The sequence below is a fragment of the Lactobacillus delbrueckii subsp. jakobsenii ZN7a-9 = DSM 26046 genome (assembly GCF_001888925.1).
GTDB classification, from domain to species: Bacteria; Bacillota; Bacilli; order Lactobacillales; family Lactobacillaceae; genus Lactobacillus; species Lactobacillus delbrueckii.
The window spans coordinates 917,974-1,031,450 of sequence record NZ_CP018218.1; the positions used below are offsets into that span (position 1 = coordinate 917,974).

Sequence of the window (113,477 nt, forward strand, 5' to 3'; positions counted from 1 at the left end):
GTTACTTTTATTTTGGACCAGATCGTTTCCTGGTCAGTCATCGGGATTATCGTCATCTTCCAGCCGGAAATCCGCCGGGGGCTGGAGCGCCTGGGCCGGGTCTCCCTGTTTTCTGATTCAGAAAACAGCAAGCGCGAGCAGCAGGAGAAGCTGGTCAGGGAGCTGGACAAGGCGATCCAATACATGTCCAAGCGCCGGATCGGGGCCTTGATTACTTTGGAACAAAAGACCGGTCTGGAAGAATACGTGGAAACAGGGATCAAGCTCGATGCCCTGGTTACCGGGGAATTGCTGATCAATATCTTCATCCCCAACACACCTTTGCACGACGGGGCGGTCATCATCAAGAACAACCGGGTCCAGGTGGCTTCCGCCTACCTGCCCCTGTCTGACAATGCCATGATTCCCAAGAGACTGGGGACCAGACACCGGGCAGCCGTCGGGATCTCTGAAGTAACCGACGCCATCACCGTGGTCGTTTCTGAAGAAACGGGCGGGGTGACTATCACCAGAAACGGCCAGTTCATGGTTGACCTCAGCCAGCAGGAATACCTCAAGTACTTGCGGGCTGAACTGGTCACTGAAGAAAAGAAGAAGCAGCCATGGCCAATCCGCCTGGCCCGGGGCATCTGGAACTGGGGGGATAAATAATGCACAAATTGATTGAGCAAAAATGGTTCTACAAGCTTTTTTCCCTGCTCTTAGCCATCGTCTTGGTTGCCTTCGTTGACAACACCCAGGTTAATACCAACAACCAAACCAAGGTGCAAGAAACGGCAAGCACTGAGCAGAGCTTGAAGATGGCCTTGCAAGTGTCAGTGGACACTGACAAGTACTACGTCACCGGCTACCCATCCAAGGTCAAGGTGACTCTAGAAGGACCGAATGCCCTGGTTACTTCCGCCGTTAACACCCAGAACTTCCGGGTCTACATTGACTTGAGCAAGCTGGGGGTTGGCAGCCACCAGGTGCCAATTAAGGTTAGCGGCTTGCCCAGCCAGGTTTCCTACAAGCTGCCGCAGAAAAGCGTGAAAGTCAACATCCAAAAGCGAAAGTCCCGCACCTTGCCGGTCCAAATAGGTTATAATAAGAATGCTGTTGCTCAAGGCTATGACATCGGCACGCCGACAGTCAGCCCGGAGACGGTTGAAGTCACCGGGGCCCAGAGCGAAGTAAAAGCGATCGACCACGTGCAGGCCCAGCTAGTCGTGCCAAACGGCAGCACCGAGACAGTGCGGCGGAACGTTCTTTTAGCCGCATACGATGCCAAGGGCCACCAGCTCAACGTGGTGATCAGTCCGGCAACGGCCCGGGTAACCCTGCCTTTGTCGGTCTCTAAGAAGACGGTTAAACTGAAGCTGAATGCCAGCCATGGCTCAAGCAAGAAAGTTTACTCCTTGACTGTCAAAGAGGAAAAAGTTACCCTCTATGGGCAAAAGGAAGCCCTGAGAAAGATCAGCTCCCTGACTTTGGATGTTGATCTGACTGATATCAAGTCTTCGGTCACCAAGTCCTTCCGCCTACCAGTTCCAAGCGGGGTTGCCTGGATTTCACCAGGCAGCGTGGACGTCCAGATCGAAGTCAGCGATTCGAACAACTAGAAAAAAGAAAGGTTCTTTGCAACATGCTTAAATATTTTGGTACTGACGGTGTCCGCGGTGAAGCGAACAAGGTTTTGACCCCGGAAATGGCCTTTAAACTGGGCCGGATGGGCGGCTACGTGCTGACCAAGGAAAAGGAAGACGGCGGCCAGGCCCGGGTTCTGGTTTCAAGAGACACCCGGATTTCTGGTGAAATGCTGGAACACGCCTTGATTTCAGGCCTTTTGTCAGTCGGCATTGAAGTTTTGGAATGCGGGGTCATGACCACACCTGGCCTGTCCTACCTGGTCCGGGCCCAAGGGGCAGATGCCGGCGTGCAGATTTCTGCTTCCCACAACCCGGTTGAAGACAACGGGATCAAGTTCTTCGGCAGCGATGGCTTGAAGCTGTCTGACGCCAAGGAAGAAGAAATCGAAGAACTGATCGACGCTAAGCAGGACATGCTGCCGCGGCCATCAGCAGAGGGCCTGGGCACGGTAACCGACTTCCGCGATGGCAGCAACAAGTACATCCAATTCTTGGAAAACACTATTCCGGAAGACTTGAGCGGGATCAAAGTCGTAATCGACGGGGCCAACGGGGCAGCCAGCTCCTTCATCTCCCGTTTGTTTGCCGACCTGGATGTTGACTTTACCACTATTTCAACCCACCCGAACGGGCTCAACATCAACGACCACTGCGGAGCTACCCACACTGCCCGCCTGCAAGAAGAAGTTGTCAAGCAAGGTGCCCAACTGGGCCTGGCCTTTGACGGGGATGCCGACCGCTGCATCGCGGTTGACGAAAACGGCAATGAAGTCGACGGCGACCACATTATGTACGTGATTGGCTCTTACCTGGCTGACCATGGCCGCTTGAAGAAGGACACGATCGTGACGACCGTCATGAGCAATCTGGGCTTCACCAAGGCTCTTGAGCGCCGGGGTATCAAGAATGTCCGCACCCAAGTCGGTGACCGCTACGTATCTGAAGAAATGCGGGCCAACGGCTACAGCCTGGGCGGGGAACAATCCGGCCACGTGATCATCAGCGACTACCACAACACTGGTGACGGTATGCTGACCGGTATCCATCTGATGCTGGTCATGAAGAAGACTGGCAAGTCTTTAACTGAACTTTTGGCTGACTTCAAGGAATACCCGCAAGTTTTGGTCAACGTTCCAGTTAAGGACAAGAACAGCTGGAAGAACCACCAGGCAGTAGTTGACGCGATTGACTCCGTTGAAAAGGACATGGCTGGCGACGGCCGGGTCCTGGTCCGTCCTTCAGGTACCCAGGAGCTGCTCCGGGTTATGGCTGAAGGCCCGACCCAGGAAATCACCCAGGAATACGTTGACCGGATCGTCAAGGTCGTTACGACGGAAATGGGCGAATAAAAAAGCAAGTTAAAAAGCTGTAAAGCTGAGAAGAAGGAAAGTTCAAATTGAGCTTTCCTTTCCTTTTTTGCGGAAAAATTTTGCAATAATTAAGTAAGAACAGGCTTTGGACTACATAGGAGGAAAATATGGCGATTAAAATGCTGGCTATCGACTTAGATGGCACCCTGCTAACTGACAGCAAGACGATTCTGCCCGGGACCTACAAGGCCTTGCAGGAAGCGAAAGCAGCCGGGATCAAGATTGTGCTGACTTCTGGCCGGCCCTTGTCGGGCATCAAGGGCTACGCGGAAGAATTAGGCTTAAGCGGCAGTGAAGAGTACGCGATCCTCTTCAACGGGGCGGTAGTGCAGAACTTAGACGGCCGGGTCCTGATCAGTCATGATCTGGACTTTGGCGACTTCAACACCCTCCTGCACATGCAGCGGCTCAGCGACGTCAACCTGGACTTTGAAACCCCGGACCGTTTTTACACTTTGGACAAGAAGATTTCCATCCGCCTGCAGATTGACGGGGCGGAAACCAAGAACCAGCTCTGGATTCAAGACAGAAGCGACTTCAAGAAGGACTTTACCTTTGCCAAGGCAGTCTACCAGTGCGATGACCCGGACCAGGTCGACCGACTCTGGAACCGGCTGCCGGACTGGTTCTTCCAGTCCTACGCAGTTGTCCGCAGCTGGCCGGAAGTCGTTGAAGTCGGGTCACTGGCCGCTTCAAAGGGCTACGCGGTTAGCGAATTGGCCTCAAGACTGGGCCTGTCGAACAATGAAGTCATGATCTTCGGTGACCAGGGCAATGACCGGTCCATGTTTGAAATCCCTGACTTCAAGCGGGTGGCCATGGGTAATGCCATCGACGAGATCAAGGACCTGGCTGACTACGTCACCGACACCAACGAGCGCGACGGGATCGCCAAGGCCCTGCGGAAATTAGTTTTATAAGCGAAGAGGGCAGATCTGCGGATCTGCCTTTTTCTTTTTCAGGAGGAAAAATGACTACGGCAGAAATTGAAGAAAAAATCACCGGAATTTTTGAGGAGGCAATCCGGCAAAAGACCGTAAATGGCGTCTCTTATGCTTTGGTTGACCAGGGTGGGGTCAGCCGGCACTACCTGGGCCAGGCTGAGCCGGGGCAATTCTATGACCTGGCCTCCTTGACCAAGGTGGTGGGGACGGCCAGCGGGATTTTTAAGGAAATGGCTGCAGGGAAAATCAGCCTGAAGGACCGGGTGGGAGACTTTTTCCCGGCGGCTTGTTCAGCTGTTACAGTAAAGGACCTGCTCCTACACACCAGCGGCCTGCCGGCGGACTTGGATGATGTCTGGCAATACCAAAGCCCGGGGGAAGTCTGGGAGGCGGTTTTAGCCACTAAGCCCCTTTTTTTACCTGGCCAGGAATCAATATATTCCGACCTCAACTTCATTATCTTGGGCAAAATTTTAGAGCAGGTCAGCGGGCAGGACTTGAGCAGCTTTTTGCGGGAGGAGATTTTTGCCCCTTTGGGGATGCGGGAGACTGGTTTCTTGCTTAAGGGCAAAAGGGACAACTTTGTCAAAACAGAAATAACTAAGGAGAGAGGGCAGGTCTGGGGGAACGTCCATGACGAAACCGCCTGGCAAATGGGCGGATTGGCTGGCCATGCCGGTCTCTTTTCCACTCTAGATGACCTGGCCCGCTTCAGCTCCTTTTACCTAACGACAGCTAGTCCGCTTGTGGCTGGCCTGTTTGACTATGACTGCTTTGAGCGGACCCTGGCCTGGATCCGCTGGCAAAAGGGCTGCCGCTTTCTCTGGCATAGCGGCTTTACCGGTCCGGGATTAGGCCTGGACCTTGAAAATGGGCGCGCCCTGGTCATTTTGGCCAGCTCCGTTTACCCCAAGCGGGGCAACGATGCCTGGATGCTGGCCCGCCGGCAGGCGGCCAAGACTTTTTTTGGCGGCGGCTACCGGGAAGAAAAACAAGAGCAGATTGTTGACAAATGTAAACTATGATGTAAAATAGTCTTTGTAAAGGTTACAGATGTAAACGAGGAGAGGAGGAAGGAAATGAACGAAGATTGCCGGATTTCAGACGCGGAATGGCAGGTCATGCGGGTCGTCTGGACCCTGGGCCAGGCCAATAGCAGCGAGATTATTGAGCAATTAGCGGCAAAATGTGCCTGGAGCCCGTCAACGGTCAAGACCCTGCTGCGGCGCTTGGAAAAGAAGGACTTTTTACTGGTTGACCGGCAGGGTCACCGCTTCGTATACCGGGCGGCTAAAGATGAAAGCGAAGCGATGCAGGAGAGCTTGACGGCCGAGTTTGCCGCAATGTGCGATATGCACAAGGGGGAGATGCTCCTCCGGCTGCTGGATGACCTGCCTTTAAGCAGAAGCGACCTTGAAGCGATTGCCAAAAAGGCGGCCGAAAAGGCGAAGACGGCTCCGGAAAAAGTTGGTTGCAATTGTTTAAGTACTTGTGAGCATATGGAAGGTGAACGGGAATGTTAGTTAATGGATTAGTAATTTTGGCCGCGGCCGCTTTGATCGGCTTGATCATCTGGTGGTTTTTCGGCAATTTCCAAAAGAGCAGACAGCAGGCGGATCTGGCCAATGGCCGCCAGGAAGGGCAGGTAGTCGTCAAGGGCGGCTATGAGCCGGAAGTGCTCTACTTAAAGCAGGGCGTGCCGGCAGAAGTAACTTTTAAGATGGAAGACAAGACGGCCTGCCTCAGCCATGTGGTCTTTTCTTCTTTAGGCGTTGACAAGGACCTAAGCAAGGAAAAGCTGGCCAAGGTCCAGATCCCGACCGACAAGGCCGGGGAGATCGACTATGCCTGCGGCATGGGCATGTTTCATGGGAAGATTGTGGTTAGATAATGAAATTGACTAATTGGCGCCGCTTTTGGCTGTCCCTGTTTTTGGCCCTGCCTATGCTGGCCCAGATGCTGTTGATGATCTGGGGAATCATGCTGCCAGGGATCAAGACCTATTCGCTGATCGCCACCAGCTTGATTATGCTAATTGGGGCAGGACCCTATATTCAAAGCGCCTGGGCAGCTTTGAAACGCCACCAGGCCAACATGAACAGCCTAATCGCCATCGGCACCAGCGTGACTTATATCTACAGTCTTTTTGCCTACTTCACTGGTCGGCCGGTCTACTTTGAAAGCGCGGCTTTTATCTTGATTTTTGTCTTGCTGGGGGATGCCCTGGAAGAAAAAATGCATGACCGGGCAGCAGCTTCTTTGAATAAGTTACTGGAACTCCAGGCCAGTGAAGCTGAGGTCAAGCGGGGAGAAGACTTTGTTAAGCTTCCCTTGGACCAGGTCAAGGCCGGCGACATAATCAAAGTGCGGCCAGGCGGCAAGGTGCCGGTTGACGGCCGGCTTGTATCCGGGCAAAGCAGCGTCAATGAAGCCATGGTGACTGGGGAGAGCATGCCAGTCGCGAAAAAGCCCGGTGACAGGGTGATCGGGGCAACCATCAACGGCAGCGGCAGCTTTTTGATGGTGGCTGAGCAGGTCGGGGAAGAGACCATGCTGGCCCAGATCGTCAAAGTGGTCAAGCAGGCCCAGAACTCCCGGGCCCCGATCCAAAAACTGACTGATAAGGTGGCTAACTACTTCGTGCCGGCGGTATTGATCGTCAGCATCTTGACCTTTGCTATTTGGGATGTCTTCAGTCCCGTAGGCCCGGTTAAAGCCATGCTCTACGCAGTTTCCGTGATCGTGATCGCCTGCCCGTGTGCCTTAGGTTTAGCTACCCCGACAGCCTTGATGGTGGCCAGCGGCCGCAGCGCCCGGATGGGGGTTTTGATCAAGGACGGGGAAATCCTGGAAGCAGCCGCGAAAATCAAGACTATTGTTTTTGACAAGACCGGGACGTTAACGGTCGGCCAGCCCCAGCTGGTGGATCAGGTGGGGGATAAAGCAAGCCTTAGCCTGGCGGCCAGTTTGGAAGCCAATTCAGAACACCCTTTGGCCCAGGCCATCGTGACCAGCGCTAAAAAAGGCGGCCAGCCTCTCTTGCCAGTCAGCGATTTTTCGGCTGAAGAAGGCAAGGGGGTAGAAGGCAAGGTAGCTGGTCACTTAGTTAAGGTGGGCCGGGCTGACTACGTCAGCGCCCCAGACGCTTGGCGCCAGCAGGCAGAAGGCTTGGCGGAAGCCGGCAAGACGGTGGTTTATGTCCAAAAAGATTCCGCCGTCATTGGCCTCTTGGCCCTTCAGGATGCTCCCCGTCCAGAAGCAAAGGCCGTCCTCAGCGAGCTTAAAAATCGCGGAATCAAGACGGTCATGTTAACTGGCGACAACCAGCAGCTGGCGGAAAAAATCGGCCGCCAGCTGGGCATTGACCAGGTCGAAGCGGGACTTTTGCCCGGGGAAAAAGCTGACCGCTTGGCCAAATTGCAAGAAGCAGGGCCCGTGGCCTTTGTCGGCGACGGCATTAATGACGCGCCGGCCTTGTCACTAGCTGATGTTGGCATTGCCATGGGCAGCGGGACCGACGTGGCCAAGGAAGCCGGCGGCATCGTCTTGATGACTAGCGACTTGACCGGGGTTTTGCGGGCGCTTGACTTGTCCAAGCAGACCTTCACGCGGATCAAGCTGAACCTTTTCTGGGCCTTGATCTACAATTTGATCGGGATTCCGGTCGCGGCCGGCCTCTTCTCCTTTATCGGGGTCAGCCTCAGCCCGGAACTGGCCGCTTTGGCCATGGCCTTCAGCTCCGTCTCAGTCTTGCTGTCATCATTAATGTTGAACTGGACTAAGATCGCCGGGACGGGCAAAAACTGATAGAGCAATTATGAAATAATGGAATAAGGCTTTAAATAGAAGTGCCAGTCTGGTGCTTCTATTTTTCTGTTTGCTTTTGAAGCGCTTTCTGATGTAATCTTATAATTAGTGCGTTAATTAACGATCTAGGAGGAGACAAAGAGAGGTAAATAATGGATACAGTAAAAAATTATCTCAGCGTGGCTTTTTTTGCCTTTTGGGGCGGTCTGGCCCGCTATAGCTTAACGGAAGCACTTTCCTTTTACGGGACGGTGATTGCCAACCTTTTGGGCTGCTTCCTCCTGGCCTTCCTGACCTACTTTTTCCTGAGAACGTCTAATAGCCGAGCCTGGCTGACCACAGGCCTGGGGACGGGCTTCGTGGGAGCCTTTACGACTTTCTCCAGCTTCAACCTGGATGCCTTCAAGCTGCTGCTTGGCGGGCAAAATTTCGGAGCTTTGCTTTACTTTACCGGCACGATCGCGGCTGGCTTCCTCTTTGCCTGGGTGGGCAAGCAGGCGGCTAACTTCGCCGCGGGCAAACTTTTGGAAAGGGGGTAACAAGATGATTTTCGCGGTTGGATTCGGCGCCAGCCTGGGGTCTGTGGTCCGCTATGCTTTGACCAGTTATGGCAAGAAGCACTGGATGCAGGGGACGGCCTGTCCTCGGCCGACTCTTTTTATCAATCTGACAGGGGCCTTTTTCCTGGGCCTGGCCTTTGCCTTGCGGCTGCCGGCTAGCGTCTATGCCTTCTTGGGCACCGGCGTCTTGGGCGGCTACACGACTTTTTCCACTTTGAACACTGAAATGGTCTCTTTGGCTGAAAACGGGCAAAAGCACGTCTTCAAGCGCTATTTGCTGGCCAGCTATTTGGGCGGGGCGGTCCTTTTAACTTGCGGATATTATCTTGGAAGCCTGCTATGAAAAAAAGCCAACTGATTCTGCGCAAGAGCCTGTGCAGCCTGGCAGCCATAATTTCCCTGGTCGCTCTTTTGAGCAGCCCTGTCACCTTTAAAATGTATGAGGTCAAGGACTATGCGTCCAGTTTGATCGACACTTTTGCCAACCAAAGCGATGTCAGCGCCATGTCGATCGCGGCCAAAGCCGCGGTAGAATCGGGCCTGAAGCAGGACCTGGTTGACCAATTGCCAGACAAGGTGGAGATTAGCGAGTCCCATCTCAGCCTCTACCGGCTGGTTTCCGGCTACCGGCAAAACAAGCGCCTGCAGTCCAGCGATTTAAAGCTGCCAGCCAAAAACAAGGTCCAGCTTTTTATGGATGACTTGATCCTCTATTTGGTCAACAGTGAACTGAAGGTGCATGAAGGGGAATTGCAGCAGATTACGCAAATCTACCAGCTCTCCTTGTGGATCATCTGCGTCCTTTACATGCTGGGCGTGGCCCTGCTCCTCTTCAACCGTTACTGGTCCTGGCTGCCTTTTGTGCTGGGAGCGGCCGGTGCCTTTGGCTTCCAGGTCTTTATTACCCATACCTTGACGGAAATGGTCCAAAAAGAAGTTTACTCCAAGATGCTGTTCACCTATTCTTGGGGCAGCTGGGCCGGCTTTCTTCTGGCCCTGGCCCTGGCCGGCTACCTTTTTTATCTGGATGTTTGCCGTTATCGGGCGAAGGGAAAGGCTAATAAGAATAAAGAAGCGAATAATAATTAAAAAACTATGTTAAGAGTCAAGGCGGCTAGTCTTGGCTTTTTTCATGCTGGGAAAAGCCCCGCATTTTCTTATAGGAAAGCAGTCCCAGCTTGCTCTGTTATAACAACTAATGGGTTAACACCAACCTACCTCTGCAGCTTTAAATACAAATTAATTTATGCTTAAAGATTTTTGCCAGTTTGCAGGCAAACCGTGTTTATTAGGAGTGGTTTTATGAAAAAAGAGCGAAGCAGGCTGAGCTGGCTAAAATCGCGCAGAGCGAAGCACCAATAGCACTTTATCAATCAAAAAATAAGCAGATTAAAGTCATAGCCGTGTCTAAGGGCCTGTGTGAGCTCTATGGCTTGCCGGTGGCTGAGCTTAAACAGCTGCTGGGCCAGGACCTGGAAGCAGACCGGGTCACCCTAATGGAAATCCATGGAGATGTGGCCAGAAGCACTCATAGCTGGCAGCGGCCAGGAGTCGCTGAATTCTCAGCCAAGCAGCAGGCAATCAGTCTTGCAAAGGCAACAGTTAGCTTAAGCAAGCTGGATTTGTTTAATGAGGACAGTTTGTTTTTGACCGATCCTCAAGCAATCGCGGCATCTTTTCCGCAAATCCTGGCCTGCTATGGGGATGACTACCAGTTAAACAACGGTTTGCTGGCACCATTCTACGAAAGAGGGGAATTGAGAGGCCTGGTAGCTGTTGAAAACCTCAACCCGGCCTTGAACCTGGATTTCAATGACTTGATTGAACTGACGGCCGACTTTGTTGGAGCCAAGGTAGCCGGCAAAAATTTGAAAGAGCAAAGAGACACTGATGTCTTGACCAAGCTGAATGACCGCCACCCTTACCTGGCCAAGCTGAACTTCTACCAGAAGTCCCAGACTTCAAGAACGGTGGGCGTGGCCTTCATGGACTTGAACGGCTTGAAAAAGGCCAATGATGAACCGGGTCATGATGCCGGGGATAAAATACTGATTGCGGCCGGAAACTTGATCAGCCAGGCTTTTGGCCGCGACTATGTCTACCGGGTCGGCGGGGATGAGTTCGTGGTTTTGGATGACCAGAGCAGCCGGACGGAATTCGAAAGTCATTGTGCTGCTTTTGAGAAAGCTTTAACCCAGCCGGCCAGCCCATCGATCTCAATTGGGGCTGAATGGTGCCCGGACTCCCATTATTTGCGGGAAGCAGTTGAGAGAGCCGACCGGAAGATGCGGCGGCAGAAAAAAGACTTTTACAAATAGCACAAGCGCTACCGTTGATGCTGAAGCAAAGATGAAGAGGTTTAGTGATGAAAAAATAACCGTACCATTTTTTATTCGCTGATCATGGCCTTAATTATGCTTGCTTTAGGCATCGTCAGCTTCTGGGGCCGGAACCAGGACAGCTTTGAAGGGCTTTTACCAGCCGGCTGGCAAGCTTACCGCCTGCAGCCTGCTTTCTGGCCAACTATGTCAGAAAGAATGCCCTCCGGGTAGGGCTGGGCATCGTTTCTGTCGTCATGGGCTTGACCCTGCTGTTTTTTTCCATCTTCGCGCCTTTGACCAGCGCGTTCAAGCGCAGCCTGGGTTACTACTCAGTGGCCTAGATTTTATTTGCCGTCTTGCAGATGCAGGAAGAGATGCAGCTGACGGTGCTTTTTTGCCACTACCATGTCTGGCGCCTGTTTACCTACCCGGTCATGGTGCTCTTGCCATTTTTACTGATTATGACCATCAACGCGCAGCTGGACCAAGCTTTAAATGAGCGGAAATCCGAGCTCTACGCGGCTGCCAAGCAAGATTAAGAAGGGGGACGCCAAGGCGTCTCTTTTTTCTTTAAAAAAGCTGCATGCTATAATATTTCTTACACTTTAGGGAAAGGTGACAAAAATGCAAAAAATTTTGTTTTTATGCCATGGCAACATTTGCCGGTCGCCAATGGCCGAATTCATCATGAAGCAGCTCCTGGCTGAAGCCGGCAAGACTGACCAGGTCGAAGTTGCTTCCGCGGCCGTGACTGGCGATGAAATCATTGGTGGAGTTGGCAATCCAATGGACCCCCGGGCCCAGCGAGAACTGGCCAAAAACGGGGTGCCATTTAGCCAGCACCGGGCCCGGCTTTTGACCCGGGAAGACTATGACAAGTATGACTACTTGATCGCCATGGACAGTGAAAACTTCATGGCCATGAACCAGATCTGCGGGGGTGACCCGGAAAGAAAGCAGTACAAGTTGCTCCAATTTGCTGGTAGCTATGCTGACATTGATGATCCCTGGTATACAAATGACTTTGACCTGGCCTTCCAAGAGATCAGCCGGGGCTGCCGAGGCCTGTTAGACCAGCTTTAGGCGAGGAATTTACGAAAACGCTTAAAGCGAGTACAATTAAGGGTGTAAGTTGTAAGAAAATTTTTAATTGTTTATGGCAATAGTAAGGATTTGTTTATGAAAAAGTATGTTATTTTGCACCCGACCGGCCGGATCTCCCGCCTGGTCATCAAGCACTTGCTGGCTGACCCCCAGTTCAGCGATGTGGAGCTGGAGCTTTTGACCCAGCGGCCGGAACTTTTGGCCGACCTGGCAAAGGGCGACCGGATCAAGCTGACTGAAGGAGCGGCAACTGACCTGGACAAGATCCTGGCAGTTACCAAGGATGCTGACCTGGTCTTCTTGGGCAAGGTTGATGACAAGAAGTTCACGGTGATTAGCAGGAACCTGGTCAAGGCAAGCCAGGAAAACGGCTTTGACCGGGTTATCGAATTAAGCCTGGCCGGCCTTTACTATGAAATTCCTGGGGAATTCGGCACCTGGGTTGATGAATGGGTGGGTTCCGGCCGCTTTTTGCCAGCCAGAGAGGCTGCCCACCGCCTGGAAGAAGCTGACCTGGACTACACCTTGATCAGAATGCCTGCCTTGACCGACTGGCCAGATGTCAAGTACTCCTTGACTGGCCGCTATGACGAGTTCGTCGGCACCTCTGTTTCAAGAGCCAGCGTGGCTGACCTGGTCTTAAAGATCATGGCTGATCCAAGCCAGTACTCCCGGGCCAGCGTTGGCATCTCCCAGCCGGAAACGGCGGGTTACGTCCGGCCAGTTTACTAAAATAAGTCAGAGAAAAAGGCCTGCACGCGCGTGCAGGCCTTTTTGGTTTAAAAATATTGTATATTATATTGTTTTTTAGCCGTTATTGCCTTTACTTGCTGGCTTTTGCCCCTTTTGGCAGGCGGCGGCCAATCAGCCAGACAGCCAAGAGGGCAATGACTGATTCAATGACAATGTAGAGGGCCCGCAGCTTGATAGTGCTCCCGCCCAGCCAGACATTGAAGACGATTGAGCCCAAAACCAGGGCAATTATCCAGGTCCATTGCTGCTTGTCAAAGGCCAGGCCGTATTCTTCTTCTCTTCTGCGGATGCCTGGGAAGATCCCGCCCAGGCCGATCAAGACCAGGCAGGCCACGATGTTGATGGAGAGTTCATACCACCAAACCCAGCTGCCTTCCTTGACGTCTTGCGGCATGAAGCCTAAGACCGTAGCGACAGCCGTGACGGCCAGGAGGGCAAAGCCGACCCACCAGGCGAAGGTGTCGTTTTTAATGTAGCGGTAAACTGACGGGTACTTGGAGGAGTTTTTGCCTCGGACCTTCATGAAGGAGTAGAAAATCCAGCAGGTAACGGCCGGAGAGATGATCCCGTTCAAGTTCAAAAGCCAGTTGAAGATGTCGTTCATGTCTGGCAGGAAAATCCCCAGAACCATGATGAAGCCGCTCAAAAAGACAGTCAGAATGTAGCCATTGACCGGCAGGCCGTCCTTGTTGGTCTTCTTGAGGAACTTCGGCATGTACTTGTCCCCGGTGTCGGAGATCAGCATTCTGGTCATGGCGTCCAAAAGGACGGACAGGAGGGCCACATTGTAGAAGAAGGAGGCCCAGGCGTAGATGTAGACAAAGAGCTTGCCCACGCCGAATTGCTTGCCCATGGCGCCGAAGACGTAGTATTCACCGTTCATCTTCAAGTCGTTTGGCATGTGGTTGGCATCGATGTAGATGCCCAGGGCAATTGAGCCGAAGATGGTCAAAAAGCAGGTCATGAGGGCCAGGGCGATCATGGCCTTAGGGAATTCCCGCTTGGGGTCCTTCATCCGGGTCACGTATGGGGCGACCAGCTCAGACCCGTTGACGGCATAGATCAGCATTCCTACGGTTGATAAGTATTTAAGGTCAAACTTGGGGATGATGGTCTTCCAGGTAAATGGCGTCGCGGTCTTGCCGCCGGACTTGGCCAGGCCGGAAAAGGCCAGAAGCACGAAGAGGATGGTCATGATGAACATGGCCCAGCCCCCGATGTTGGACAAGACTTCCATTGATTTGGAGAATTTGTGTTCCAGCAGGGTCAAAAGGATAAAAATGACAAAGGTGATGGCCGTAAACATGGCCGTTGAGAGGAATTTCGGGTCCTCAAACTCGTCAGTTCCAGTCAACCCCCAGCCAACGTCAACCAAGAGGCAGTTGGCCGTGTCGACCACGTAAGGAATCGAAGCGGCCCAGTAGGTCCAGGCTGTGAAGTAGCCTAAAAATTCACCGTCAGTGGCTCTGACCCAAGAGGAGAGTCCGCTACCTTCATGGTTGAAAACTGAACCTAAGTGGCCAACGATCAAAGCGTAAGGAACCACGTAAAGGAACATCATCAAAACCCAGGAGGTGATGACCGCCATCCCTTGGTTTTGGAAGTTGTACATGATGTCTTCCAGCCCGATGACCGTGACAAAGGCCATCATGGCTAAAGTCTGCCAGGAAATATAATTTCCCTTTTTATCTAATTCGTCCATAAAAAATCCTTCCTGTTAAACAAAGTGTACTAACAAGAAGCCAGGCCCGGGGACTTGTTTAGCGATACCATTTTCATCTCCAATCTAGCAATTATTAAGCTTTTTTAAAGCAAAATCTATTTTACAGTGCTTATAAGGCGAAAAAAAGCCTTTTAACCATGATAGCGGTTCCTGGGCGAATATTTTCTGAGCAGAAGATTTCCTATCTGTTTTCTTTGGAGTACAATGAAAGACAAGTTAAATTTGACGAGGTGATTTTATGGAGAAAAAATTAGACAGCGCGATTTTCGCGGGCGGTTGCTTCTGGTGCATGGTGGCCCCTTTTGATACTTTGCCAGGTATTGAGAGCGTCACGGCGGGCTACACGGGCGGGCACGTGCCTAATCCGACTTATGAACAAGTCTGCAGCCATACGACTGGCCACACGGAGGCGGTCAAGATCGTCTTTGACCCGGACCTCATGTCTTATGAGGACTTGCTAGGCTACTACTGGCAGGTAACGGACCCGACTGACGCCAGCGGCCAGTTCCAGGACCGGGGGGACAACTACCGGCCGGTGATTTTTTACAATTCACCAGAGCAGAAGGAAGCAGCGGAAAAGTCCAAGCAGGAACTGGCGGAAAGCGGCCGCTTTGATGATCCGATCGTGACCAAGATCGAACCGGCAGCGCCTTTTTACGCGGCTGAAGACTACCACCAGCAGTTCTATTTAAAGCATCCAGACCGCTACGCGGCTGAAGAAGCCGGCGGCCGGGCCCAGTTTATCAAGGAGCACTGGGGCAAGTAGGCATAAAGGGTATGGCATGAAGAAGGGTTTAGTGATGGAGGGCGGCGCCATGCGGGGCCTGTACACGGCCGGGGTGACGGACGTCCTCATGAAATATGGGATCAAGTTTGACGGGGCAGTTGGCGTTTCAGCCGGAGTGACCTTTGGCTGCAACTACAAGTCCCTGCAGCCCGGGAGGGTTTTACGCTACAACCTCCGCTATGGCAGCCGGCCCCAGTTTAAGAGCTGGCGGTCCTGGCTCAAAACCGGGGATCTCTACGGGGCGGACTTTTGCTACTATACCCTGCCGGAAGTACTGGATCCTTTTGATACCGCGGCTTTTGCCAGAAACCCTATGGACTTCTGGTGCGTGGCAACGGATGTGGAGACGGCCCAGCCGGCCTACCACAAATTGACTACCGGCAAGGGGCGGGACGTGGCCTGGATCCGGGCTTCAGCCTCGATTCCCGTTTTCGCCCGGCCGGTTAAAATCGGGGGCCACGCATACTGGGACGGGGGCGTCAGTGACTCCATCCCGGTCCGTTTTCTTTTGGACAAGGGCTATGACAAGGCAGTGGTCATTTTGACCCAGCCGGCTGGCTATCAAAAAGAACCATCGCGTTTGCAGCCAGTCGTTGACCGGATCTTGAAAAAGTACCCGGCTGTCGTGGCGCGCCTAAGGCAACGGCATGTGGAATATAATGCCTGCCTGGCTTATATCGCCAAAGAGGAAGCAGCCGGCCGCCTCTTTGTCTTCCGGCCCAGCCAGGACATCGGCGTCAGCGCCATGGAGAAGGATCCCAACCGCCTTAAGGCGGTCTACCGAGTCGGCGTGAGGGATGCCAAGCGGCAATTGGCGGCCTTGAAGGAATTTTTACAAGATTAAGCACAAAAAACGGTGACTGAGCTAAGGCTCAACCACCGTTTTAATTTGCACTTGTTAAGTGCTTTTTCTTTATTCTCTTTTTCTTTTAGTCGCCGAACTTAGCCAGCTTCTGGTAGTTGGCCAGCATCCAGTCGGCATAGCTGACCTTGTTTGGCATGGTTTCGCGGACTTCCACGATCGGGATGCCTTGCTTCTTGGCCTTCTTGATGAAGGACTTGACCGTGTCGGAGCTGGCCTGGGTGTTGTTGACGAAGAAGGTGATCTGCTTTTTCTTGATGGCTTCATTCATCCGGGCGATCACGGCCGCGCTCGGGTCGGTTTCCTTTTCAATGGCTTCTTCAAAGTTCTTGTTGCCGATCTTGAAGCCGGTCCGCTCTAAAGCGTAGTCAAAAACCGGCTCGCTGACGAAGACCGGCTTGGCCTTGCTGCCCTTGATTCCGTCAGCAACTTTTTCGATCTTGGCGATCTTCTGTAAATACTTCTTGCCCTGGGCCTGGTAGTAGCTGGCGTGCTTTTTGTCAAGCTTGCTGAGCTTCTCGACCAGGTAGGCGACGTACTTTTTCGGCATATTTAAGTTGTACCAGATGTGGGGGTTGGCGCTGGAATCCAGCTGCATCAAGTCTTCCCCGACCTTGACGGCTTTCTTGCCGTTAGAGGCGGCCAGGTTGCCCATCCAGCTGTCATAGCCCATCCCGTTGGCAACGATGATGTCAGCGTCAGCCACCGTCTTGGCCGCATTGGTCGTCGGCTCATAGTCATGGGGGTCAGAGTTGCCGTTGGCGATCAAGGCGGTAGCCTTACCATACTTGCCGACGATATTTTGCGCGATGTCGGCGTAAATGTTGGTCGAAGTTACAATCTTGATCTGGCTCTTGGAACTTTGTTCATCCTTGGCGCAGCCGGCTAAAAAGAGAGTGGTCAAAAGCAAAATTGGCCAGATAATTAACTGTCTGTGTGTTTTCTTCATGTCCTTTCCTTTCAAGATCTGCAGCTTGCCTGCAAATCATATTAGAATAGGGGAAAAATAGCCAAAAGTCAATAAGAATGACGAAAATAATGGTAAAATAAACTACATGAATGATTTTAAGTTTAGCAAAAGAGAAAAGATTTACCTTCTCCTGGCCCTGGCTGTCTTGGTCATGCTCTTCATCTCAAGCTCGATGACCTACCATGAGCAGAAGATGAAGGCCGGTTTTATCCATACCTACCTGGGCTGGCTGGAAGATTTAATCCACCGGCTCAATATCTATTACGGCGGGGTCTGGCACAATGTCAAGACTGACGGGTCAGCTGGCTTCACCCAGTTCGTGGTCCGGAAACTGGCCCACTTTACCAGCTACTTCTTCTATGGCCTTTTTGCCTATTTGGGCTTAAGAAGAGATTTCGTTATCAAATGGACCGGCCCCCTCTTTGTCTGGTCCAGTGCCTTTGCTTTCGCGGCCATGGATGAGTTCCACCAGTTCCTGACCGGGGACCGGACACCCAGCGTGCATGACGTGATGCTGGATGCCAGCGGGGCATTGCTGGCCATTGTTTTGGCGGTGATTTTTTATCAAGTCAAGCAGGGCAGGGAGCGAAAAAAGTCGGCCATTTAGGGGCTGAAACCGTTGAATTTCTGCCCTTCCTGAGTTATTATAAAAAAGTTGATTATATTAATTACAGAAAGAAGGATCCTAAATGTCAGGACATTCAAAATGGCACAATATTCAAGGCCGCAAGAATGCGCAAGACGCTAAGAAAGGGAAGGTTTTCCAAAAGCTCTCCCGTGAAATTTACATGGCTGCAAAGAGTGGTGGTCCTGACCCTTCAGGTAATCCAAGCTTGCGTTTGGTCATGGACAAGGCACGGGCTGCCAACATGCCAAAGGACAACATCCAACGGGCCATCAAGAAGGCTGAAGGCAACTCAGACGAACACTACGATGAAGTAACTTACGAAGGTTACGCACCGGGTGGTGTTGCCATCCTTGTTGAAGCCTTGACTGACAACAAGAACCGGACTGCCTCATCCGTACGCGTGGCCTTCACCCGTAACGGCGGCAGCCTTGGTGCTACTGGGTCAGTTGCCTACATGTTCGACCGCAAGGGCTACATTGTAATCGATCGGTCAACTACTGACGCGGATGAAGACCAAATGCTGATGGACGTCATGGAAGCCGGCGGCGACGACCTGCAAACCAGCGACGACGCTTACGAAATCTACACTGACGCCAAGAGCTTCACTGCTGTCCGCGATGCTTTGGAAAAGGCCGGCTACCAGCTGGCAGTTTCTGAACTGACTATGGTGCCGCAAAACACCACTCCAGTTCCAGCAGACAAGAAGGAACAATTCGAAAAGCTGGTTGAAGCTTTGGAAGACGACGATGACGTTTCCAACGTTTACACCGCTGCAGCTGACGAAGAAGAATAATTAATCTGTAAATAAACTATACAAAACGCGACTTTCTGTGGAAAGCCGCGTTTTTTATGCTCTTTTACGATTTTTTGGAAAATTTTTGCCTTCTCAGAAAAAAATCGCCACTTTTGGCGTACTAGTAAGTGGAGGAGGAAAAAAAGAAAGGAGGACCTTGTGGAAGTTGCAGACAAAGCCCGGCAAATGCTGGAAGAAGCAGTTAGGATCCGGGCCAGTGACATCTTTTTCCTGCCGAAAAAGGGCAGCTATAAACTTCGTCTGCGGGCCGGGGATCTGGAGGAAAGGCCGTCCCTGACCCGGGAGGCGGGAAATGAACTGATCAACTGGTTTAAGTACCAAGCTGAAATGGATATTGCCGAACACCGCCGCCCCCAGGTCGGCAGCATGGCTGTCAATTTGGCGGGGCAGGACTACTGGCTCCGACTCTCCAGCGTGGGTGATTACCGGGGGGAGGATTCATTGGTCATCCGGATCATCTATGCTTTGGGGGAGAGCCGGTACTTTTTCCCGGACCAGTTCAGGGACCTGGTGGAGCTTTGCTGGCTGCGGGGGATGATCGTGACCAGCGGGCCGACTGGGTCGGGTAAGACCACGACCATGTATGAACTGGCCAGAAAGCTCAGCCAGACGAAAATGGTGATGACGATTGAAGATCCGGTGGAAGTGTATGAGGAGAGCTTTTTTCAAGCCCAGGTCAATGCCGGGGCCGGGATCAGCTATGCCAGCCTTTTAAAGGCGGCTCTTCGTCACCGGCCGGATGTCTTGATCATCGGTGAAATCCGTGATGAAGAGACGGCCAATTTAGCGGTTGACGCGGCATTAAGCGGCCACCTGGTTTTAGCCACAGTGCATGCCAAAAGTACCTACCAAACCATTTCCCGCCTGGAGAGCCTGGGGGTTAAAAATAATGAACTGGTCAACTGCTTGACGGCGGTTTCCTACCAGCGCCTGCTGCCAGGGGAAAAGGGGCCAGCCTGCCTGCTGGACTTGGCCAGCCGAGAGGACTTGCTGGCGGCTCTGGGGCAATCCGTCAGAGGAAATTTCGCGGCTTGGGAGGAAAACTTAAGCAGGCTGGTGGAGAAAGGAGAGATAAGCGCGGATGTGGCAAGGCAATATAAAGGCGGCTAAGCTGAAGCAGAGTGAGCAGGTGGAGCTCTTGGCCTTTTTGGCCAACTGTTTAAAAAACGGCTTTTCCTTGACCAAGAGCTTACAGCTCTTGCCCCTGCTTTGGCCCCAGCGGAAAAAGCAGCTGGCCCGGCTGGATGAAAAAATGCGGCAGGGAGAAGAACTGAGTCAGCTTTTGGCGGGCCTGGGCTTTAACAAGACGACGGTGACTCAGCTGGACATGGCACTTAGCCAAGGGCGGCTAGATGAATCCCTGGCCCAGCTGGCCCTTTTGGGGCGGATGAAGAATGAACAGGTCAAGAAGCTGGAGGGGGAACTGGCCTACCCGATCGTTTTGGCAGGAATGATGACCTTGATTTTGATCTTTATGCAGAACTTTTTGTCGGTAGAATTTGCTGGCAGTTCCGCTAAGCAGGGGGACCTGCTCTTGCTGATTTTAGTCTTTTTGCTGGTTTTGGTCATCATGTTAGTCGTTATCGCGGCAGCTTACATGAAGAAGCAGGACTACCAGTCTTTTAAAAAGCTCCTGGCCTGGCCGGTTTTCGGGCCAGTGGTGGCATTGTATGGCCAGTATTTGATCTCTTATGACCTGGGCATGCTTTTGGCCAGCGGCTTTTCCCTGCAGCAGATGTGTGACTTTGCCTGCCGGCAGGCGCCGGGGTCACTGCAAGAAGATGTGGGCCGGCGGGCAAGAGACGCGATTCTGCGGGGCAAGAAAGTGGAAGAGGTCATCCAGAAGGAGCCATTTTTGAGCCAGGAGCTCTTGATGCTGCTGCAGGCGGGCAGTGAACGTGAGGAACTGAGCCGGCAGTGCCTGCTTTTGTCCCGGCTTTTGTTCAACCGCCTGCGCCAGAAGCTGTCCAAGCTAATCGTTAACGTGCAGCCGGTCTGCTTTATCTTGATCGGCCTGTGCATTATTGGAATGTATTTAAAGCTGCTTTTGCCGATTTACGACAGTATGCAGCAGCTTTAGTTTTGCGGAGGAAAAAAGGAAATGAAGCATTTAAGACGGTTTTGGCCAAAGCGCCAGCGGGCTTTTACTTTAATTGAAATGGTGATCGTGGTGGCAATTATCGCGACTTTGGTTCTTTTGATCTCGCCAAATTTGCTGGCCCAAAAGGACCATGCCGATAAGCGGACTAACGATGCTTTTACCACGACCATTCAGACCCAGGTGGAGCTATATGAAGAAAATACGGGCAAGAAGCCGGCCTCTTTCCAGGAAATGGTGGATGCCCACTACTTGACGCAAAAGCAGGAGAAGCAGGCTGAGGATAAGAAGCTGGCAATCGGTGACTTCGCCAAGGGCGGAGAATGAGGCAGAAGGCCTTCAGCCTGTTGGAGACGGTGATAACCTTGGCTATCGCGGGGATGCTGCTGGGTATCGGGGAGATGAGCTTTCAAGGCTTTGAGGACAAGATCAATTTTGACCGCTTCTGCCGGCAGGCGGCGGGACTCTTTCAAGAGAAAATCAGAAGTGCCGCCATTACGGGAAAAAGAGTCGTGATCTACAACCAAAGCAGCCAGGGCAAGCTGGAAGTCATTCAAGACGGCCGGCATGAGAGCCTCAAGATTCCAGATGGAGTTACGGTTTATACCAACTTTAACAATACATCAGGCTGGACAATCAGCAGCGACGGAACCACTAGCCAGGCCTTCACGCTGAGAATCATAAAAAATGATCAGGGGAAAAAAGAGTATGAGAAAGCATATACCTTTTTGCTGTCGTGGGGGAAGATCAATGAAAAGTAAACAGGAAGGCTTTTTGGCCCTGGAGGCGGTAGTCGCTTTGGCCATCGTCTGTATTGCGCTAACCGCCATGGTGACCTGCCTCAGCGGGCTAAAGAAACTAGAGCAAGAGTCAAGCCAGCGGGCCAACCAGGCCATGGCCTACCGGATGCTGAAGGAGTGCCCGGTCAAGCGGGTCAAGGTCAGGGACCATGAGTATGTCTTGACCGGCAAAGGAGACCTGTATGATGAAACCCAGCAGAAGATTTGCCAGAAGTAAGGCTTTCAGCTTGCTGGAGACCATGGTCGCCCTCTTGGTGACGGTGATTTGCCTGTCTCTTTTGTCCTCTAGCCTTAAGTTTTTTACCCTCTTTGAAAAGGACCGGCACGATCCTAATGAACTGGTCTTCTCTTATGTCCAGTTCGCCAAGTTTTTGAAAAAGGACAGCCAGCGGACCTATATTGATCTGGAGAATTCCAATCCTTTGAAGATCATGTTTATCAAAGAAGAGAAAAAGGAAGACAAGAAGGGGGAAGAAAAGATAGACAAAGCTGGCTACGTTCTGGAAATGGACAATGGCGGAAATAATCTTCGGGTCAGAAGATCCGGACCAGACGGCGGCAACATGACCTTGCTGCCAATCTGGGGAGCAACGTTCGCGGCCAGGGATGGCTTGATGGAGGTCCATATCAATGAAAAGGGGAAAAGGTCAATTTTATATTTTAAAGTCGACAAGGCACCGGAAAAAGAAAAGGAGGCTGAGAAAAAGACTGAAGATCAGAAAACAGACCAGGCTAAACCAACAAAGGGGGAGCGCCCTGCTGACCAGCGTGCTGCTGCTAGCAACGACAATTCTGCTGATTGACAGTTACCTGGATGCTTATCAGCATGTTATTAAGATCAACCAGCTGCTGGCAAATTATCTCTGGGGCGGGTGAAATTTCTTGCACCCTTCCTTGTAAATCATTAGAATTGGTATGTATTGCAAAGAAGGGTGGACTAAGTCATGAATAGAATTGAAGAACTGTTTGGGCAGACTCTGGAAGCAGTCGAATGCCTGCAAGAAGCCTTGAACGTGCCCCTGGCTGATGCCTTGGTGGAAACTTTTGACAACCTGGAAAGCGGGGAAATCCGCGTGGAAATGGGAGCCCCGGACCAAAAGACGGTGGCTGAGCTTGAAGAACGCTACGCGGCTTTAGACTACAAGAACTGGTCCAAGGCCCAGAAAGAACAGGTCTATGGCCTCCTGGTCCTTAAGGCCGTCAACGATGACGGCCGGGATGCCAACCAGATGCCGACTCCGCCGCTTTTAGCCACGGTCTTGACCCTATTTATGGACAAGCTCCTGCCTAAGAGAAAGCAAGTCCTGCTGGACCCGGCAGTGGGCAGCGGCAACCTGCTCTTTTCTGTTGACCAGCAGCTGGCTGCCCAGAATCATTCAGAAGACCGCTTTGACCTGGTTGGCCTGGATAATGATGAAGAAATGCTCAACTTGGCCGACGTGGCCGCCCACTTGGCGGGGTTAAAGGCCGACTTCTACTGCCAGGATGCCCTGACCGGCTGGCCTGTCAAGCCAGACGTAGTGGTCAGCGACCTGCCGATCGGCTTTTACGCTAACGACGACAATGCCAAGAACTTTGACCTCCGGACCAAGGAGGGGCACGCCTACGCGCACGTCCTCTTCGTTGAGCAGATCGTCAAGAACCTGGCTGAAGACGGCTTTGCCTTTCTTTTGGTCCCGCAGAACATGCTGACTGGTACGGTTGGGGCTGACTTTATGCCCTGGCTGGCCAGCAAGGTCTACCTGCAGGCGATCGTGCAATTGCCAAGCAGCTTATTCCAAAGCAAGATAAGTCAAAAAAGTATCCTTATCTTCCAAAACCACGGCCAAAGCAAGCCGCCGAAGGAAGTTTTGCTCACAAAGCTTGAAAATCTGAAGAAGGAAGAATCTTTGGTAGCCCTTAATATTAAACTGAACGAGTGGTATACTAAAAAAGATAATTAAGTTTGTGAAGTGAGTAAAAGGGGTTTTTTAATAATGGATAAGATTTTAGCAATCAACTCTGGTTCATCTTCATTTAAGTATAAGATGTTCTCATTAGCTGATGAGAGTGTCTTGGCTTCCGGGCTGGGCGACCGTATAGGTATCGATGGTTCAACCTTTTCAATGAAGTTGGCTGATGGGACCAAGCATGAAGCCGAAGTTGACTTGCCAAACCAGGAAGTAGCCGTGCAAACCCTGCTTGACTGGCTGAAAGAATATGGCGTTATTGCAGACGTCAAGGAAATTGTCGGCGTTGGCCACCGGATCGTGAACGGCGGGGAATTGTTCCCAGACTCAGCAATCATCGACAAGGAGAACATCCACAAGGTTTTTGACTTGACTAACTACGCTCCTCTGCACAACCCGGCAGAAGGCCACGGCATTCAAGCCTTCATGAAGATCCTGCCGGACGTGCCGCAAGTCGGCGTCTTTGACACTTCCTTCCACCAGTCAATGGATGAAGTACACTACATCTACTCCTTGCCATACGAATATTACGAGAAGTACAAGGCCCGCAAGTACGGCGCCCACGGCACCTCTGTCCGCTACGTTTCCGGCAAGGCGGCTGAATTGCTGGGCAAGGACCTCAAGGACCTTAAGCTGGTTGTCTGCCACCTGGGTTCAGGCGCTTCAGTTACTGCGGTTAAGGATGGCAAGTGCTACGACACTTCCATGGGCTTCTCACCTTTGGCTGGGGTAACCATGGGGACCCGGTCAGGTGACGTTGACCCGTCGGTTCTGCAGTACATCATGAAGAAGGAAGGCATCACTGACTTCAATGAAATGATCGACATTTTGAACCACAAGTCAGGCCTTTTGGGCCTCTCCGGTATCTCCAGCGACATGCGGGACATCAGAAACAGTGATGACAAGCGCGCCAAGCTGGCTGATGCTGTCTTCATCAACCGGGTAGTCCGCTACGTTGGCTCTTACATTGCTGAAATGGGCGGGGCAGACGCGGTTGTCTTCACTGCCGGGATCGGCGAACACGATGATGAAGTTCGTGAAGGGGTCATGAAGTCACTGTCCTTCATGGGCGTTGACTTTGACGACGCAGCTAACAAGGCTGCTAATGAAGGCTTCATCACCAAGGAAGATTCCAAGCTGGCTGGTTTGATTATTCCAACTGACGAAGAATTGATGATCGAACGTGACGTTGTCCGTTTGGCCAAGCTTAAGTAAAAGTTTTTAAGCAGAATATTTGAGGATATGGTCATTTTTTGCTAAAATGATCATGTTCTCTATTTTGGGGATGTTTTGGGATTCGACAGGCGCAGACCCGCGCTGGTTGCGATTCGTAGGTTACGTCTACGTTAAAACGTTAAACAGTTTAAATTAACTGCAAACGAAAACTCATACGCTGTAGCTGCTTAGTTCAGCCCAGCTGCCAATAGACTGCCTGCCCGTGGCGGTCTTGCGGTATCAACCTTACGGGATACGCTTGCTTATCACACCTGAATAAGCGAGAAGAGACTAACAGGTTAGCCGTGGCTGTTTGGCCCTGTCATATGGCGTTTTGCCTCGGTGAAGTTTAAATAATATGACTATGATCGTAGAGACCAGTGACGGGATGCGTTTGGACAGGGGTTCAATTCCCCTCATCTCCATCTGTCTAAAGAAGGCGCGTGTGATTGATGCACGCGTCTTTTTTTGTGGAATTTTTATCTTCCAAAATGAAAGAATTCTCCAATATATGCAACGATAAGCTGGAAAGAGCGGTATAGTATAAGAGATAAGTGTTTATAAGGTGTAACTAAAGGGGGAGAAATGAAAATGATTTTCCAAAGATGGCCACTGGAATAAAATAACAAATGCAATAAATCGCAAAGGAATCAAGAGTATAATTAAAAGAATAGAAGCTATTGTTTTGACTGTAAGTACGCTTTTTAGTGCGGGAGGTCAACTATGAAACTCAAAGAATTTTTGCTAGGAGCTTATAGCTGCCAAAAAGTCAATGACAAGAGCAGGACCAAGCTCAAGGTCGACCTTTCCCCAGGCCTGCTGCCAACAGCACTTTTTGCCTGGGCGGTTTACAAATTCTTGACTAGCGGCGATGATTAAAAGCAAACTTTTTTCTTGTAGAAATTAAGTAAAAAACTATATAATTTAGTCAATTAGCCCCAAACTTGTGAGTTAAGTTTCAAGTTTTTTTCACAGAATGATTGGCGGCTTTTGATGCTTTTTTGCTACGATTATAATATAGTGCGGATTGCACAATTTTTCGGTAAGGGGTTAAAACATGAAGATCTTAATGGTAGAAGATGATAAGTCAGTTTCACAAATGATGGAATTGTTCTTCAAGAAGGAAGGCTGGGAACAAGTTTCCGCCTACGACGGTGAAGAAGCAGTCGAAATTTTCCAAACTCACCCGCGGGACTTTGACATCATCACTTTGGACTTGAACCTGCCAAAGAAGGACGGGATTCAAGTGGCCAAGGAAATCCGCCGGATTTCTGAGACTGTGCCGATTATTATGGTGACGGCCCGCGACAGCGAATCTGACCAGGTTCTCGGCCTGGGTGTCGGGGCTGATGACTACGTAACCAAGCCATTCAGCCCGATCGCCTTGATCGCCAGAATCAAGGCCCTGCACCGGCGGGTAATGCTGGAAGGGCAGCCAAGAGACCTGCCGAAGAACATCCCAAGCAACGACTTCGACTTGGAAACCAACCACATCCGGATCTCCAAGAGCCGGCGGGAAGTCTACTTTGACGAAAACCGGGTTGAAGGCTTGACGCCAAAGGAATTCGACCTGCTCTACACCATGGCCCAGAAGCCAAAGCAGGTCTTCTCCCGGGAACAGCTCCTGGAACTTGTCTGGGGCTATGAATACTTCGGTGAAGAAAGAACTGTTGACGCTCACATCAAGAAGCTGCGCCAGAAGCTGGAAAAGTCCGGCCCGCAGATTATTCAAACCGTCTGGGGCGTGGGCTACAAGTTTGACGATTCACAGGTTAACGCATGAAACTGATTTATCAGCATATTCTGAGTTTTTTGATAGTCATTTTAACCTCGGTCATGATCATTGGCTTTTCAACGATCAACTACCAGAAGGAACAGGCATATCAAAGCAACTATACGCGCTTGGAAAGTTATGCCGAGAATCTTTCAACCCTGCAGCTGTATTCTAAAAAGACGCAGAGCAAGAATTCACCGCCGGTTTTTTCCGCGGATTTCCTGCAGAAGTTTTCCTTCGTCATGCGGGATGAAAATCTTAAACTGTTTTTGATGGACAAGAACTTTAAGACGACTTATCCCCTTGGCGGCTACGACATCTTGAAGAAGTCAGCCAAATCGATGCTGAAAAAGGGGAAGGTGGTCCGGATCAAGGACGACCACAGCAGCGAGCAGCAGGACCTTGCCCCGAAAGTCCGGGGCCGGGTAAAGCACTATGGCTTAAGAAAGCGGAGCAACCGCCTTTTTGCCGCTGAAAGCTATACCTGGGTCGTGGTTCCCCAGGTCCAAGGATCCGGGTCAAATAAGAAGGTCGTCGGGGCCATCATGATCGGTTCCCGGGTCAAGGATGTCCTGCAGACCGTGAGTCAGGCCAAGGCAAACCTAGCCAGAGCCCTGGTGATCACCTTCGCGGTCAGCTTGATCTTGAGCTTTATTCTGGCCTACTACCAAACTGGCCGGATTAAGAAGCTCTCCCTGGCTGCCCGCAAGGTTGCTGACGGTGACCTGGACGTCCAGGTTGACCACCGCCATGCCGATGAAATCGACGACCTGGCCGAAAACTTCAATGAAATGGTCCGGTCTCTGAAGGCCTCAAATGAAGAAGTGAAGGCCCAGGAAGAGCGGCGGGACCAGTTCATGCAAGATGTGGCCCACGAAATGCGGACGCCTCTAACGACGATTAATGGCCTTTTGGAAGGGATGAAGTATGATGCCATCCCAGAAGAATCAATTCCAGAGTCCATTGACCTCATGAGCCGGGAAACCAAGCGCTTGATCCGCCTGGTCAACGAAAACCTGGACTACGAAAAGATCAGAAGCGGGAAGATCCAGATGATGAAGTCCCAGTTCAATGCCCGGACGATCATGAACGACGTTCAGCAGCAGCTGACCCAGAACGCGGCTAAGAACGGGGACAAGATTATCCTTGACGCTCCGGAAGATTTGCCAGTTTATGCTGACCAGGACCGCTTCAAGCAGATGCTGGTCAACTTGACTCAGAACGCCATCCAGTTTACCAATAATGGGACGATTACGCTCAGGGGCCGGCGCTTTCAGCATGGGGCGACCTTCAGCGTCCAGGATACCGGGATCGGGATGACCCAGGAGCAGAGCAAGTATATCTTCGAACGCTTCTACAAGGCTGACCCGGCCCGGGCCCGCTACGGCGGTACCGGTGAATCCGGCCTGGGCTTGTCGATTGTCCTCTCTTTGGTCCGCCAGCACGGCGGGGAAATCAAGGTTATTTCCAAGCCGCATGAAGGCTCAACCTTCATGATCACCCTCTTTGACCAGGGGCATGAGAAGCACTATGACAAGAAGGACAAGAAAGAGTCCAAAGATAAAGAATAGCGACTAAAAAAGCTTACCGGCTGCTGCCGGTAAGCTTTTTGCTTCTTCTATTTAGTTTTCTTGCTGCTGGCTTTACTTGAGCTGGAACTTGCATTAGAGCTGGATGAACTTGAAGTCATGCTCTCATTCATGGAGCTGGATGAGGACAGGACGCTTTCCGGGATCTGGGTGATCTCGCTTTGCCGCTTGGCCAGCTGGCTGGCATCGGTCTTGTAAAGCTTGCTGGTGTCGCCCTTTTGGCTGATGAGGGCGGTTGACTGCTTGCCTAACTGCTCAATCAGATCCATCATCTGCTGGTAGTTGGTGCTGTAGTTGTAATCGCTCGGGATGACCGGGATGAAGCCCTTTGGCGTGTAATAGCGGAGCAGGTTCTTATTGTTGAGGGTGTCTGAGTAGGCCAGGGAGTTTTTGCCATAAGCAGCCAGCTTCTTGACTTCGGCTTTTTGCTTTTTGGTCAGCTTGGTCAAAAGTTTGCCGCTGGCGTCATAGACATTGCCCTTGCTGGTCTTGCCCCCGATCAAGACGTATTTTGAACTGATTACCGTCCCATTTCTGAAGACGACAATTTGCTTGTGCTTAGCTGACAGCATGTCCGTGCCGAACTGGACATATTGCTTGCTGGAGATGCCCAGCAGGTGGAGGATGGTCGGCAGGACGTCGATTTCACCAGCCAGGGTTGACTTGATCCCGCCCTTTAAATTGGAAGCGTGGATCATGAAAGGTACCTTTTGCATCTGGGCGGTGTTGTAGCTGGACCAGTCATTCGGGTCCTTGCCGATCAGAGGCGCCAGGGTGGTGTACTCTTCATTGCTCAAGCCGTAGTGGTCCCCGTAAATGACGATCATCGACTTCTCATAGAGACCGGATTTTTTCAAGTAAGTGAAAAATTCCTTCAAGGCCTGGTCCAGGTAGTGGGCGGTCAAAAAGTAATTATTAATCGTCACGTCACTGGTTGAGCTGGTCTTGAAGTTTGGATCCTGGTCAGCCGTGGCCAGTTCAAAAGGCGTGTGGTTGGTGACTGTGATGAACTTGGCATAGAAGGGCTGCTGCATTCTTTCCAGGTACTTGACGCTTTCGGCAAAAAGGAGCTTGTCCTTAAGCCCGTAGCCGGAGCTGTCCCCGCTTTCCTGACTGAAGTAGTTCTTGTCAAAGAAGTAGTTGTAGCCCATATTCTTGTAAACGTCATTCCGGTTCCAGAAGCTGCCGACATTGCCGTGGAAGACGGCAGAGGTGTAGTTGCTGTTTGCCCGCAAGATTTGCGGGGCAGCCTGGAAGGTGTTGCTGGAGCCTAATGAAGTGAAGAGTGACCCGTCAGAGATCCCGTAGGTGCTGGTTTCCAGCATATTTTCCGCATCACTGGTTCTGCCTAGGCCAACCTGGTGGTAGAAGTTGCTGTAAGACAGGGTGTGCTTGTTTTTGTAGAAGGAATTAAGGAAGGGAGTAACCTCCTTGCCGTTGACCTTCATCCCGATCAAAAACTGCTGGAAGCTCTCCAGGTGGATGATGATCACGTTTTTCCCTTTTTCCGCCCCAAAGTATTCGGAATTAGCCGGGGCGTAATTCTGCTGGGTAAAGTTGATGATCTTGTTCAATTCACTGGTCGAAGCATTCTTGGTTACGGTCGAGCTGGATTCGTTCTTAATAGCGTCATAAACCGTGAAGGTGTCAATGCCCAGGTACTTGACCACGTAAGTCCGGTCAAAAGTGTTCTTGAGCAGGCGGGGCCGGTTGCATTCAGCCACCATCATGTTGAGGCCCAAAACGAAGAAGCCGAAGGACGTAATGGCAAAAGTCCTGGAAAAGCCGTATGACCGCTGGTCGATCTTGATTACTTTTACCGCCAGCAGGATGACGATGACGATCAGATCCAGCCAGATAAAAATGTCGCTAGGCGCTAAAAGGGCCGCGCTGGACTTGCCCAGACCCTGGGAAACCTTGCTGAGGTTGGCCATGGTCTTGACGGTAATGAAGTCGGTGAACTGCCGGTAGTAAAGGACGTTGGCAAATAAAAGCGCCGTGTTGGCGAAATCGAGGGCCAGCATGGCAATGTAGGAGGCCAGAGGCTTGGAAAAGTAAAAGCCCAGGCTGATCAAAATGATGCTCATGCCCAGGGGGCTGAACCACATGATGATGTGCTGGAGGGGATTGGCCAGGCCTAGATTGAAGTCGCAGTAGGCGACAAAGAGGTATTTCAGCCAGTAGCAGATCACCAGGAGGGCCAAAAAGCCAGTCCGGCTTTGAAATTTGCCGAGAAATTTGCTGTGTTTCAATGTCTTTCTCCTTTTATTACTGTCTTAATTTTAAAGGTTGTGGCAAAAATAGACAAATATTTCCCCAGAGTTATTGCTTTCTTAAAATTCTTCCCCCAAAAAAGCTTGTATAATGTAAACAGACCTTAGTAGATTGGACCCAGCGAGCATGTTGTTTTTAGCACCTTTATACAATTATTTAGCCAGCCAGTACGCCACCCGGATCAATCACTTTGCCTTGATCAAGTTAACCTTGCAGGGCCTGGACAAGACAATTTTTTACTTCCTGCTCTTCGCCCTGGTCCGGGTCATCTGGCTTTTGGCTGTCCGTAAAAGACGCGGGCTCTGGTCAGAATTCGGCCTCTGGCTCTTCGCCTTTTACTTTCTCCTGGTGCTGATGCTAACGACCTTCAGGTCATCCTACTTCCCTTGGGAACTGAATTTCCATTGGACGCGGCCGCTCAGCAATATCAATCTGGTCTTCATGAAGAATACCTGGAAATTAGTCTATGCCCAGAGCAAGGTCGACTTTTACTATAACTCTATGGGCAATATCTTAGCCTTCATGCCCTTCGGGGCCCTGCTGCCCAATCTGCTGCAAGTCAAGCGTTGCTTTGGCCGGGTCTTTTTCCTGGGGGTCTTGTCATCGGTGACGATCGAGATCCTGCAGTTTTTGCTCATGACAGGGGTCAGCGACATTGACGACGTCTTCTTCAATGCCTGCGGGGTCTTGCTGGGCTACGGGCTCTACTTTTTGCTAGGTCAAATTTGTGTAAAAAATCCCAATAAAGACTAGCAATGAAAGGGCAACAATGATATTATTATCTTGTGAATGATTTATTTAACATTTTCTAGTGAGGAAGCATAAATCAATGAATAGTGTAGTAAGTTTTGACAGTAGTAAATTGACTCCTTTTGTTCACGAAAACGAACTGAAGGAAATGCAAGCAATGGTTAACGCCGCTGACAAGGAATTGCGCGAAGGCACTGGTGCCGGCAACGACTTCCGCGGCTGGCTGGACCTGCCAGTTGACTATGACAAGGACGAATTCGCCCGCATCAAGAAGGCTGCCAAGAAGATCCAAAGCGACTCTGACGTTTTGATCGGGATCGGGATCGGCGGCTCATACTTGGGTGCCCAAGCAGCCATTGAATTCTTGAACTCATCATTCTACATGGCTGAAAAGAGCGATTATCCTAAGGTTGTCTTCTGCGGTAACAGTCTGTCAGGCACTTACTTGTCAGACTTGATCAACTGGCTGGGCGACAAGGACTTCTCCTTGAACATCATCTCCAAGTCCGGTACCACCACTGAACCTTCAGTTGCCTTCCGGGTTTTGAAGGCCAAGTTGATTGAAAAGTACGGCAAGGAAGAAGCAGCCAAGCGTATTTACGCAACCACTGACCGCCAAAAGGGTGCCTTGAAGACCGAAGCTGACGCTGAAGGCTACGAAGAATTTGTAGTTCCAGATGACGTCGGCGGCCGTTTCAGCGTGTTGTCAGCTGTTGGCCTTTTGCCAATCGCTGCTGCCGGCTGCGACATCGACGCCTTGATGCAAGGTGCCGCTGACGCCCGGGCTGCTTACACTGACCCTGACGTAAGCAAGGACTCACCTTACCAATACGCTGCCTTGAGAAACATCCTTTACCGCAAGGGCTACACCACTGAACTTTTGGAAAACTACGAACCAAGCATCAGAATGTTTGGTGAATGGTGGAAGCAATTGATGGGTGAATCAGAAGGCAAGGACCAAAAGGGCATCTACCCGTCAAGTGCTAACTTCACCACTGACCTGCACTCACTTGGCCAATACATCCAAGAAGGTCGCCGGAACTTGATGGAAACTGTTGTCCGCGTTGCTAGCCCACGGGCTGACGTAGAAATTCCAAACGACGAAAGCAACCTTGACCAACTGAACTTCCTGGCCGGCAAGAACATGAACTATGTCAACGACCGGGCTTACGAAGGCGTTGTTTTGGCCCACACTGACGGCGGGGTTCCAGTTATGACTGTCAATATCGCTGACCAAAGCGAACACACTTTGGGCTACTTGATCTACTGGTTCGAACTATCAGTTGCTATCTCCGGCTACTTGAACGGGATCAACCCATTCAACCAGCCAGGGGTTGAAGCTTACAAGCGCAACATGTTCGGCCTTTTGAACAAGCCGGGCTACGAAGACTTGCACGACGAACTGGCAAGCCGCCTGTAATCTTTTGTAAATGAAACTAAGAAGAACAAGATCCGCGGATCTTGTTCTTTTTTTGTTCAATTTTATATTTTTTGGGCCAAAGATGATAAAAAATACATTAAGTGCTGCAAATTAGGGGGAGCAAAAAGAGTATTGCTTATGTTACCGCTTTAGTAAGAGGGGGTAAAGGAAGATGTCATCAAGAAAAATTGCCTTGACCGGACTTGCTTTAGCTGCTTTAACGTTAACAGCTTGCAGCAAGCAGGATAGCAGTCAAAATGAGCAGGATTTGAACTGGTCAGTTGGCGGGGAAATCACCACGATGGACCCGTCCAAGGCCACGGACGTGGTCAGCTTCAGCCAGATGATCAATTCAAATGGAAGGGCTCTACAGAAACAGCAAGGACGGGCTGACTTATACTTTCAACTTGTGCAAGTCCAAGTGGAATGATGGCACGCCCGTAACTGCTCAAGACTTTGTCTACTCCTGGCGGCGGACCGTCAATCCCAAGACTGAGGCCGAGTACTCGTATCTTTTTTTCGGGATCAAGAACGCCGATGCCATCTAAAACGGCAAAAAGCCGGTTTCCAGCCTGGAAATCAAGGCCGAGGGCAAGTATAAGCTGGTCGTCACTTTAGAGAAGCGGATGGCCTATTTTAAGGACCTCATGGCCTTCCCAGTTTTTTTCCCGCAGGAGGAAAAAGACGTCAAGAAATACGGGGACAAGCAGAGCGTCAAGCTTGACCAGATCAGCTTCACGGTCAACAAGACGGCGACTATCGCCTACAACCTCTACCAGTCAAACAAAATAGATGCCCTGGGCCTGGACTCCAATTAAGCAGTTCAAGGGCAAGAAGAACTACTACAGCCTCTCCAATGGGGGACCTACTACCTGGAACTTAATGAAAAGAGCCCGAACCTGGCCAACAGCAACATCCGCAAGGCCATCTCCCTGGCCATCAACCGGGAGAACCTGATCCGGATTTTAGGCGGCAACAACCAGGTGGCCAATACTTACACAGCCAAGCAAGGCCAAGGAGTACTGGCAAAAGGGCCTGAGTCCAGCTTGACCTTGAAGCTGCGGACCAGTGACAGCGACGGGGGTAAGAAGACCCGCGAGGCCCTGCAGAGCATGCTGGAAACCCAGCGGCCAGGGCTGAAATTGATGGTCACCAGTGTTCCCTTCAAGACCCGCCTGGCTCGGCGGGAAAACTGCGAGTTCCAGATCTGCGGGTCAGACTGGATCGCTGACTTCGGTGACCCGATTTCCTTCCTGGAACTTCTGACCAGCAAGAACAGCTCCAACTATTGCTCCTGGAAAAACAGCCAGTATGACAAGCTGATTGCTGCTTCCAAGAACACCAATGACCAGGAAAAGCGGCTCAAGGATATGAGTAAGGCGGAAAGCATCCTGCTTGACGATGTCGGGGTTTACTATGAGGACGATACCTGGCTGATCCGGTCAAATGCCAAGGGCTGGATCTGCAAGCGGAGCGAGTGGAACTTTAAGGAAGCCTATGTGACTAAGTAATGTGATTTGAAAAGAAGAAAAAAGGCAAGCTCCATAGGAACTTGCCTTTCGTTATTATTGCGATGTCCGGGCTCGAACCGGAACATTATGGATTCAGAGTCCACTGCCTTACCAATTTGGCTACATCGCAGTAAATCACCCGTACGAGAATTGAACTCATGACTCCACCTTGAGAGGGTAGCGTCTTAACCACTTGACCAACGGGTGAAGTTTGTGTTCGAATTACCGACATTCATTATTATGCTTTCTTTGCAAGAAAAAGTCAAGGCTCTCGGCAAAAAAAGTCTAAAATTTTTTCAGACTGGCTTGGAAAGGCTGAAAACTGCCGTATAATAGAGCTAATTACCCGCACGGGCCTTTTAGAAAGGAGTCACCGCTTGCTTAATTTTCCTAAAACCCAGCTGCTGATTGAAAGCATGGTTTCTGAAAGAATTGTTCCTGGAGTCAACTACGCCCTCTTAAAAGGTGACCAGGTCTTTGCCTCGACTTTGGGCTTTGCCAGCATTTATCCGGCTAAAAGCCAGCTGAGCCCTTTTGCCTACTATGACTTGGCCAGCTGCAGCAAGGTTTTGGCCACGACGGCTGCTTTCTTGCAGCTGAGGGAAGAGGGAAAGGTTGACTTTGCTGACCCCTTGCAAAAATACGTGCCGGAATTTAAGGATGGCCGGGTCCGCCTCAGCCACCTTTTGACCCACACATCTGGCATCCGGGGCTGGATCGAAAACCGGAATGCCTTGTCCGGCCCGGAATTAATGAGGGCGATCGTGGGCTTGCCAGTGACCAGCGAGTTTAACCGGGTGGTCCGCTATGCAGACACCAACTTCGTCCTTTTAGGACTGGTTTTAGAGCGGATCACGGGCAAAGCAGTCCAGGACCTGGCCAGCGAGCGGATCTTCCAGCCAGCTGGCTTGACTGAAACGACTTTTGCTCCGCCAAAAGAGGAGTGCGTGCCAACGGAACTAGTTGACGGCCAGGTCATTCAAGGCTTCGTTCATGACCCCAAGGGCCAGCAATTAGGCCGGCGGTGCGGGTCAGCTGGCCTGTTTAGTACCGTCAGCGACCTGGTCAAAATGGGCCAGGGCTATATGGGGGTCAGTGACCTTTTGCCATTAAAGAAAGAAACAATCCAAGATCTCTACCAGGTCAAGACTCCGGCGGGTTTAAAAGCCCGGTCCTGGGGCTGGAACCTGGTCTTTGACCCTAAGGAAAACTATCCCATCATCTACCACACCGGTTTTACCGGCACTTTGGTCTTGTTTGACCAGATCAAGCAGTCCGGCTTAATTCTTTTGACCAACCGGGTTCACCCTTCTCGGCACAATCAGATCTTTTTGACTATGCGCAGCCGGGTCATCAACGCTTTTTTGCAGGAAAACCGCTAGCTAGAAAGAGGAGCAAAATCACATGAAATTAAGCAATAAGCAAAAGGGCTGGCTGCTTTTGGCCGTCTACGGCCTGGTCATCATCATCCTGGGCCGTTTTAACAGCCGGATGTCGCCTTATTATGCCATCACCGCTATCACGGCATTTGCCGTGGCCCTAATCGAGGGCCTGCTTTTTGCCTTTAGCAAGAACGCGACATACAAGGCGGTTGCCTTTTTTGCCGGCTTGGTTGCCTTGATCAACGTAGTCGCCGTCTTAACTACGGCAATTTAAAAAATCCCGCGGCTGACCGCGGGATTTTTATTTACTCTTTTACTTACTTGCTTTGCGTATGCTAGTTGATTCTTCTCTTCAAGACGCCCTTGTCGGCAAAGACCTGCCGCAGGTGCAGCATGGCTGTGTAGGTTGAGAGAATGTAGATCTTGTCAGTCGGCGCCTTTGCAAAAGCGGCCAACAGCTGGTCAAAGTCGCTTTCAATGATCATCTTGTCCGGGTCAAAACCGGCAACTTCCAGGCGGAAGGCCATGTCCTTGTGCCGCTCGCCGCCGACGATGACCTGGTCGATCTTGTCCCGGTCCAGGCTTTCAAAGTTCCCGTCCCAGATCCAGCTGGTGTCGATGCCGTCAGCGTGGTGGGCGTTTAAGAGGGCAGCCAGGCTGTAGTGGTCCTTTTCCGTGTCCAGGAGGCTGAGGACTTCGTTTAAGCCAACCGGGTTCTTGACCAAGATGATGTTGATCTGCTTGCCCTGGTAGTGAATCAGTTCCTGGCGACCGAAGATCCGCTTGTTTTTGGCAAAAGCCGCCGCGATTTCATTGGCGGAAACGCCGAATTCTCTGGCGCAGGCAAAGGCGGCCAGGGCATTGTAGATATTGTAGGTGCCGCCGATGTTGATGGCGAATTCCTTGCCTTCAATGGTAAACTTGATCCGGCTCGGGGTCTGCTCGCTGATTTCTTCCAGCTTGTAGGTCAAATCCGGCCGCTTGTAGCCGCAGTTCGGGCAGAAGAAGTCACCCAGGTTGGCATAGGAAATTGCGTGGTAGTGCAGGATATGCTCGCACTTAGGGCAGAGGACCCCGTCAGTGTTGACGTCAGCCTTGAAGTCATTTTGCGGTTTGTCCTGGTCAGTTTCAAAGCCAAAAAAGACTTTTGGATTCGGCAGGTCGACTGAAGAGAAGATGCTGGCGTCCCCGTTAGCGATGATGGTTGCATCTGGCGCCAGCTTGATGCCGGCGACGATCTTTTCATAGGTCGTGTAGATCTCCCCGTAGCGGTCCATCTGGTCTCTGAAAATGTTGGTCAGAACAAAGGCCTTGGGGTGGACCAACTGGGTTACGGCCTTGACGTTGGCTTCATCGACTTCCAAAACGGCCAGTTTCCGGCTGCTTTTTTTCTGGCCATGAGCCAAAAAGGCAGTTACGATCCCCTGGGCCATGTTGGACCCGGATGGGTTGGTCAAAATATCGCCGTATTTTTCTTTCAAGGTCTGGGTGATGAGGGCCGTGGTCATGGTCTTGCCGTTGGTCCCCGTAACGATAATGGTCTCGTAGTCCTTGCCCAGCTGTTCAAGGACATCTGGGTCAAGCTTCATGGCTAGCTTGCCGGGAAAGCTGGTCCCGCCCTTTAAGACATTGTGCAGGAACCAGTAAGAGGACTTGCCGGCAAAAGTTGCGATGTTGGATTTAAAACTCATTATTAACTTCCTATTCTGCATTAAAACTATGATAAATCTTACCATAAGACGGAAAGTTTAGCGGCTAAAATGCGTAGCTTTTAAACTTTTGCAAAATACACTATACTTATTTGAGCGAGATTAATACAGAGGTGGAGAATATGGCACAGTTTTTTTTCGAATACGGAGCGATGGGCAGCGGCAAGACGATTGAAATCTTGAAGGTTGCCCACAATTACGAGATTCAAGGACGCAAGGTGGCTTTATTGACCAGCAGCGTTGACACCCGGTCCGGCCGCGGCGTGGTGGCTTCCCGGATCGGGCTCAGCCGCAGCGCCCAGCCGATTGAGCCGGACCTGGACCTCTTTGACTACATCACGGCTTTGAACCAGCAAGAGCAGGAGTCTGACGGCCACCCCTTAGCGGCGGTCTTGATCGATGAGGCCCAGTTCTTAAAAAAGGACCAGGTCATCCAGTGTGCCCGGGTCGTGGACGACTTGCACATTCCGGTGATGGCCTTTGGCCTGAAGAATGATTTTCAGAACCATCTTTTTGAAGGCAGTGAGTATCTTTTGCTTTATGCTGATAAAATAGAAGAGATGAAGACAATTTGCCACTTTTGCGGGCACAAGGCAATCATGGCCCTGCGCTACAAGGACGGTTTGCCCGTCTATGAGGGCGAGCAGGTGCAGATTGGTGGCGACGAGGCCTACTACCCGGTCTGCCGCTTCCACTATTTCCACCCCGATCAGGCAAGAGACTAGTTTTTATTGGAAGGATTGATTAAATGGATAATGTAATGGCACAGCTGGAAAGCTTGGAAGTGCGCTATGAAGAAATTCAGGAAATGATGGCCGACCCGGAAGTCATCGCTGATACCAAGCGCTACATGGAAATTACCAAGGAAGAAGCTGACATGCGGGAAGTAGTGCAGAAGTTCCGCAAGTTCAAGGCCGACAAAGAAGAAATTGCCGGCAACAAGGAAATCATCGCTGACGGTTCAGACCCTGAGCTGGTTGAAATGGCCAAGATGGAAAACTCTGAGCTGGAAGATGAAATCAGACAGCTGGAAGATGAAATCAAGATCTTGATGCTGCCAAAGGACCCTAACGATGACAAGGACATCATCATGGAAATCCGGGGGGCAGCCGGCGGGGATGAAGCTTCCCTGTTCGCGGGCGACCTGCTGCGGATGTATGAAAAGTACGCGGAAAACCAGGGCTGGAACGTTTCTATCGTCGACAGCGAACAAACTGAAGTTGGCGGCTACAAGCGGGTGGCCATCATGATTACTGGTAACAAGGTCTACTCCAAGCTGAAATATGAAAACGGGGCCCACCGGGTGCAGCGGATCCCAGTAACTGAATCAGCAGGCCGGGTGCACACTTCAACTGCTACCGTTGCCGTCATGCCAGAATATGAACAGGTTGACATTGACCTTGATCCAAAGGAAATCCGGGTGGACGTCTACCGGTCATCCGGTGCGGGCGGTCAGCACATCAACAAGACTTCCAGTGCCGTCAGAATGACCCACTTGCCAACCGGTATCGTGGTTGCCATGCAGGACCAGCGGTCCCAGCAGCAAAACCGGGCCAAGGCTATGGAAATTTTGAAGTCCCGGGTTTACGACTACTACGAAAGCCAGAACCGGGACAAGTACGACGCCAAGCGGAAGAACGCGGTCGGCACTGGTGACCGGTCAGAAAGAATCAGAACCTACAACTACCCGCAAAACCGGGTGACTGACCACCGGATCGGCCTCACTTTGAACAAATTGGACCGGATCATGAACGGGGAACTGGACGAAGTCATCGATGCTTTGACGGTTTACTACCAAACCAAGCAATTAGAGGAGCTGGCAGAAAATGCATAAGAGTTTACGAGAAATGCGGATTGAGGCCAGTGAACTGGCTGAAAGCGCACGGAGCGAGGAAATCGACTTTCTTTTGGCTGAGCGGCTGGGCCTGACGCCAAGCCAGTTTCAGCTTAAGCAAGACATGGAATTGTCTGACGCTGAAGTCAAGCAGGTCAGAAAGGACATGAAGCGCCTGGCTAAAGGGGACTCACCCCAGTATATCCTGGGCTATGCCTGGTTTTTAGGCTACCGCTTGCGGGTGGCCAAAGGCGTGCTTATTCCCCGCTTTGAAACTGAGGAACTGGTTGAATGGGCCCTAGCGCACTTACAAGACGGCGACACTGTCCTTGACCTGGGGACTGGGTCAGGCAATATTACGGTGGCCCTGGCCAAGGAAGCTGAAAGCAAGGGGATCAAGGACCTGCATTTTTACGCCAGTGACGTTAAGGACACCCCGCTCAGAATCAGTGAAGAGAACTTTTTGGACTACGGCCTGGACGTAACCACCCGCAAGGCCAATGTTTTGCTGGGCCTGGGCAAGTTTGACTTGATCATTTCCAACCCGCCTTATATCAAGCCCAGCGAGAAGAACGTGATGGACAAGGGCGTTCTAGCCAATGAGCCGGAAGAAGCCCTGTTTGGCGGCCAGGATGGCCTGGCCTTTTACCGGAAGTTCGTTGAAGAAGTTAGAGACCACTTAAACTCGGGCGGCCGCTTCTTCATGGAATTCGGCTTTAGCGAGGAAGATGAGCTGAAGGCCCTGTTTGCCGAAAAATTGCCGGACTTTAAGGTGGAATTCCGCCGGGACATGGCCGGCAAGCCGCGGATGCTGTTTGGGGAGTGGAAGAAATAATGGAAACCAAGATTTTTAATTGGGGAGTGGAAGAAACAATGGAAACCAAGATTTTTAAACGGGAACAATTGGATGAAGCAGTCAGCCTGCTTAGGGAAGGGGAATTAGTTGCCTTTCCGACTGAAACTGTCTATGGCCTGGGGGCTTTGGCCACCCGGGACGATTCAGTCAAAAAGGTCTACGCGGCCAAAGGCCGGCCTAGCGACAACCCCTTGATCGTGACCGTGGCTGACGAAGCCATGATGCGCCCTTACGCTAAGGAAGTGCCGGAGCGGGCGGAAAAGTTGATCAAGCACTTTTGGCCAGGCCCCTTGACCATCCTGCTTTTAGCTAAAGAAGGGGCCCTGCCGGAATCTGCAACCGGGGGCCTGCCAACGGTTGCCTTCCGCTGCCCTGATGACCAGCTGACTCATGACTTGATCGCCAAGCTTGGCTACCCGATCGTCGGGCCTTCCGCCAACACCTCGACTAAGCCGAGCCCAACCACGGCCCAGCACGTCTACCACGACTTAAAGGGCAAGATCGCTGGAATCGTTGATGGCGGCGAGACTGAAGTGGGCCTGGAATCAACCATCGTTGACCTGTCGGTTAACCCAGCAGTTGTTTTGCGGCCGGGCAAGATTACGCCAGAAGAGATCAGCCAGGTCTTGGGCGAAGAAGTTTTGATCAACCGGGGCCAGGTAAGTGACAAGGACGTGCCGAAGGCGCCAGGGATGAAATACCGCCACTACGCGCCAAGTGCCCAGGTTTACGTGGTCGACCAGGCGGAAACTTTTGCTAAGCTGGACCTGGATGTTTCCTGCGGGGTCATGGCAACTAGTGACCTTTTGGAAAACTTACCTGTACCTGAGGAAAATAAGTTCAATTTAGGCAAAAATCTGACGGAGGCTGACCACAACCTGTTTGCCGGCCTGCGCTATTTTGACGACCGGCCAGAAATTAAAAGTATTTATGTAGAGGGCTTTGACCAGGGTGAGGAAAGTCTGGCCTACATGAACCGTTTAAACAAGGCTGCCGGTGGTCATCATGTCTAATCTGGACGATTTAATGTTTTAAAAAAAGAAATTGCTTTAAACCATTTCCTTTTTTATTTATAATAGAGACGACATGGTATTTTTGAATGGAGGAACTATATGGGAAAGTTCACTGTGTTAAACCATCCATTGATTCAGCACAAGCTGACGATCATTCGCCGCAAGGAAACTGGATCAAATGAATTTCGGAGAATCGTTGGCGAAATCGCCGGTTTGATGACCTACGAAATCACCCGCGACCTGCCTTTGCAAGACGTTGAGATCGAAACGCCAATGGGCAAGACGGTGCAAAAGGAACTGGCCGGCAAGAAATTGACTATCGTGCCGATCCTGCGTGCTGGCATGGGCATGGTCAACGGGGTTTTGGAAATGATTCCGTCAGCCAAGGTCGGCGTCGTTGGCATGTACCGCGACGAAGAAACCTTGAAGCCGGTAGAATACTTCTTCAAGGTTCCTAAGGATGTTACTGAACGTGAATGCCTGGTCGTTGACCCGATGCTGGCTACTGGCGGTTCCGCCAACCTGGCCATCGAAGCTTTGAAGAAGCGGGGCGTGACCGACATTAAGCTGGCCGTCCTGGTTGCTGCGCCGGAAGGCGTCAAGGCGGTGCAAGATGAACACCCGGACGTTGACATTTACGCGGCTGCCCTTGACGACAAGCTGCTGCCAAACGGCTACATCTTCCCAGGTTTAGGGGATGCAGGTGACCGGATCTTTGGGACTAAATAATTAAAAAGGGACTAAATAATTAAAAAAGTCGCTATAAAAGCGATTGCAAAAGTTCCAATTAATTTTTATTGGTGTACAATAAATGACGTGTTCGAAGAATTCAACACAAGAAGGGAGGTCACGAAGAATTGGAGAAATCACTTGTCTTCAATATTAACGGTACCGGACTGAACGTCGACTTGGTCGGCATTATCGGTTCGACCTTGATGGCAATTGTGGTTTTTGCCATTTGTTACGCTCTTTCACGTAAAGTTGAAATGAAACCGAACAAGAAACAAAATGTCCTGGAATACCTGATCGATTTTACCGACGGGATTGTCAAGGATAACGTCGAAGACCCGGCTGCCCAAAAACATCTGTCTCTTTACGCCTTTGTTTTGTTCCTTTTCATCTTCTGCATGAATCAACTAGGGTTGTTCTTGGAAGTGAAAGTCGGTGACTATATGGTCATCAAATCACCAACTGCTGATCCAGTGACGACGATGTCGTTCGCGATGATGACCTTGCTTCTCTCATTTACCTTCGGGATTCAGAAATTTGGCATGAAGGGCTACCTACAGAACTATGCACGTCCTGTCGGTTTTCTTTTGCCGATTAACGTCATTGAAGAATTTACCAACTTCTTGACGTTATCGCTGCGTCTCTACGGTAATATCTTTGCGGGTGAAGTCCTGCTGACCCTGATCGGGAACCAGCTGGGGCCAAGCATGGGGATTGTAACCAGAATCCTGGCTGCGCCGCTCGCAATGATCTGGCAAGGTTTCTCTGTCTTCATTGGCTCTATCCAGGCGTATGTTTTTGTAACCCTTTCTATGGTTTATATTGGCAAGAAGGTTACACAAGAATAATTTTTCGGAGGTTTTATTATGACTACAGGTTTAAAGGATTTAGCTGCTGCACTTGTTGCTGGTCTTGCTGCTTTGGCTGCTTCATTGGGGAACGGTAAGGTTATCTCAACGACGATCGAAAGCATCGCCCGCCAACCAGAAAGTGCTGGTAACTTGAGAGCAACTATGTTCATCGGTGTTGGTTTGATCGAAGCCGTTCCAATCCTGGCTATCGTTATCGCTTTCTTGATTTTGTTCCTGTAATTAACCAGTCGTTAAATTACATTAGTTACTAAATTGAGAGAGAAGGATTGTTGATGGAATTTCAACCAGTATTCGCCGGCGCTGAAATCTCAATCATTAATACCCTTTGGTATTTAATAGTATTCAGTATCCTTTTGCTAGCCGTCAAGCATTATGCCTGGGGCCCGGTAAAGGACATGATGGAGAAGCGCCGTCAGAAAGTCATTGATGACTTGGATCAAGCTGCTAGCGACCGCAAGAAGGCTGAAATTTTGGCCAATGAACGGGAAGCAGCCTTGAAGAATTCAAGACAAGAAGCAACCCAGATCCTCTCTGTTGCCAAGAGTAATGCGCAAAAGATCGGTAAGCAAATCGTCAGCGAAGCCAAGGCTGAAGCTTCCGCTATCCGGGAAAGGGCCAAGGCCGACGCAGCGCAAGCTAAGACTGACGCCTTGAACGAAGCCCGCGACGAAGTCGCTGATCTTTCTGTGACGATTGCGGAAAAGGTAATTGCTAAGAACTTATCTGCTGCTGATCAAAAAGATTTAGTTGATCAGTTCATTAAGGGGTTGAACGATTAATGGCCTTAAGTAGAGAAGAAACGGCAAGACGCTACGGAACAGCGATCTTTGATTTTGCCAAAGACAGCGGCAAGACTGAGCTCATGTACAGCGAACTGACTGAATTGAAGAAGGCAGTTCAAGCAGAGCCCCGTTTTGTACAGGTTCTGAGCAATCCTGTTTTGGACGCCAAGCAAAAGGAAAGTCTTTTGACGGCGGTTGAACAGGGCTTTTCTGCAGAGCTTCAAGAAGTTTTAAACTTCTTGCTTAGCTATGATCGTTTTGACAACTTGGTTGACATCATTGACTACTACATTCACCTGTACAATGCTGCCAACCACATCGGAACGGGTGTCGCTAAGACTGCATTGAAGCCAGATGAAGATCAGCTGCAGCGCCTTGCGGACAGCTATGCCAAGAAATATGGCTTGCAGGCACTTCATCTTGAAAATGAAGTTGATCCAGAAATTATCGGCGGCGTGGTCCTTGAGGTTGAAGGCCGCGTGATCGATGGCTCAGTAAAGCATCGATTGGAGAAAATCCGCGCCATGTTAACAAAGTAAGTATTATAAAGAGGTGAAACCATTGAGCATTAAAGCGGAAGAAATCAGCTCTTTAATCAAGCAGCAACTTGAACACTACGACGATAAGCTGGACATCGAGGAAGTCGGTGTCGTAACTTACGTCGGCGATGGTATCGCCCGCGCTCACGGCTTGAACAATGTCTTGTCAAGTGAGCTTTTGCAGTTCGACAATGGTGCCTACGGTATCGCCCAAAACTTGGAAAGCAATGATGTCGGTATCATCATTCTGGGCAAGTTTGACGACATCCGTGAAGGCGACCGCGTGAAGCGAACTGGCCGGATTATGGAAGTTCCAGTTGGGGATGCTTTGATTGGCCGGGTTGTGAATCCACTTGGCCAGCCAGTTGACGGCTTAGGCGAAATCAAGACTGACAAGACTCGGCCAATCGAGTCAAAGGCGCCAGGCGTTATGCAGCGTCAGTCAGTTAACCAGCCTTTGCAAACTGGTATTAAGGCCATTGATGCGTTGGTGCCAATTGGCCGTGGTCAGCGTGAGCTGGTCATCGGTGACCGTAAGACTGGTAAGACCAGTTTAGCGATCGACACCATTTTGAACCAAAAAGGGCAGGACGTAATTTGTATTTACGTCTCAATTGGTCAAAAGGAATCAACTGTCAGAGCACAAGTTGAAACCTTGAAGAAGCTTGGGGCGATGGACTACACCATCGTGGTTGAAGCTGGTCCTTCAGAACCGGCACCAATGCTTTACATCGCGCCATATTCCGGGACCGCGATGGGGGAAGAATTCATGTACGCCGGCAAGGACGTCCTGGTTGTCTTTGACGACTTGTCTAAGCAGGCGGTTGCCTACCGTGAACTTTCCCTGCTGCTTCGCCGGCCACCTGGCCGTGAAGCCTACCCAGGTGACGTCTTCTACCTGCACTCACGTTTGTTGGAACGGAGTGCCAAGCTGAGCAAGGAACTGGGCGGCGGCTCACTGACTGCCCTGCCATTCATTCAGACTGAAGCCGGGGACATCTCCGCCTACATTCCAACCAACGTTATTTCCATCACTGACGGACAGATCTTCTTGCAAAGTGACCTGTTCTTCTCCGGTACGCGCCCAGCCATCGACGCCGGGGCTTCTGTTTCCCGTGTCGGCGGGGCCGCGCAGATCCCAGCCATGAAGAAGGTTGCTGGTACTTTGCGGACCGACCTGGCTTCATACCGGGAACTGGAAAGCTTTGCCCAGTTCGGCAGTGACCTGGACCAGGCAACGCAAGCCAAGCTGGCCCGCGGCCGGCGGACCGTCGAAGTATTGAAGCAGCCGCTGCACAAGCTGGTTGCCGTTGAAAAGCAGGTTGTCTTGCTTTACGCTTTGACCCATGGCTTTATGGACGCGGTCCCAGTCGATGATATTGCTCGCTTTGAACAAGAACTTTACACCGACTTTGACGCCAACCATGCTGATCTGTTAGCTGAAATCAAGTCAACTGGCAAATTGCCAGATGAAAACAAGCTTCAAGAAGCTCTTCAACAATTTGCATCCAGCTTTTCATCAAGTAACAAATAGGAGGTAGACTATGCCTGCATCTTTACTTGAATTGAAGAAGAGAATTGCTTCTGTCAAGCAAACGAGTAAGATTACTGAAGCCATGCACATGGTTTCAGCAGCTAAACTGAATCAGACTGAAAAAAGAGACAAGGGCTACCAGGAATACAACCAGCTGCTGCACCAAACCGTGTCACAGCTGATGAGTGCCAGCGTGATCAACTACTTGAACAAGGCTAATTACCCCCTGACGCAAGACAACATTGACTCCATCGACTACGATGATGTCTTTGGGATGGGGATCATTTCTGACATGATCAAGCCCCGTGAGGAAGTTCACTCCGTGGGCTACCTGGTAGTTACTGGTGACCGTGGTCTGGTCGGCTCCTACAACAGCTCAGTCATCAAGCAGATGATGAGCCTGGTAGCTGACGAAAAGCTGCAGGGCAGAGAGTCCAAGATCCTGTCAGTCGGCAGCGTTGGCTCCCAGTTCTTCAAGAAGAACAATCTGAACGTTGTCTACGAAAAAGACGGCGTTTCAGACGTGCCAACCTTCAAGGAGACCCTGCCAATCGTCTCAACGGCGATCAAGATGTACTTGAACGGCGTTTATGACGAACTGTATGTTTGCTACACCCACCACGTGAATTCTTTGTCCTCGGCCTTCCGGGTCGAAAAGATGCTGCCGATCGTCGAGCTTGACATCGGGATCATGGAAGCCAAGGAAAGCAAGAAGATTGAATTCGAAGTTGCCCCTGACATTGACAGCGTTTTGGCAACCTTACTGCCGCAATTCGCGCGGGCGGAAATCTATGGCGCCATTTTGGACGCCAAGACCGCCGAACACGCAAGTTCAATGACGGCCATGAAGAGTGCCACGGACAATGCCAAGGACCTTGTTTCTAGTCTTAGTTTGCAAATGAACCGTGCAAGACAAGCACAAATCACTACTGAATTGACTGAAATCGTCAGTGGTGCGAATGCACTTGAATAAGAGAAAAGGAGGTAGAAGTTTGAGTCAAGGTGAAATCGTTCAAGTAATCGGCCCTGTTGTCGACGTCAAGTTTCCAATTGGCAAAGACCTGCCAGACATCAACAATGCCTTGAAGGTCATCAAGTCAGACGACGACTCGATTATCCTTGAAGTTACTCTTGAACAAGGCGATGGCGTTTTGCGCTGCATCGCGATGGAATCTACCGATGGCCTTCGTCGTGGGATGAAGGTTGAAGATACTGGGAGCTCAATTTCCGTGCCAGTTGGTCCGGATACCTTGGGCCGGGTCTTCAACGTTTTAGGTCAACCGATTGATGGTGGTCCAGAATTTCCAGCTGACCACCCTCGCTCCGGGATCCACAAAGAAGCACCTAAGTATGATGAATTAACTACTAGCCGTGAAATCCTGGAAACCGGGATCAAAGTTATCGACTTGTTGGAACCATATCTTCGTGGTGGTAAGGTCGGTCTGTTCGGTGGTGCCGGGGTCGGCAAGACCACGATCATCCAGGAATTGATTCACAACATTGCCCAGGAACACAACGGTATTTCCGTCTTCACCGGTGTCGGGGAAAGAACCCGTGAAGGTAACGACCTTTACTTCGAAATGAAGGCATCTGGCGTTTTAGACAAGACCGCCATGGTCTTCGGGCAGATGAACGAGCCGCCTGGTGCCAGAATGCGGGTCGCTTTGACCGGTTTGACGATCGCTGAATACTTCAGAGACGTTGAAGGCCAGGACGTGCTGCTCTTCATCGACAACATCTTCCGGTTTACCCAGGCCGGTTCTGAAGTTTCTGCCTTGCTGGGCCGGATTCCTAGTGCCGTTGGTTACCAGCCAACTTTGGCAACGGAAATGGGTCAATTGCAAGAAAGAATCACTTCCACTAAGAAGGGGTCAATCACCTCTATCCAAGCCGTTTACGTTCCAGCCGACGACTACACTGACCCTGCGCCAGCGACTACTTTCGCCCACCTGGACGCGACGACTAACTTGGAACGTAGCCTGGTAGAACAAGGTATCTACCCGGCCGTTGACCCACTTGAATCAACTTCCAGTGCCCTGGACCCTGAAATTGTCGGCCAGGAACACTATGACGTTGCGACCCGGGTTCAGCACATCCTGCAACGTTACCGCGAACTGCAAGACATCATCTCCGTTTTGGGTATGGATGAATTGTCAGATGAAGAAAAGCTGATCGTTGCCCGGGCACGTAGGATTCAGTTCTTTCTGTCACAAAACTTCTTCGTTGCCGAAGTCTTTACCGGCGTTCCAGGCTCATACGTTCCAATCAAGGAAACGATCAAGGGCTTCAAGATGATCCTCGACGGCCATCTTGACGACTTGCCTGAAGATGCCTTCAGAGGCGTTGGCCCGATCGAAGACGTTTTGAAGAAGGCGCAAAAGATGGGGGTTACCCCAAGCGATCCGGAAGCAAAAGCCTTATTAGAAAAGTAGGTTGATGCATCATGGCAGAAGCAGAGAAACTGTTTAAGATCAATATCGTTACGCCAAACGGGTTAATCTATTCTCACCGTGGCAGCTCCGTCTCAATGCGGGCTATTGACGGCGACCGGCAGATTTTGTACAACCACCTGCCGATTTTAACTCCGCTGACAATTGGTGAAGTCCGGGTTCAACGCGGCGCCGATGTCGACCACAAGGTTGATCACATCGCCGTCAGCGGGGGGATCATCGAATTCGCCAACAATGTGGCAACGATTATTTCTGACAACGCAGAACGCGCGCGCAACATTGACCTCAGTCGGGCTGAAGCTGCCAAGCAGCGGGCCGAGGCGCTCATCAAGGAAGCCAAGGAAAAGCACGACGAGCAGTTATTGGAGCGGGCTCAAATTGCTTTGCGGCGGGCTGTAAACCGGATTCACGTTTACGACGAGCTGCACGAATAAGGGAAAAGAGCGGATTTATTCCGCTCTTTTTTTATGGTAGATTTTATTATGAGACAACTTGGAATTCACGCAATCATCAGCTTGGTGATCTACTTTGTTTGCATTGCCTTAGCCTTTCAGGCGATCAAAGCCGTCAGAATTGAGAAAATCATTCGGGCCAGCCGGGTATTTGAAGCCCAGGTCTTCTTGATTTTTACGGCGATTGCCCTGGGCTATACGGTCGGCCAATTTTTGATCGCCTTGATAGATACTTCATTACAATTGTCTAACCTGTTTTAAAGAATAGGTTAAAGCTAAGCGGAAGCCGCTATACAGAGCGCTTTTATGGTACAATTAAAATTAATATGTTATGGAGGAAATAGACGTGTCAAAAGATATTGGTATTGATTTGGGGACCGCGAACGTTTTGATCAATGTTTCCGGCAAGGGCATTGTGATCGACGAGCCATCTGTTGTTGCCGTGGATACGAACACTAACAAGGTGGTAGCTGTCGGCACTGAAGCTTATGAAATGGTTGGCCGTACTCCTGGCAACATCCGCGTTATCCGGCCTTTGAAGGACGGGGTAATTGCTGATTTTGACATTACTGAAGCCATGCTGAGCCACTTTATTGAGAAGCTGAACGTCAAGGGCTTCATGAGCAAGCCGAACATTCTGGTCTGCACCCCGACTGGCGTAACTTCAATTGAGCAAAAGGCCATCATCCAAGCCGCGGAAAAGTCAGGCGGCGGCAAGGTCTACCTGGACTATGAGCCAAAGGTAGCTGCCGTTGGTGCCGGCCTGGACATTTTCAAGCCGCAAGGTAACATGGTCATCGACATCGGCGGGGGGACGACTGACATCGCCATCCTGTCCATGGGCGAAATCGTGACTTCCAAGTCCCTGCGCTATGCCGGGGACCGGATGAACCAGGCCATTGTCAACTACATCAAGGCTAACCACCAGCTTTTGATCGGGATGCGGACGGCGGAAGCCATCAAGATTGAAATTGGTACCGCTACTGATCCAGACCCGGACGCAAGCATGAATGTCCGCGGCCGCGACACGATTGACGGCCTGCCAAAGCAGATCAAGGTAAACAGCTCTGAAGTAACTGAGGCCCTGCAAGAGGGCCTGCAAAGCATCATTGACACTACCAAGCAGGTTCTGCAGGAAACGCCGCCGGAATTGTCCGCTGACATCATCGACCGCGGGATTATGATCACCGGTGGTGGCGCCTTGCTGAAGAACATCGACAAGCTGATTGCCGACAGCCTGCAGGTTCCGGTTTTGATCGCTGAATCACCGCTTGAATCAGTTGCTTTGGGCACTGGCATCCTGCTGCAGCATATTGAAAAGCACGAACGTCACTAATAATGCGTCAAATAATGATTCTTCTAGTCCGCTTTTACCAGCGGGCAATCTCACCAATTTTGCCGGACAGCTGCCGTTTCTACCCGACCTGCTCCAGCTATATGATCACTGCTTTGGAAAAGCATGGTCCGCTTTTGGGAATGCTGATGGGTCTGGCAAGGATCCTGCGCTGCAATCCTTTTAACCGCGGCGGGGTGGATCCAGTACCGAACAAGTTTACCCTTTTGCGCAATCCCCACCCAGAAGAATATGAGGACGAAATTATTGCCAGAAAATTCCACAGTCACTAACGAGGAGGGAATATGTCAAGAAATCAAGAAAACATCGGGATCGAGGTCAACGAACTGTCTGGCCGCCGGGTACCGACTTGGGAAGTAGTCATTCCAAAGAAGCGCCAGATCGGCTTGATCGAGCAGGTTGACGGCAAGTTCCGGGTAACCAGCAGCAAGTCCAAGAACGTGATGTTTGCCAAGAGCCTTGATGCCGGCATCAACGATCTGCTGGCCTACTTCACCTTGCACGAAAAATAATTTTTACGAATAAAGTGATAGTTAATGGCAAAAGTTCAAGAAGAAAGCAAATGGTATGACCGCATCGCCTGGGGAGTTATCATTCCCGTGGTCTTGCTGTCATTCGTCAGTTTCTATTCAATTTATAACGCGTCAGTCAATGACTCGACCTATGGGACGCCAACTAGAACAGTGGCCATGCAGATTGTCTGGTACACGGTTTCCTGGCTGATGGTGGCCTTCATCGTCCGCTTTGACGCCGAGCAGATCTTTAAGCTGGCCCCCTATCTGTATGGCTTGGGGATACTCATGCTGGTCGCGGTCCTCTTCCTGTATGACCGGACAACGGCTGCCAGCAGCGGGGCCAAGAGCTGGTTCGTCGTCGGACCTGTCAGCTTCCAGCCCTCAGAAGTCATGAAGCCGGCCTTTATCTTGCAGCTGGCCCGGGTCGTTAGAGAGCACAATGCGCGCTATGCCCACAACCTCAGAAATGACTGGCTCTTGATCGGCAAGGTCATGGCCTGGTTCCTGCCGGTGGCCATGCTGCTTATGCTGCAGCCTGACTTTGGGACCACCATGGTCTTTGTCGCGATTACCGCGGGGATTCTCCTGGTTTCAGGGATTTCCTGGAAAATCATTATCCCGGTCTTTCTGCTCATGGTGGTCGTGGGCGTCGCTGTCATCCTCCTGGTCTTTACCAGTGAAGGGCAGACGATTCTGCGCCACTACTTCAAGACCTATCAGCTGGAAAGAATCAAGTCCTGGAGTGACCCGTCAGGGGACAACTCCAACAGCGCCTACCAGCTCTGGCAGAGCATGAAGGCGATCGGGTCCGGGCAGATTTTTGGCAATGGCTTTAACAATATCAAAGTCTACGTGCCAGTCCGGAACTCAGATATGATCTTCTCCGTGGTCGGCGAAAGCTTCGGCTTTGTCGGCGGGGTGGCCTTGATCGGAATTTACTTCGTCTTGATCGTGCAGATGGTCAAGATCACTTTCTCGACCAAGAACGCCTTCTATTCATATGTGTCCACAGGGATTATTATGATGATTTTGTTCCACGTCTTTGAAAATATCGGCATGAGCATTGATTTACTGCCCCTTACCGGGGTGCCCCTACCATTTGTTTCACAGGGTGGATCAGCCTTGATCGGGAATATGATCGGGATTGGCTTGATCCTCTCGATGAAGTGGCACAATAAGGACTACATGTTTAGCACGGCTGGCGACTTTTAACTGAATTTTTGAGAGCATACGAAAACCGCCTCGGTCAATCGACCGGGGCGGTTTTATTTATTTTACTGACTTAGTCCAAGCCAGCCTTGTTGTGCCGAACGACCAGGATGTCGCAGTCAGCAGTTCTGGTGACGTATTCAGTCACGCTGCCGATGAGCAGGCGTTCAACGGCGTTCAAGCCGGTCGCGCCGATGACGATCAGGTCGATGTCATGCTTCTTCGGGAATTCCCGGCTGATGATGACCTTTGGTGAGCCGAATTCGATGGAGTAGTGGACTTCCTTGACGCCGCTGTCTTGGGCAGACTGGTAGTACTTTTCCATCTTCTTCTTGGCGTCGTTGGAAACCTGCTCAACCATGGCTGAGTCAAAGCTAGAAACGTTCTGGAAGGACCGCGTGTCGATAACGTGGAGAATTTCCAGGCTGGCGTTCATGTGCTTGGCAACCGTTACGGCCTTCTTGAAAGCCAGGTCAGCTTCCTTGGAACCGTCAACGGCAACTTGGATATGTTTGTATTGGTATTGTTTAGTCATTTTTGCCACCTCTTCCTGTCTCTATTTTACCAAAAAAATGAAAGCATTTTAATAAATTTACTGATTGTTTTGCGAAAGCAGGAGGGCGAAGATAAAAATCGTCGCTGAGCCTAAAAAGAGAGTGATCAAGTTGAGATACTTGTTGTCAAAGAAGAGCAGGACGATTCCCAAGACGCTGATCGCCAGGAGCGTCCACGAGCAGATGGTCATCAAGCTATGGAGCTCCGGGGAGCTGGAGATGTCGAAGACCAGGAAGGCGCCGTTTCTCCGGTGCCAGAGGTACCAGGCGGTCAGCAGTAGGCAGGCGATAAAAATAATCATGAAAATACGGATGTAGAGCATCGGTTAAACTTTCTAGTTTTCACAGGAAGTGAAAATACACTGAGTAAGCTAGTGGCAGGAATAAACAAAAGAAGCGGCCCTAAGGACCGCTGTTATTGTCTAAGAAAATCCGAGTTGACCAAAGCATAAATGGCGCTGTTGATCCCGTAAAGAATTCACAAAATCCGGCCCGTCGCGCAGTGAATATGGATTCTGCGTGAGCAGCATTCCGATTCAGTAGTTACTGACAGGCCACCACGTCCTTAAGTTTGATCGGTCAACTAATTACAAATAAGCTTTCTGACGATCAACTCAGATCACTTATTATGATATAGAACCCAGCAGCCTTTGTCAAGCGAAATTGTAGCGCTTTCATTTATCCTTAAGGCCTGCTTTCTGCAGGTCATGCAGGCGCTGGTACTGGCTCTTAAAAGCCGCTTCAAATTTGCTCTCGCCCTTAGGGGCAAAATACTGCTTGCCTTGCATGCGGTCAGGCAGATAAGCCTGGGCCACCCAGTCGCCCGGATAGTCGTGGGGGTAGAGGTAGCCATTCCCGTGGCCCAGCTTGCTGGCCCCCTTGTAGTGGGCGTCTTTCAACTGGTCGGGAATCTGGCCGACATTGCTTTGGCGGATGTCGGCTAAAGCCGCGTCAATGGCCGTCATCGCAGAATTGCTCTTAGGAGACAAGCAGAGCTCGATAACAGCGTTGGCCAGGGGGATCCGGGCTTCCGGCAGGCCCAGCTGCTGGGCCGCCTGTACGGCCAAAATAGCCCGCTCACAGGCCGGGGGATTGGCCAGGCCGATGTCTTCGTAGGCAATCACGCTGAGGCGGCGGCAGATTGAGACCAGGTCACCTGATTCTAGCAGCCGGCCCAGGTAGTGCAGGCCCGCGTCAGTATCTGAGCCCCGGATGGACTTTTGAAAGGCGGATAAGAGGTCGTAGTGGCCGTCCCCGTCAGCGTCAAAGTTCTGGATCTTCATTTGCAAGGAATCCGCCATGTCATCCAGGGTGACCGTGAAGGAGAAGGCATCTTTGCCCTCAGCTTCCAGTTCCTGCTTGGTCGACAGGACTGCCAGCTCCAGGCTATTTAAAGTGGCCCGCAGGTCTCCGTTGCCCTTTTGCGCCAAAAATTCTCCTGCTTCTTTCGTCAGCTTGGCATGGTACTTGCCCAGACCTCTTTCTTCATCGGTTAGGGCCCGGTCAACAGCCGTCAGGATCTCTTCCTCAGTCAACGGCTTCAGTTCAAAAATCTGGCAGCGGGACCGGATGGCCGGGGAGATGGCCAGGTAGGGATTTTCCGTGGTTGCCCCGATCATAATCACTTGGCCGGATTCAAGCAGCGGCAAAAGAAAGTCCTGCTTGACCTTGTTGAGCCGGTGAATTTCATCCAGCAGCAGAACGACCGTCCCGCTCATCTTGCCTTCAGCGGCGACCTGGGAGAGTTCCTTTTGCCCGTCAGTCGCCGCGTTGAGCTGGCGGAAGGCATACTTGCTGCTGCCAGCAATCGCGCTGGCGATGCTGGTCTTGCCAATGCCGGGCGGGCCGTACAGGATCATGGACGAGAGCTGCCGGGCCTCAACCATCCGGCGGATGATCTTCTTAGGACCGACCAGGTGCTGCTGGCCGACGACCTGGTCGATGGACTGGGGCCGCATCCGGTAGGCTAAGGGATTCATTTATTGCCCCCGAAGAATCTGGCCAAAAAGCCCTTTTTCTTTGGAGCGGGCAATTTCTCAGCCGGCAGGGGCGGGGCGTAGACCTGGGTCAATTCGATCCGCATCCGGTTGATGGCCTCCTTGCTGACGACCAGGATGGCGGAATCATCATCGCCTTTTCTGGCACTTTCGTCATTGACCAGGCAGAAGGGAACCTGCTCCTTGCTGGCCCGGCTTTCAATCTGGCCGACAAAGGTCGGGTTGGGGGTGTTGGCGTTGATCAAAATGGTGTAGCCCTTGTAGTCGGCAAAGTGGTCCATGAAGAGTTTGGTCAACTTGGCGTCTTCACAGTCCTTGATGGTCATGCGCACGAAAAACCGCTCCCTTAAAGAACCCAAAAAGCGCCGCCGCTCATCGGGCCTGGTCTGCGGAGTAATGCCATTCGCGGCGTTTTCGACTCTTTTGGTTAAATCTTCAGTCATGGCTTGATCCGAATCATAAAACTTACTAAATCTTGATAATCACATCAATATTGGTAAGTTTTTCTGATATTCCTTTCTAGTTAAATCTATGAGTAGATTCAACTTGGCAAAAGAAATCAGATTTTTAACCTTTTGAAGTTAAGGTCAGTGAGTACGGTTGGCTGTCAAATAACGCCAAATGGCATTATCCAATAGCTTTTTATCTGCCCCACTGGAAACTTTTAGCCTGGCAGTCGGAAAGGCATCTTGCCCGCAAAAAGCAGGCAAGCATATCGTGATGCATCTCGAAGCAGTCAAGCCGCGATTTTAATACCCCGAACTGAGTTCGTTAAAGCTGACTGCTCTTACATGCTAGAGCCTTCAACTTTGTAGTATTGCTTGCCTTATGCTTCTTTTATCCGACTGTCAAGAATTTCCTTAACTCGCTTGTAAGGCGTGTAAAGCGTGATTTCTTCGTCAGTTAATCTACTCAATATGTTTTTGGCTGCGGCGATGTTCGCATTCATCTCGCCGCATTTCTTGCATTTGATCAGTTCATGATGACTGCCGTATCTTTCCTCAAAATGCTGCCCGCAGATTGGACAGTACTGAGAAGTATATGCTGGGTTGACATCATGAGTTTCAATCGAATTCTTGCTTGAAAGATATTCAATACGTTCATCCAGTTGGCCCTTAGTCCATGAATTCAAGCGTTTGCGCATCTTTCTTGCGAATCTGCTGTTATCTGATTTGACGCCTTTTTCTTTTACGAACGTCAAGTCTTCCTTGGCAATGACCGCCGGATGCTCTGTCTCGATCATTCTGTTTATCGCATGGTTGATAAAGCTTCTGACAGTTTCATGAGCTGAGCGGTAGCTCTTGTCATACGACTTTATGCCGATATTGTTCTGCTCCAGATTCTTAAACTTGCCAAGCAGTTTCCTTTTCTTCCTCAAAGCAGTCTTAGACAAAGGCTTGTCTGCCTTTTCCAGCTGCTCAAGCTGCTGATTGAGCTGCCAGCGCAAACTCATATATGGCTGGCGATTTGCGTTTCGCTTGCCGTATTCGTCAACGATGGCATTGGCAAGCTTGCTGAAGTTTTCACCATATTCATTGCCGCTGCTGCAGGAAAGCAGGGTGGCAAGCCCCTTGTCAATGCCAATTGCCTTCTTTGAATCATTGCTGTAACGCTTGCTAGAGATCAGCTTATGAACTTCAAGGCGCTGCTTGATGCGGTCAAGCACCACTGTGATATCGCCGGTGCGTGGATAACTCCACGGGCTGGTCATCTCTACAGAAAACTGCTTTCTAGGCACGTCTGAACTGAATGAAAAAGTATTTCCTTCAAATGCCCAATTCAAGTCACAATTCATGCTAGAGCCAAGCTTGCCCGACTTACGTGCCCGGTAGTGGTGGCGATACGTAATTCGGCGTAGATAGCTATATGCCTGCTTGATTTGTTTGTGTTTCAGCTTAGTTTCAATCTCGGCAAGAGCTTCGGCGTATTCTTCCGGCAGATCAATTGGCTTGTGAAGAAGAACGGCTTGCCATGCGCTCTTAAATTTCAAAATAAAGAACAGAAGGTGGCGCTGATCAGCAGAAAGATTTTCATTTCCTTGGATCACTTTCTTCAAGCGATTCGCCAGATTCGACCACATGCTTTTTATGTTGGCAGATGCTTCACGGAGAGCACCAACCCAGTGCTTGGTCTGAAAATTGTAGACTGTTTCTAGCTTGCCTTTTGAGCCTTTAACCGGCTTGTCCCACTTGCGAACTTGGTTGCGCAGAGCCTGCCAGTTATTAACCGCTAGCATCGAATTGATGCCGCAGTAGCGGTTCAAAAAGAAATGCCGGCACCTGCCGTATCTTTCAAAAAAGTCGGACATTCTGGCAAATTCTTCATCGCTTAACTTTTTGGAGTAGACTCTAACTGTCTTGGGTTGAGTCTTTTTCACTGTCTGCTTGACTGAAGAGCTTTTTGCTTTCTTGGATGACTCTTGCATTCCGATGCGACCTCTTTCCATACAGCTTAGCTGAGAAAACGGTGATTATAGATAAAACATCTTCTACAAGTTCTGAATTTGGATCAACGTTGTCTGTCTGATTGATGACAACCAGCTCTACATCATTTGCCTGGCAGATTGTCTCAATCATTTCAAAGCCAAAACGGACAAGCCGGTCTTGATAATTTACCACGACTCGCTCGCACTGCTTCTTGCAGATCATGTTGATCAGCTCTGTTAGGCCCTTTTTCTTATAGTTGAGACTAGATCCAACGTCTTGAATGATCTTAAACTGATAGCCATTGACTTCACAATATCTGGACACTACATCCTTCTGTCTTTGGAGATCTTCTTTTTGATGGCCAGAAGAAACCCGGCAATAGCCGATGGTCAGCAGCTTCTTAGGCTTAGCTACTTTCATATTGCCTTGCAGAACCTCATCTAGCATTTCTTTAGTGTAGCGACGTTGATTGGAGGCAGTTCTAAGCGGCGTAATCAGTCCTTCAGCTTCCCAATTGCGGAGAGTTGACTTGGCAACGTTAAGATACTCAGCTGCTTTTGATATGGACATGTATTCGCTCATCGTTTCTTCCTTCCAATCTTTTGATACCGGCATTATATCATGAATTGGTAAGAAATATTACTATTTAGTACTGGATGAAATTAATACTTTTTAACAGTCACAACCTTTCTAAAAATTAATACTGTCTTTTTCTGGCTCTAAAGCATATTATAACTGAACTTTTTGGGCAAGAAAAAAGCCTTTCCCAAAACTGGGAAAGACTTTGAAGCCGAATTGATATTACAGCAACTTGTTGTAGTATTCAACAACCAGGGCTTCGTCAATTTCTGGTTCCATTTCGTCACGTTCTGGGAAACGAACCAATTGACCTTCCATCTTGTCTTCGTCAAATGAAACAAATGATGGACGTGAAGCAACAGCTTCCAAAGCGTCCTTAACTTGTTGCAGGTTCTTTGACTTTTCCTTCAAGCTAATGGTTTGACCAACCTTAACTTCGTATGAAGGAATGTCAACGCGCTTGCCATCAACAGTGATGTGGCCATGGTTTACCAATTGACGGGCTTGTTCACGGGTAGTAGCCAAGCCGAGACGGTAAACAACGTTGTCCAAACGACGTTCAAGCAAGATCATGAAGTTGATACCGTGTTGGCCTTCACGGATCTTACCAGCGCGGGCAAACAAAGTACGGAATTGGCGTTCGCTCAAACCGAACATCCAGCGCAGCTTTTGCTTTTCGTGCAATTGCATGCCGTATTCTGAAAGACGGCCGCGGTGGTTAGGACCGTGTTGACCTGGAACGTATGAACGACGAGCAAGTTCCTTGCCAGTGCCTGACAAAGAAATACCCAATCTTCTTGACCGCTTCCAACTTGGACCAGTGTATCTTGACATATAAAAATTCCTCCAATAAAAACAATAAAAATTGTTGGAGTAAAATAATCACAATATAAGCTCAACATTCGTGCATCCCGAGTTTACATTTTCGCCCGTGCAGCGTGGGTTACTCATTCACTAAACGTCCCGGGATGTTGACGTTCTTGTCGCTTACGGCTGCAAATATTTTACACGTTGACCATTATAAGGGCTTTAGGCCCGGAAAGCAAGAAAAAAACGCAGAAAGTCTGGCAAAGTAGAAATGTTTCGGGGGCTAGTTTGGTATAATTAACTTTAGTTCGGAGGAGAAAGATATGTCATCAACACAATCTCTACTACTCATCACTTTAATTATCACGATCATCGTAGTGGTCATGGCCATGCTTTTGATCAACCGCCGGCAATTGCGCGATATTGAAGAGCTCGATAATGAGCTGGGCAATATGGAAGACCTGCACCTGGAGCGGGCGATTGGCAAGCTGGACCAAATGGAACTGGCTGGGGAAAGCCTGGCTACCCTCAATACCTGGAAGAAGAGCTACCAGAAGGCGGCTGAGCTTTTTCCGGAAATCCAGCGCTTGATTGAAGACGGGGCGGACGAAAATGCCCGCTACCGCCTGGTCAAGTCCCACCAAAGCATTAAGCAGGCCAGAGAACTGGTTGACTCTGTTTCTGAAGATGTCAAGAATTCATCCGACGTCTTCACCCAGCTTTTGGAATCAAACCGGGAAAACAAGGCCCAATATGACGAATTGATGCAGAGCTACCGGGAAATCCGCAAGGAAATTCTGGCCGATTCCTTTGATTACAGCGTGGCCCTGGAAGAAATCGAAAACCGCCTGTCAGCCATGGAGGAAGATTTTGCCCAGGCCAAGAACCTGTCAGCCCAGGGCGACCATGTCGAGGCTAAGCGGGTCTTGTCAAAGATCCGGGCGGACCTCACGGCCTTAAAGACCAAGCTGCCAGAAGTTAAAGAGGATCAGCACGACCTGCAGACCGTTTTTGCTGACCAGCTGGATGAAATCGCGGCTGGCTATAAGCAAATGCGGGATGCCAAGTACGGCTTCGGCAGCCTGGACGTTATGCTGGAAATCAGGCAAAGCAACGACCAGATCGACCGGTCCCTGGCGGCTTTGGCCCAGCTGGACTTAGAAGAGACCAGCAAGGGGATGAAGAAGGTCGAAAAGGAAATCAAGACCCTCTACGGAATCCTGGAGAAAGAATACAAGGCCCGGCCTTTTGTGGAAAAGAACCAGGACAAGCTGCAGCGGCTCTTGACCCACCAGCAGACCGTCAGCCAGCAGCTGATCAAGAAACTGCGCCATATCGACGAAAGCTATGAACTGACCCACGGGGAACTGGACGAAAGCCGGGAGCTTGAAAGAGAAGTCCACAAGATGGATTCTGACTACATCCGGGCCAGCCAGCGGATCGCTGACGGCCGGGCCGTCTACTCTGAAGTCCAGGACGACTGGATCAAGATCCTGGGCCGCCTGCAGGAGATTGGCAAGCGCCAGCAGGAATTGTCGGAAGCAGTTGACGGCCTCTATGAGGCGGAAGAAGTGGCTCAGCGGTCAATCAAGGAATTCAAGCAGCAGGTCTCTTTGGTTTACCGCCACCTCAGCCGGCAGAATCTGCCGGGGATTCCGGAAGGCTTTTTGCAAATGTACACCCTGGTCATTAATGAAATCAGCAAGACCAGCGGGGAGCTCAACCAGGTCCGGATCAACATGGAGAAGATCTCTGAAGAACTGGTGCAAATCTCAGATGACGTTGATCGCCTGCAAAGAGAAGCGGAAGACATTATCAGTTCAGCCAATCTTTTTGAACTGACCATGCAGTATTCCAACAAGTTCCTGGACAATGAAACTGTCGTCCGGGCCCGCAGAAATGCCATGAAGCTGTATGACCGGGACTACAACTACAAGGATGCCCTGGACACGATCGCCACGGCGGTGGAGCGGGCTGAGCCAGGCAGCTACCAGCGGATTGAAAATGCCTATTATCAAGAGCAAAAAGAACTTATTGATTGAAGCCAAGCGGATTTTGGACTAAAATAGAATATCATTTGTAATTAAGCGGTCATTAAAATGGCCGCTTTTTTAAGGAGCAAGAAGCGTGATTTATTTTGACAACAGTGCCACGACCAAGATGGCGCCTGAAGCATTAGAGACCTACAGCCAGGTGGTGACCAAGATCTGGGGCAACCCTTCCAGCCTGCACAAGCTGGGTGACCGGGCCCATGGCCTGCTGGAAGCTTCCCGCAAGCAGGTTGCAGACTTGCTGGGAGTAAATACCGACGAGATCTACTTTACTTCCGGCGGGACGGAATCCAACAACACGGCCATCAAGGGGACGGCCTGGGCCAAGCGGGAATTTGGCAAGCACATCATTACCTCATCCGTTGAGCATGCCTCAGTGGCTAATACTTTTACCGAACTGGAAAACCTGGGCTTCCGGGTTACCCGCCTGCCAGTTGACAAGGAAGGCCGGGTTAATCCGGAAGACTTGAAAGCGGCCTTGGACAAGGATACGACCTTGGTCTCCATTATGGGCGTCAATAACGAAATCGGGACCATCCAGCCGATCAAGGAAATTTCTGAAATCCTGGCAGACTACCCGAACATCCACTTCCATGTTGATAATGTACAGGCTCTGGGCAAAGGGATCTGGGACCAGGTCTTCACCTCCCGGGTCGACATGATGAGCTTTTCTTCCCACAAGTTCCATGGCCCGCGCGGTATCGGCATTTTGTACAAAAAGCGCGGCCGGATGCTGATGCCTTTGTGTGAAGGCGGCGGCCAGGAGAAGGGCTTGAGAAGCGGGACGGAAAACCTGGCAGCCATCGCGGCCATGGCCAAGGCAGCCCGCTTGCTTTTGACGGACGAAAAGGAAAAGGCGGACAGAGAATATGCCATTAAGGAAAAGATCAGCAAGTACTTGGCAGGTAAGCCGGGCATCCATATCTTCTCTCCTTTGAAGGCAAACTTTGCCCCCCACATCCTCTGCTTTGCTTTAGAGGGGATCCGGGGCGAGACCCTGGTCCACACTTTGGAAGACCAGGACATCTACATTTCCACCACTTCTGCCTGCGCCTCAAAGAAGGCGGACGAAGCCAGCACTTTGGTGGCGATGAAGACGCCAGACGCGATCGCCACCAGTGCCGTCCGGCTTAGCTTTGACGAAAGCAATACTTTAGAAGAAGCAGACGAATTCATCGCGGCTTTTGACGAGATTTACCAGCACTTTGCCAAGATCAACCACTTAGGAGAATAAATTTGCAATACACAGAAATCATGATTCGCTACGGCGAACTGTCCACCAAGGGCAAGAACCGGAAGGACTTCATCAACCGTCTTGCCAGCAATGTCCAGAAGGTTTTGCACGACTTCCCGGATCTGAAGATCCAGACCCACCACGACCGGATGCACATCCTTTTGAACGGGACCCCTTTTGAGCCGGTCAATGACCGCTTAAAGGTCGTTTTCGGAATCCAGACATATTCCCCAGTCATCAAGACTGAAAAGAGCCTGGAAGCCATTGAAAAAACTGCCCTGGAACTGATGCAGGCAACTTACAAGGCCGGCATGACCTTCAAGGTCAATACCAGAAGAAGCGACCACAAGTTTATCTACGACACTAACCAATTGACCCAAATGGTGGCTGACTACCTTTATAACCACATGGAAGGCCTGCAGGCGGAAATGAAGCACCCGGACATGGTCCTGCTTTTGGAAATCCGCCAGGACGGAGCCTACATCTCCAACCAGCTTCTGCATGGGGCAGGCGGGATGCCAGTTGGCACGGCCGGCAAGGCAGTGATGATGCTGTCCGGCGGGATCGACTCTCCGGTAGCTTCCTACCTGGCCATGAAGCGGGGCGTGAATATCGAAATGGTTCACTTCTTCTCACCGCCATACACTTCTGAAAAGGCCCTGGCCAAGGCCAAGGAACTGACCAGCATTCTGGCCAAGTACAGCGGCCGGATCAACTTCATCGAAGTACCTTTTGCTGAAATCCAGGAAACGATCAAGGAAAAGCTGCCTGAGGGCTACTTGATGACTGTTCAGCGCCGCTTCATGCTGCGTCTGGCCGATATTATCAGGGAAAAGCGGCACGCTTTGGCCATCTTCAACGGGGAATCAGTTGGCCAGGTGGCTTCCCAAACCTTGGAATCCATGGCAGCCATCAATGACGTGACGACCACTCCAGTATTGCGGCCAGTTGCCACCATGGACAAGACTGAAATCATCGCCAAGGCCGAAGAAATCGGGACCTTTGACCTGTCCATCCAGCCATTTGAAGACTGCTGCACCATCTTTGCCCCGCCGCGGCCAAAGACCAAGCCAAAGATCGACAAGGCACGGGAATATGAAAGCCGCCTGGACGTTGACGGCTTGATTGAGCGGGCCTTAGCCGGGGTCAAGGTTACTCCGATCTACCCGGGCCAGAGCTTCCTTGACGACCTGGCTGAAGAAGACGCGGACCTGCTTTGATGCTGCGTCTGGACAAATTTTTGGCCAACATGAAGGTGGGCTCCAGGTCCCAGGTTCATGAGATCATTAAGGCCGGCCAGGTGACGGTCAACGGGAAGGTCTGCCGGTCAGCCAAGCAGAAGGTGAAAGAGGATGCGGAAGTTCTGGTTAATGGCCAGGCAGTTGTCTACCAGCAATACCACTACTTTTTGCTCAATAAGCCAGCTGGCGTCTTGTCGGCAACAGAAGACTCCCGGCAAAAGACCGTCCTGGACCTGCTAAAAGACCAGGACCGTTATCAAAAAATCGCTCCAGTGGGCCGCTTGGACAAGGACACGACCGGCCTCTTGCTTTTGACCAATGACGGCCAATTGGCCCACCAGCTCCTGGCTCCGGAATACCATGTGCCTAAGACCTATTACGCGCTTTTGGCCGGAGTAGCCGACGAAGAAACGGCCAAGGCAATTGCGGCAGGCCTCACTTTAAAAGATGGAACGGAATTAAAGCCGGGCCAGCTGAAGATCTTGCGGCAAGACCAGGACCAGGAGCAGTCAGAAATCGAGATCACCATTACCGAAGGCAAATACCACCAGGTCAAGCGGATGTTTGCCTCCCAGGGGATGAAGGTCTTAAAGCTTAAGCGGCTGAGCATGGGGCCTTTGACTTTGCCGGCTGATTTAGCTCCTGGCTCTTACCGGCCTTTGACAGAAGAAGAGCTGGCGGCCTTAAAGCAAGTTGCCCTTTAATGGCTGAAAAAATTATGCTATACTTTGTGACAAAGCCAAGATCAAGAGGTGGCGCTTCATGACAGAGAAAGGTCATTTAAGCTGAGAGACCGGAAGGCGCCTGGTAGCTTGATTCGCTGGCCGGCTGAACTAGGAGTAAGCCGGTCCGGTACCCGCGCCGTTACCGCGTTTAAGCGGAGCATTATGCTCAATTTAGGTGGTACCGCGGTTATATATCGTCCTAGACATTTACTTGTCTGGGACTTTTTTTTGGAGGAAATTTATGACAGAATTAGCACCAAAATACAACCCGCAAGAGGTTGAAGCTGGCCGCTATCAAGAATGGCTGGACGAGGACTTGTTCAAGCCGTCCGGTGACAAGAAGGCCAAGCCTTACTCAATCGTTATCCCGCCGCCAAACGTTACTGGCAAGCTGCACCTGGGCCACGCCTGGGACACGGCAATTCAAGACACCTTGATCCGCTACAAGCGGATGCAGGGCTACGACACCCTTTACCTGCCAGGCATGGACCACGCCGGCATCGCCACCCAGGCCAAGGTTGAAGCCCGCCTGCGTGAACAAGGGGTCAGCCGCTATGACCTGGGCCGGGAAAAGTTCGTGGAAAAGGTCTGGGAATGGAAGGACGAATACGCCAACATCATCAAGAGCCAGTGGCAAAAGCTGGGTCTGTCCCTGGACTACAGCCGGGAACGCTTCACTCTTGACAAGGGCCTGTCCAAGGCTGTCCGCCGGGTTTTCGTTCAGCTCTATAATGAAGGCTTGATCTACCGGGGCGAATATATCATCAACTGGGACCCGAAGCTGCGGACGGCTTTGTCTGACATCGAAGTTGTCCACCAGGATGACCAAGGGGCCTTCTACCACATCAACTACCCGCTGGCTGACGGCTCTGGCAGCGTGGAAATTGCTACTACCCGGCCGGAAACCATGTTTGGTGACACGGCCGTGGCTGTTGCCCCAGGGGATGAACGCTACAAAGACCTGGTGGGCAAGAAGCTGATTCTGCCGCTGGTTGGCCGGGAAATCCCGATCATTGAAGACCAACACGTCGACCCGGAATTCGGGACCGGTTTGGTGAAGATCACTCCCGCCCACGACCCGAACGACTTTGAAGTTGGCAACCGGCATGACCTGCCGCGGATCAACGTGATGAACGATGACGGGACCATGAACGACAAGGCGGGCAAGTACGCCGGCATGGACCGCTTTGACTGCCGTAAGCAGCTGGTTGAAGACCTCAAGGCTGAAGGCTACTTGATCAAGGTTGAACCAATCGTTCACTCAGTTGGCCACTCTGAACGCTCCGGCGTGCAAGTTGAACCCCGCCTGTCCACTCAATGGTTCGTCAAGATGAAGCCACTGGCTGACAAGGTTTTGGAAAACCAAAAGAGTGAAGGCAGAGTTAACTTCGTTCCTGACCGCTTTGAAGGCACTTTGGAGCGGTGGATGGAAAACGTCCACGACTGGGTCATCTCCCGCCAGCTCTGGTGGGGCCACCGGATTCCTGCCTGGTACAACAAGCAGACCGGGGAAATGTACGTCAGTGAAGAAGCACCAGCAGACATTGAAAACTGGGACCAGGACCAGGACGTTTTGGACACCTGGTTCTCCAGTGCCCTCTGGCCATTCTCAACTTTGGGCTGGCCGGATGAAGACTCAGCTGACTTCAAGCGCTACTTCCCAACCAACGCCCTGGTAACTGGCTACGACATCATCTTCTTCTGGGTTTCCCGGATGATCTTCCAAAGCTTGCACTTCACCGGCGAGCGGCCATTTGACAATGTCGTTTTGCACGGCTTGATCAGAGACGAGCAGGGGCGGAAGATGTCCAAGTCCCTGGGCAACGGGATCGACCCAATGGACGTCATCGACAAGTACGGCGCTGACGCTTTGCGCTGGTTCCTGTTGAACGGGACCGCGCCTGGCCAGGACACCCGCTTCAGCTACACCAAGATGGACGCTGCCTGGAACTTTATCAACAAGCTCTGGAATGCCAGCCGTTTCGTCATCATGAACCTGCCGGAAGATGCCAAGCCAGCCCAAAAGCCGGATACCAGCAAGTTTGACCTGGCTGACGCCTGGATTTTTGACCGCTTGAACCACACCGTTAAGGAAACTAACCGCCTCTTTGACGAATTCCAATTCGGGGAAGCCGGCCGGGAAATGTACAACTTCATCTGGAACGACTTCTGTGACTGGTACATCGAAATCTCCAAGGTTGCCCTCTACGGCGACGACGCAGAACTGAAGGCCAGAAAGCAGGCCAACTTGACCTGGATTCTGGACCAGATTCTCCGCCTGATCCACCCAATCATGCCATTCGTGACGGAAAAGCTCTGGCTGTCCATGCCGCATGAAGGCAAGTCCATCATGACCGCTGCTTACCCGGAAGCCCACGCTGAATTTGACAATGCCAAGGCTGACGAAGACATGGCCTTCTTGATCGAAATCATCAAGGCTGTCCGGACCATCCGGATGGAAGTGAACGCTCCAATGTCTAGCGCCATCGACATCTTGATCCAGCTGGATGACGAAAAGAATGAAGCAATTCTGCGGGACAACATGGAATACGTGGAAAACTTCCTGCACCCGAAGAAGCTGGAAATTTCCGGCAAGATCAAGGCGCCGAAGTTAGCTAAGACGGCTGTGATCGCCGGGGCCCAGATCTTCGTTCCACTGTCAGAACTGGTTGACCTGGACGAAGAAATCGCCAAGATGGGCAAGGAAGAAGCCCGCCTGGAGGCTGAAGTTGACCGGGCAAGCAAGAAGCTGGCCAACAAGGGCTTTGTTGACCACGCGCCAGCTGCCGTGGTTGAAAAGGAAAAGGGCAAGCTGGCCGAATATGAAAGCCAGCTGGCCGGCGTGCGCGACCGCATCAAGGAATTGAAAGAAAGTCGTTAAAGACGTGAAATTTAGGACAGTTAATGAACTTACCGCTTACCTCTATCATTTGCCGCGCTTGCACGAAAAGAGCGACCTGACCTATGTCAAAAGGGTGCTCAAGGCTCTGGGGGATCCCCAGGACAAGGTCAAGTGCTGCCACATTACTGGAACCAACGGCAAGGGCTCAACTGCATATTACCTGAGCAATCTGCTCCAAAAGGCCGGTCAGCAGACTGGCCTTTTTGTTTCGCCCTTTATCATCCGCTTTAACGAGCGGATCCAGCTGAACGGGCAGGCAATCGCGGATGAGGACCTGCTGGAAGTGGCAAATGAAGTTGAAGCCGCAGTCGGCCACTTGCGGGAAGAAGAGGCAGATTTTGCCCTGGTGACCTTTGAATATGAAGTTGCCATGGCCTTCCTCTTTTTTGCCAAGCAAAAATGTGATTACGCGGTTATTGAAGTCGGCATCGGGGCCGAGCATGACAAGACCAATGTGATGACGCCAGTAGTCAGCTTGATTACCACTATCGGCCTTGACCATGAGCAGATCATCGGACCGACTTTGGCTGATATTGCCAAAGAAAAGAGCGGGATCATCAAGCCGGCTGTCCCGGTCATCCTCGGTGACATCCCAGCCAGCGTAAAGGGAATCGTTGAAGAAAAAATAACTAAATCAGCTAGTCCTTCTTACTGGCTGGGCCGGGACTTCCAGGTCAAGGAAGAAAAAGCAGGCTATGAGCTTGCAGTTGCCGGGCAAAATTACCAGTTGCCGGCCTGGCCCCGGCCAGAAGCTAAAGACGCGGCCATGGCCTTGGCGGCTTTTGCCCTTTTGCCGCTTACTTTAAGTGAAAAGGCAGCTGAAGCCGCCTTAACCCAGACCACGGTTCCTGGCCGCTACCAACGCCTGGAAAAGGCGGGATGCAGCTTTTTATTGGACGGGGCCCACAATGTCCAGGCTGGAAGCGAACTTTTGCCATATGCCCGCCGCCTGGCCAAGGATAAAGGCGGCCGGCTTTTGGTCTTAGCTGGCATGATGAAGGACAAGGACTTGAGTGACTTTCTGAATCTGCTGAAAAATGAAAAAGTCACCTTGACCAGCCTGGCTTACCCGCGGGCAGCTAAAAAAGCTGACTTCCCGGCCTGGGTCCAGGAAAAATTTGCCTATGAGGGCGATTTGGGCCAGGCATTAAAGCAAGTGATGGCGGAAGCTGGAGACCGGGACTTGATCTTGGTTACGGGTTCATTTTACTTGGTCAGCGCGGTCTTGCAGCTTCTGCAGAGTGCCTGAGCATGAAGGGGGAAAATATGCGTGTTGCAGGTTTAAAGACGGACAAGCAGGGGGTCATTTTTGACATGGACGGCCTCCTGGTCAACTCCGAAGAGCTCTACTGGCAGGCCAATATCCAGGCCGCCCGGGAATACAAGCTGGGCATCAGCGATGATGCTTACCTGGACCTGGTTGGAGCTAGCGTCAAGGCCATGGATGCCTTTTATGAAAAATATTTTCCAAGCGATGAGGTCCGCCAGGCTTTTGTCAAGCGGACCGACGACCTGGTCTGGGAATGGACCGACCAGGGCAAGCTGAAGCTGAAGGCCGGGGTCAAGGAGGCTCTGGAGCACTTTAATGACCTGGGCTTAACCGTCGGGATCGCCAGCAACAACTATAAGAGCGTGGTTGACCACAATCTCTGGGTGACCGGCTGCCGGAACAGCTTTGACTTTATCGTCACCCATGACGAAGTTGCTGAGAAAAAGCTCCGGTCCAAGCCTTTCCCGGACCTCTATCTGGCTGCCCAAGAGCGCAGCGGCCTGGGTAAAGACCAGCTCTTGATCTTTGAAGACTCCAGCATGGGGGTCGAAGCGGCGGAAAATGCCGGGATTGACTGCGTCATGATTCCCGACATCAAGCCCGCTTCAGCCGAAGACCGGGCCAGAGCCCAGCTGATTTGCTCGGACTTTTTTGACTTTTTGAAAAAAATTTCTTAGTTTTTGGCGTAATTAGTAGTAGAGCGTAAAAATAAGGAGGAAATGCAAATGACCGAAACTACGCAAAACTACTATTATGTTGAAAGTGACCGTGACCTGCTCAAGCTACTCTTTGACCAGCTGCCCTGCCAGAGCCTGGAAGACCTGTTGCAGCTACTGGATCAAAAGCACATTGCCAGCTTCAAGGACATCTTGGACTACGCGTCAGGACCGGACTGCCCCAATGACCTGGCCTTGACCATCGAGGTGGCCATGGACCGGTTGCGGCGGACCGACATGCGGCGCAGCTCTGACTGGGCCAGCAGCTCTAAGATTGGCAACTACATGGCTAATAAACTGCTGGGGCAAAAGCAGGAGCAGTTCTGGGTCCTCTATTTTGACCAGCAGCAGAATCTCCTGGGGGAAAAAATGCTTTTCCAAGGCACCCTGGACCGGTCCTGGGTTCACCCCAGAGAAATCTTCCGCTGGGCGGTGGTCTACGGCTGCGCCAGCATCATCGTGGCCCACAACCATCCCAGCGGGGCGCTGACCCCGTCAGACAATGACCTGGAATTGACCAAGGGCTTGAAAAAAGCCAGCAAGATCATGAAGATCACCTTTTTGGACCACTTCGTCATCGGTGGGGGTGAATATTTGAGCCTGCGGGAGCGGGAATTGTTTTAAAATTAGCTTAATTTTCCGCCAATCCATGACTTTCACGGGTATTATGCTATAATTAAGCAAGATTAAGCGAGTAAATAAGGAGAGATATCCGTGTTTGGATTAGGTTCAAAGAATATCGGTATTGACCTGGGTACCGCCAACACCCTGGTCTACGTTGAAGGCAAAGGCATCGTTTTGCGTGAACCTTCAGTTGTTGCCAAGAATACCAAGACTGGCGAAGTTATTGCAGTAGGTTCAGAAGCCAAGGAAATGATCGGCAGAACTCCAGGCTCAATCGTGGCTATCCGCCCGATGAAGGACGGGGTTATCGCTGACTATGACACGACTGCGGCCATGCTTAAGTACTTTATGGGCAAGACGGTCGGCAATTCCAAGCCTTCAGTCATGATCTGCGTGCCTTCAGGCGTTACTGAAGTTGAAAAGCGCGCTGTTATCGAAGCTGCCCGGGTGGCAGGGGCCAGAGAAGCTTACGTGATTGAAGAACCATTCGCCGCAGCTGTTGGTGCCGGTTTGCCGGTTATGGAACCAACTGGTTCCATGGTTGTTGACATCGGTGGTGGTACGACTGACGTAGCCACTATTTCCCTGGGCGGGATTGTTTCTTCAACTTCCATTCGCCAGGCTGGTGACAAGTTCAACCAAGCAATCACCAACTTTGTGCACAGCAAGTACAACCTGCTGATCGGTGAAAGAACCGCTGAAGACATCAAGATCCAAATCGGTTCAGCTTCTGTTGAAGCAGCCAAGGAAATCGAATCAAAGACCATCCGCGGCCGGGACCTGGTGTCAGGCTTGCCGAAGTCATTGGAAATCAGTGCCGTTGACGTTGCAACTGCTATTCAAGACGTTGTTCAAGACATCATTGTTGCGATCAAAGAAACCTTGGAATTGACTTCTCCTGAAATTGCCGCAGACGTAATTGACCATGGTATCGTCCTGACCGGTGGTGGTGCCCTGCTCAAGAACTTGCCAGAAGTCATCTCTGACGCGACCAAGGTGCCTGTCTTCATCGCTCAAGATCCGCTTGACTGTGTAGCAATCGGTACCGGTGAATCTTTGAAGCACCTGGACGTAATGCGGAAGACTAGCAGATAAGAAATAAGAAAACCGGCCTCCGAGCCGGTTTTTATATTGGATGGGTGTTTATGAAGAATTTTTTTCAAAACAGAAAAATGCTGGCGGCTTTCGGGACCGTGGCGGTTTTGGCAGCCCTGCTGGGCTCAACGGTGATGCTGAGAAACAACCTGAGCGCGCCGCTTTTGATCCAGCGCCTGGGCAATGACATCGTCTCCGTGGGCTCAAGAATCGTGAGCGTGCCGGTTTCCTGGTTTACTGACGGAATCGACAGCGTTAAGGACTTGCAGAACGCGGCTGATGAAAACAGTCACTTAAAAAAGAAGGTGGCTGAGCTGGCCCAGGTCGAAGCCAGAAATGATGCCCTGGAAAAGGAAAACAAGCAGCTGAAAGCTGCCGCTGGAATTAAAAAGACCTTGACCGGCTACACGACCACGACTGCTTCAGTAATTTCCCGCTCCAGCGACAGCTGGTCAGAAGTCTTGACCATTGACAAGGGCAAGAGCTCCGGCTTGAAGAAGGACATGGCGGTCATGTCCGGCGGCGGCGTGATTGGCCGGATCCTGGAAGTCGACGCGGCCACCAGCAAGGTAGAACTGATCACCACGACTGACAGCTCAGCCAACCGTTTTGCCGTGCAAGCCACGACAGACACGGGCAAGGTTTTGCACGGGATCATCACCGTCCAGTCAAACGGCACTTTGACCTTTACCCAGGCCTCCAGCTCAAGCAAGCTGAAGAAGGGAACCAAGGTCTACACCAGCGGCCTAGGCGGGACTTCACCGAAGGGGCTTTTGATCGGGACGGTGGCGGAAACCACCAAGGACAGCTTTGGCCTGTCTGACTTGATCACGATCAAGCCGGCCGGCAATTTGAGCGACGCGTCCGTGGTAACGGTCGTCAAAAGGAGCGTGGCTGGCTAATGCGGATTTTCAAGCAATGGGTTTTGGCTATCGCCCTTTACCTGGCTCTAGTTATGGAGGGGACCTTGTCCGTTTACCTGCAGCCGGCCTTGACTTACCAGCACGGCCGGGCGGGGTTCTTGCTCCTGCCAATCGCCGTTTTGATCATCGCCTATGAAGACGAAAGAAACGAGAAGGAAATCTGGCTGGCCCTGGCGGCCGGGGTAGTTGCCGACCTCTACTTCTGGGGGATCATCGGGATCTACACCTTTATCCTGCCGGCCCTGTCGGCTTTTGGCCGCTGGTATGCCCGGGTCTTTCCAGAACTCTTCGTTTTCCGCCTGCTGGGCAACATCGTGGCCATTACCGTCAGCTGCCTTTACACCTGGCTGGTTTTCCGTTTGATCGGCTGGACTGATTTGGCCTTGAAGGCCATCGGCTTCAGCCTCTTATACACGGCCGGCTGGACGACCGGGATCAGCCTGGCAACTTACTGGCTTTGGGCCAAGCTGGCCAGGTCTTATCCTTTCCTGGTTGACCTGGACAATTACCGGTATTAATGAGCAATAAAAAAGCGGCCAGCGTGAAGCTGACCGCTTTTGAGCGTATTGCAGATTTATTGGGCAGTTAAGTAGTAAAGAATAGAGGCTGCCACGCCAAAGAGCGTGATCAAAGCCATCAAGACTACCATGAAATTCTCAATATTTTGAAATGTTGACTTTTTCTTTTTACGTGCCATAGAAGCCTCCTATATGAGAGTGATTATAACCTTTTTGGCGGCGATTTGCAATTTCCTTGCTGCACTTTAAGAGAAAAATAAAAATGTGCTAAACTAGCTAGCAGATGGAGGAAAATTATGCTGATGATATTCTTATTGCCGGCCTTTGGCCTGGCTTGCACCTACCTGGTCAACCTGATCTGGCCTAAAGCCGCCTTTAAAGGCTATGATGTCATGCCTTTCTTTTTAATCTACGCCTGCCAGCTGATGACCAACTTAAAGGGCGTGCCATCCTTTTTACCGGCCGGCTTTTTGCTTTACTTCATATTGATATTGCTGGCCGCCATCAGATGGGCCATGATCAACAAGAACATTTCCTTAGGGAAGATGTTCCGCCAGTTCTGGTCCTACCTGGATGCCTGCAGTTTCTTTTGGTATTGCGGATTGCTTTTGGTCGTTATGATCTGATAAATTACTGTCAGCCGTTTAGCGCGGCTGGCAGTTTTTTAATTTTTTCGGAAATCTGCTTGTGCTTTTCAGATATTGTGGTTTAAAGTGGGGATTTGTGGTAAATTGTTAACAGAAGGGAGGAGCCTGCCATGTTCATGGGTGAATACCAGCACAATTTGGACGCCAAAGGCCGTTTGATTATCCCGGCCAAGCTGCGTGAACAGATTGGGCCAGCCATGGTTTTGACCCGGGGCATGGAAGGCTGCATTTTTGGCTATCCTTTGACGGAATGGGCCAAGATCGAGGCCAAACTGGCCAAGCTTCCCTTGACGAAGAAGAACGCGCGGAGCTTTACCCGGATGTTTTATTCCGGCGCTATGGAAGGCGAATTCGACAGGCAGGGGAGAATCAACTTGTCCCCCACCTTGAAGAAGCACGCCGGCCTGGTCAAGGAATGCGTCATTTTCGGCGTCTCCAACCGGATTGAAATCTGGGCTAAGGAGCGCTGGGAAGAGTATTCTGACGAAGCCAACGAAAGTTATGATGAAATTGCGGAAGATTTGGACGATATCGAGTTATAAAGATGGAATTTAAGCATACTAGCGTGTTATTGCACGAAACAATCGACAACCTGGCCCCACAAAGCGGCGGCACATATGTGGATGCCACCTTCGGCGGGGGCGGGCATGCAAGATACCTGCTTAGTAAGCTGGACAAAGGAAATCTAATCGGTTTCGACCAGGACCAGTACGCGATTGACACCGCCCAGAGCAATTTTGCTGCCTTTTTAAAAGAAGACAGCCAGCCCCGCCTGCAGCTGGTTCACAACAACTTCAGCCACTTAAAAGAGGAGCTGGCCAAGCTGGGGATTAGCGGCATTGACGGCATCTACTACGACTTGGGTGTTTCATCTCCGCAATTGGACCAGGCTGAACGCGGTTTTTCCTACCGTTTTGACGCAAGGCTGGACATGCGGATGGACCAGAGCCAGGACTTTGATGCTTACCAGCTGGTCAACCAGTATGACCAAAAGCAGCTGGCTGACGTCCTTTACCGCTACGGCGATGAGAAGTTTTCCCGGCAGATCGCCAGAAAGATCGTTGAAAGAAGACGGGTCAAGCCGATTGAAACTACTTTTGAGTTAGTGGAGATCATTAAGGAAGCAATTCCGGCAGCAGCCCGCCGCAGCGGCGGCCACCCGGCCAAGAAGAGCTTCCAGGCCATCCGGGTGGAAGTCAACCACGAGCTGGACGTTTTGCGGGCATCTTTGGAAGAAGCCATCAGCCTGCTCAATCCCGGCGGCCGGATTTCCGTCATCACCTTCCAGTCTTTGGAAGACAAGATCGTCAAGCAGACCTTCAAGAAGTATTCAGAAGTTGAAATTCCCCGCGGGATGCCGGTTGTGCCTGAGGGGATCAAGCCAACTTTACGCCTGGTCAACCGCAAGCCGATTACGGCCAGCGAGGAAGAACTGGCGGAAAACAACCGATCACACAGTGCAAAGTTAAGAGTAGCAGAGAAGTTATAAAGAGGACCATAATGGCTGGAAACACAGTTAGAAAATACAATTACGAACCAGAAGAGGAAGCCCGGAAAAGTCCTCGTTTGGTGGTTGATCCGCAGAAGGTGCCATACTCAGCTTTTGAAAAGCTGCTGGCAGTCTTGGGCCTGCTTGGGGCAGTTGCCTTGATTACCTTGAACGTGTCGGCTAGCGTTTCGGCGACTTACGCCCAGCGGCAGCTGACCAACGTCAATGAATCAATTACCAAGCAAAAGAACGCAACAGCTGACTTGCAGCAGGAAATCGGTGAGCTGTCATCAAATACCCGCTTGAACAAGATCGCCCAAAGTCAAGGACTGAAGTTGCGTGAAAATAACATTAGGACAATTCGCTAATGAAGAAGACCACTAATTTAGGAAAGATAAAATCCAGAGCACACGGCTATCGCTTTACAGTTGGGAGAATTCTAGAGCTGGTCGTTGCTTTGGTTTTTCTTTTTTTTGCCGGCCGCATGCTTTATTTGTCGATTTCAAAAACGATTGATGGCCAGGACATCGGCAAGAGAACTGCCGCGATTTACCGCCGCAACACCGTATTGACCGCTAACCGGGGCACGATTTATGACAAGAACGGCTTAATCATTGCCCAGGACTCCCACACCTACACGGTCTACGCGATTTTGGACAAGACTTATGTTGACTCCAATAAGAAACCGCTCTATGTTCAGGACAAGGAGAAAACGGCTGAGAAGCTGGCCACGGTTTTGCCCCTTTCCAAGGCAAAAATCCTCAAGTATCTGAACCCGAAAAATAAAAACACTTTCCAGGTCCAGTTCGGGACAGCCGGGTCCGGTCTGACCCTGACTGAGAAAAAGAAGATCCAGGCCATGCACCTGACCGGGATTAAGTTCATGGAAACGCCGTCGCGCTTGTATCCAAACGGGGTTTTCGCCTCTAACGTGGTCGGCTATACGGTTTCTCAAAACAATTCCAAGACGCAGACGACGGAACTGGAAGGGGTGACCGGGCTTGAAGCCTACTTCAACAAGATCCTCAAGGGGACAAACGGCTATGAGACCAGCATGGTTGACTCTTCAGAAAACCAGCTGCCAAGCGGATCCCACTCCTATAAGGCGGCTAAAGACGGGGACAATCTATATTTGACGATTGACTCTCAGCTCCAAAGCGCCCTGGAAACCTATATGAGCAAGGTGCAGAAGAACTACAAGCCGAAAGCTATGACAGCGGTCATTGAGGACTTGAAGACAGGGAAGATCCTGGCAGCCTCCCAGCGGCCGACCTTCAACTCCCAGACCAAGGCCGGAATCAGCAAGGCCGGCAGCAACCTCCTGGTCCAGTCCAGCTATGAGCCGGGTTCTGTTTTCAAGATCCTGTCTCTGGCCGCCGCGGTCAACAGCGGCAACTACAACCCTAAGTCCTACTACCGGTCAGGGTCAATCACCGTTTCCGGCTCCACTATCTATGACTGGCAGAAGTCCGGCTGGGGGACGATCCCGTTCTCCCAGGCCTTCCCGCGCTCCAGCAATGTCGGGATGGTCTATCTGGAAAAGAAGATCGGAGCCAAGCTCTGGCGCAAGTACCTCAATATGTTCCGCATCACCCACAAGACCGGGATTACCCTGCCAGGTGAAGTTTCCGGCAGCTTGTCCTTCTCAAGTCCGGTTGACCAGGCGGTAACTTCCTTTGGCCAAGGGGTCACGGTCAATGTCATGCAGATGATGCAGGTTTACAGTGCCCTGGCCAACAACGGGCAGATGGTTAAGCCGCAACTGGTGGAAAAAATCACCGATTCTTCGGGCAAGACAATCAAGAGCTACAAGGTCCAGAAGGTTGGCAAGAAGATTTTTACTGCCCAGACCAAAAAAGTAGTCATGCAGAATATGAAGAAGGTTTTGGACAAGGAAATCGGGACCGGCCACGTCTACTACATGAAGGGTAAGGACTTCGGGATCAAGACCGGGACGGCTCAGATTGCCAAGTCAACCGGCGGCTACATGACCGGGGACCGGGACTATGTCTTCTCAGTCGTGGGGATTACCCCAACTGCCAATCCCCGCTACTGCATCTATTTGACCATGAAGCAGCCAAGCAAGCTGGGCAGCGGGGCCGAAACCATCCTGGCCCAGATCTTTAAGCCGATGATGAGCCGGCTGGTTCTTTTGAACAAGGGGGACAAGTCAGCTTCGGCCGTGGTCAAGGTGCCGAAGTTTACCGGCATGACCTATACCAAGGCGAAAAAGACCGCGACCTCAAATGGTCTTTACCTGGTTCGTCTGGGGACTGGTTCCAAGGTCCTCAGCCAAAAGGCAGGGGCCGGTGAAACGGTATCCGTTGGCAGCACCGTCTTTGCCTTGACTAGCGGCAAGATCAGCCTGCCGGATTTGACCGGCTGGAGTGAAAGCCAGATTGAGGCCTACGCCTCCCTGGCCGGCATCAAGCTGCAGCTGTCAGGCAGCGGCAAGGTCAAGTCACAGAGCCTGGCCCAGGGGACGGTAGTTAAATCAGGGACGAAATTGAAAGTAGAGTTAAAGGAGTAATAGATCGATGCAAGCAAGTTTGATTGCTTTTATGATTTCACTGGTACTGAGCGCCTTGCTTTTGCCATGGCTGATCATCTGGATGAGAAGCCACGACGAAGGCCAGCAGATCCGGGATGAAGGGCCGAAATGGCATGAAAAGAAGTCGGGGACCCCGACCATGGGGGGCACGGTCTTCGTGCTTTCAGCCGCGGTCGCAACGGTTGCCATCTGTGCTTACAAGGGCCAGCTGTCTAAGACAGTCTGGATTTTGTTAGTTGCCCTTTTGGGCTACGGGATCATCGGCTTTTTGGATGACGGCTTGAAGCTCTTTTTCAAGCGGAACCTGGGCCTGAGAGCCTGGCAAAAAATGGCCCTGCAGCTGCTCGTCGCTGCTGCTGGTATCGTTTTGCTGGCAGCCAGTGACAACTTTGACTTCCCTCTTTACCTGCCTTTTGCCGGGGTGGTCAAGAACGTGGCCCTCTTTACCTTGTTTGAAGTCTTCTGGCTGGTTGGCTTTTCAAATGCCGTCAACCTGTCTGATGGTCTGGACGGCTTGGCAACCGGTCTGTCCTTTATCGCTTACGGCACTTACGCCTGGCTGGCCTTTAAGAGCCAGAATTTCGGCGTTCTGGTCTTCTGTATGGCGGTAATGGGGGGCCTGGCAGCCTTCTTCATGTTCAACCACAAGCCGGCCAAGATTTTCATGGGGGATGCCGGTTCCCTGGCCCTCGGGGGCGGTTTGGCGGCAGTCAGCATCTTCTTGGGCCGGCCATGGTCCTTGCTGTTGGTCGGGATTGTCTTTGTCTGCGAAACGGCCAGCGTTATCTTGCAGGTTGCCTCATTTAAGACGACTGGCAAGCGGATTTTTAAGATGACGCCAATCCACCACCACTTTGAAATGCTGGGCTGGTCTGAATGGAAGGTCGACCTGGTCTTCTGGCTGGTCGGGCTGGTTGGCAGCGGAATTTACTTGATGATTTGGGGATAATTAACGATGAAAGAAATCGATAAATATGCTGGTAAAAACATTCTTGTTTTAGGTCTGGGCCGGAGCGGCTTCGCGGTCAGCAAGCTGCTCCTTAAGCTGGGCGCGCGTTTGACTTTAAATGACAAGGCCGACTTGGCTGCTGACCCGAAGGCTAAGCAGTTAGCTGACCTGGGCGTCAGAGTAATTGGCGGCAGCCACCCGGTTGACCTGTTTGACCAGGAAAAGTTTGACTACCTGGTTAAAAACCCCGGCATCCCTTACGAGAACCCGATGGTGGCTAAGGCCAGCGAAAAAGGGGTTCCGATCATCACTGAACCTGAAGTTGCTTTAAGCGCCAGTGAGTCGCCTTATGTCTGCGTCACTGGTTCAAACGGCAAGACCACCACGGTCATGCTGACCCAGCAGATCATGGATCACTACCTGCAAAAGCAGGGCCACCACGCTTACGCGGTCGGCAACATCGGCTGGCCGATTTCTGAAGTAGTTTTAAACCAGGCCGGCCCAGACGACCTGCTGGTCGTGGAAATGTCCAGCTTCCAGCTGATGGGGGTAACCGACATTGAGCCAAAGGTAGCCGCCATCGTTGACATCTATAACAATGTCCACCTGGACTACCACAAGACTTTTGATAACTATGTTGACGCCAAGCTGAACGTTGGCCGCTTCCAAAAGGCCAGCGACTACTTCCTGGCCAACTTTGACCAAAAGGATATCCTGACTAGAGAAGAAAAGGCAACTAAGGCCAAGATTCTGACCTTCAGTGAAAATGATCCAGCTGCAGACTTCTACATTGGCCAGGACTACTTGATGCATGGCGAAGAAAAGATGATGAAGATTGCCGACATCAAGCTGCCGGGGATCCACAATTTGCAAAACTCCCTGGTTGCCATCGGCATCAGCAGCCTGATGGGGGCGGGCAAGGACGACATCGCGGCCGTTTTGTCCACCTTCACCGGGGCTGAACACCGCCTGCAGTACGTGACCACCCTTGACGGGGTCAAGGTCTACAATGACTCCAAGTCAACCAACATTGAAGCAGCCACCGTGGCCATCCAGTCCTTCAAGCAGCCGGAAGTCCTTTTGGCCGGGGGCCTGGACCGGGGCTTTGTCTTTGACTCCCTGGTTGATCTGTTTAAAAAGCACGTCAAGGCCATCGTAACTTACGGGGAAACCCGTTACCTGCTGGCGGACGCGGCCAGAAAGGCCGGAATCAAGACCATCGTGGTCGTTGACAACCTGCACGAAGGGGTTAAGGCAGCATCCAAGCTGGCTGAAGCCGGCGACGTCCTGCTCTTTTCACCGGCCTGCGCTTCCTGGGACCAGTTCAAGACCTTTGAAGAACGCGGCGAATATTTTGTCAAGTATGTAAAAGAATTGGAAGAGAAATAAAATGAGAGTTATTTTTTCTGGTGGCGGCACTGGCGGCCACATTTATCCCATCATGGCCTTGATTGAACGCCTGAAGGAAGAAGGCATTTGCCAAGACGATGAGATTTTGTTCGTCGGCACCAAGAAGGGGCTGGAATCCAAGATCGTGCCTGCCGCCGGGGTCAACTTTAAGACCATCGACATCCAAGGCTTTGACAGAAAGCACCTGTTGAACAATGTTAAGACCATCCAGCTCTTTTTAAAGGCGACTAAGCGGGCCAAGGAAATTTTGGCTGACTTTCAGCCGGACGTTGTCCTGGGCACTGGCGGCTACGTCAGCGGGGCGATTGTCTACGAAGCCAGCAAGATGAAGATTCCGACCATGATCCACGAGTCCAACTCCGTGGTCGGGGTGGCCAACAAGTTCTTAGGCCACTACGTGGACAAGATCTGCTATACTTTTGACGACGCGGCCAAGGAATTTTCGGAAAAAAAGAAGCTGGTCAAGACCGGCAACCCGCGTTCCCAGCAGGTTTTGAGCTTAAATGCCAAGCCAGTTGACCTGGCAGGCGATTTGGGCCTTAACCCCCAGATTCCGACTGTCCTGGTCTTCGGGGGTTCCCGGGGCGCCTTGGCCATCAACCGGGTCATGCTCAAGTCTTTGATGGAGCTGAAGAAGAAGCCTTACCAAGTGATCTGGGCAACCGGGACTTACTACTATGACGCGATTGAGAAAAAGCTGGCTGATGTTGACTACGGCGACTCCATCAAGGTCGTGCCGTATATCGCCAACATGCCGGGCCTTTTGCCGGAAATAACCTGCGTTGTTTCCCGGTCCGGGGCAACCAGCCTGGCTGAGTTCACGGCCTTGGGCGTGCCAGTCATCTTGATTCCCAGTCCTAACGTGACCCACAACCACCAGATGAAGAATGCCATGGACCTGGAAAAGGCCGGGGCGGCTTTGGTGATTGCGGAAGATGATCTGAACGAAAACACCTTCGTGTCCTCCATCGATCACCTGCTTTTGGACCAGAGCTATGCCAAAAAAATGCGGCAGGCTTCCAAGGCCTTGGGCGTGCCCGATGCATCTGACCAGGTCATCAAGGTCATGAAGGAAATTGCCAAGAAGAACTGATAATAAACGATTAGGAGGAAGCAATGGCTCGCAAACGGATAACCCGCAGAGACCCAGAAGAGGAGCTCTCTAAATTCTTACGCCACGAATCTGGCCAGGGGCAGGAAACACGCAAATTGTCGAGCCAGCTTACTTCGCTTAAGAAAGAACGCCGGCGGGGCCTGCTTACCCGGCTGGGTTCGATCATGGCCGTCTGCCTTTTGGCTATCGCTTTTTTAACCTACTACGTCTCGCCTTTAGCCGACGTATCAACGGTCAGGGTGCTCGGAGCTGATGACCTGGATGGCAAAAGCATGGTTGAAGTAGCCCAGATCAAGGCTTCTGACAAGGTCGTTGATGCCTTGCGGGGGCAGAAGAAGATCAGCAAGAAGCTGGCCGCTAAATACCCTGAAGTGGCTTCGGTCACTTTATCGGTCAAGGGGCTGAACACCTTGAACATGCAGGTGCATGAGCGGAAAGTGATCGGCTATATTAAAGACGGGTCCAGCTACCGGAAATTTCTCGCCAACGGGGAACTGGGCACCAAGAGCCTGGCCTGGAGCGAGGTCGACCATGACAAGCCGCTTTTTATCGGCTACAGCAAGCAGGTGGCCTTGAAGACCAACCTTAAAATTTTTAACTCTTTTCCTGAATATTTCAAAAAGCAGGTCAAGATGCTGTCTGGCAATACCAGGCGCAAAACCCAGATGGTTCTGGTCATGAAAGATGGCAATGTGATAATCGGCAACACTGAGACGATAAAATCCAAGGTTAAGTACTATAACTCGATTAAACAGGATTTGACAACCAACAGTGTCATTGACATGGAAGTCGGTGCCTTTACCCACCCTTTGACTAGCGCGGAAAAAAAGGCTTACGGCTTGTCTTAATTTTGTATCTTTAAATAATTATGATATTATCTATATATTAGAATTGGGGTAAGGGAACTTGGATAATTCAACTTTGTTAGTTGGTTTGGACATTGGGACCACGAGCATCAAAGTCGTTGTTGCCGACGCCGCTCATCAAGAGCTGCAGGTTTACGGGGCAGTTGCCGCTCCTACGCGGGGGATGCGGCATGGCAAGATCGTTGATATCGATCAAGTTGCTGAATCTGTCAAAAATGCTATCCAGCAGGTCAGTGAGAAGACCAATAGCAAGATCAACCGGGTAGTGACTGCCTTGCCAGTCAGCATGCTGCAGATGGAAAGTACAACCGGCCTGGTCAATATTTCTGATTCAGGCAAGGAAGTCGCTAATGAAGACGTCCAGCGGGTCATGTACGCGGCTATCAAGGCTGCCAAGAAAAAGGACCGGCAGGCAGTGGCCTTCTTCCCCAGCCGCTTTTTGATCGACGGGGAAAAGGACGTTGACGACCCGCGGACCATGATTGCCCGCTCCCTTCTCGTCCAGGGGCTGGTAATGACGGCGCCGTCAGCGGAGATTCACAACATCAACACGGTCTTAAAGCACGCTGGCATCCAGAACAACTTCTTTGTTCCGGCACCGATGGCTTTTTCCAGCGTAGCCCTGGATGAGGCAGAGAGAACCTTCGGGGCAATTCTGCTGGACATGGGCGGCGGCAGCACGACCGCCACGGTCATCCGCGATGGCCAGATCAAGTACGCTACCGTCGACTTGAAGGGGGCGGCCGACATTACCCACGACATTTCCGTGGTTTTGTCAACGACAATGAGCGATGCTGAAGCTTTGAAGCGGGATTATGGCTATGCCGACCCGGACCTGGCTTCAGAAAATGAAAAATTCGCGGTCAAGGCTGTAGGCAAGGACGAAAACAACCTGGTCAGCGAGAAGTATCTCAGTGAGATCATCAATGCCCGTCTGCAGCAGATCCTGCACCGGGTGGGCCGGGGCCTTTACAACCATGATGCCCTGTCTTTGCCGGCCGGGGTTATTATTACCGGGGGCAGCGCTCTTTTGGCCGGGATTGATGACCTGGTAGCGGCTGACTATGACGTTAAGGCCAAGATCTACCAGCCAGCCCAGATTGGCCTGCGCAATCCGGTTTATTCAGTGGCCTACGGGATCGTCAACTATGCCAACAACCTGAGCGATATCGGCTACCTGGCCAACACCGTGATTTATCATGATTCAGCTCTTGCTTCAAACGAGCGGCCGACCAGTGCCGGAAATAGTCAAAAAAATGCTAAAAGAGTGACGAAGAAAGCTGAAAATAATACTGAATTAGCTTATAATAAGACTAAGCCTGATGGGGAAGTAGACACTGAAACCCGGCATGAAGAAAAGACTAATAATAACGAAAATAAAAACAAGGGCTTAGCTGCATTTCTCAGAAAGTTCTTTGATTAAGGGTGGTAAACGTAGATGGCTTTGGATTTTACTTTTGATTCAGATGACAACAACAACGCAGTTATCAAAGTAATTGGCGTTGGCGGGGCAGGCGGCAATGCCGTCAACCGGATGATTGAAGACGGCGTTCAAGGCGTCTCTTTTATCGCGGCCAACACTGATGTACAGGCTTTGAACAGCAACAACGCTGAAGTTAAGATTCAGCTGGGGCCGAAACTGACCAGGGGCTTGGGGGCAGGTTCACATCCTGAAACCGGGCAAAAGGCCGCTGAAGAAAGCGAAGAAACGATTGAGGACGCACTTAAGGGTGCCGACATGATTTTCATCACTGCCGGCATGGGCGGTGGTACTGGTACCGGGGCAGCCCCGGTAATCGCCAAAATTGCCCGGGAAACCGGTGCTTTGACGGTTGGGGTGGTTACCCGTCCATTCAGCTTTGAAGGCCCTAAGCGGTCCAAGAACGCCGCTGAGGGAATTGCCAAGCTGAAGGAATACGTTGACACCCTGGTCATCGTTGCCAACAACCGGCTTTTGGAAATCGTTGACAAGAAGACACCGATGATGGAAGCATTCAAGGAAGCCGACAACGTCCTCAAGCAGGGTGTCCAGGGCATTTCCGACTTGATCACTTCAACTGACTACGTGAACCTGGACTTTGCTGACGTCAAGACGGTCATGGAAAACCAGGGGGCAGCCTTGATGGGGATCGGCCGGGCCAGCGGTGAAAACCGGACGGTGGAAGCAACCAAGATGGCGATTTCCTCACCGCTTTTGGAAGTTTCCATCGACGGGGCCAAGCAGGTCCTCTTGAACATCACTGGCGGTCCAGACTTGACCCTGTTTGAAGCTCAGGATGCTTCAGAAATCGTTTCAACGGCTGCCGGCGAAGATGTCAACATCATCTTCGGTACGGCCATCAACCCTAACCTGGGCGATGAAGTCGTGGTTACGGTGATCGCTACCGGGATTGATGACGAAGCTGAAGCAGCTGCTTCCAAGCAATTGCCAGGCCGCGGCCACCAAGTGAGTGCGCCTAGAGAAAAGCCAGCTGCGCCTAAGATCTTGACTCCGGAAGAAGCTGCTCCAGCTGCTCCAGTACAAGAAGCGCCAGTTCAAGCTGAAGCAGCTAAGCCGACCAGCCCGGTCAAGGAAGAGAAGCCAGCCATGATAGACCCGATCAGCGTTTGGGGCCTCAACGACGATGACTACTCAAGACGGCAAAACCCGGAAGAACAAAAGCGGCAGGCTGAAGAAAAGGAAGCGGCTTCGGATGCTGACCCAAGCAGCGCCATTTCCCAAATTGACATCAACACCGATTACGACGACGATGATGACGACGATATTCCGTTCTTCAAGCACCGCCGGGACCGGTAAAGGAGGCAGAGTAAATGAATAACAAATTTAAGGACTTTTTCGGCTTCGGCGACGACGATTCCTATGAGGAAAGAGACGCCTACGAGGAACATTACGACGAACAAGAAGAAATGCAAAATAGCAACCGGCCAACTAACAGCCGTGACAGCAATGTCGTGTCCATTAAGGCCGGCCAGGCTGGCAGCGGGCCAAGCAAGATCGTCCTTTACGAACCGCGGGTATATTCTGACGCTAAGGAAGTAGCCCAGAACTTGCTCAACCAAAGGGCGATCATCATCAACTTCAGCCGGATGGACGACGCTTCTGCCCGCCGGGTAGTCGACTTCATCACCGGGACAGTTTACGCCCTCAATGGTGAAATCCAGCGCGTCGGCGACAAGATCTTCCTGGCTACTCCGCCGAAGTTTGAAACTGACGGTAAGATCACTGAACTGCTTGATAAGAAAGATACTTTAGGTTAATGCAAACATTTTTGGTTTTTTTGTACCGGCTGCTCTACTTCATCTGTGAAGCTTACAGCCTCTTGATCATTATTGATGCCTTTATGTCTTGGATTCCGGCCATCAGCGAATCAGCGGCCGGCCGCTGGATCGACCGGATCGTCAACCCCTTCGTCAACCTTTTCCGGCAGGGGCCGATCCTGCGCTTGATCTACGCGACTGGCATCGACATTTCACCAATGATTGCACTGTTTGTGATCTACTTTGTCCAAAGCGTTGCCTTGGGCTGGCTCTTTAGCATTTTAGGGAGGATCTTCCTGTGATGGACAAGCGCCAGGCCAGCAGCTTTTACCCATATTTTGCAATTGAAGAAAGACCAACAATTGACCAATTTGTTGGTCTTTTTAATCGCCTTTTGTTTACCGGCCAGGCCTTTTTGACGGACTTCCTGGACCCCCGGCAAAGGCAGATCATGGAGACGATCGCCGGCGAGGAAGCCATCGTGCAGGCTTTTGGCGGCTATGAAGAAGCGGAAAAGTGCCGGTTCTACATCAGCCTGGAATGGGAGAACCTGCGCCCAGATGACTACCACGTTCAGCTTTTTGAAATTGAATACCCGCAGAAATTTGCCAGTCTCCGCCACAGCCAGATTCTGGGCAGCCTGGCCAATTCCGGGGTAAAAACAGATACTTTTGGCGACATCATCACGGACGGGCAAGGCCGGTGGCAGTTTTTCGCGGAAAAAGAACTGGCTGGCTTTTTTGCCAGTCAAATCGACCGGATGGGGCCAGTCAAGGTCCGCCTGGAAGAGAAGCCCTTAAAAGACCGGCTGGAAGCAGAAGACAATTCCGAGATCATTACCGCTGTAGCTTCCTCCATGCGCCTGGACGCGGTTTTAGCGGCTCTAAGCAATAAGTCCCGCAGCCAGGTTAAAGAGGCCCTGGAGGCCGGCGAGGTCCGCTTAAACTGGCATGAAGAAGAAAAAGGTGAAAGCCCGCTGAAAGTTGGCGACATCTTGAGCCTGCGCCGCTTTGGCCGGGTCAAGTTCTTGTCTGTCCAGCCCAGCAAAAAAGGCCGCCTGCGGGTGGAAGGCCAGTTTTGGCCAGCAAAAAGGCAATAAATATTTGACAAAGGGCTGGTTGATGCCTTAAACTCTTTTACTGTAGATAGAGAACTTTTTATTGTTTTTTATCTCTTACATAATTACGATTAATAAATCAGACTGACAGTCCTGCTTAAAGGCGACCTTAGCGAGTTAATGATGGTGGAAGATTAACACAAGCCGGCGAGCGATCAGCTGCCGATTGGTCTGAGCGGGGGCCGGCACGATAAGCCAGCAGGAGTGGGGCTCTTCGGGGCTCAATTTAGGTGGTACCACGATAGTCTCGTCCTATTTTAGGATGAGGCTTTTTATTTTAGCGAAAGGATTTTTTATATGCGAGTTAAGGATACACTGAACCTGGGCAAGACCAAGTTCCCAATGCGGGGCAACCTGCCCAAGCGGGAAGCAGAATGGGAAAAGAACTGGGAAGACCAGAAGTTTTATGAAAGACGCTTGAAGCTTAACGAAGGCCATGAAAGATTTGACCTTCACGACGGACCGCCATTTGCCAACGGAAACATTCACATGGGCCACGCCTTGAACAAGATCACCAAGGACATCATCGTCCGGAGCAAGAACATGGAAGGCTACTACGCTCCTTACGTTCCGGGCTGGGATACCCACGGCCTGCCAATTGAGCAGCAATTGACCAAGCTGGGCGTTGACCGCAAGACCATGGACCGGGCTGCTTACCGGGAATTGTGCCGGAAGTTTGCCATGGAGCAGGTTGAAAAGCAGCGGACCGACTTCAAGCGCCTGGGCGTTATGGGCGACTGGGACCACCCTTACATCACCCTTTTGCCGGAATTTGAAGCCGCAGAAATCCGGATCTTCGGCAAGATGTACGAAAATGGCTACATCTACCAAGGCAAGAAGCCGGTTTACTGGTCCTGGTCCAGTGAATCAACTTTGGCGGAAGCCGAAGTCGAATACCACGACGTGGAATCACCATCAATTTACGTTTCCTTCCCGGTCAAGGACGGCAAGGGCAAGCTGAGTGAAGAAAACACCTACTTCCTGATCTGGACGACCACGCCATGGACTATTCCTTCCAACCAAGGGATTGCCGTTAACCCGAAGTTTGACTACTCAGTTGTTGAAGTTGGCGACCGCCGTTACGTTGTCGGTACTGACCGCTTGAGCGCCGTAGCCGAAATCTTGGGCTGGGACAGCTACAAGACTGTTCAGCACCTTAAGGGGACGGACATGGAATACATGGTGGCCAAGCACCCTTACATCGAAGGCCGCGACAGCCTTTTGATGGAAGCTGTCTACGTTACTGACGATGATGGTACCGGCCTGGTCCACACCGCTTCCGGCTTTGGTGAAGACGACTACAACGCTGCCATGCGCTACGGCTTTGACATTTTGTCCCCAATGGACAACAAGGGCTGCTTCACTGAAGAAATCCCTGACCCGGACCTGGTGGGCAAGTTCTACACTGACACCAACGAAATCGTCAAGGACAAGCTGGCGGCTGCCGGCAACCTTTTGCACTACAGCACCTTTGTCCACTCCGCCGCTCACGACTGGCGGACCAAGAAGCCGGTAGTCTACCGGGCAACCACGCAATGGTTTGCCTCAATCTCCAAGTTCAGAGACCAGATCCTGGACCAGATTGAAAAGACCACCTTTTACCCGGCCTGGGGCAAGACCCGCCTTTACAACATGATCAAGGACCGGGGCGACTGGGTAATTTCCCGCCAACGTGCCTGGGGCGTGCCTTTGCCAATCTTCTACGCTGAAGACGGCACCGCCATCGTGACGCATGAAACCATCGAACACGTGGCTGACCTCTTTGCCAAGGAAGGCTCCAACGCCTGGTTCACCCACCCGGTTGAAGAACTTTTGCCAGAAGGCTTTACTTCAGAACACTCACCAAATGGCAAGTTCACCAAGGAAACTGACATCCTGGACGTTTGGTTTGACTCCGGGTCATCCTGGAGCGGGGTCCAAGCTCTGGGCAGAGACGTTCACTACCCGACTTCCATGTACCTGGAAGGCAGTGACCAATACCGGGGCTGGTTCAACTCCAGTTTGATCACCAGCGTGGCTACCAACGGGGTAGCTCCTTACAAGTCAGTCCTGTCTCAAGGCTTTACTTTGGACGGGCAAGGACGGAAGATGTCCAAGTCATTGGGCAACACGATCGCTCCTAACGATGTCATCAAGCAAATGGGGGCCGAAATCATCCGCCTCTGGGTTGCTTCCGTTGACGCTTCCGGCGACGTCGGCGTGTCAATGGACATCCTGCGCCAGGTTTCAGAAGGCTACCGGAAGATCAGAAACACCTTCCGCTACATGCTGGCCAACACGGCTGACTTTGATCCGGAAAAGGACCGGGTAGCTTACAAGGACCTGCGCAAGATCGACCAGTACCTGGAAGTCAAGCTTAACGACTTAGTTGCCGAAAGCATTGTCAACTACGACAAGTATGACTTCGCTGACGTCTACAAGCTGGTCTTCAAGTTCATCACCAACGACCTGTCCGCCTTCTACCTGGACTTTGCCAAGGATGTCCTTTACATCGAAGGCAAGGACAGCCACGCCCGCCGGTCAATGCAGACGGTGATCTACGATGCCGCTGTCAAGCTGGCCAAGATCCTGGCACCAATTTTGCCGCACACCATGGGCGAAGTTTGGGGCTACTTGAAGGAAAAGGAAGAAGACGTCTACCTGTCCAACTTCCCTGAAATCGAAGACTACGCTGACGCTGACGACTTGAAGGAAAGCTGGGGCGAATTCATGAAGCTCCGCGACGATGTTTTGAAGGCTCTGGAAGAAGCCCGGGACCAAAAGCTGATCGGGAAGTCCTTTGAAGCCAGCGTAACGGTTTACCCAGGCGAAGCAGCCAAGGCTGCCTTGGACAAGCTGGCTGGGGAAGACTTCCGGGAAATCTTGATCGTGTCCAACCTGGTCATGGGCCAAGGGGAAGTACCGGCTGAAGCCAAGCAATTTGACCAGGCCAGCGTACTTGTCCGCCGGGCCGAAGGCGAAGTCTGCCCACGCTGCCGGATGTACCGGACTGACCTGGGCGCTGACAGCCGTTTGCCGCAACTGTGCGGCCGCTGCGCATCTATCGTGGTCGGCGACCACCCGGAAATACTTGAAGAAGGCCTGGAAGACTAATGCGAACCGGACTTGTAAAACAATTTGCCGAAAAAGCAAGTTTCGGCTTTATCGAAGACGACCAAAATCACAAATTATATTTTGTCTTTTATACTGCCATCAAGGAGGAGGGCTATAAGAGGCTTGAAGTCGGCCAGCGGGTGAGATACCAGCTTGCCCAGGGTAAACACGGACTGCAGTGCATCAACGTTTACTTGGCCAAAGACTAAGCAAAGGAATGACATATGGATTTAAAGGAAACTGAAATTTCAACGAAGGAGGCTTTCCACGGCGGCTTCATCAACCTGCATGTTGAAACCGTGATGCTGCCAAACGGGAAAACCGCCTCCAGAGAGCTGGTCGACCACCGGCCTGCTGCCGCGGCCATCTGCATCAACGATGAAAAGAAGATGCTCCTGGTTACGCAATGGCGGGAAGCGATCAAGCAACTGACTCTCGAAATTCCAGCTGGAATGATTGATGCTAGCGACGTGAGTCCCTTGGATGCAATGAAGCGGGAGTTAAATGAAGAAGGCGGCCTGAAAGCCGAATACTGGGAAAAGGTTGCCGAATTCTACACTTCACCAGGATTTTCCAATGAAAAGCTGCACCTTTTCTACTGTGACACGCTCAGCCCAGTGGCTAACAAACTGGACCTGGACGAGGATGAATTTTTGACGGCAGAATGGTACAGCCTTGAAGAGTTAAAGAACCTGTTGACAGAGGGCAAAATTGTCGACGCAAAGACCATTTATGCTATTTCCGTATGGGAAAACATGCTGCTGACCGGTTCAGAAGGTTAGACTATGACAGAAAAACGTTCCGATTACCGCCGCCGCCAGGCAGAGCAAGCAGAAAAGGCAAATAGACAGGAAGCAGCTGATTCAGCTGCTTTTCCTGCTTTTAAGCAGGACCAGGACCAGAAGACCTTAAAGGCAGAAAGCCTGAAAAAAAGGCTGAATTTTGCTATCCTGGTCGTGTGTCTCTTGATCATCCTGGTTTGGGTGATTTTATTGAAATTTTAAACTGAATTGAGGATTACCGATGAAAATTGCAATCGTTGTTCCAATGGCTGAAGAAGCTGGATTTTATCATCAATACTTTTCCTCAGGTAAAAAAGAAATGTTCGGTTCAACGGAATTCGAACATTTTTCCGTTGCCGGCAACGATCTTTACCTGGGCTTGACCGGAATCGGCAAGGTCCAGGCGGCCATGAACCTGACCAGCCTCCTGGCCAAGGAAAAGATCGACCTGGTCATCATGACCGGGTCGGCAGGGTCCTTGCAAAAAGAAGTTCAGCGGATGGACCTGGTTTTACCAAGCGAATTCGCCTACCACGATGCCCACAACACTTCAGCAGGCAACTATGTCGAAGGACAGATCCCGCAGGAACCGGCCCGCTTTAAGCTGGACTGCGCGGAAAGAGACAAGTTCAAGGACTTTTTGGGCAAAAAGGGCGTGGCCTACAAGGAAGGCTTGGTCGTGACCGGGGATTCCTTCATCTCCTCTCAGGCACAAAAAGACGAAATTCTGGGCAATTTCCCAACCGCCATGTGCGTGGAAATGGAGGGGGCAGCCTTTGCCCAAGTGGCCTACCACTTTAACGTTCCGCTGATTGCCTTGCGGGCCATCTCCGACAATGGGGATGAAGATGCTGACAACGATTTTGCAGCCTTTGTCAGAAAGGTCGGTGCCCAGGCGGCAGAACTGATCGTGGAATACTTAAGGGAGAATGATTTTTAATGAAGCAGGTATATCTTGACAACGCGGCAACCACGCCCATGTCACCGACCGTCATTGACGTGATCACGGATGAAATGGCCAATGACTTCGGCAATGCCTCCAGCACCCACACCCTGGGCCGGAAGGCCCGCAACAGCGTGGAAACGGCCCGGCACACCATCGCCCAGGCAATCAATGCCAAAGACCAGGAGATTATTTTTACCTCCGGCGGTTCTGAAAGCAACAATACGGTAATTTTTGGCGTGGCGGAAATGCAAAAAGCAGTTGGCCGGCACTTGATTACGACCAAGATCGAACATGAATCAGTTTTAAAGTCCATGCAGCACCTGGAGGAGCTGGGCTATGAGGTGACCTACCTGGACGTGGACAGAGACGGGCATATTTCCCTTGACCAGCTCCGCGAGGCTATCAGACCAGACACGATTCTGGTCTCAGTCATGGCTGTCAACAACGAAGTCGGCAGCATCAACCCCCTCAAGGATATCGGCCAAATCGTCAAAGACAGCCAGGCCTTCTTCCATGTTGACGCTGTCCAGGGCCTGGGCAACATTGACCTGGACGTGGAAGAAATGGGAATCGACTTTATGTCGACTTCAGCCCACAAGATCAACGGGCCGAAATTCCTGGGCTTCCTGTATGAAAGAGACGGGATCCGTCTGCCAAACCGGATTTACGGCGGCGACCAGGAACTGAAGCGGCGGGCTGGTACGGAAAACGTGCCGGGGATTGCCGGCTTTGGCCAGGCTGTAGCGGAAGTTCAGGCAGAAAGCAAGGCTGACCTGCAGGCCAAATACACTGATTTCCAGAAGATCATCTTGAGCCGGCTGGATGAGAGCGGGGTGGCCTATGAGGTCAACAGCCCCTTGACCGGTTTGGTTTCCCACCATGTCTTGAATCTCCGTTTAAACGGTTTGTCCACTTATGTCCTTTTGGCCAACCTGGACCTGGCTGGCTTCGCTGTTTCAGGCGGGTCGGCCTGCACGGCCGGTAGCCTGACCCCGTCCCACGTTTTGACGGCCATGTTTGGCCAGGATTCACCAAAGGTCAGCGAATCGATCAGGATTTCTTTTGGCCGCTACAACACGGTTGAAGAAGTGGAAGCTTTCGCGGCTGCCCTGGTGAAGGTGGCCCGCAAGCTGCAAGACCGGAAGCGGGAAGACTAAATAGTTGCTTTTTTAAGGGAATGTACTTACAATTAATAAGCGAGGTTTTACTTTATGGCTAATACTGTGATGATCAATGGCGACAAGCGGAAGTTTATGCTTAACCCAGACGTGAAGCTGTATGCGTTGATTGACGCCGGCTTCCAGAAGACCCCCCGGGGCAACTTTGTCTATGAGCACCCGCTTTACAACGAATCGCCTTACAACGCGACAACCAAGCTGAAGATGACCATCAAGAGCGACTTGACCAGCTTGACTATGGTCGTTACGGATCCAAGCGGCCTGAAGAAGGTAAACCTTTTTAAAAACAAGCAGCTGGCTCCGACGGTTGAACTTTTGGACTACATCTTGAAGGACCTGGAGGAGCGGAAGATTTTAAGCGAAGTGAAGGATTGATTTAATGGTTGACAATAGCAAGATCAGAGTCGTTGTCGGCATGAGCGGCGGGGTTGACTCCTCAGTTTCGGCCCTCTTGCTCAAGCAGCAGGGCTACGACGTCGTCGGCGTTTTTATGAAGAACTGGGACGACACCAATGATGATGGTGTCTGCACGGCAACTGAAGACTACGAAGACGTTAAAAAGGTAGCCGACAAGATCGGCATCCCTTACTATTCGATCAACTTCGAAAAAGAATACTGGGAGCGGGTCTTCCAGTACTTTTTGAAGGAATACAAGGCTGGGCGCACGCCTAACCCCGACATCATGTGTAACACCGAAATCAAGTTCAAGTCCTTCCTGGAATATGCCCTGGACCTGGACGCGGACTACCTGGCCATGGGCCACTATGCCAAGACCATGGTCGATGAAAACGGGGTAACCCACATGATGCGGCCAAAGGACGGCAACAAGGACCAGACTTACTTCCTGAGTCAATTGACCCAAGAGCAGATCAAGCGGGTCATGTTCCCCCTGCAAGACCTGACCAAGACGGAAGTGCGGCGGATTGCCGAAGAAGCCGGCCTGGTCAACGCCAAGAAGAAGGACTCAACTGGCATCTGCTTCATTGGGGAAAGAAACTTCAAGCACTTCCTCAGCGAATTCCTGCCAGCCCAAGGCGGGGACATGGTAACCCCGGACGGGAAGGTTGTCGGTCATCATGCCGGTCTCATGTACTATACGATCGGTCAGCGGCAGGGCCTGGGCCTGGGTTCAACCAAGGAGTCAACCGCTCCCTGGTTTGTCGTGGGCAAGGACCTGGAAAAGAACCAGCTGATCGTGGAGCAGGGCTATGACAGCCCCCGCCTTTACGCTGACCGCCTGCAGGCTTCCGGCATGACTTTCTTTACCGGCAACCCTGAGGAGGACACGGAATTCAAGGCAACCGCCAAGTTCCGCTACCGGCAGTGCGATGTTGGCGTTACGGTCAAGTACCACGCAGCCAGCAAGACTGCTGATGTCTACTTTGACGAACCAGCCCGAGCAGTTACCCCGGGCCAGGCTTTGGTTTTATATAATGGCGAGGAATGCCTGGGCGGCGGAAACATTGACGCTGCCTTCAAGGATGACAAAAAGCTGCAATTAGTTTAACGGCAAGGCCAAGTCCCGGCGGACTTGGCCTTGTTCGTGTTTAGCGGGGCCGTCTTTTGCTATAATAAATAGTGATAGTTACGAGAGGCGATAAAAATCATGGAAATATATTTTGTAAGACATGGCAAGACACAGTGGAACCTGGAGCAGCGTTTCCAGGGCGGGCAAGGCGATTCAAAATTATTGCCGGAAAGTTTGGCCGACATTGAGAAGCTGGGACGTTATTTACAAGGGAAGCATTTTAAGGCGGTTTACGCCAGCCCCCTGGACCGGGCGAGAATGACTGCCCAAGGTCTGATTGGCGCGGCCGGGATCCGCCTGCCCTTACACATCGATGAACGTTTGCGGGAAATGAACCTGGGCAAGCTAGAAGGAATGAAGTACGCTGAGGCGGAAAAGCTCTATCCCCAGGAAATCGACAATTTTTGGCATCACCCGGACAAATACGACAATACTGTCGTAGAGGGGGAAAGCTATGAGCATGCCATGGCCAGGGGGCTGGATTTCGGCCGGGAAATGGCCGAAAAATACCCCAAAGACAGCGACAAGGTCCTGGTGGTCAGCCACGGGGCAGTTCTATCAGCCATCATGGGGGCGCTTTTAGGCTATGACCTGGCCAATCTCAGACAAAACGGGGTTATCTACAATACCAGCGTTTCAGTCTTGGCAAGCCAGGAAAAGGGCCCTGCCTTCAAGCTGGTCAAGTGGTCAGACGTTACTCCTTTAGAGCACAAGATGTCAGAAACGGATGGTTTGTAATGGATCAGAAGATCAATCAGCTTTATGAAGAAGGAAAAGTCGACCAGGCGATTCATGCCTTGATTGAGAAAATCGACCATAATCCCCGGGAAACTGCCAACTACCTGCAGCTGGCCACTTACCTCCTGGACCAGGGCAGCGCTGAGCAAGCCCGGGAGCTCTTGACCAAGGCCCGGGGGATCGCGGAAGATCCCCAGGCCTTGGTCTATGACCTGGCGGTTTGTGACTACGCCCTGGGCGACTTTGATCAGGCCCTGGCCCGCTTGGCCCAGATTCCGGATGATGACATGACCATGTACCAAAAGGCCCTGGTCTACCTCAAGCTGGGCCAGAGCCAGAAGGCCCTGGCTTATGCCCTATCGATCAAAGAAAGTGACGACCGGGTAAAAGAGCTCATCGGGGACATCTGGCTGGCTTTAGGAGAGCTGGAAGCAGCCCGGGCCAGCTACCTGGAAATTGCTGAAGGGCAGAGAAGCAGCAAGCTGAACTTTTTGCTGGGCCTCACTTATTTCAGCCAGGACCGGGAGCAGGCGGAAGAATTTTTTGCCAAGTCCAAAAAGCAGGATCCCAAATATTACCAAAAAGCCAAAGACCAGTATGAGTCCCTGCTGAAGCTGCTGAGCCAGGGAAAGGCAGGGGCTGGGAAAGAATAATAAGGAGCGGGAAATGACCGAGTTTAGCGGTGAAGTAAAGAGCGTTATTTATGAAAACGCGCAAAACATGTACAAGATCTTGCTGGTCGCCGTAAGTCAGCCTCTGGCCGGCTATGACGATGATGAAATCAAGGTGACGGGGACATTCGGGGACCTGGAGCTTGGCCAGGAATACAACTTTACCGGTGACTTGGTCACCCACCCCAAGTACGGCTTGCAGTTTCAAGCGACTGGCTGCCAGCCGGCCCTGCCGAAAGAGACTGGCGGGGTGGTCAAGTACCTGTCTTCTGACAAGTTCCCTGGCATCGGGCCCAAGACGGCGGAAAAAATCGTTGACCAGCTGGGCAGTGGGGGCTTAAAGAGCTTGCAGGCTGATCCAGCCTTGATCGCCAAGCTGGATCTTTCCCAAAAGCAAAAAGACAGCCTCTTGTCCGGCCTGGCCCAGATGGATTCCTTTGACGACCTGGCTATGACTTTGGCCAGTTACGGGATTCCCCGCAAGGTGGCCGGCCGCCTTTACCAGAAGTACCATGACCAGACCTTGAAAAAGCTGCAGGCCGATCCCTACCTGCCTTTAGGCGAAGTGACCGGCTATTCCTTCAAGCAGGCCGACCACTTGGGAATTGGCTTCGGAATTGCCCTTGACAGTCTGGAGCGGGCTGATGGCAGTATCCTGGCGGTTTTGCTCCAGGCCTTGACCATGGAGGGGGAAACCTACCTGGAACTGGAAGAACTTTTGCCAGCCGCCAAGGAACTGACAAATATAAATTTTGACCGCCTGGCAGAAGCAGTTAACGACCTGCAGGACAAGAAGAAGGTCGTCGTGGAAAAAGGCCGGGCCAGCCTGCTGGCCCCATTTCAAGTGGAAAGCGAGATCGTGACCGACCTGGAAGACCTTTTAGCCAAGGGCAAGGAAGCGGACTACCGGGAAAAGGACTTGGACCAGGCCATCAAGCGGGCCGAAAGGAAGCTGGGGATCAGCTATGACCCTGAGCAAAAGCAGGCCATCAAAAACGCGGTAACCAGTCCGGTCTCCATCCTGACTGGGGGACCCGGGAGCGGGAAGACGACCATCATTGACGGGATCTTGCTGGTCTTAAAGGACCTGGTCGACATGGACGAAGAAGAAGCTGAAGAAGCGATTCTCCTGGCCGCGCCAACCGGCCGGGCAGCCAAGCGGATGGGGGAAGTCACCGGCTATCCGGCCAAGACCATCCACCGCCTCTTGGGCCTGGGGATCGACAACAGCGAGGAAATGGAGCTGAATGATTTGGAAGGGGAGATCTTGATCGTCGACGAAATGTCCATGGTCGACATCTACCTCTTTGAAAAGCTGCTCAGCGCCATTAGCAATATTCACCACCTGGTCTTTGTCGGTGACAAGGACCAATTGCCATCCGTCGGGGCGGGGAAGGTTTTCGCTGACTTGATCGAGGCGGACTTCATTCCGACCTGCCAGTTGCAGGTGGTCCACCGGCAAAAGGACGATTCAACGATCATTCCCCTGGCCCACGCGGTCAACGAAGGAGCCAACCCGGCTGTTCTCTTGCAAAAGACGGCCAGCTACTCCTTTATTCCTTGTCAGCCCCATGCCGTGCCTAGCGCCGTCGAGCAAATCACCCAGGCAGCCTTAAAGAGTGGCTTTGCGGCTGACGACATCCAGGTTCTGGGGGCTATGTACCGGGGCGACGGGGGGATCAACAGTTTGAATGACACCCTCCAGCGGGTGATCAACCCGGAAAAGGGCAATGATAAAGCAGTTGAGGCCCATGGTGAGAACTTCCGCCTGCATGACCGGGTCCTGCAGCTGCAAAATGACCCGGAGCGGGGGATCTACAACGGCGAGATTGGAAAGGTCGTAGCCGTTGACCCGGAAATGCTGGAAGACGAGGATGACGAAGTCAAGCTTTTGGTCAATTTTGACGGCAAAGAAGTGGCTTACACGCAGGCAGACTTGAATAATCTGACCCGGGCTTATGCCATCACCATCCACAAGTCCCAGGGGTCAGAATTTCCTTTGGTCATTCTCTGCTTAACCATGCAGAACTATATCATGCTCAAGCGCAATCTTTTGTATACGGCCATCACCCGGGCTTCCCAGAAGCTTGTCATGGTCGGAGAAGAGCAGGCTTTTGCCCAGGCCATGCGGGTCAAGGGCAATGAGCGGCGGACCAACCTGGTCTGGCTCTTGAAGGACCGCTTTAAGCCAGAAGAACAAAGTAAGCAAGAGAGTAGTGACTATACAGAGAATACTCTGGATAAAGAAGAAAAAGCCGAAGATTACATCTTGACCGGGGCCCGGATCAGCCGGGCGGAGATTTCCCCCATGGTTGGCATGGAGGACCTGGTTCAGGGATGTAAGAACCTGGCAGAAATCGTCCGGACCAAGGGGCCAGGAGCCTAACTTAATAAGATTTTTGACAGAAAGACCACTTAGCTTGGTCTTTCTTTTTTGCCCAAAAAATAAGTTAGTTAGCCTTTGAGAAAGTTTGGTAAAAAATGACAGAAAAAGAAACAAAGAAGACAGTCAAAAAGATCATCATAGGTTTTGGCAAGGGGGGCAAGGCCCTGGCCAAGTTCCTGGGCTAGCAGGGCGAAGAAGTCCTCCTGGCGGAAAAGTCAGCCAAGATGTACGGGGGCACCTGCATCAACATCGCATGGCCACCAGGGTCAAGCGCCTGATTTTGGAAGGGGCAGCCGGTAGCGATTTTTCGGAAGCAGTCGCTGGCAAAAATGAGATGATGGCCCAGTTGCGGGAGAAAAGCTACCAGATGCTGGCGCAAGAATCTACACCCACCCGATCATGAGCGAGGCCTCTTCAAGCAATAAAAAAAGAACTCCTTTCGGAGTTCTTTTTTGCTATCAAGCTTTATTTCTTTTCGACCAGCATTGGCAGAATCATTGGCCGTCTTTCAGTCCGGGAGTATAGGAAGTCCTGCAGGCTCTCGATGATCGCCTTGCGAATTTCGCTGTCCTTAGGCTTGTCGCTCTTGGCCATTTCCGTCTTCAAGACATGGTAGACGAGCTTCTGGGCCGCGTTGATCAAGTCCTGGGATTCACGCATGTAGACAAAGCCCCGGCTGAGGATGTCAGGGCCTGCCAAAACCTGCTTGTGCTTGTAGTCAACCGTGGCTACGGCTACTACCAGCCCTTCTTCAGACAGGATCTGCCGGTCGCGGACCACGATGTTGCCGACATCAGCAGCACCGGAAGTGTCGACGAAGACGTCCTTGACGTGGATGTCGCCGGCGATTCTGGCCCCTTCAGGGCTGAAGCAGACCACTTCACCGTTCTTCAAGACGAAAGTGTTCTCTGCCGGCACGCCTGCTTGCTGGGCCAGGTGGGCGTGGACAACCTGCATCCGGTATTCACCGTGCACCGGGATCATGTACTTCGGCTTGGTCAGTTCGACCATCAGCTTCAGTTCTTCCTGGCCGCCGTGGCCGGAAGTGTGGACATTGTTGACCCGGCCGTGGACCACGTTGGCCCCGCCTTCCATCAGCTTGTTGATCAGCTGGTTAACGCTCAGGGTGTTGCCTGGAATCGGGTTGGAAGAGAAGATCACAGTGTCATGCGGCTTCAACTTGATCTGCCGGTGGGTGCCGTTGGCAATCCGGGAGAGGGCAGCCAGGGGCTCACCCTGGGAACCGGTACAGAGGAGCATGACCTTTTCTGGCGGCAGGGAGTTGATTGCTTCAGCATCGACAATCAAGCCTTCCGGCACATCCAGATAGCCCAGGTCGATCCCGTTTTGGATCCCGTTCTCCATGCTCCGGCCAAAAATCGCCACCTTGCGGCCGGTGTCGATCGCGGCTTGAATGGCGGTTGACACCCGGTAAAGGTTGGAAGCGAAAGTGGCAAAGATGATCCGGCCTTCAATGCCGGTGATGATGTTGTGCAAAGAGCTGGCAACGAAGCGTTCAGACTTGGTAAACTGCGGCACTTCGGCGTTGGTTGAGTCACTCAAGAGGGCCAAAACGCCTTCTTCGCCCAGATGGGCCATTCTCTGGAAGTTAGGGGCCGGCTGGTTCATGACCGGGGTCAAGTCGAACTTAAAGTCGCCAGTAAAGACGACCGCGCCCAGCGGAGTGTGGACGGCAATCCCCAAAGTGTCGGGGATTGAGTGGGTGGTTCTGAAGAAGGTCACCTTCAGCTTGTCAAAAGTCAAAACCGTGTCTTCGTGCTCTTCATGCAGCTCGGTCCGGTCCAGGATCCCGTGTTCTTCACACTTGCTCTTGATCAAGGCCAGGGCAAAAGGCGTGGCGTAGACTGGAATTTCCGGAATCTTTTCCAGCAGGAAGGGAATCCCGCCGATGTGGTCTTCGTGGCCGTGGCTGACAACCAGGGCCTTGATCTTCTCTCGGTTCTTGACCAAGTAAGAGTAGTCGGAGATAACATAGTTGATCCCCAGCAGATCATCTTCCGGGAACTTGATGCCGCAGTCCATGATGACGATTTCGTCTTGGTACTGGACACAGTACATGTTACGGCCGATTTCGTGTAATCCCCCGATCGCGAAAACGGCTACTTCGTTTTGCTTAATCTTCACTGTTAGTTTGTCCAAAGGCAGTCAGCTTGAAGTCAGCGTGTTCTTGTTCGTACTTCAAGGAGTTGCCGGTTAATTCTTGGATGAGCTCAATGTTGTAGGGGGTGTTTTGTTCAACGAGGGCTCTGGCTTGGACAATGTTGTCGGCTTCCATGTAGAGAGTCTGAGTCGTTTCTCTGCGTGGGTTAACGATCTTGTCCTTTTGATATAAAACTTTGTAGATCATAAAAAATCTCCTTATTGTTTAATTGTAATTTGATCTCTGTTTGAGAAATTTTGCCAAAAATACTCAATAGCTAATTAAAGTTTAGCATAATTAGAAAAGCAAGTATAGAAACATACTTGATCTAAGGAGGCAAAAAAGCCCAAGCCAGGACGAAGCGGGATGGCTTGGACTATTGAGCCTAGTAGATGACGATGGTGTCTTCATCCAGGGCAAATGGGTTTTCCTTGTTGATCCGGTCGTAGAAGAGGTGTCCGTTCAAGTGGTCGATTTCGTGGCCGGAGACGATGGCTGGGTAGCCCTTGAGGCGGATGGTCTTTTCCTCGCCGTCAACGGTCCAGTAGTGAACCGTAACCTTGTTTGGCCGCGGAACGTAGCCGTCGATGACCTTGTCAACGCTCAGGCAGCCTTCGCCTTCGCCCAGGCAGGTCTTGCGGACGGATTCAGAAATGATTTCCGGGTTAACGTAAACTTCCTTAAAGATGATTTCACCCTTGTCGTCCGGCACAAGCAGGGCAGCCATAGACACGCCCTCACCAACCTGCGGGGCAGCCAGACCGACCCCGGCGCGGAGCTGGTGCTTGGCGGCAATCTTTGGATCTTGTGAGTTTACCAGGTATTCCATCATGTCATCGGCCAGCTTGCGGTAGTGGTCTGACAAGGGAAAAGTCAATTTTTGCGCAACTTGCCGCAAAACGGGATCCCCGTCGCGGACAATATCTTTCATTAAGATCAATGTGGGTTCTCCTTTTAAAATAATCGCTAATATATTTTTACCACAAAAAGGCCTGCTATGGTTAAACATTCTCTGAAAAGCTTATGTAAACTAAAGCAAATTTGTTGACCAGGCCCAAGAGTGGTTGTACAATAGATGATTGTAAAAAAGTATAAATATTACTTCGGCCAGCCTGCTATCTAAGGCTAAAGGGAACTGTGCTTTTGTCACAGTTCTTTTTATGAGGAACGGGGAGGAAACATTTTTGGCAGATCAAAAGAGAAGAGAAAACATCAGAAACATCGCGATCATCGCGCACGTCGACCACGGTAAGACTACCCTGGTTAACCAGCTGCTTAAGCAGTCAGACACTTTACCAGAACACATGAACCTGGAAGACCGGGCAATGGACTCCAACGCCATTGAACGTGAACGTGGGATCACGATTCTGTCAAAGAACACCGCGGTCAGATACAAGGGTACGACCATCAACATCCTGGACACCCCAGGCCACGCCGACTTCGGTGGGGAAGTTGAACGGATCATGCACATGGTTGACGGTGTCCTGCTTCTGGTCGACGCTTACGAAGGCCCAATGCCGCAGACCCGCTTTGTTTTGCAAAAGGCGCTGGAAGCCGGCGTTAAGCCAGTTGTTGTCGTGAACAAGATCGACCGTCCTGGTTCCCGTCCAGCTGAAGTTCTGGATGAAGTTCTGGAACTCTTCATCGAACTTGGCGCCAACGACGAACAGCTTGAATTCCCAGTTGTTTACGCTTCTGCCTTGAATGGTACTTCCAGCTACTCAGACGACCCGGCTGACCAGGAAGAAACCATGGACCCGGTCTTCGATACGGTCATCAAGACCATTCCGGCTCCGCTTGACAACGAAGACGAACCTTTGCAGTTCCAAATTACCATGCTTGATTGGGACGACTACGTTGGCCGGATCGGCGTCGGTCGCGTTTACCGGGGCAAGATCAAGGTCGGCGACGAAGTTACTGTCATGAAGCTTGACGGCTCCAAGCAAAACTTCCGCGTGACCAAGCTTTTTGGTTACTTCGGTTTGAAGAGAAACGAAATCAAGGAAGCCAAGGCAGGCGACATTATCGCCATCAGTGGGATCAACGACATCTTCGTCGGTGAAACCATTGCTTCCAAGGAAAAACCAGAAGCCTTGCCAATTCTGCGGATTGACCCGCCGACTCTGCAAATGGACTTCGTGGCCAACGACTCACCATTTGCTGGCCGGGAAGGCAGCCAGGTTACTCCAGCCAAGCTGGAAGAACGGCTTTTGCGGCAAACCCGGACTGACGTTTCCCTGAAGGTTGAACCAACTGACCAATTAAACGCCTGGACTGTTTCAGGCCGTGGGGAACTGCACTTGTCCATCCTGGTTGAAGAAATGCGCCGGGAAGGCTTCGAACTGCAACTGTCCCGGCCAAAGGTTATCTACCGGGAAGTTGACGGGCAAATGTGCGAACCATATGAAGCTGTCCAAGTTGACGTGCCGGACGAATATGTCGGCTCAGTTATCGACGGCTTGTCCCAACGCAAGGGTGAAATGCAGAACATGGTTTCCAAGGGCAACGGCCAGACCCGGTTGGAATTCTCAGTTCCTTCCCGTGGCTTGATCGGCTACAACAACGAATTCATGTCCGCAACTGGTGGTTACGGGATCATGAACCACACTTTCAGCGAATACAAGCCAGTCGTTAAGAACTGGAACCCAGGCCGGCGCAACGGTGCTTTGGTTTCCATCAACCAGGGGCAGTCAACTACTTACTCCCTGCAGTCAGTTGAACAACGCGGCCAGCTCTTCATCGGTGCCGGCGTGCAAGTTTACGAAGGAATGATCGTTGGTGTATCTTCCCGTGACCGTGACATCGCTGTTAACGTAACCAAGGGCAAGAACCTAACCAACACCCGTGCTTCCGGTAAGGACCACGCTGCGGCCATCAGAACGCCAAAGACTTTGACTTTGGAAGAATCAATCGAATTCTTGAACGATGACGAATACTGTGAAGTAACTCCAGAAAGCCTGCGCCTGCGGAAGAAGATCTTGAACACTTCAGAACGGCAAAAGTTTGACAAGAAGAAGGCCAAGACCAACTAATTGTTAGTTTTTTGGTAAGTCTCTCCCCCCTACTTATAGGAGGAGGGGCTTTTTTGTTTTATAATGAAAAGCGACGATTATTTTTAGAAGGGGAAAAACGTGAAGAAAAATAAAGGTGCTGCCACAGCCGCCAAAATAAAAGAGACATTCCAATATTTCGACTACCGGATCTTCATCGTCTACTTGCTTTTAATGACGATCGGGGTGATCGCAGTCTATTCGGCCAGTTCAGAAATCCTGCTGATCCACGGCTTCAAGCCTACGGTTTACGGGCAAAAGCAGCTGCTCTACGCCTTTTTCGGGGTATTGATCTGCCTGGCCTGCTACAGCATCAACCTGGACTACTTAAGGCGGGGCAAGCTGCTCTTGTGGCTGCTGGTAATTGTGGCCGACTTATTGGTCTATGTCCGCCTCTTTGGCCAGGCGGTCAACGGGGCCAAGGGCTGGATCAACCTGGGCCCAATCAACATCCAGCCCTTAGAATTAGCCAAGCTGGTCTTGACTTTGTATCTGGCCTGGATGCTGGCTAAGGCCGACGGGCGGTTAGTACGCGGACATATCATCTCCCAGCTTTTGCCTACGGCAATCATCGCGGGTGTACTAATGATCCTGGTTTTGATCGAACCTGACTTCGGGGGGACAGCCATCCTTTTTTGCCTGGTCCTGATCATGTATTCAGTTTCCGGGATCCCGACCGGCTACATCCTCTTGAGTATCATCGGCATCACCGTTCTGGTGGTCGGGGGCTTAAGCTTGATCGTGGCCTGGAACCCGAGCTTCTTGCAGGATGTTTACGTCTACAAGCGTTTTATTGCCTTCCTGCACCCATTTAAGACGGCTGCCAATGAAGGGGCCCAGCTGGTCAATTCATATTATGCTATCCATAACGGGGGCCTTTTTGGCTTAGGCCTGGGCAACAGTATCCAGAAGCGGGGCTATCTGCCGGAACCTTACACCGACTTTATTTTGTCGATCATTGCCGAAGAAGTTGGCTCTCTTGGCGCATTAGTAGTCTTGGGCCTGCTTTTTTACCTGATGATTTTGATCATGGAGCGGGGGGTCAAGGCCCAGTCCCAGTACTCCGCCTTGATCTGCTTCGGGGTGACCGCGATTATCTTTTTCCAAACTTTATTTAATGTTGGCGCGGTCTTAGGCCTCATGCCGATCACCGGGGTGACTCTGCCCTTTATCTCTTACGGGGGTTCCTCACTCTGGGTCTTGTCGGCAGCGATCGGCCTGGTCTTAAATGTTACCGCGGAAGAAAAAATCAGACAGGAGGTGCAAGCAGAGGATGAGTATTAACCAAGAATTAGCTGATCAGGAGATTGCCAGCCGGACCAGCTTGATCGTTTATTTGCGTAATGTCAACAACGATCAGTTCAAGCTGCGCAGGTTCGGGGACATTGTTTATTTTTCCAAAAAGCTGCACTATTTGATTCTCTACGTCAACCAGGCAGAGGCGGAAGAAACGGCAAGCAAGCTGCGGACCTTCAGCTTTGTTAAGAAGGTTGAATTTTCCCAAAATGATGCCCTGGACCTGGACAACCAGAAGATTGAGCAGCAGATCAGTGACATGGCCAAGGAGGCCGAAGAGAAGTTAAATCAGACAGATAAAGAGGACTGGATTAAGTGAGAATTATTTCTGGAAAATACGCCAAACGGAACTTGTTTACCCTCAAGAGCCAGAAGACCCGGCCGACCAGCGACAAGGTCAAGGAATCCTTGTTCAATTCCCTGGGCCAGTTTTTTGCTGGAGGAGAGGTCCTGGACCTGTACGCGGGCAGCGGGGCTTTAGGGATTGAGGCAGTTTCCAGAGGCTGCGAGCGTGCGGTGCTGAACGACGTCAGCCGGCCGGCCTGCCAGATCATCAGGAAAAACGTGGACTTGACCAAGGAGCCGGACCGCTTTGAGGTCTTCACCATGCCGGCGAAAGTGGCCTTGAAGGTCTTCGCTGACCAGGAAAGGAAGTTTGACCTGGTCTTTTTGGACCCGCCATATGCCAAGCAGCAGATGGTCAAGGACATGACGGCTCTGGCTTCCCTGGATCTGCTTAAGCCGGGGGCAAAAATTGTCGTGGAAACTGATGAGCAGACAGACTTGCCGCCGGTTGCCGGCTTTGACCTTTTGAAAGACCACCATATGGGCAAGACGATCGTAAGAATTTACCAGAGGGCAGAATAGATGACAACAGCGTTGTTTCCGGGGAGTTTTGACCCCATTACCAACGGGCATATGGATACAATTGAGCAGGCGGCGAAGGTCTTTGACCGCCTCTTGGTCGTAGTGATGACCAACAGCGCAAAAAAGGCGCTTTTTACGCCGGATGAGCGGGTGGACTTGATCAAGGACGCGGTAAAAGAGCATGGCCTGGCCAATGTCGAGATCCTGGCCCGTCCGGGCCAGCTGACGGTGGACCTGGCCAAGGAATTAGGGGCCGGGGTTTTAGTCCGCGGGGTCCGCAACAGCAGCGATTTTCTCTATGAGCAGCAGATCGCCCAGTTGAACCGGGACCTGGCCCCGGACCTGCCGACTGTTTTGTTTATGGCTGAGGCGGCCAACAGTGCTTTGGCATCGAGCATGCTGAAGGAAATCGCTATGTTTGGCGGCGAGCTGGACCGCTTTTTGCCCAAAAAGGCTGCCAGAGCCTTGAAGGAGAAGCTGCAAAGTGAAAGTTAAGAAAGATGGACAAAGCAAGAAGTGGCGCCGGGCCCTGGTCGGCTTGTTTGCGGTTATCCTGCTGGCACTGGTCCTGCTCTTGCCAACCAAATACGTGATTGAGGCGCCCGGGGATGCCCTGCCGGTCGGCAATTATTTAAAGACGGCCGGGGTTAAGGCTAAAAATAACCTCTACTTCGTGACCGTGAGTGAGCGGAGGGCGGTTTTGGGCGATTATTTATGGTCCTTTACCCAGCCTTATGAAGACCGCCTGACCATGGATGAAGTGACCGGGGGATCAAGCACGGAGCAATATGAACAGCTGCAGGAATGGTACATGCAGACCAGCCAGCAGACGGCCATCTATTACGCGGCCAAGAAGGCCGGGCTTAAACCCAAGCTGAAATACCAGGGCGTATATGTGATGGACCTGCAGTCCAGCTCCAGTTTTAAAAAGAAGCTCTTGATCGGGGACACGATCGTAGCGGCTAATGGGCACAATTTCAAGTCTGTCCAGGGCTTTATGAGCTACCTGCAGAAGCAGAAGATCGGGCAGAAGGTGTCGATTACGGTTTTGCGGTCCGGGAAGAAGCAGACTTTTACCGGGAAAATCGTCAAGGTGAAAGGCACCGGCAAGCCGGGGATCGGGATTAGCATGGTGGAAAGGGTCAAGGTGGAAGTCAGCCCGAAGACGACGATTAGCACGGGCGACATTGGCGGCCCGTCAGCTGGTCTGATGTTCTCCCTGGCCTGCTACCAAAACTATACTGGCAAGGACTTGACCAAGGGCCACAAGGTAGCCGGGACGGGGACGATCGATGCAAACGGCAAGGTCGGCATTATCGGCGGCGTGGACAAGAAGGTCGTGGCCGCGGATAAAGAAGGGGCAGAAGTATTTTTCGCCCCAACTGACCAGACCGGGGTCAAGAAGTCCCAGACCAACTACGCGGTGGCCAAAAGAACGGCCAAGAAGCTGGGCACGAAGATGAAGATCGTGCCGGTGGCAACTTTTGATGATGCCTTGAAATACCTGCAAAAGCATTACAAGTAGAAAACTGAATAGTTAAGAAGAGAACCGGAGCCAGCCTCCGGTTCTTTTTTACCTCAATAAATTTTGTCTTTTTCTTTTATTTAGGAAAAAAGACCATTTTTGGCGTATTAGTTATTGAGGTGATAAAAATGAATCAGTCAAACGAAAGAACGGAAGGCAAGCAAAAGCTGCAGGACCTGCTTGCCTGGCTTATGGATAAGAAAATGTACATCGTAGTCGTCTTGCTGGCGGCCGGGGGCTTTTATTATGCCAACCGGCAGCCGGCTGCTGACAATTCTGCTCTTTTGTCCAGTAGCCAGAGCATGAGTGAAAACAGCGGGCAAAGCCTGCAAAGCTCTAGTGTCAGTTCGGTGGCTGCCAGCGCCAGCTCAGCGGCTTCTGCGGCAAACGCTGAAGTAGTCTGCGATATTTCAGGAGCGGTCAAGCACCAGGGGGTCTACCGGCTGAAAAACGGAGCCCGGCTGGAAGACTTGATTGAAAAGGCCGGGGGCTTGACCAAGGATGCCCAATTGCAGGCCATCAACCGCAGCCAGCTTTTAAAAGACCAAGACAAGATCTACATCCCCGGCAAGGGGGACAAGACGGAAGCGGCCCAGACCGCTAACTCTGCTGCAGCATCCGCTCCGGCTTCTTCTCATTCTGCATCAGCCTCAGCCTCATCAGTCTCTTCTTCAACTTCCGGGGCAGCTTCTGGTGACTTGATCAATTTGAACACTGCTACAGCCAGCGATCTGCAGAAGCTGAACGGGATCGGGGAGAAGAAGGCCGAGCAGATCATTGCCTACCGGCAGGAAAAAGGGTCTTTTAAGAGTATTGACGAGTTGAAAGAGGTGTCGGGAATTGGCGACAAGACCTTCGCGGCAATTAAGGACCAGCTTACAATCTAGCCTGCAAGCCGGCTTTTACTTTCTTTTGGCCTTGGCCAGCGTCAGCTTGTGCGGGATCTTCCAGTCGCAAAAATGGGGGAAGCTTTTTGCCCTGGCCGCCTTGTTCTACCTGCTCTTTTTGCTCAAGGATAAATATGGCGGTTTGTTTAAACTCGCCCTGGCCTTCTTGCTCTTATTGACTTTGGTCCTTGCTAAGGACCAGGTTAAGCCGGGTGAGCCGGCAGGCGACATCCGCCTGTACTCCGACCAGGTGAAAATTACCGACGGCTGGCTGAGCGGGCGGGGGCAGACGGCCACGCAGAAAGTGCAAGTTTACGGGCCGGCAAGCCGGGAGGCACTAGCCTTGCTGGAAAACGGACAAAGCATCGACTTAACTGAAGTTGGCGGCGCGGTCAGTGAAATAGAGCCAGCGACCAATTCCGGCCAGTTTGACTACCGCCGCTATTTGGCCAGCCAGCATGTCTACCGGCAGGTCAAGCTGGCTCATTATCAGGTTAAGCTGGCTCCGGCTAGTCTTCTTACCCGCCTGCATGGCCTCCGCTGGAAAATTCAAGCTTATCTGAAGCGCCTGCCCCGCCTATTGGCCTTTTTTGCCAGTGAACTGCTGCTAGCGGAAAATCCGGCTGGGGACAACCAAGCCAACTTGAATACCTACCGGGACCTGGGGGTTATCCATATCTTGAGCATTTCGGGGATGCATGTGGGCATTTATGTCTTTGCTCTGGCGGTTTTCGGCAGCTACCTGCACATGACCAAGGAGGAAGTTTTTGCCGCTTCCTGCGCTCTATTGACCTTTGAGGTCTTCTTGAGCGCGGGCCAGCCAGGTTTTATCCGGGCGACTCTTAGCTATGTTTTTTCAGCCGGATTAGCCTTTAAGAGCAGGAGGATCGGCCGGGCTGACCTGTTGGGCTTGACTTATTGCTGCCAGCAGCTTTTTACTCCCCGCCTTTTGCTGGAAACCGGCGGGATCTTGACTTATGTATTAGCCCTGGGCCTGGTCTTGACGGCGAAATTGCCAGACTGCAAGCAGGCTTTTTGGCTGAACGGCCTGCTGACGCCTTTTTTGCTCTATTTTTTCTACCAGGTCAATGTCTGCACGATTTTTTACAATATTTTAGTCGTGCCCTATTTCAACTATATCGTCATGCCCATGACCGGCCTGGCCTTGCTGGCTCCGCCGGGTCTAGCGGCTTTTTTTGAAAAAATCCTGGAGGCGGCGGAAGGGATGCTGGCTAATGTGGCGAAAACCGGCTTTGGCCAGCTGATCTATGGCCAGGTCAAGGCCTGGCAGCTGGCCCTGCTTTTTGTCTTAACCTTCCTGTATCTCATCACGCGGAAAAAGAAATACCGCCATATTCTGGCGGCGGTCTATCTCTTAATTTTTGTCAGCATCCACTTTCCCTTGGAAGGGCAGGTCTCTTTTATTGATGTGGGTCAGGGCGACAGCATTCTTTTAACGACGCCCATCCGCCGCCAGGTCTACTTGATCGATACCGGGGGCAAGCTGACTTTTGGTAAAAAGAAACAGAGCCAGCCCCAGATCGACCGGATTACCATTCCTTTGCTTAAAGCCCAGGGAATCAGCCAGATCGACGGGGTCTTCGTCAGCCACCAGGATGCTGACCATGTTGGCGACCTGGGCCCCCTGCTCGAGGAAATGCCGGTTAAGCGCCTCTATATGGGAGCAGGTCTTATTCAAAATCCGAGCTTTAGGGCCAGGATAGCCGGCCGGGTAGAGAAGACCAAGCTGGTTGAGCTGAAGGCAGGGATGGAGGTGAAAGAAGCAATCAACTTCCAGGTTCTTCACCCGGAAGTAGCGGGAAAAGGGGAAAACAAGGACTCTTTGTCGCTTACTTGCCGCCTGGCTGGGAAAAGCTGGGCTTTTACTGGGGACCTGGACCAGGCAGGTGAGGAGGCAATCATTAAGAAGTTTCCCGATTTGAAAATTGACTACTTCAAACTTGGCCACCACGGCAGCGATACTTCTTCTTCAACTGTCTTTTTGCGGGCAATCCAGCCAAAATTAGTCTTTATCTCCGCTGGCCGGAACAACCGCTACCACCACCCCAAGCCGGAAACCTTAGCCAAATTGCACCAGCTGGGGATTCCTTATCTCAATACCCAAACGGAAGGGATGATCAGCTGGCATTACGGTATCAGGGAATACTTTAGCAGTTTTCTGGAAGGGCGGCGGGTGTGTTATCATTATTAAAGAGTTTACTTTTAGAGGGAGGAAAGCGGCTTGCCAAATTTGATATCCCTGTTTCCTAACAGCCAGGCGGGAAACCCGAATGTCCTGCTGCAGGGACCGGACGCTTTTTTAAATGACTATTTGGCCCATAACTATCTCCAGCAGGCAGCCTTTCAAGGCCTGGAGAAGGTGACGGTTGACTGTGAGAGTGACCCGCTGGACGACTTGATCGCGGCCTTGGCGGAAGCCAGCCTTTTCAGCCAGCAAAAATTAGTCTTAGTCAAGAACCCCATCTTTTTGACGGGAAAGTTCCCGGTCAAGTACAAGCAGCAAGGGGACCGGCTGCTGGAAATCTTCAGTCACCTGGACCAGATCGACGACGTGATCGTTTTAGTCGCCAGCTATGAGAAGCTGGACCGGCGCAAGAAACTGACCAAGCAGGTGGAAAAGAGCTTCAATACGGTCTCAACCGCGGTCAAAAGCTATGAAAGCGGCCGGGTTATGCAGGCCTTGGTCAAGGCTGAAGGCTACCGTTTTGCCGGCGGGGCCCTGGACTTGCTCATGGAGAGAAGTGACCAGGTCCTGGACGCGGCCCTGGGCAATTACAACAAGCTGAAGGCGATCAGCGACGGCCAGGAAATCAGCCGGGACCTGGTGGACCGGAATATCGATCTCAGCTTAGACCAGAACGTTTTTGCTATTCTAGAGGCTGCCTTAAGAGGGGACTACCAAGAGGCAATCGACCGCCTGGACGGGCAGCTGCGGGAGGGGACTTATCCCTTGCAGCTGGTCGCGGTCTTTTTCAGCCAGGTTGAATTTTTGCTCTGCGTGAAGGTGATGGGACAGAGAAGGCGGAGTGAAAGCGAGATTGCCAAGGAATTGTCCGCCCACCCTTACCGGGTTAAGACAGCCTTGAAGTCCAGGGCGAAGGTCGGCCAGCTGAAGAAAATGCTGGGCCAGCTGATCCAGCTGGACTACCGCTACAAGAGCGGGGTCTACCAGGGCAGCCGCTTTTTAAAGGCTTTTATCCTGACCTGCTAGGCAAAAAGAGAAAAAATAGGGAGCAGAAAAAGACAAAAGAAAAAGAGCGGGAAACGGATTGTTTCTCGCTCTTTTGTTGATTGCTAGTTTAATTACTTAGCAAGCTTAGCCAAACGACTCTTGTCACGGTTAGCCTTGTTCTTGTGGATCAAGCCCTTTGAAGCAGCCTTGTCCAATTCACGGATAGCAGCAACGTATAATTCGGAGGCGTTGTCCGCACCAGCAGCTTGAGCAGCCTTAAACTTCTTAACGGCAGTTCTCATAGTGCTGAGTTGAGCAGCATTGCGTTCGTTAGCAACAGCTTGAGTCTTAACACGCTTGATAGCAGATTTGATTTGTGGCATTAGGTTCACCTCCAATAACTGAATGAAATTCACTAAGTTATTATACTGAAAGCCAGCGCCAGATGCAAGAAGAAATTTTACTTGCTTTTTCCAAAAAATCGGGTATGATTATATTTGTTATGTGAACCCCGGGCGTTGTCTTTACGCTTCACCTAACGGCTGACGCTGTCCGGGGCAATTTTTCAAAAGAAAGGTGCAGAAACATGGCAGTTTCAAAAGAAAGAAAGAACGAAATCATCAAGGAATACGCAACTCACGAAGGCGACACTGGTTCCGTAGAAGTACAAGTTGCTGTTTTGACTGAAGACATCAACAACTTGACTCAACACATGCGTGAACACTCACACGACCACCACTCATACGTTGGTCTGTTGAAGAAGATCGGTCACCGTCGTAACTTGCTCCGCTACTTGCAAGAAAATGACTTGGAACGTTACCGTGCTTTGATCGCTCGTTTGGGTTTGCGTCGTTAATCAAAGACCTACCAAGAGGCTGGGATTTCCCGGCCTCTTTTCTATTTTCAGTTTTCTTTTCCTTTGCGGGCTTAGTGACTATCATGCTCATGCCCTTTATGTTAAAATTAAAAAGATTATAAGCGTTTTGATCGACAGATCCATATAAAGCATCTATCAGACAAAGAATTGATTTAACATGATTAAGAAAAGGAGAGCTTTATGTCAGACAAGTTAAAAATAATGGTTCTAGGCGGGGTCCGCGAGCAGGGGAAGAACATGTTTGCCGTTCAGGTGAACGATGAAATCTTTGTTTTGGACGCCGGCCTCAAGTACCCGGACAGTTCATTATTCGGGATCGATGTGGTAATTCCGGACATGGAATTCTTCAAGCAATACGGCGACCAAGTGGCGGGGATCTTTTTGACTCACGGCCATGCTGACTCCATCGGGGCCCTGCCATACATTTTGCGGGACTGGGATATTCCGGTTTTTGGTTCAAAACTCACCATTGAACTGGCCAAGATCGACGTGCAAAGAGAAAACAAGCGGCGGAACAACCAGCTGTTCAACGTCATCGACGCCGATACGGAAATCGACTTCAAGAATGCCAGCGTGTCCTTCTTCCAAACCACTCACTCAGTGCCAGATTCTTTGGGGATCGTCATCCATGCTCCCCAAGGGCAGATCGTCTATACCGGTGACTTTAAGTTTGATCCGTCAGCCCGGCCAGCTTACCGCACTGACATGACCCGGCTTGCTGAAATCGCGGAAAACGGCGTCTTGGCCCTTTTGCCGGACTCATCCAATGCTGAGGCTGTTTTGCCGAATGCCAGCGAAAATGAAGTCGGCACTTACATCACCAATGTCTTCAGAAACGCCAAGGGCCGGATCATCGTGGCCGGCAAGGCTTCCAACATAAATCGGGTCCAGCAGGTCTTTAACGCCGCTGCTGCTACCGGCCGCCGGGTCCTTTTGACTGGCCGGGACGTGGCTAAGATCGTCCACACGGCCATGAAGCTGGGCTATCTGGAAGTGCCAGACGGGCTTTTGATGAAGGCCAAGGAACTCAAGGACGTGCCGGATGAAAAGACGGTCATCCTGGAAACCGGCCGGATGGGTGAACCGCTCCAGTCCCTGCAGAAGATGGCCAATAACCGCCACCAGATGATTACCATCCACGAAGGGGACCTGGTCTTTATTGCCACGACTCCGTCTCACGCCGTTGAAACCACGGTGGCTATCACCAGTGACATGGTTTACCGGGCAGGCGGCACGGTTATCGAACTTGGCCGCAACATGCACACTTCCGGCCACGCGACTGGCCGGGACCTGCAGACCTTGATTGACCTCTTGAAGCCGCGGATTCTGGTACCGGTCATCGGGGACTACCGGCTTTTAGAAGCAGTCAAGGACTTAGCCGTTGAAACAGGGATGGACCCGGACGATGTCTACATTACCCAAAACGGGGACTGCCTGGAATACGACACTAAGCGCGGCCAGTTCTTCCGCGGGGATGCCGTGCCGGGTGAAGACACGATGATCGATGGCTCCGGGGTAGGCGACGTGGGCAACATTGTTTTGCGCGACCGGGAAGTTTTGTCAGATGACGGGATCTTCATCGCGGTAGTGACGATTGACCGCAAGAAGAAGAAGATCGTGTCTGAACCGCAAGTCACCAGCCGGGGCTTTGTCTACATCAAAGCCAACCACAAGCTGATGAATGACTCTATCCAGGTCATCAAGGACGCTATCCAGGCCAACTTTGAGCACAAGAAGTTTGACTGGACTGAACTCAAGCAAGACATGCGCTCCAGCCTGGGGAAGTTCCTTTACAAGCAGACCAACCGCCGGCCGGTCGTTTTGCCAGTTGTCATGGAAGTCAACCAGAACCGGCACCGGGCAATGCAGAAGAAGGCCGAAGACGCGGCTGAAGGCAACAAGGAAAAGCCGGTTAAGAAGAACAACCGTAAGAAGCAGACCAGGCTGGCAAACAAGTCCGCTAAGGGCAAGAAGTCGGTAAACAAGAATAAGAAGGACAGCAAGGCAGATGACAAGCGTTAGCCAAGAGAACCTACGGAAATTGGCCATAGAGGCTGAAGCAGGAGGGGACTACCAGGCTGCCTGCGGGCACTTGGAGGAGGCCCTGAGGCTGGGCTTTGACGAGGACCTGGCCCTGGACTTGTCCCGTCTTTTGCGCTTAAACAAGGAAGAAGATCAGGCTTATGCCCTTATCAAGGCACTGCCTGATCTTTTTTCCAGAGATAAAGTGCTGGAGGAGTATGGACAAGTCCTGGCGGCCAATAATTTTTTGATCGAGGCTCTCCAGGTCAAGCATTTGACTGAGGGAGAGGTCGACTTCCCGGTTTTGCCAGCAGACAAAAAGGAACAAGAGAAAATCCTGCTTGCTTTTAGAAGAAAGCAGGCAGTCAGCCAAAGCCAGTACGAGCAGCTCTTGAAGCTGGATTTGCCGACCTACCTGGCCTTTGCTAGAAGCCTTTTGCTGGATCCCCTGGCTAACTACGCCTTGCGCCTGGCGGTGTGCGAGGACCTGGTCAAGCTGGGGGTTAAAGAAGAGATGCAGGTTATGATCCTGGGGGACTTGAAGAGTTTTGTGCCCGCTGAAACGGATTTGCTCAAGCAGGATCCGGTTTACCGGGAATTTATCACTTCTCTGGCCAGCCGCTACCAAAACCGCCCAAGCGAACTGCCCTTGATCTTGGCTGAAGGAAATTTCGCTTTTGGCCAGCTTTATCCCTGCCAGGGAGATTACGTGACTAATCCCGATGCTTTTGCCCGGGACTTGACCGGGTTTTTACGGCAAAAGCGGGGCGGGGAGAGCCAGGATTTGCTGGAAAAAATCTATCAGAAAAAATAGTGATTAATTTTTTTGCAAATCACTTTACTTTTTGCCGGCATTTAGTATAATCATTTTTGGATATTTTCAAGAAGTTGCGCTATTGCTACTAGCGTACTTCTTAGGAAAGTAGTACAATATTCAACAGAGAATCATCCGTTAGTTTTGTCTCAACGGACTTCTTGCAAAATTTCAGGAGGATCATTTTAATGGCAGAAAAAGAACATTACGTTAGAACTAAGCCACACGTTAACATTGGTACTATTGGCCACGTTGACCACGGTAAGACTACTTTGACCGCAGCTATCACTACTGTGTTGGCTAAGAAGGGTTTGGCACAAGCTGAAGATTACTCACAAATCGACGCAGCTCCAGAAGAAAAGGAACGTGGTATCACTATCAACACTGCCCACGTTGAATACGAAACTGAAAAGCGCCACTACGCCCACATGGACGCCCCAGGCCACGCCGACTACATCAAGAACATGATCACTGGTGCCGCTCAAATGGACGGTGCTATCTTGGTTGTTGCCGCAACTGACGGTCCTATGCCACAAACTCGTGAACACATCTTGTTGGCTCGTCAAGTTGGTGTTAACTACATCGTAGTCTTCTTGAACAAGTGCGACTTGGTTGACGACCCAGAATTGATCGACTTGGTTGAAATGGAAGTAAGAGACTTGCTTTCAGAATACGGTTACCCAGGTGACGATGTTCCTGTAGTTCGTGGTTCAGCTTTGAAGGCTCTTGAAGGCGATGAAGAAGCTCAAAAGAAGATCGAAGAACTGATGGACGTTGTTGACGAATACATCCCAACTCCAGAACGTGAAACTGACAAGCCATTCTTGATGCCGGTTGAAGACGTCTTCACTATCACTGGTCGTGGTACTGTTGCTTCAGGCCGTATCGACCGTGGTACTGTTAAGGTTGGCGACAGCGTTGAAATCGTTGGTTTGGTAGAAAAGGTCTTGACTTCAGTTGTAACTGGTTTGGAAATGTTCCACAAGACTCTTGACTTGGGTGAAGCCGGCGACAACGTTGGTGTATTGCTCCGTGGTATCGACCGTGACCAAATCGTTCGTGGTCAAGTTTTGGCAGCTCCAGGCTCAATCAAGACTCACAAAACTTTCAAGGGTCAAGTCTACATCTTGAGCAAGGACGAAGGTGGCCGTCACACTCCATTCTTCTCAGACTACCGTCCACAATTCTACTTCCACACCACTGACATCACTGGTGAAATTGAATTGCCAGAAGGTACTGAAATGGTTATGCCTGGTGACAACACTGAATTCTCAGTTACTTTGATTAAGCCAGCCGCTATCGAAGTTGGTACTAAGTTCACTATCCGTGAAGGTGGTAGAACTGTTGGTGCCGGTCAAGTTACTGAAATTGACGACTAATTTTTATTTTTTAAATTTTAGTTCTAACAGTGTAAAAAGGTGTTCTTCTCAGAAGAACGCCTTTTTTTATCCAAAAAATCCCTATTTTGTAGTACTTTGATTGTTTTTTGACCGTCTTTAAGGTAAGATATTTAAGTATG

119 protein-coding genes, 2 tRNA genes, 1 other RNA gene and 2 pseudogenes (1 of these 124 running past the window's edge) are annotated in these 113,477 nt (G+C 51.4%); 106 read left to right on the forward strand and 18 right to left on the reverse strand.

The window, feature by feature from the left end:
• From cdaA to LJ046_RS04815, 16 genes are all read left to right on the forward strand, one after another.
• On the forward strand, positions 1-651 hold the 3' portion of the coding sequence (gene cdaA, locus LJ046_RS04745) for a diadenylate cyclase CdaA (RefSeq protein WP_002880003.1). It extends 189 nt beyond the left edge of the window; only the last 651 of its 840 coding nucleotides appear in the window; the start codon falls outside the window, past its left edge; it ends in the stop codon at positions 649-651.
• A complete protein-coding gene (locus tag LJ046_RS04750; RefSeq protein ID WP_002880005.1) occupies positions 651-1,601 on the forward strand; it encodes a CdaR family protein in 951 nt (316 codons plus the stop codon). The genes cdaA and LJ046_RS04750 overlap by 1 nt, the downstream gene beginning before the upstream one ends.
• A 23-nt stretch (positions 1,602-1,624) precedes the next feature.
• A complete protein-coding gene (glmM, locus tag LJ046_RS04755; protein ID WP_002880007.1) occupies positions 1,625-2,977 on the forward strand; it encodes a phosphoglucosamine mutase in 1,353 nt (450 codons plus the stop codon).
• A 128-nt stretch (positions 2,978-3,105) separates the two neighbouring features.
• Positions 3,106-3,918, forward strand: a complete 813-nt coding sequence (locus LJ046_RS04760; protein WP_002880009.1) for a Cof-type HAD-IIB family hydrolase — start codon at positions 3,106-3,108, stop codon at positions 3,916-3,918.
• Between the two features lie 50 nt (positions 3,919-3,968).
• Positions 3,969-4,967, forward strand: coding sequence for a serine hydrolase domain-containing protein (locus LJ046_RS04765; RefSeq protein WP_002880010.1), 999 nt, complete (start codon positions 3,969-3,971; stop codon positions 4,965-4,967).
• 54 nt (positions 4,968-5,021) lie between these two features.
• Positions 5,022-5,465 (forward strand): CopY/TcrY family copper transport repressor, encoded by a 444-nt coding sequence (locus tag LJ046_RS04770; RefSeq protein ID WP_002880011.1) that lies wholly within the window; start codon positions 5,022-5,024, stop codon positions 5,463-5,465.
• Entirely contained in the window at positions 5,459-5,833 is a 375-nt protein-coding gene (locus tag LJ046_RS04775) for a cupredoxin domain-containing protein (RefSeq protein ID WP_002880012.1), read from the forward strand. Before LJ046_RS04770 ends, LJ046_RS04775 begins: the two co-directional genes overlap by 7 nt.
• Entirely contained in the window at positions 5,833-7,749 is a 1,917-nt protein-coding gene (locus LJ046_RS04780; RefSeq protein ID WP_002880013.1) for a copper-translocating P-type ATPase, read from the forward strand. Before LJ046_RS04775 ends, LJ046_RS04780 begins: the two co-directional genes overlap by 1 nt.
• 152 nt (positions 7,750-7,901) lie before the next feature.
• Positions 7,902-8,288, forward strand: a complete 387-nt coding sequence (locus LJ046_RS04785; protein WP_002880014.1) for a fluoride efflux transporter FluC — start codon at positions 7,902-7,904, stop codon at positions 8,286-8,288.
• 4 nt (positions 8,289-8,292) lie between these two features.
• Positions 8,293-8,652, forward strand: coding sequence for a fluoride efflux transporter CrcB (gene crcB, locus LJ046_RS04790; protein WP_002880016.1), 360 nt, complete (start codon positions 8,293-8,295; stop codon positions 8,650-8,652).
• Entirely contained in the window at positions 8,649-9,398 is a 750-nt protein-coding gene (locus LJ046_RS04795) for a hypothetical protein (protein WP_002880017.1), read from the forward strand. Before crcB ends, LJ046_RS04795 begins: the two co-directional genes overlap by 4 nt.
• A 314-nt stretch (positions 9,399-9,712) precedes the next feature.
• Complete coding sequence (locus tag LJ046_RS04800) at positions 9,713-10,627, forward strand: GGDEF domain-containing protein (RefSeq protein WP_002880018.1); 915 nt, start codon at positions 9,713-9,715, stop codon at positions 10,625-10,627.
• 84 nt (positions 10,628-10,711) lie between these two features.
• Complete coding sequence (locus LJ046_RS10370; protein ID WP_002880019.1) at positions 10,712-10,861, forward strand: hypothetical protein; 150 nt, start codon at positions 10,712-10,714, stop codon at positions 10,859-10,861.
• Between the two features lie 125 nt (positions 10,862-10,986).
• A complete protein-coding gene (locus LJ046_RS10375) occupies positions 10,987-11,169 on the forward strand; it encodes a hypothetical protein (protein WP_231128079.1) in 183 nt (60 codons plus the stop codon).
• 85 nt (positions 11,170-11,254) lie between these two features.
• A complete protein-coding gene (locus tag LJ046_RS04810) occupies positions 11,255-11,713 on the forward strand; it encodes a low molecular weight protein-tyrosine-phosphatase (RefSeq protein WP_002880020.1) in 459 nt (152 codons plus the stop codon).
• Between the two features lie 96 nt (positions 11,714-11,809).
• Positions 11,810-12,466 (forward strand): NAD(P)H-binding protein, encoded by a 657-nt coding sequence (locus LJ046_RS04815; protein ID WP_002880021.1) that lies wholly within the window; start codon positions 11,810-11,812, stop codon positions 12,464-12,466.
• Between the two features lie 91 nt (positions 12,467-12,557).
• Here LJ046_RS04815 and LJ046_RS04820 read toward each other — a convergent pair whose 3' ends face one another.
• On the reverse strand, positions 12,558-14,189 hold the full coding sequence (locus LJ046_RS04820; RefSeq protein WP_002880022.1) for an APC family permease: 1,632 nt from the start codon (positions 14,187-14,189) through the stop codon (positions 12,558-12,560).
• 259 nt (positions 14,190-14,448) lie between these two features.
• Here LJ046_RS04820 and msrA point away from each other — a divergent pair, with 259 nt between their 5' ends.
• Together msrA and LJ046_RS04830 are read left to right on the forward strand one after the other, a co-directional pair.
• Positions 14,449-14,976 carry a peptide-methionine (S)-S-oxide reductase MsrA gene (gene msrA / locus LJ046_RS04825; protein WP_002880023.1) on the forward strand — a complete coding sequence of 176 codons (528 nt, stop codon included), beginning with the start codon at positions 14,449-14,451 and terminating at the stop codon, positions 14,974-14,976.
• Between the two features lie 16 nt (positions 14,977-14,992).
• Positions 14,993-15,841 carry a patatin-like phospholipase family protein gene (locus LJ046_RS04830; protein WP_035176843.1) on the forward strand — a complete coding sequence of 283 codons (849 nt, stop codon included), beginning with the start codon at positions 14,993-14,995 and terminating at the stop codon, positions 15,839-15,841.
• A gap of 85 nt (positions 15,842-15,926) precedes the next feature.
• Here LJ046_RS04830 and LJ046_RS04835 read toward each other — a convergent pair whose 3' ends face one another.
• The gene (locus LJ046_RS04835; RefSeq protein ID WP_002880026.1) at positions 15,927-16,808 is read right to left on the reverse strand and encodes a metal ABC transporter solute-binding protein, Zn/Mn family; all 882 of its coding nucleotides are present in this window, start codon (positions 16,806-16,808) and stop codon (positions 15,927-15,929) included.
• Positions 16,809-16,914: 106 nt separating this feature from the next.
• On the opposite strand from LJ046_RS04835, the gene LJ046_RS04840 reads away from it, so the two are divergent.
• The 14 genes from LJ046_RS04840 (at position 16,915) to LJ046_RS04900 (ending at position 27,678) form a co-directional block, all read left to right on the forward strand.
• Positions 16,915-17,436 carry a VanZ family protein gene (locus tag LJ046_RS04840; RefSeq protein ID WP_002880027.1) on the forward strand — a complete coding sequence of 174 codons (522 nt, stop codon included), beginning with the start codon at positions 16,915-16,917 and terminating at the stop codon, positions 17,434-17,436.
• An 82-nt stretch (positions 17,437-17,518) separates the two neighbouring features.
• Entirely contained in the window at positions 17,519-18,250 is a 732-nt protein-coding gene (locus tag LJ046_RS04845) for a YebC/PmpR family DNA-binding transcriptional regulator (RefSeq protein ID WP_002880028.1), read from the forward strand.
• A gap of 159 nt (positions 18,251-18,409) precedes the next feature.
• Positions 18,410-19,381 (forward strand): competence type IV pilus ATPase ComGA, encoded by a 972-nt coding sequence (gene comGA, locus LJ046_RS04850; protein WP_002880029.1) that lies wholly within the window; start codon positions 18,410-18,412, stop codon positions 19,379-19,381.
• On the forward strand, positions 19,353-20,351 hold the full coding sequence (locus tag LJ046_RS04855; RefSeq protein ID WP_035176845.1) for a type II secretion system F family protein: 999 nt from the start codon (positions 19,353-19,355) through the stop codon (positions 20,349-20,351). The genes comGA and LJ046_RS04855 overlap by 29 nt, the downstream gene beginning before the upstream one ends.
• A gap of 21 nt (positions 20,352-20,372) precedes the next feature.
• A complete protein-coding gene (gene comGC, locus LJ046_RS04860) occupies positions 20,373-20,696 on the forward strand; it encodes a competence type IV pilus major pilin ComGC (protein WP_002880035.1) in 324 nt (107 codons plus the stop codon).
• Positions 20,693-21,130, forward strand: a complete 438-nt coding sequence (locus LJ046_RS04865) for a pilus assembly FimT family protein (protein WP_002880036.1) — start codon at positions 20,693-20,695, stop codon at positions 21,128-21,130. Before comGC ends, LJ046_RS04865 begins: the two co-directional genes overlap by 4 nt.
• Positions 21,120-21,386 carry a type IV pilus modification PilV family protein gene (locus LJ046_RS04870; RefSeq protein ID WP_002880037.1) on the forward strand — a complete coding sequence of 89 codons (267 nt, stop codon included), beginning with the start codon at positions 21,120-21,122 and terminating at the stop codon, positions 21,384-21,386. Before LJ046_RS04865 ends, LJ046_RS04870 begins: the two co-directional genes overlap by 11 nt.
• On the forward strand, positions 21,355-21,972 hold the full coding sequence (locus LJ046_RS04875; protein WP_002880038.1) for a type IV pilus modification PilV family protein: 618 nt from the start codon (positions 21,355-21,357) through the stop codon (positions 21,970-21,972). The genes LJ046_RS04870 and LJ046_RS04875 overlap by 32 nt, the downstream gene beginning before the upstream one ends.
• A 141-nt stretch (positions 21,973-22,113) precedes the next feature.
• Positions 22,114-23,112 (forward strand): class I SAM-dependent methyltransferase, encoded by a 999-nt coding sequence (locus tag LJ046_RS04880; protein ID WP_002880040.1) that lies wholly within the window; start codon positions 22,114-22,116, stop codon positions 23,110-23,112.
• A gap of 33 nt (positions 23,113-23,145) precedes the next feature.
• A complete protein-coding gene (locus LJ046_RS04885) occupies positions 23,146-24,333 on the forward strand; it encodes an acetate/propionate family kinase (protein ID WP_002880041.1) in 1,188 nt (395 codons plus the stop codon).
• Between the two features lie 66 nt (positions 24,334-24,399).
• Positions 24,400-24,761, forward strand: a transfer-messenger RNA (tmRNA) gene (gene ssrA, locus LJ046_RS04890).
• A 295-nt stretch (positions 24,762-25,056) separates the two neighbouring features.
• Positions 25,057-25,212, forward strand: a complete 156-nt coding sequence (locus LJ046_RS10170) for a hypothetical protein (protein WP_002880042.1) — start codon at positions 25,057-25,059, stop codon at positions 25,210-25,212.
• 178 nt (positions 25,213-25,390) lie between these two features.
• Positions 25,391-26,116, forward strand: coding sequence for a response regulator transcription factor (locus LJ046_RS04895; RefSeq protein WP_002880043.1), 726 nt, complete (start codon positions 25,391-25,393; stop codon positions 26,114-26,116).
• A complete protein-coding gene (locus LJ046_RS04900) occupies positions 26,113-27,678 on the forward strand; it encodes a sensor histidine kinase (RefSeq protein ID WP_002880044.1) in 1,566 nt (521 codons plus the stop codon). The genes LJ046_RS04895 and LJ046_RS04900 overlap by 4 nt, the downstream gene beginning before the upstream one ends.
• A 47-nt stretch (positions 27,679-27,725) precedes the next feature.
• Here LJ046_RS04900 and LJ046_RS04905 read toward each other — a convergent pair whose 3' ends face one another.
• Positions 27,726-29,948 (reverse strand): LTA synthase family protein, encoded by a 2,223-nt coding sequence (locus tag LJ046_RS04905; protein ID WP_002880045.1) that lies wholly within the window; start codon positions 29,946-29,948, stop codon positions 27,726-27,728.
• Between the two features lie 148 nt (positions 29,949-30,096).
• On the opposite strand from LJ046_RS04905, the gene LJ046_RS04910 reads away from it, so the two are divergent.
• The 4 genes and pseudogenes from LJ046_RS04910 to LJ046_RS10640 all read left to right on the forward strand — a co-directional run bounded on the left by LJ046_RS04910 (position 30,097) and on the right by LJ046_RS10640 (position 33,651).
• On the forward strand, positions 30,097-30,723 hold the full coding sequence (locus tag LJ046_RS04910) for a VanZ family protein (RefSeq protein WP_002880047.1): 627 nt from the start codon (positions 30,097-30,099) through the stop codon (positions 30,721-30,723).
• Between the two features lie 76 nt (positions 30,724-30,799).
• Positions 30,800-32,140, forward strand: coding sequence for a glucose-6-phosphate isomerase (locus LJ046_RS04915; RefSeq protein ID WP_002880048.1), 1,341 nt, complete (start codon positions 30,800-30,802; stop codon positions 32,138-32,140).
• A 343-nt stretch (positions 32,141-32,483) separates the two neighbouring features.
• Positions 32,484-33,090: pseudogene (locus LJ046_RS10700) on the forward strand (ABC transporter substrate-binding protein); the annotation flags it as partial.
• Between the two features lie 33 nt (positions 33,091-33,123).
• A complete protein-coding gene (locus LJ046_RS10640; protein ID WP_002880051.1) occupies positions 33,124-33,651 on the forward strand; it encodes an ABC transporter substrate-binding protein in 528 nt (175 codons plus the stop codon).
• A 57-nt stretch (positions 33,652-33,708) separates the two neighbouring features.
• On the opposite strand, the gene LJ046_RS04925 is transcribed toward LJ046_RS10640, so the two are convergent.
• Both LJ046_RS04925 and LJ046_RS04930 read right to left on the reverse strand, forming a co-directional pair.
• A tRNA-Gln gene (locus LJ046_RS04925) sits at positions 33,709-33,781 on the reverse strand.
• A gap of 5 nt (positions 33,782-33,786) precedes the next feature.
• Positions 33,787-33,858, reverse strand: a tRNA-Glu gene (locus LJ046_RS04930).
• 170 nt (positions 33,859-34,028) lie between these two features.
• Here LJ046_RS04930 and LJ046_RS04935 point away from each other — a divergent pair.
• A complete protein-coding gene (locus tag LJ046_RS04935) occupies positions 34,029-35,033 on the forward strand; it encodes a serine hydrolase domain-containing protein (protein ID WP_002880052.1) in 1,005 nt (334 codons plus the stop codon).
• 22 nt (positions 35,034-35,055) lie between these two features.
• Positions 35,056-35,307: a hypothetical protein gene (locus LJ046_RS04940; RefSeq protein WP_002880053.1), complete on the forward strand. Its 252-nt coding sequence runs from the start codon at positions 35,056-35,058 to the stop codon at positions 35,305-35,307.
• Positions 35,308-35,368: 61 nt separating this feature from the next.
• On the opposite strand, the gene LJ046_RS04945 is transcribed toward LJ046_RS04940, so the two are convergent.
• A complete protein-coding gene (locus LJ046_RS04945; protein WP_002880055.1) occupies positions 35,369-36,724 on the reverse strand; it encodes a Mur ligase family protein in 1,356 nt (451 codons plus the stop codon).
• Positions 36,725-36,864: 140 nt separating this feature from the next.
• Here LJ046_RS04945 and LJ046_RS04950 point away from each other — a divergent pair, with 140 nt between their 5' ends.
• From LJ046_RS04950 to LJ046_RS05035, 18 genes are all read left to right on the forward strand, one after another.
• On the forward strand, positions 36,865-37,467 hold the full coding sequence (locus tag LJ046_RS04950; RefSeq protein WP_002880057.1) for a thymidine kinase: 603 nt from the start codon (positions 36,865-36,867) through the stop codon (positions 37,465-37,467).
• 23 nt (positions 37,468-37,490) lie between these two features.
• Positions 37,491-38,576 carry a peptide chain release factor 1 gene (prfA, locus tag LJ046_RS04955; RefSeq protein WP_002880058.1) on the forward strand — a complete coding sequence of 362 codons (1,086 nt, stop codon included), beginning with the start codon at positions 37,491-37,493 and terminating at the stop codon, positions 38,574-38,576.
• Entirely contained in the window at positions 38,569-39,411 is an 843-nt protein-coding gene (gene prmC, locus LJ046_RS04960; protein WP_035176847.1) for a peptide chain release factor N(5)-glutamine methyltransferase, read from the forward strand. Before prfA ends, prmC begins: the two co-directional genes overlap by 8 nt.
• Positions 39,412-39,449: 38 nt before the next feature.
• Entirely contained in the window at positions 39,450-40,445 is a 996-nt protein-coding gene (locus LJ046_RS04965) for an L-threonylcarbamoyladenylate synthase (RefSeq protein WP_002880061.1), read from the forward strand.
• A gap of 99 nt (positions 40,446-40,544) precedes the next feature.
• Entirely contained in the window at positions 40,545-41,174 is a 630-nt protein-coding gene (upp, locus tag LJ046_RS04970) for a uracil phosphoribosyltransferase (protein WP_002880062.1), read from the forward strand.
• A 128-nt stretch (positions 41,175-41,302) separates the two neighbouring features.
• The gene (gene atpB, locus LJ046_RS04975; RefSeq protein WP_002880063.1) at positions 41,303-42,022 is read left to right on the forward strand and encodes a F0F1 ATP synthase subunit A; all 720 of its coding nucleotides are present in this window, start codon (positions 41,303-41,305) and stop codon (positions 42,020-42,022) included.
• 18 nt (positions 42,023-42,040) lie between these two features.
• On the forward strand, positions 42,041-42,265 hold the full coding sequence (gene atpE, locus LJ046_RS04980; RefSeq protein WP_002880065.1) for a F0F1 ATP synthase subunit C: 225 nt from the start codon (positions 42,041-42,043) through the stop codon (positions 42,263-42,265).
• Positions 42,266-42,318: 53 nt separating this feature from the next.
• Entirely contained in the window at positions 42,319-42,825 is a 507-nt protein-coding gene (gene atpF, locus LJ046_RS04985; RefSeq protein WP_002880066.1) for a F0F1 ATP synthase subunit B, read from the forward strand.
• Positions 42,825-43,367, forward strand: coding sequence for an ATP synthase F1 subunit delta (atpH, locus tag LJ046_RS04990; RefSeq protein ID WP_002880067.1), 543 nt, complete (start codon positions 42,825-42,827; stop codon positions 43,365-43,367). Before atpF ends, atpH begins: the two co-directional genes overlap by 1 nt.
• Before the next feature lie 22 nt (positions 43,368-43,389).
• Complete coding sequence (atpA, locus tag LJ046_RS04995; protein WP_002880068.1) at positions 43,390-44,901, forward strand: F0F1 ATP synthase subunit alpha; 1,512 nt, start codon at positions 43,390-43,392, stop codon at positions 44,899-44,901.
• Positions 44,902-44,911: 10 nt separating this feature from the next.
• On the forward strand, positions 44,912-45,874 hold the full coding sequence (locus LJ046_RS05000; protein WP_002880069.1) for a F0F1 ATP synthase subunit gamma: 963 nt from the start codon (positions 44,912-44,914) through the stop codon (positions 45,872-45,874).
• Between the two features lie 19 nt (positions 45,875-45,893).
• The gene (atpD, locus tag LJ046_RS05005) at positions 45,894-47,333 is read left to right on the forward strand and encodes a F0F1 ATP synthase subunit beta (RefSeq protein WP_002880070.1); all 1,440 of its coding nucleotides are present in this window, start codon (positions 45,894-45,896) and stop codon (positions 47,331-47,333) included.
• Between the two features lie 11 nt (positions 47,334-47,344).
• On the forward strand, positions 47,345-47,785 hold the full coding sequence (locus LJ046_RS05010) for a F0F1 ATP synthase subunit epsilon (protein WP_002880071.1): 441 nt from the start codon (positions 47,345-47,347) through the stop codon (positions 47,783-47,785).
• 48 nt (positions 47,786-47,833) lie between these two features.
• Positions 47,834-48,064, forward strand: a complete 231-nt coding sequence (locus LJ046_RS05015) for a DUF1146 family protein (protein ID WP_002880072.1) — start codon at positions 47,834-47,836, stop codon at positions 48,062-48,064.
• A gap of 85 nt (positions 48,065-48,149) precedes the next feature.
• Positions 48,150-49,139, forward strand: a complete 990-nt coding sequence (mreB, locus tag LJ046_RS05020) for a rod shape-determining protein (protein WP_002880073.1) — start codon at positions 48,150-48,152, stop codon at positions 49,137-49,139.
• 2 nt (positions 49,140-49,141) lie between these two features.
• Complete coding sequence (gene yidD, locus LJ046_RS05025) at positions 49,142-49,429, forward strand: membrane protein insertion efficiency factor YidD (RefSeq protein ID WP_002880075.1); 288 nt, start codon at positions 49,142-49,144, stop codon at positions 49,427-49,429.
• Between the two features lie 12 nt (positions 49,430-49,441).
• Positions 49,442-49,669: a DUF2969 domain-containing protein gene (locus LJ046_RS05030; RefSeq protein WP_002880076.1), complete on the forward strand. Its 228-nt coding sequence runs from the start codon at positions 49,442-49,444 to the stop codon at positions 49,667-49,669.
• A gap of 24 nt (positions 49,670-49,693) precedes the next feature.
• The gene (locus tag LJ046_RS05035) at positions 49,694-50,884 is read left to right on the forward strand and encodes an FtsW/RodA/SpoVE family cell cycle protein (protein ID WP_002880078.1); all 1,191 of its coding nucleotides are present in this window, start codon (positions 49,694-49,696) and stop codon (positions 50,882-50,884) included.
• A 70-nt stretch (positions 50,885-50,954) separates the two neighbouring features.
• On the opposite strand, the gene LJ046_RS05040 is transcribed toward LJ046_RS05035, so the two are convergent.
• The 7 genes from LJ046_RS05040 to rpsD all read right to left on the reverse strand — a co-directional run bounded on the left by LJ046_RS05040 (position 50,955) and on the right by rpsD (position 57,271).
• Positions 50,955-51,416: a universal stress protein gene (locus tag LJ046_RS05040; protein ID WP_002880079.1), complete on the reverse strand. Its 462-nt coding sequence runs from the start codon at positions 51,414-51,416 to the stop codon at positions 50,955-50,957.
• Positions 51,417-51,473: 57 nt separating this feature from the next.
• A complete protein-coding gene (locus LJ046_RS05045; protein ID WP_002880080.1) occupies positions 51,474-51,758 on the reverse strand; it encodes a hypothetical protein in 285 nt (94 codons plus the stop codon).
• A gap of 351 nt (positions 51,759-52,109) precedes the next feature.
• The gene (locus LJ046_RS05050; protein ID WP_002880081.1) at positions 52,110-53,414 is read right to left on the reverse strand and encodes a replication-associated recombination protein A; all 1,305 of its coding nucleotides are present in this window, start codon (positions 53,412-53,414) and stop codon (positions 52,110-52,112) included.
• Positions 53,411-53,875: a YueI family protein gene (locus tag LJ046_RS05055; RefSeq protein ID WP_035176849.1), complete on the reverse strand. Its 465-nt coding sequence runs from the start codon at positions 53,873-53,875 to the stop codon at positions 53,411-53,413. Before LJ046_RS05055 ends, LJ046_RS05050 begins: the two co-directional genes overlap by 4 nt.
• A 383-nt stretch (positions 53,876-54,258) precedes the next feature.
• Positions 54,259-55,809 carry an RNA-guided endonuclease TnpB family protein gene (locus LJ046_RS05060; RefSeq protein ID WP_072557708.1) on the reverse strand — a complete coding sequence of 517 codons (1,551 nt, stop codon included), beginning with the start codon at positions 55,807-55,809 and terminating at the stop codon, positions 54,259-54,261.
• The gene (locus LJ046_RS05065; RefSeq protein ID WP_072557709.1) at positions 55,781-56,440 is read right to left on the reverse strand and encodes an IS607 family transposase; all 660 of its coding nucleotides are present in this window, start codon (positions 56,438-56,440) and stop codon (positions 55,781-55,783) included. The genes LJ046_RS05060 and LJ046_RS05065 overlap by 29 nt, the downstream gene beginning before the upstream one ends.
• A 219-nt stretch (positions 56,441-56,659) precedes the next feature.
• Positions 56,660-57,271: a 30S ribosomal protein S4 gene (rpsD, locus tag LJ046_RS05070; RefSeq protein WP_002879160.1), complete on the reverse strand. Its 612-nt coding sequence runs from the start codon at positions 57,269-57,271 to the stop codon at positions 56,660-56,662.
• Positions 57,272-57,567: 296 nt separating this feature from the next.
• Between rpsD and ezrA the strand changes: the two genes are divergently transcribed.
• The 11 genes from ezrA (at position 57,568) to mreD (ending at position 70,543) form a co-directional block, all read left to right on the forward strand.
• Positions 57,568-59,286: a septation ring formation regulator EzrA gene (gene ezrA, locus LJ046_RS05075; protein WP_002879159.1), complete on the forward strand. Its 1,719-nt coding sequence runs from the start codon at positions 57,568-57,570 to the stop codon at positions 59,284-59,286.
• Between the two features lie 85 nt (positions 59,287-59,371).
• Positions 59,372-60,529: a cysteine desulfurase family protein gene (locus LJ046_RS05080; RefSeq protein WP_002879158.1), complete on the forward strand. Its 1,158-nt coding sequence runs from the start codon at positions 59,372-59,374 to the stop codon at positions 60,527-60,529.
• Between the two features lie 2 nt (positions 60,530-60,531).
• Complete coding sequence (thiI, locus tag LJ046_RS05085; protein WP_002879157.1) at positions 60,532-61,749, forward strand: tRNA uracil 4-sulfurtransferase ThiI; 1,218 nt, start codon at positions 60,532-60,534, stop codon at positions 61,747-61,749.
• Positions 61,749-62,474 carry a pseudouridine synthase gene (locus LJ046_RS05090; RefSeq protein ID WP_002879155.1) on the forward strand — a complete coding sequence of 242 codons (726 nt, stop codon included), beginning with the start codon at positions 61,749-61,751 and terminating at the stop codon, positions 62,472-62,474. The genes thiI and LJ046_RS05090 overlap by 1 nt, the downstream gene beginning before the upstream one ends.
• Before the next feature lie 262 nt (positions 62,475-62,736).
• Positions 62,737-65,376, forward strand: coding sequence for a valine--tRNA ligase (locus LJ046_RS05095; protein ID WP_002879153.1), 2,640 nt, complete (start codon positions 62,737-62,739; stop codon positions 65,374-65,376).
• Positions 65,377-65,380: 4 nt separating this feature from the next.
• Entirely contained in the window at positions 65,381-66,646 is a 1,266-nt protein-coding gene (locus LJ046_RS05100; protein WP_002879152.1) for a bifunctional folylpolyglutamate synthase/dihydrofolate synthase, read from the forward strand.
• A 2-nt stretch (positions 66,647-66,648) separates the two neighbouring features.
• Positions 66,649-67,344 carry an HAD family hydrolase gene (locus tag LJ046_RS05105; protein ID WP_002879150.1) on the forward strand — a complete coding sequence of 232 codons (696 nt, stop codon included), beginning with the start codon at positions 66,649-66,651 and terminating at the stop codon, positions 67,342-67,344.
• A gap of 48 nt (positions 67,345-67,392) precedes the next feature.
• The gene (locus tag LJ046_RS05110; protein ID WP_002879148.1) at positions 67,393-68,007 is read left to right on the forward strand and encodes a JAB domain-containing protein; all 615 of its coding nucleotides are present in this window, start codon (positions 67,393-67,395) and stop codon (positions 68,005-68,007) included.
• Positions 68,008-68,097: 90 nt separating this feature from the next.
• Complete coding sequence (locus LJ046_RS05115) at positions 68,098-69,102, forward strand: rod shape-determining protein (RefSeq protein ID WP_002879146.1); 1,005 nt, start codon at positions 68,098-68,100, stop codon at positions 69,100-69,102.
• A 50-nt stretch (positions 69,103-69,152) separates the two neighbouring features.
• Entirely contained in the window at positions 69,153-70,004 is an 852-nt protein-coding gene (gene mreC, locus LJ046_RS05120) for a rod shape-determining protein MreC (RefSeq protein ID WP_002879145.1), read from the forward strand.
• Complete coding sequence (gene mreD, locus LJ046_RS05125) at positions 70,004-70,543, forward strand: rod shape-determining protein MreD (protein ID WP_002879144.1); 540 nt, start codon at positions 70,004-70,006, stop codon at positions 70,541-70,543. The genes mreC and mreD overlap by 1 nt, the downstream gene beginning before the upstream one ends.
• 56 nt (positions 70,544-70,599) lie before the next feature.
• Here mreD and LJ046_RS05130 read toward each other — a convergent pair whose 3' ends face one another.
• Positions 70,600-70,722, reverse strand: coding sequence for a DUF4044 domain-containing protein (locus LJ046_RS05130; protein ID WP_002879143.1), 123 nt, complete (start codon positions 70,720-70,722; stop codon positions 70,600-70,602).
• Between the two features lie 117 nt (positions 70,723-70,839).
• On the opposite strand from LJ046_RS05130, the gene LJ046_RS05135 reads away from it, so the two are divergent.
• The 26 genes and pseudogenes from LJ046_RS05135 to LJ046_RS05260 all read left to right on the forward strand — a co-directional run.
• Positions 70,840-71,169 carry a DUF3397 domain-containing protein gene (locus LJ046_RS05135; RefSeq protein ID WP_002879141.1) on the forward strand — a complete coding sequence of 110 codons (330 nt, stop codon included), beginning with the start codon at positions 70,840-70,842 and terminating at the stop codon, positions 71,167-71,169.
• Positions 71,170-71,300: 131 nt separating this feature from the next.
• Entirely contained in the window at positions 71,301-71,732 is a 432-nt protein-coding gene (gene mraZ, locus LJ046_RS05140; protein ID WP_002879140.1) for a division/cell wall cluster transcriptional repressor MraZ, read from the forward strand.
• A gap of 2 nt (positions 71,733-71,734) precedes the next feature.
• Entirely contained in the window at positions 71,735-72,679 is a 945-nt protein-coding gene (gene rsmH, locus LJ046_RS05145) for a 16S rRNA (cytosine(1402)-N(4))-methyltransferase RsmH (RefSeq protein ID WP_002879139.1), read from the forward strand.
• Positions 72,680-72,690: 11 nt separating this feature from the next.
• Positions 72,691-73,047 (forward strand): cell division protein FtsL, encoded by a 357-nt coding sequence (ftsL, locus tag LJ046_RS05150; RefSeq protein ID WP_002879138.1) that lies wholly within the window; start codon positions 72,691-72,693, stop codon positions 73,045-73,047.
• On the forward strand, positions 73,047-75,209 hold the full coding sequence (locus LJ046_RS05155) for a penicillin-binding protein (RefSeq protein WP_002879136.1): 2,163 nt from the start codon (positions 73,047-73,049) through the stop codon (positions 75,207-75,209). The genes ftsL and LJ046_RS05155 overlap by 1 nt, the downstream gene beginning before the upstream one ends.
• Before the next feature lie 7 nt (positions 75,210-75,216).
• Complete coding sequence (gene mraY, locus LJ046_RS05160) at positions 75,217-76,179, forward strand: phospho-N-acetylmuramoyl-pentapeptide-transferase (protein ID WP_002879134.1); 963 nt, start codon at positions 75,217-75,219, stop codon at positions 76,177-76,179.
• A gap of 6 nt (positions 76,180-76,185) precedes the next feature.
• Positions 76,186-77,568: a UDP-N-acetylmuramoyl-L-alanine--D-glutamate ligase gene (gene murD / locus LJ046_RS05165; protein ID WP_002879132.1), complete on the forward strand. Its 1,383-nt coding sequence runs from the start codon at positions 76,186-76,188 to the stop codon at positions 77,566-77,568.
• A gap of 1 nt (position 77,569) precedes the next feature.
• The gene (gene murG / locus LJ046_RS05170) at positions 77,570-78,682 is read left to right on the forward strand and encodes an undecaprenyldiphospho-muramoylpentapeptide beta-N-acetylglucosaminyltransferase (protein ID WP_002879131.1); all 1,113 of its coding nucleotides are present in this window, start codon (positions 77,570-77,572) and stop codon (positions 78,680-78,682) included.
• 23 nt (positions 78,683-78,705) lie between these two features.
• Positions 78,706-79,551: a cell division protein FtsQ/DivIB gene (locus LJ046_RS05175; RefSeq protein ID WP_035176669.1), complete on the forward strand. Its 846-nt coding sequence runs from the start codon at positions 78,706-78,708 to the stop codon at positions 79,549-79,551.
• Between the two features lie 58 nt (positions 79,552-79,609).
• Positions 79,610-80,992: a cell division protein FtsA gene (gene ftsA / locus LJ046_RS05180; protein ID WP_035176666.1), complete on the forward strand. Its 1,383-nt coding sequence runs from the start codon at positions 79,610-79,612 to the stop codon at positions 80,990-80,992.
• A gap of 15 nt (positions 80,993-81,007) precedes the next feature.
• The gene (ftsZ, locus tag LJ046_RS05185; RefSeq protein ID WP_004560510.1) at positions 81,008-82,366 is read left to right on the forward strand and encodes a cell division protein FtsZ; all 1,359 of its coding nucleotides are present in this window, start codon (positions 81,008-81,010) and stop codon (positions 82,364-82,366) included.
• Between the two features lie 14 nt (positions 82,367-82,380).
• Positions 82,381-82,827, forward strand: a complete 447-nt coding sequence (locus LJ046_RS05190) for a cell division protein SepF (protein ID WP_002879127.1) — start codon at positions 82,381-82,383, stop codon at positions 82,825-82,827.
• On the forward strand, positions 82,827-83,129 hold the full coding sequence (locus LJ046_RS05195; RefSeq protein ID WP_002879126.1) for a YggT family protein: 303 nt from the start codon (positions 82,827-82,829) through the stop codon (positions 83,127-83,129). Before LJ046_RS05190 ends, LJ046_RS05195 begins: the two co-directional genes overlap by 1 nt.
• The gene (locus LJ046_RS05200; protein ID WP_002879125.1) at positions 83,129-83,926 is read left to right on the forward strand and encodes a YlmH family RNA-binding protein; all 798 of its coding nucleotides are present in this window, start codon (positions 83,129-83,131) and stop codon (positions 83,924-83,926) included. Before LJ046_RS05195 ends, LJ046_RS05200 begins: the two co-directional genes overlap by 1 nt.
• Before the next feature lie 315 nt (positions 83,927-84,241).
• Entirely contained in the window at positions 84,242-87,037 is a 2,796-nt protein-coding gene (ileS, locus tag LJ046_RS05205; RefSeq protein WP_002879124.1) for an isoleucine--tRNA ligase, read from the forward strand.
• On the forward strand, positions 87,037-87,246 hold the full coding sequence (locus LJ046_RS05210; RefSeq protein ID WP_002879123.1) for a cold-shock protein: 210 nt from the start codon (positions 87,037-87,039) through the stop codon (positions 87,244-87,246). Before ileS ends, LJ046_RS05210 begins: the two co-directional genes overlap by 1 nt.
• A gap of 15 nt (positions 87,247-87,261) precedes the next feature.
• Positions 87,262-87,819 (forward strand): NUDIX hydrolase, encoded by a 558-nt coding sequence (locus LJ046_RS05215; protein WP_002879120.1) that lies wholly within the window; start codon positions 87,262-87,264, stop codon positions 87,817-87,819.
• 3 nt (positions 87,820-87,822) lie between these two features.
• The gene (locus LJ046_RS05220) at positions 87,823-88,041 is read left to right on the forward strand and encodes a hypothetical protein (protein ID WP_002879119.1); all 219 of its coding nucleotides are present in this window, start codon (positions 87,823-87,825) and stop codon (positions 88,039-88,041) included.
• A 19-nt stretch (positions 88,042-88,060) separates the two neighbouring features.
• On the forward strand, positions 88,061-88,759 hold the full coding sequence (locus LJ046_RS05225; RefSeq protein ID WP_002879117.1) for a 5'-methylthioadenosine/adenosylhomocysteine nucleosidase: 699 nt from the start codon (positions 88,061-88,063) through the stop codon (positions 88,757-88,759).
• On the forward strand, positions 88,759-89,922 hold the full coding sequence (locus LJ046_RS05230; protein ID WP_002879115.1) for a cysteine desulfurase family protein: 1,164 nt from the start codon (positions 88,759-88,761) through the stop codon (positions 89,920-89,922). Before LJ046_RS05225 ends, LJ046_RS05230 begins: the two co-directional genes overlap by 1 nt.
• Positions 89,923-89,976: 54 nt before the next feature.
• A complete protein-coding gene (locus tag LJ046_RS05235) occupies positions 89,977-90,318 on the forward strand; it encodes a DUF1831 domain-containing protein (RefSeq protein WP_002879114.1) in 342 nt (113 codons plus the stop codon).
• A 4-nt stretch (positions 90,319-90,322) separates the two neighbouring features.
• Positions 90,323-91,450 carry a tRNA 2-thiouridine(34) synthase MnmA gene (gene mnmA, locus LJ046_RS05240; protein WP_002879109.1) on the forward strand — a complete coding sequence of 376 codons (1,128 nt, stop codon included), beginning with the start codon at positions 90,323-90,325 and terminating at the stop codon, positions 91,448-91,450.
• Positions 91,451-91,549: 99 nt separating this feature from the next.
• Positions 91,550-92,209 carry a histidine phosphatase family protein gene (locus LJ046_RS05245; RefSeq protein WP_002879104.1) on the forward strand — a complete coding sequence of 220 codons (660 nt, stop codon included), beginning with the start codon at positions 91,550-91,552 and terminating at the stop codon, positions 92,207-92,209.
• Entirely contained in the window at positions 92,209-92,862 is a 654-nt protein-coding gene (locus tag LJ046_RS05250) for a tetratricopeptide repeat protein (protein WP_002879102.1), read from the forward strand. The genes LJ046_RS05245 and LJ046_RS05250 overlap by 1 nt, the downstream gene beginning before the upstream one ends.
• Before the next feature lie 13 nt (positions 92,863-92,875).
• Entirely contained in the window at positions 92,876-95,266 is a 2,391-nt protein-coding gene (gene recD2, locus LJ046_RS05255; RefSeq protein ID WP_002879101.1) for an SF1B family DNA helicase RecD2, read from the forward strand.
• 95 nt (positions 95,267-95,361) lie between these two features.
• Positions 95,362-95,660, forward strand: a pseudogene (locus LJ046_RS05260) (pyridine nucleotide-disulfide oxidoreductase); the annotation flags it as partial.
• A gap of 71 nt (positions 95,661-95,731) precedes the next feature.
• On the opposite strand, the gene rnjA reads toward LJ046_RS05260, so the two are convergent.
• From rnjA to def, 3 genes are all read right to left on the reverse strand, one after another.
• Positions 95,732-97,411, reverse strand: a complete 1,680-nt coding sequence (gene rnjA, locus LJ046_RS05265; protein WP_002879100.1) for a ribonuclease J1 — start codon at positions 97,409-97,411, stop codon at positions 95,732-95,734.
• The gene (locus LJ046_RS05270) at positions 97,401-97,634 is read right to left on the reverse strand and encodes a DNA-dependent RNA polymerase subunit epsilon (RefSeq protein WP_002879098.1); all 234 of its coding nucleotides are present in this window, start codon (positions 97,632-97,634) and stop codon (positions 97,401-97,403) included. The genes rnjA and LJ046_RS05270 overlap by 11 nt, the downstream gene beginning before the upstream one ends.
• Before the next feature lie 178 nt (positions 97,635-97,812).
• The gene (gene def, locus LJ046_RS05275) at positions 97,813-98,367 is read right to left on the reverse strand and encodes a peptide deformylase (RefSeq protein ID WP_002879096.1); all 555 of its coding nucleotides are present in this window, start codon (positions 98,365-98,367) and stop codon (positions 97,813-97,815) included.
• Positions 98,368-98,587: 220 nt separating this feature from the next.
• Here def and typA point away from each other — a divergent pair, with 220 nt between their 5' ends.
• The 9 genes from typA to holA all read left to right on the forward strand — a co-directional run bounded on the left by typA (position 98,588) and on the right by holA (position 108,284).
• The gene (gene typA / locus LJ046_RS05280) at positions 98,588-100,459 is read left to right on the forward strand and encodes a translational GTPase TypA (RefSeq protein WP_035176664.1); all 1,872 of its coding nucleotides are present in this window, start codon (positions 98,588-98,590) and stop codon (positions 100,457-100,459) included.
• 99 nt (positions 100,460-100,558) lie between these two features.
• Positions 100,559-101,761, forward strand: a complete 1,203-nt coding sequence (locus tag LJ046_RS05285) for an FtsW/RodA/SpoVE family cell cycle protein (RefSeq protein ID WP_002879093.1) — start codon at positions 100,559-100,561, stop codon at positions 101,759-101,761.
• Positions 101,751-102,092: a YlbG family protein gene (locus LJ046_RS05290; protein ID WP_002879092.1), complete on the forward strand. Its 342-nt coding sequence runs from the start codon at positions 101,751-101,753 to the stop codon at positions 102,090-102,092. The genes LJ046_RS05285 and LJ046_RS05290 overlap by 11 nt, the downstream gene beginning before the upstream one ends.
• Positions 102,089-102,640: a 16S rRNA (guanine(966)-N(2))-methyltransferase RsmD gene (gene rsmD / locus LJ046_RS05295; RefSeq protein ID WP_002879091.1), complete on the forward strand. Its 552-nt coding sequence runs from the start codon at positions 102,089-102,091 to the stop codon at positions 102,638-102,640. The genes LJ046_RS05290 and rsmD overlap by 4 nt, the downstream gene beginning before the upstream one ends.
• Entirely contained in the window at positions 102,641-103,135 is a 495-nt protein-coding gene (gene coaD, locus LJ046_RS05300) for a pantetheine-phosphate adenylyltransferase (protein WP_002879090.1), read from the forward strand.
• Positions 103,125-104,165: a SepM family pheromone-processing serine protease gene (locus LJ046_RS05305; RefSeq protein ID WP_002879089.1), complete on the forward strand. Its 1,041-nt coding sequence runs from the start codon at positions 103,125-103,127 to the stop codon at positions 104,163-104,165. Before coaD ends, LJ046_RS05305 begins: the two co-directional genes overlap by 11 nt.
• Before the next feature lie 128 nt (positions 104,166-104,293).
• Complete coding sequence (locus LJ046_RS05310; protein ID WP_002879088.1) at positions 104,294-105,052, forward strand: ComEA family DNA-binding protein; 759 nt, start codon at positions 104,294-104,296, stop codon at positions 105,050-105,052.
• A gap of 25 nt (positions 105,053-105,077) precedes the next feature.
• Positions 105,078-107,264, forward strand: coding sequence for a DNA internalization-related competence protein ComEC/Rec2 (locus tag LJ046_RS05315; protein ID WP_002879087.1), 2,187 nt, complete (start codon positions 105,078-105,080; stop codon positions 107,262-107,264).
• A gap of 30 nt (positions 107,265-107,294) precedes the next feature.
• Complete coding sequence (gene holA / locus LJ046_RS05320; protein WP_002879086.1) at positions 107,295-108,284, forward strand: DNA polymerase III subunit delta; 990 nt, start codon at positions 107,295-107,297, stop codon at positions 108,282-108,284.
• Positions 108,285-108,376: 92 nt separating this feature from the next.
• Here holA and rpsT read toward each other — a convergent pair whose 3' ends face one another.
• A complete protein-coding gene (rpsT, locus tag LJ046_RS05325; RefSeq protein WP_002879085.1) occupies positions 108,377-108,628 on the reverse strand; it encodes a 30S ribosomal protein S20 in 252 nt (83 codons plus the stop codon).
• Between the two features lie 203 nt (positions 108,629-108,831).
• On the opposite strand from rpsT, the gene rpsO reads away from it, so the two are divergent.
• The 4 genes from rpsO to tuf all read left to right on the forward strand — a co-directional run bounded on the left by rpsO (position 108,832) and on the right by tuf (position 113,337).
• Positions 108,832-109,101 (forward strand): 30S ribosomal protein S15, encoded by a 270-nt coding sequence (gene rpsO, locus LJ046_RS05330; RefSeq protein ID WP_002879084.1) that lies wholly within the window; start codon positions 108,832-108,834, stop codon positions 109,099-109,101.
• A 201-nt stretch (positions 109,102-109,302) separates the two neighbouring features.
• Complete coding sequence (locus tag LJ046_RS05335; RefSeq protein ID WP_002879081.1) at positions 109,303-111,144, forward strand: ribonuclease J; 1,842 nt, start codon at positions 109,303-109,305, stop codon at positions 111,142-111,144.
• Positions 111,131-111,958 carry a hypothetical protein gene (locus LJ046_RS05340; RefSeq protein ID WP_002879080.1) on the forward strand — a complete coding sequence of 276 codons (828 nt, stop codon included), beginning with the start codon at positions 111,131-111,133 and terminating at the stop codon, positions 111,956-111,958. Before LJ046_RS05335 ends, LJ046_RS05340 begins: the two co-directional genes overlap by 14 nt.
• A 188-nt stretch (positions 111,959-112,146) precedes the next feature.
• Positions 112,147-113,337 carry an elongation factor Tu gene (gene tuf, locus LJ046_RS05345; RefSeq protein WP_002879079.1) on the forward strand — a complete coding sequence of 397 codons (1,191 nt, stop codon included), beginning with the start codon at positions 112,147-112,149 and terminating at the stop codon, positions 113,335-113,337.
• Positions 113,338-113,477: the final 140 nt, after the last annotated feature.

Excerpts from the sequence above, each read along its gene's own strand:
- mnmA (WP_002879109.1), top strand. The coding sequence starts at position 90,323 with ATGGTTGACAATAGCAAGATCAGAGTCGTTGTCGGCATGAGCGGCGGG.
- glmM (WP_002880007.1), top strand. The coding sequence starts at position 1,625 with ATGCTTAAATATTTTGGTACTGACGGTGTCCGCGGTGAAGCGAACAAG.
- LJ046_RS04945 (WP_002880055.1), bottom strand. The coding sequence starts at position 36,724 with ATGAGTTTTAAATCCAACATCGCAACTTTTGCCGGCAAGTCCTCTTAC.
- LJ046_RS04915 (WP_002880048.1), top strand. The coding sequence starts at position 30,800 with ATGAATAGTGTAGTAAGTTTTGACAGTAGTAAATTGACTCCTTTTGTT.
- LJ046_RS04775 (WP_002880012.1), top strand. The coding sequence starts at position 5,459 with ATGTTAGTTAATGGATTAGTAATTTTGGCCGCGGCCGCTTTGATCGGC.
- LJ046_RS05290 (WP_002879092.1), top strand. The coding sequence starts at position 101,751 with ATGAGTATTAACCAAGAATTAGCTGATCAGGAGATTGCCAGCCGGACC.
- LJ046_RS05250 (WP_002879102.1), top strand. The coding sequence starts at position 92,209 with ATGGATCAGAAGATCAATCAGCTTTATGAAGAAGGAAAAGTCGACCAG.
- LJ046_RS04830 (WP_035176843.1), top strand. The coding sequence starts at position 14,993 with ATGAAGAAGGGTTTAGTGATGGAGGGCGGCGCCATGCGGGGCCTGTAC.
- LJ046_RS04760 (WP_002880009.1), top strand. The coding sequence starts at position 3,106 with ATGGCGATTAAAATGCTGGCTATCGACTTAGATGGCACCCTGCTAACT.
- LJ046_RS05000 (WP_002880069.1), top strand. The coding sequence starts at position 44,912 with ATGCCTGCATCTTTACTTGAATTGAAGAAGAGAATTGCTTCTGTCAAG.
- LJ046_RS05200 (WP_002879125.1), top strand. The coding sequence starts at position 83,129 with ATGGACAAGCGCCAGGCCAGCAGCTTTTACCCATATTTTGCAATTGAA.
- LJ046_RS05230 (WP_002879115.1), top strand. The coding sequence starts at position 88,759 with ATGAAGCAGGTATATCTTGACAACGCGGCAACCACGCCCATGTCACCG.
- LJ046_RS04895 (WP_002880043.1), top strand. The coding sequence starts at position 25,391 with ATGAAGATCTTAATGGTAGAAGATGATAAGTCAGTTTCACAAATGATG.
- LJ046_RS05220 (WP_002879119.1), top strand. The coding sequence starts at position 87,823 with ATGACAGAAAAACGTTCCGATTACCGCCGCCGCCAGGCAGAGCAAGCA.
- atpH (WP_002880067.1), top strand. The coding sequence starts at position 42,825 with ATGGCCTTAAGTAGAGAAGAAACGGCAAGACGCTACGGAACAGCGATC.
- LJ046_RS04765 (WP_002880010.1), top strand. The coding sequence starts at position 3,969 with ATGACTACGGCAGAAATTGAAGAAAAAATCACCGGAATTTTTGAGGAG.
- LJ046_RS04855 (WP_035176845.1), top strand. The coding sequence starts at position 19,353 with ATGTGGCAAGGCAATATAAAGGCGGCTAAGCTGAAGCAGAGTGAGCAG.
- LJ046_RS04965 (WP_002880061.1), top strand. The coding sequence starts at position 39,450 with ATGGAAACCAAGATTTTTAAACGGGAACAATTGGATGAAGCAGTCAGC.
- rsmH (WP_002879139.1), top strand. The coding sequence starts at position 71,735 with ATGGAATTTAAGCATACTAGCGTGTTATTGCACGAAACAATCGACAAC.
- LJ046_RS04875 (WP_002880038.1), top strand. The coding sequence starts at position 21,355 with ATGAAACCCAGCAGAAGATTTGCCAGAAGTAAGGCTTTCAGCTTGCTG.
- ezrA (WP_002879159.1), top strand. The coding sequence starts at position 57,568 with ATGTCATCAACACAATCTCTACTACTCATCACTTTAATTATCACGATC.
- LJ046_RS05035 (WP_002880078.1), top strand. The coding sequence starts at position 49,694 with ATGGCAAAAGTTCAAGAAGAAAGCAAATGGTATGACCGCATCGCCTGG.
- LJ046_RS05110 (WP_002879148.1), top strand. The coding sequence starts at position 67,393 with ATGACCGAAACTACGCAAAACTACTATTATGTTGAAAGTGACCGTGAC.
- mraY (WP_002879134.1), top strand. The coding sequence starts at position 75,217 with ATGCAAGCAAGTTTGATTGCTTTTATGATTTCACTGGTACTGAGCGCC.
- LJ046_RS05045 (WP_002880080.1), bottom strand. The coding sequence starts at position 51,758 with ATGCTCTACATCCGTATTTTCATGATTATTTTTATCGCCTGCCTACTG.
- LJ046_RS05050 (WP_002880081.1), bottom strand. The coding sequence starts at position 53,414 with ATGAATCCCTTAGCCTACCGGATGCGGCCCCAGTCCATCGACCAGGTC.
- LJ046_RS04770 (WP_002880011.1), top strand. The coding sequence starts at position 5,022 with ATGAACGAAGATTGCCGGATTTCAGACGCGGAATGGCAGGTCATGCGG.
- LJ046_RS04880 (WP_002880040.1), top strand. The coding sequence starts at position 22,114 with ATGAATAGAATTGAAGAACTGTTTGGGCAGACTCTGGAAGCAGTCGAA.
- LJ046_RS05055 (WP_035176849.1), bottom strand. The coding sequence starts at position 53,875 with ATGACTGAAGATTTAACCAAAAGAGTCGAAAACGCCGCGAATGGCATT.
- typA (WP_035176664.1), top strand. The coding sequence starts at position 98,588 with ATGAGGAACGGGGAGGAAACATTTTTGGCAGATCAAAAGAGAAGAGAA.
- LJ046_RS04870 (WP_002880037.1), top strand. The coding sequence starts at position 21,120 with ATGAAAAGTAAACAGGAAGGCTTTTTGGCCCTGGAGGCGGTAGTCGCT.
- coaD (WP_002879090.1), top strand. The coding sequence starts at position 102,641 with ATGACAACAGCGTTGTTTCCGGGGAGTTTTGACCCCATTACCAACGGG.
- LJ046_RS05095 (WP_002879153.1), top strand. The coding sequence starts at position 62,737 with ATGACAGAATTAGCACCAAAATACAACCCGCAAGAGGTTGAAGCTGGC.
- LJ046_RS05310 (WP_002879088.1), top strand. The coding sequence starts at position 104,294 with ATGAATCAGTCAAACGAAAGAACGGAAGGCAAGCAAAAGCTGCAGGAC.
- LJ046_RS04950 (WP_002880057.1), top strand. The coding sequence starts at position 36,865 with ATGGCACAGTTTTTTTTCGAATACGGAGCGATGGGCAGCGGCAAGACG.
- LJ046_RS05245 (WP_002879104.1), top strand. The coding sequence starts at position 91,550 with ATGGAAATATATTTTGTAAGACATGGCAAGACACAGTGGAACCTGGAG.
- LJ046_RS04815 (WP_002880021.1), top strand. The coding sequence starts at position 11,810 with ATGAAAAAGTATGTTATTTTGCACCCGACCGGCCGGATCTCCCGCCTG.
- LJ046_RS05335 (WP_002879081.1), top strand. The coding sequence starts at position 109,303 with ATGTCAGACAAGTTAAAAATAATGGTTCTAGGCGGGGTCCGCGAGCAG.
- mreC (WP_002879145.1), top strand. The coding sequence starts at position 69,153 with ATGAAGAATTTTTTTCAAAACAGAAAAATGCTGGCGGCTTTCGGGACC.
- upp (WP_002880062.1), top strand. The coding sequence starts at position 40,545 with ATGGGAAAGTTCACTGTGTTAAACCATCCATTGATTCAGCACAAGCTG.
- murD (WP_002879132.1), top strand. The coding sequence starts at position 76,186 with ATGAAAGAAATCGATAAATATGCTGGTAAAAACATTCTTGTTTTAGGT.
- LJ046_RS05065 (WP_072557709.1), bottom strand. The coding sequence starts at position 56,440 with ATGAGCGAATACATGTCCATATCAAAAGCAGCTGAGTATCTTAACGTT.
- atpF (WP_002880066.1), top strand. The coding sequence starts at position 42,319 with ATGGAATTTCAACCAGTATTCGCCGGCGCTGAAATCTCAATCATTAAT.
- LJ046_RS05215 (WP_002879120.1), top strand. The coding sequence starts at position 87,262 with ATGGATTTAAAGGAAACTGAAATTTCAACGAAGGAGGCTTTCCACGGC.
- comGC (WP_002880035.1), top strand. The coding sequence starts at position 20,373 with ATGAAGCATTTAAGACGGTTTTGGCCAAAGCGCCAGCGGGCTTTTACT.
- LJ046_RS05155 (WP_002879136.1), top strand. The coding sequence starts at position 73,047 with ATGAAGAAGACCACTAATTTAGGAAAGATAAAATCCAGAGCACACGGC.
- LJ046_RS04810 (WP_002880020.1), top strand. The coding sequence starts at position 11,255 with ATGCAAAAAATTTTGTTTTTATGCCATGGCAACATTTGCCGGTCGCCA.
- LJ046_RS04795 (WP_002880017.1), top strand. The coding sequence starts at position 8,649 with ATGAAAAAAAGCCAACTGATTCTGCGCAAGAGCCTGTGCAGCCTGGCA.
- LJ046_RS05340 (WP_002879080.1), top strand. The coding sequence starts at position 111,131 with ATGACAAGCGTTAGCCAAGAGAACCTACGGAAATTGGCCATAGAGGCT.
- LJ046_RS05225 (WP_002879117.1), top strand. The coding sequence starts at position 88,061 with ATGAAAATTGCAATCGTTGTTCCAATGGCTGAAGAAGCTGGATTTTAT.
- LJ046_RS05105 (WP_002879150.1), top strand. The coding sequence starts at position 66,649 with ATGAAGGGGGAAAATATGCGTGTTGCAGGTTTAAAGACGGACAAGCAG.
- LJ046_RS04780 (WP_002880013.1), top strand. The coding sequence starts at position 5,833 with ATGAAATTGACTAATTGGCGCCGCTTTTGGCTGTCCCTGTTTTTGGCC.
- LJ046_RS05270 (WP_002879098.1), bottom strand. The coding sequence starts at position 97,634 with ATGATCTACAAAGTTTTATATCAAAAGGACAAGATCGTTAACCCACGC.
- LJ046_RS05010 (WP_002880071.1), top strand. The coding sequence starts at position 47,345 with ATGGCAGAAGCAGAGAAACTGTTTAAGATCAATATCGTTACGCCAAAC.
- prfA (WP_002880058.1), top strand. The coding sequence starts at position 37,491 with ATGGATAATGTAATGGCACAGCTGGAAAGCTTGGAAGTGCGCTATGAA.
- atpE (WP_002880065.1), top strand. The coding sequence starts at position 42,041 with ATGACTACAGGTTTAAAGGATTTAGCTGCTGCACTTGTTGCTGGTCTT.
- LJ046_RS05015 (WP_002880072.1), top strand. The coding sequence starts at position 47,834 with ATGAGACAACTTGGAATTCACGCAATCATCAGCTTGGTGATCTACTTT.
- mraZ (WP_002879140.1), top strand. The coding sequence starts at position 71,301 with ATGTTCATGGGTGAATACCAGCACAATTTGGACGCCAAAGGCCGTTTG.
- rpsD (WP_002879160.1), bottom strand. The coding sequence starts at position 57,271 with ATGTCAAGATACACTGGTCCAAGTTGGAAGCGGTCAAGAAGATTGGGT.
- ftsZ (WP_004560510.1), top strand. The coding sequence starts at position 81,008 with ATGGCTTTGGATTTTACTTTTGATTCAGATGACAACAACAACGCAGTT.
- LJ046_RS04835 (WP_002880026.1), bottom strand. The coding sequence starts at position 16,808 with ATGAAGAAAACACACAGACAGTTAATTATCTGGCCAATTTTGCTTTTG.
- recD2 (WP_002879101.1), top strand. The coding sequence starts at position 92,876 with ATGACCGAGTTTAGCGGTGAAGTAAAGAGCGTTATTTATGAAAACGCG.
- LJ046_RS04785 (WP_002880014.1), top strand. The coding sequence starts at position 7,902 with ATGGATACAGTAAAAAATTATCTCAGCGTGGCTTTTTTTGCCTTTTGG.
- msrA (WP_002880023.1), top strand. The coding sequence starts at position 14,449 with ATGGAGAAAAAATTAGACAGCGCGATTTTCGCGGGCGGTTGCTTCTGG.
- LJ046_RS10370 (WP_002880019.1), top strand. The coding sequence starts at position 10,712 with ATGGCCTTAATTATGCTTGCTTTAGGCATCGTCAGCTTCTGGGGCCGG.
- LJ046_RS04900 (WP_002880044.1), top strand. The coding sequence starts at position 26,113 with ATGAAACTGATTTATCAGCATATTCTGAGTTTTTTGATAGTCATTTTA.
- ileS (WP_002879124.1), top strand. The coding sequence starts at position 84,242 with ATGCGAGTTAAGGATACACTGAACCTGGGCAAGACCAAGTTCCCAATG.
- LJ046_RS05130 (WP_002879143.1), bottom strand. The coding sequence starts at position 70,722 with ATGGCACGTAAAAAGAAAAAGTCAACATTTCAAAATATTGAGAATTTC.
- LJ046_RS04910 (WP_002880047.1), top strand. The coding sequence starts at position 30,097 with ATGTTGTTTTTAGCACCTTTATACAATTATTTAGCCAGCCAGTACGCC.
- rpsT (WP_002879085.1), bottom strand. The coding sequence starts at position 108,628 with ATGCCACAAATCAAATCTGCTATCAAGCGTGTTAAGACTCAAGCTGTT.
- LJ046_RS05190 (WP_002879127.1), top strand. The coding sequence starts at position 82,381 with ATGAATAACAAATTTAAGGACTTTTTCGGCTTCGGCGACGACGATTCC.
- crcB (WP_002880016.1), top strand. The coding sequence starts at position 8,293 with ATGATTTTCGCGGTTGGATTCGGCGCCAGCCTGGGGTCTGTGGTCCGC.
- LJ046_RS05195 (WP_002879126.1), top strand. The coding sequence starts at position 82,827 with ATGCAAACATTTTTGGTTTTTTTGTACCGGCTGCTCTACTTCATCTGT.
- LJ046_RS04940 (WP_002880053.1), top strand. The coding sequence starts at position 35,056 with ATGAAATTAAGCAATAAGCAAAAGGGCTGGCTGCTTTTGGCCGTCTAC.
- ftsL (WP_002879138.1), top strand. The coding sequence starts at position 72,691 with ATGGCTGGAAACACAGTTAGAAAATACAATTACGAACCAGAAGAGGAA.
- LJ046_RS10170 (WP_002880042.1), top strand. The coding sequence starts at position 25,057 with ATGAAACTCAAAGAATTTTTGCTAGGAGCTTATAGCTGCCAAAAAGTC.
- LJ046_RS05040 (WP_002880079.1), bottom strand. The coding sequence starts at position 51,416 with ATGACTAAACAATACCAATACAAACATATCCAAGTTGCCGTTGACGGT.
- mreD (WP_002879144.1), top strand. The coding sequence starts at position 70,004 with ATGCGGATTTTCAAGCAATGGGTTTTGGCTATCGCCCTTTACCTGGCT.
- LJ046_RS04750 (WP_002880005.1), top strand. The coding sequence starts at position 651 with ATGCACAAATTGATTGAGCAAAAATGGTTCTACAAGCTTTTTTCCCTG.
- LJ046_RS05090 (WP_002879155.1), top strand. The coding sequence starts at position 61,749 with ATGCTGCGTCTGGACAAATTTTTGGCCAACATGAAGGTGGGCTCCAGG.
- prmC (WP_035176847.1), top strand. The coding sequence starts at position 38,569 with ATGCATAAGAGTTTACGAGAAATGCGGATTGAGGCCAGTGAACTGGCT.
- rpsO (WP_002879084.1), top strand. The coding sequence starts at position 108,832 with ATGGCAGTTTCAAAAGAAAGAAAGAACGAAATCATCAAGGAATACGCA.
- LJ046_RS05235 (WP_002879114.1), top strand. The coding sequence starts at position 89,977 with ATGGCTAATACTGTGATGATCAATGGCGACAAGCGGAAGTTTATGCTT.
- LJ046_RS04840 (WP_002880027.1), top strand. The coding sequence starts at position 16,915 with ATGAATGATTTTAAGTTTAGCAAAAGAGAAAAGATTTACCTTCTCCTG.
- LJ046_RS04885 (WP_002880041.1), top strand. The coding sequence starts at position 23,146 with ATGGATAAGATTTTAGCAATCAACTCTGGTTCATCTTCATTTAAGTAT.
- murG (WP_002879131.1), top strand. The coding sequence starts at position 77,570 with ATGAGAGTTATTTTTTCTGGTGGCGGCACTGGCGGCCACATTTATCCC.
- LJ046_RS05030 (WP_002880076.1), top strand. The coding sequence starts at position 49,442 with ATGTCAAGAAATCAAGAAAACATCGGGATCGAGGTCAACGAACTGTCT.
- yidD (WP_002880075.1), top strand. The coding sequence starts at position 49,142 with ATGCGTCAAATAATGATTCTTCTAGTCCGCTTTTACCAGCGGGCAATC.
- tuf (WP_002879079.1), top strand. The coding sequence starts at position 112,147 with ATGGCAGAAAAAGAACATTACGTTAGAACTAAGCCACACGTTAACATT.
- LJ046_RS05175 (WP_035176669.1), top strand. The coding sequence starts at position 78,706 with ATGGCTCGCAAACGGATAACCCGCAGAGACCCAGAAGAGGAGCTCTCT.
- LJ046_RS04865 (WP_002880036.1), top strand. The coding sequence starts at position 20,693 with ATGAGGCAGAAGGCCTTCAGCCTGTTGGAGACGGTGATAACCTTGGCT.
- LJ046_RS04820 (WP_002880022.1), bottom strand. The coding sequence starts at position 14,189 with ATGGACGAATTAGATAAAAAGGGAAATTATATTTCCTGGCAGACTTTA.
- LJ046_RS05210 (WP_002879123.1), top strand. The coding sequence starts at position 87,037 with ATGCGAACCGGACTTGTAAAACAATTTGCCGAAAAAGCAAGTTTCGGC.
- LJ046_RS04845 (WP_002880028.1), top strand. The coding sequence starts at position 17,519 with ATGTCAGGACATTCAAAATGGCACAATATTCAAGGCCGCAAGAATGCG.
- LJ046_RS05135 (WP_002879141.1), top strand. The coding sequence starts at position 70,840 with ATGCTGATGATATTCTTATTGCCGGCCTTTGGCCTGGCTTGCACCTAC.